The sequence below is a fragment of the Nonomuraea sp. NPDC049695 genome, assembly GCF_040674955.1.
GTDB classification, from domain to species: Bacteria; Actinomycetota; Actinomycetes; order Streptosporangiales; family Streptosporangiaceae; genus Nonomuraea; species Nonomuraea helvata.
The window spans coordinates 1-114,592 of record NZ_JBFANV010000005.1 but is presented as its reverse complement, the minus strand read 5'-3'; the positions used below and the strand labels follow the sequence as shown (position 1 = coordinate 114,592).

The window sequence follows — 114,592 nt, the reverse complement described above, 5'->3', positions numbered from 1 at the left end:
GCAGTCGATCAAGGACCTGAGCCGTTTCGAGGCCGCGACCGGGAACTTCCAGGTCGTCGTGGACCTGGAGAAGGACGCCAACTTCCTGCCCGACTCGATCAAGGGCACCCGCACGCTGTTCGTCGGGGCGGGCGGGGTGGACGCGTACGTGGACTTCTCCGGCCTGGCCACGAACGCGGTGACGGTCTCCGAGGACCGCACCCAGGCGACCGTGCGCCTGCCCCGGGCGCAACTGGAGAAGCCGAACCTGGACAACAACCGGTCGTACGTGTACGCGCAGCAGCGCGGCCTGTTCGACCGGGTCCACGACTTCCTGTCCGGGTCGCCGAGCGATCAGCGTGAGCTGTACCTGCTGGCGGAGAAGAAGATCACAGAGGCGGCGGTCGCGAGCGACCTGCGCGCCCGCGCGGACGCCAACACCAAGGCGATGATGACGGGCCTGCTGAAATCGCTCGGTTTCACCAAGGTCACGGTGAAGTACACGGACGAGCCCTAGCTCCCTATGGGTGCCTTAGTGCCCCTGTGCACCCTCCTAAGTACCTCCCTATCTGCTCTTACCTCCTTAGATAAGGCATCCGCCCGATGTGTCGGGGAGGGCCTTAGGACGAGTCTTAAGAGTGCAAGGAAGAAGAAGCACGAAACACAAGGGGCACTCGGATGAACGCCGAACTCGAATACTCCGTCATGCAGTACCGCGCCTCCGAACTCCGGCGGGCGGCCGCCGAGGAGCGGCGCGCGCGAGAGGCCGGCAAGGGCCTGCGGTCCGAGCGCCGTAACCGCTCGGTCCTCGCCAAGCTCCTCTCCTCATGACCGCACACAAGCAGCCCGGCCGCAGCCTCCCTCGCGGCCGGGCTGAACAGCCCCCGTAAGGGGGCGGCGTCACGGGTTCATGACGCCAGCGTCGCGATGCCCCGGTCCCTTCCTGGTCGGACCGGGGCATCGCGCTATGCAAGGGCCTCCAGCTGCCGTACGACGCTGTCGAGCGGCGCGGAGGCGTCGATCTCATGCGTGGACGTGGCCCGCAGCAGCGGCTCCACGAGGGCCAGATCACGCAGGACGGCCATCGCGTCCTCGCGCCACACCCAGTCCGGCGAACCGTCGGGCGCCGTCACCCAGTGGCTCCATTCGTCGGTGTCGGTGTCGACGGTCCTGTGGCCGCGCGAGGCCAGGACCTTGAGCGCGCTCGACTTGCCCGTGCCCGACATTCCAGTGACCAGGACCCTCGCCATGCGGCGAGACTAACCGGCCGGTCGAGACTAACCGGCCGGTACGGTGATGACGGCCTTGCCTCGCACCTGGCCGCGCAGCAGGAGACGGATGGCGTCAGGGGCCTCGCTCAGCGGGAACGTCCTGTCGATGACGGGCGTGAACCGGCCGGCACCGGCGAGCTCCGCCAACTGCCGTAAGTCCGACTCCCGGGGAAATGCGAAGACCACTCGGAGCCGCCGGCGGGCGAACGGCGCCAGCAGAGCGGTCCGGAGCTGACGGTCCAGGCCCGACAGCCATCGCCCGCCGCCTTCGCCGCCGACGATGACCAACGTTCCCCGAGGGGTCAGGGCGCGACGGAGACGGGACAGCGAGCGGTTGCCCGCCGTGTCGACGATGAGGTCGTAACGGCATCTCCCGTCGGCGAAGTCCTCGCGCGTGTAGTCGACGACCTCCGCGGCGCCGATCGACCGTACGAGGTCGGCCTTCGCCGCGCTGCACACCCCGGTGACCTCCGCGCCGAACGCCTTGGCCAGCTGCACCGCGTACGTCCCCACTCCCCCGCCGGCCCCGATGACCAGCACCTGCTGTCCCGCCCGTACCCGCCCCTGGTCGCGCAGTGCCTGGAGGGCGGTGATGGCCGAGGTCGGGATGGCCGCCGCCGGCTCGAAGGCGAGGTTCTCCGGGATCGGCATGAGCCTGTCCTCGCGGGCGCACGCGTACTCGGCGAAAGCGCCGCCGCCACACGTGCCGAAGACGCGGTCGCCCGGCCGGAACCGGGTCACGTCCTCTCCCACTGACTCGACCGTGCCCGCGATGTCCGTGCCGAGCCCCCTGGTCTTGGGGGCGCGGAGTCCGATGGCCGGACGCATCACGTACGGCACGCCCTCCATGAGATGCCAGACGCCCATGTCGAGGCCGGCCGCGTGCACGCGTACCAGGACGTCGCCCCGGCCGGGCACCGGGCGCGCAGTGTCCACGTATTTCAGGACGTCAGCGGACCCATACGTGTCGTGAACGATCGCTTTCATGACGCTTCTCCGTCCGGATATTGGAACACGTCATCGAGCGGCACCCCGAACACCCGCGCGATCTGGAACGCCATCTCGAGCGACGGCGAGTAGCGGCCCTGCTCGATGGCGATGATGGTCTGGCGCGTCACCCCCACCCTTTCCGCCAGCTCCGCCTGCGTCATCTCACCGTGCGCGAACCGCAGGGCCCGGATCGAGTTGGTGACCTTGGTGGGCTTCACCATGACGGCAGGCCACGGCGGTAGGCGATGATCTTCAGCGCGGATCCCAGGACGCTCGACAGGACGAACGCCAGGTAGATCGCGTTCGCGATCCAGAAGTGGTCGACCTCGGCCATCGCCATCCACAGGGCCGCGACACCGCCCAGCACGAGGCACCACTGGCCGGTGTACTCGCCGTAGCGATGGATCTCTCTGTCGCGCTGGTCCTTCTTGCCGATGTCCCTCGGGGAGGCCATCGAGACCGCGATGTTCAGCACGATCGTCGCCGCGATCGCGCCCCCGACGCTCCACAGCAGCGTGGCCGCGTACGGCACCTCGGTGATGGGGATGCTCCGGGCTCTGCCCAGGATGATCGCGACATAGGCGCCGTAGGCGCAGGCCGAGACCACCGCCATGATCCATGCGCGTTTCTCTTCGGGTGCCATGGTTGGAATGTAAAACAACTCAGACGCGATGTCTAGAATTCTTTACATCACACGGCCGCAGAAAGGGCGGCCGGATGACCGGCCGCCCCGACAGGCTCCTACCGCTTGGGGACGGTGATGAGCAGGGCGTCGCCCTGGCCGCCGCCGCCGCACAGGCCCGCTGCGCCGAGCCCGCCGCCCCTCCGCCTCAGCTCGTACGCCAGAGTCAGCACGATCCTCGCGCCCGACGCCCCGATCGGGTGACCCAGGGCGATGCCGCCCCCGTTGACGTTCACCTTGTCGAGGGGGACGTCCAGCTCCTTGACGGACTGCAGGACCACGCTGGCGAAGGCCTCGTTGATCTCCACCAGGTCCAGGTCGCCGGCCGTCACACCCTGCTTGGCCATCGCCTGCTTGATGGCGTTGGCCGGCTGGGACTGCAGGGAGGCGTCGGGGCCCGCCACGTTGCCGTGCCTGCCGATCTCGGCCAGCCACTCCAGGCCCAGCTCTTCCGCTTTGGACTTCGACATGACCACCACGGCGCACGCCCCGTCCGAGATCTGCGAGGCCGAGCCTGCCGTGATGGTGCCGTCCGCCGCGAAGGCCGGGCGGAGCCTGGCGAGGGTCTCCAGGGTCGTGTCGCCGCGTACGCCCTCGTCCTCGCGGACGATCAGCGGCTCGCCGCGGCGCTGCAGGATCTCCACGGGGACGATCTCGTCCTCGAAGACGCCGTTCTTGACGGCGGCGGCGGCCAGCTGGTGGGAGCGCGCCGACAGGGCGTCCTGCTCCTCGCGGCCGATGCCGAGCCGGGCGTTGTGGCGCTCCGTCGACTCCCCCATCGCGCACTGGTCGAACGCGCAGAACAGACCGTCGTGAGCCATCGAGTCCACGACGTCCGCGCCGCCGTACTTGACGCCCTTGCGCAGGCCCGGCAGGAGGTGGGGGGCGTTGGTCATGGACTCCATGCCGCCGGCCACCACGATGTCGAACTCGCCCGCGCGGATGAGCTGGTCGGCCAGCGCGATGGCGTCGAGGCCCGACAGGCATACCTTGTTGACGGTGATGGAGGGGACGGTCATCGGGATGCCCGCCTTGACGGCGGCCTGGCGGGAGGGGATCTGGCCCGCGCCGGCCTGGAGGACCTGGCCCATGATGACGTACTCGACCGCTTCCGGCGCCACTCCGGCGCGCTCCAGGGCCGCCTTGATGGCGATGCCCCCGAGCTCCACGGCAGGCAGCCCGGACAGGGATCCCAGGAGTTTGCCGATGGGGGTGCGAGCTCCGGCCACGATGACGGAACTGGACATGACAACGGCCTCCTACGCTCACGTCGGGTTCTTTGACACCATACCCACGAGTAGGCGGACGCCGGCTATGGAGGTGGACCACACATGTTCATGCGGATCGACCACATCGGGATCGCGTGCAGGAACCTCGAGGAGAAGATCGCGTTCTTCTCGGAGACGTTCGAGCTGACCGTCGTGGCACGGGAGGTGAACGAGGAGCAAGGCGTCAAGGAGGCCATGCTGCACATCGCCGACGGCGAAGGCGGGGGCTCCTACATTCAGCTTCTGGAGCCTCTCTCAGACGACTCCCCTGTGGGGAAATTCCTGGCCAAGCGGGGGGAGGGCGTCCACCACGTGGCATTCGGCGTGCCCGATGTCGAGGACGCCATGGCTAAGATCAACGAGAAGGGTGTGCGGCTGCTGGACGAGCGTCCCAGGCACGGGTCGATGGGCTCGCAGATCGCGTTCCTGCACCCCAAGGACGTGGGAGGAATGCTGACGGAGTTGGTCCAGGCGGCCGAGCACTAGAAATGGCGTAAAACACGCATATGTAACTAGTCACGCAGAAAGCTGGACGGGGCTTCGCAGGTGGCACCAGCGGAGTACGCTTGACCTTCCACCGGACATGGAGCCTGCCGCGAGGCACAGGCTCCTGGATCGGATGCCCCGAACCCCCCGTCCGGCCCGTGTAGCCGTCTCGACAACCCAGGATCGAGCCTCCATGCAGTCCGACATCGACGCCCAGCTCAACAACTTCTTCGAGGACGCCCCAGCGCGCGAGTTCGACGTGGTGCTCCGTGGTTACGACCGGCATCAGGTCCACGATCACCTCAAGCAGCTTGACGGAGAGCTTCGCCAGGCCCGCGAGCAGGTCACGAGCCTGCAGCGCGATCTGTCCGACTCCCAGCGCCAGCTGCAGGAGCAGGAGCGCCCGACCTACTCCGGCCTCGGCGCCCGCATCGAGCAGTTGCTCCGCCTGGCCGAGGAGCAGGCCACCGAGCTCGTGCAGGCCGCCAGGTCCGAGGCCAACGAGATCAAGGCCGCCGCCAAGGTCGAGGCCGCCGACCTGCGCGCCGCCGCCGAGGCGGAGGCCGCGGACAAGCGTGCCCAGGCCACCCGCGAGAGCGACGAGATGCGCACCGCGGCCGAGCGGGACGCCGATGAGATCCGCTCCACCGCGCGCCGCGAGGCCGACGAGCTGACCAACACCACCGAGCGCGAGGTCGCCAAGCTGCGGGCCACGGCCGACCACGAGGTGGCGGAGAAGCGGGCCGACGCCGAGCGCGAGATCGCCAAGCTCCGCACCACCACCGAGCGCGAGGTCGCCCAGCTGCGGGCCTCGACCAAGCGCGAGCGCGACGAGGTGCTCACCACCGCCAAGCGGCAGGCCGACGAGATGCGCGCGCAGGCCCAGCGGGTGTTGGAGGAGTCCGAGGCCAAGCGGGCGCAGGACGAGGCCGAGTTCGAGATCCAGCTCGCCTCCCGCCGCGAGGAGGCCGAGCGCCAGGAGGCCGAGCGCCACGCCACGGCGCAGGCCGCCACGCAGAAGCTGGTCGCCGAGGCCGAGCAGCGGGCCGCGACCGCCGAGTCGCGGGCCACCAAGGCCACCCAGCAGGCCGAGCAGACCCGCCGCGAGGCCGACCTGCACGCCAAGCAGCTCGTCGCGAACGCCCGCAAGAGCGCGGAGACCATCGTCACCGAGGCCAAGTCGAGCGCCGAGACGATCGTCACCGAGGCCAAGACCGAGGCCGAGCGCACCCGCACGGCGATGCAGCGCCAGGTCGACGAGCTCACCCGCCAGCGCGACAGCATCACCAGCCACCTCGCCCAGCTGCGCCAGCTGCTCGGTGGCGCGGCCCTGCCGGGCATGGAGCCGGAGCCCGCGGTCACGGCCGCCCCGCCGAAGCCCGCGCTCGCCGCGCCCTCCGTCGTCGAGGCCCCGGTCGCGACGCCCGCCCCCAAGGTGGAGACCAAGTCCGAGGACGACGCCGAATGGTGGCAGGAGTAGCGGCCCGGTCGGCTACAGGGCTGCACACGGGGGCTGAATAGCAGGTAGGAGAGAGAGCCTGGCGACCTGATGGTCGCTAGGCTCTCTTTTTGCTATCAGCTTGCCTTCCCTGGGAGTCACCTTGTCCGCGGATACCGAGCCCACTGCCGCCGCAGAGCGTCCGAAGACCGCGGAGAACCGGGCTCAGCAGAGCGACGACGCCGCGCAACCGTACGGACTGCCCGGGAAGCCGCTCGCCCGGGGCCCCTTCCTGTTCGGACTGGTCGGCGGGCTCGGGGTGCTGACGGCGATCGCGATCGCCCAGATGGTCGTCAAGTCGCTGAGCACGATCATCCTGGTCGTGGTGGCGATGTTCCTCGCCGTCGGTCTCAACCCCGCCGTCGAGGCCCTCCAGCGGCGCGGACTGGCCAGACGGGGCGCGATCTCGATCGTGTTCGCCGGGGTCATCGTGGCGTTCGCGCTGTTCGGCCTGGCCGTGGTGCCGCCGGTGAGCCAGCAGTTGACGGAGTTCGTGGCGGCGGTGCCCGGCTATGTCACCGAGCTCGGCAGGAATCCCACGCTGCACCAGCTCGACGCGGACTACCAGATCCTGGCGCAGCTCAAGACGTTCGTGACGACCACGCTGGGGCCTTCGCTCGCCACCGGGATCATGGGCGCGGGGCTCGTGGTGCTGAACGGCGTGTACACCACGGTGACGCTGCTGGTGCTCATGCTCTACTTCCTCGGCTCACTGAACACGATCAAGGGCTACCTGCTCCAGCTCGTACCGGCCTCCCGCAGGGAGCGGACGCGGGCGATCAGCGAGCAGATCCTCACCGGCATCGGCGGGTACGTCGCGGGCAACGTGCTGATCTCGGTCATCGCGGGCGTCCTGGCCTGGGTCTTCCTGTCCGTCGCAGGCGTCCAGTACGCACTCGCGCTCGCCCTGGTCGTGGCGCTGACGGACCTGATCCCGCTGGTGGGCGCCACGCTCGGCGCGGTGCTCGTGACCGGCGTCGCGTTCCTGCAGTCGGTGCCCGCCGGCATCGCCTGCGCGATCTTCTTCCTCGTCTACCAGCAGGTCGAGAACTACTTCATCTACCCGAGGGTGATGAAGCGCTCGGTGGACGTGACGCCGGCCGTGACGGTGATCGCCGCGCTGTTCGGCGGCGCGCTGCTGGGCATCGTCGGCGCCCTGCTGGCCATCCCGGTGGCCGCGGCGATCTCGCTGATCATCCGCGAGATCGTGGTACCGCGCCAGGAGCGCGCCTGAGGGCCCTCGGTGCAAGGGGCGTCGTCGTACACCCGCCGTACCCGAAGGAGCCGCCACACTCCGGCTGAGGCCCCTTGAGACGCAAGGGGACCGGGCAGGTGGTCAGGAGCGGGAGCCGCCGAGGTCGGTGTCGAGGAACTCGGCCACCGCCGCGTTGAACGCCTCGGGCTGCTCGACGGCGCTCAGATGGCCGGCCTTCGGGATGATCTCCAGCCGCCCGTCGGGCACGGCCCGCACCATCGCCTCGGCCTCGGCGGGCGGCGCCAGCTCGTCCTCCTCCCCCACGACAGCGAGCAGCGGCACCTTCAGCGTGCTCAGCGTGTCGAAGGAGTCGGGCCGGGCGGCCATGGCCCGCTGCGCCCAGGCGACGGCGCCCGGCGGCGCGGACTGCACCAGCCCCTTGACCCGCCCGAACACCATGGCCCGCCGCTCCTTGGTCGTCGGCCCGATGAGCCCGGGAAGCACCTCGCTGACCAGCACCTCGCTGCCGTCGGCGAGCACGGCCTGGGCGATGCGCTCCCTGTTGTCCCTCGCCGCGGGCGGGTCAGCGCCGGCCTTGGTGTCGGCCAGGATCACACCGAGCACCCGGTCGGCGTGGCGGCGGCAGAACGCCATGGTCACGTAGCCGCCCATGGACAGCCCGCCGACCACCGCCCTGTCGATGCCCTCGTCGTCGAGCAGCCTGGCGACGTCGTCGGCCATCAGGTCGAGGGACGGTTCGTCGTCGCCCAGCCGTGAACCGCCGAAGCCGCGCAGGTCCGGTGTGATGACCCGGCATGCCTTGGCCAGCCCTTCCCGCTGGGCCAGCCACATGGCCGACGACAGCGGGAACGCGTGAAGCAGCACAACCGGGAGCCCGGTCCCGGACGATCTCGTGTAGAGCTGCACGGATCACACGGTAACCCGGTTCACGGCAGCAAGCACTCCATGCCAATGCCGATATAACCGATAACGCTGACCGCTTCCGTAAAAACAGCCATAAAGACCTATATGGCGGTAGCGCCGCCGTCCACGAACAGCACCTGACCCGTCATGTACGCCGAAGCCGAACTGGCCAGGAACACCGCCGGCTGAGCCATCTCCTCCACCGTCCCCCAGCGCCGCATGGGCACACTCGCGACCGTGGCGGCCCCGGCGCTCTCGTCCTCCCAGAGGTTGCGGTTGAGGTCGGTGGCCGTCCACCCAGGGCACAGGGCGTTGACCCGTACCCCCGACTGGGCCCACTCCACGGCCAGCGTCTTCGTCAACGCCACCAACCCGGCCTTGGCGGCGGCGTAGGGCGCCAGGAAGGGCGCCCCGAGCGCCGCCACGGAGGCCACGTTGATGACCGTGCCCTCGCCCTGCGCCAGCAGGTGGGGGGCGACCGTGTGGCAGACGGTCATGGCCGAGTCGAGGTTGAGGCGCATGAGCTTGTCCCACCCCGACAGCCGCAGGTCCTTGAACTCGACCAGGAAGTTGGAGCCGCCCGCGTTGTTGACCACGATGTCGAGGTGCCCGAGCCCGTCGATGGCCGCGGCCACGGCCCCGGTGGCGGCGTCGCGGTCGGTGAGGTCGGCCGGGATGACGACCGCGCGCCTGCCCCGCGCCTCGACCTCCTTGCCCACTTCGGCCAGGGCCTCGGCCGACCGGGACACGAGCGCCACGTCGGCCCCCGCCTCGGCGTACGCGAGCGCGATGGCCCGCCCGATCCCCTTCGACGCCCCCGTGACCAGAGCGTTCTTACCGGTGAGAGCAAACGCGTCCACAGTGCCTCCTCGCTCGAAACCGAACAAGATTCTACTGATTGAGCGACGCCAGTGCGAGGGCGGGCCCTATGACCGGAAACGCCACCGGCGCGAGGCCCTGGAAAGGCCCCGCGCCGGCAGGAGGATGCTCCCGGCACGAGCCCGTGCCGGGAGCGGGTGCCGGCACGGGACCGCGAGGGTCCCGCACCGGCGGGGCGGTCAACCGAGGAGGATGTCGAGCAGGTCGATGGCGTCGTCCAGCCCGCTCTTGTTGAACCAGTTGGTGACCTTTGCTCCGGCCTCGGCGATCGTGCCCGTCCTGGTGTTCTCGGGCTCGATCTTCTCCGGTTTGAAGAGCTGCTTCTGGCCCTGGCCGGAGCCGCCGGGCCGGGCGATGCTGGGCGGAGGCGGCCCGTCCGGGTACATCTCCCCGTTGCGGTAGACGCTCACGGACTGCGTCGGCTGCACGGTTCCGTCGTTCCGGTAGACCTGGCCGGGACGCACCGGCGAACGGCCCGTCTTGGGCGGTGAGGACCGCTGTACCGCCCTGTGGCTGGTCGGCCGCCACGCCGGCCGGTGCCCTCGCTGGAGCGCCGCCGGGCGTCTGCCGGCCCGGTGGTTCCTGGCCCTGGACGCCAGGGCGGCCCGCCGCTTCGCCGCCGCCTCTGCGGCCTTCCTCCTGGCCTCCCTTCTCGCCTTCGCCGCCGCGGCACGGCGCTTGGCCGCGGCCTGCGCCGCCTTCCTGGCCTTCTCCGCCGCCTTCTTGGCCGCGGCGAGTGCCCTCTTACGTGCTGCCGCGATGGCGGCTCTCTTCCTGGCCAGCTCCATGGCCTTCTTCCTGGCCAGTGCCGCCGCCCGGCGCTTGGCCGCCGCGATGGCCGCGCGCCTGGCCGCCGCCCGGGCCGCCGCGAGCGCCGCCCGCCTGGCCGCCGCCTGGGCGAGCTTCCTGGCGATGATGCGGGCCGCGATCCTGGCCGCGATGCCGACCACGATCCAGAACAGCTGGCCGTCGGGGTCACTCATGGTGACGGGGCTGTTGTTGGCGTAGGCGTAGGCGTTGAGCTGCTGCGGGTCGTCCTCGTCGATGACGGGGTCGACCGACATGAAGCGGCCGTTCTTGGGGTCGTACTCGCGGGCGCCCAGGTGCACGAGCCCGGTCGTCGCGTCATGCGTGCCACCGACGAATCCGCGCTGGCCGGGCCACCACGGTGGCGGTGAGCCCCGGTCCTCGCCGAACGGCGTCATCCTCCGTATGGCCAGCTCACCGGTCCCGGCGTTGATCGCGGCCTGCGCGGTGCCGAGGTGGTCGTTGGCCAGGAAGTAGACCTGGTTGTCGGGCGTGCGTACCGCGATGGGCTGGTCGTTGATGGTGTAGTAGCGGGTCTGCTCGACGACGTTCTTGCCGTAGTCGAAGCGCAGCTCCATGTCGTCGATGTAGAGGGTGGCGTCGGTCGGCGTCTTGCGGATCAGCCGGTCGCCCTCCGCGTCGTAGATGAAGGAGGTGGTCTTGCCCGCCTCCGTCACCGACTCGAGGTTGCCCTCGGCGTCCCAGACCAGGGTCTGGTCGACGTTGCCGACCTTGCGCCTGGTGGTGTTGCCGGTGGCGTCGTACTCGAACAGGTCCGAGCCGACGCTCTGCAGGGCGTGGGGCTGCTTGCCGCCGGCCTCCGGGTAGGTGAAGGTGCGGGTGCTCTCGGCCCCGCCGCCCCAGGCGTGCTTGGTCTCCTTGATCCGGTTTCCGGTGGAGTCGTAGGCGTAGCTGACCGCGTACGGAGCCACACCGCCGATCTTGTCCGACTGCGGGGTGCCGCTGGCGCAGTCGTCGGTGGCCGTCCACGCCGAGGTGAGGCGGCGCAGATGGTCATACTTGAAGCACTGCGTGTCCTGGTTCTGGGCCTTCTCCGCGATCTTGGTGATGTTGCCCGCGGGGTCGTAGGTGTAGTTCAGGTCGAGGTCGGTCGACGCGGCGCCCTCCCTGTCCAGGAGCGACCTGGTCAGCCTGCGGGTGGCCTCGTCGTGGGTGTAGGTGAGCCAGGTCTTCTTCCCTCCCGTGCCCAGCTCCAGCTGGCTGGTCTCGCCCAGCTTGGAGTAGCGGGCCGCGAGGACGTACGTCGACAGGCCGCCGACCTTGATCGCCTGGCCGAGCTCGTCGTAGGTGTAGACGACCTGCTCCTCGTCCAGGCCGCCCACGGCCGGGAAGCTGACCGACTGCACCTGGTCGTCGAGCGTGTAGCGGGTGTTGAGCACGTACGAGCCGGCCAGCTTGCCTTCGCGGTCCGGGATGGTGACCGTCTGGCGCAGCGTGCGGTAGTCGGCGTCGATGGCGTTGATCTCGGCCTTGTACGCCTGCCCGCCGGCGTAGCGGATGCTGGCGTTCATGTGGCCCTTGGCCAGCGCGTCGTACTTCCACTCGGCCAGCAGCGTGCCGCTCGCCGAGCCCTCACGCAGCTCCTTCTTGCGGCCCAGCTCGTCGTAGCCGTACCACAGCGTCTTGCCGCGGGAGTCGGTGGTGGTGACCACCTCGTCGGCGTCGTTGTACGTCATCGTCGTGACGCCCTTGTCCGGGTCCTCGGACTTGATCTCCCGGCCGCGTACGTCGTAGTGGTGCCGCCAGACGTTGCCCGCCGAGTCGGTGACCGTGGCCAGCCGGCCGGCGGCGTCGTAGGTGTACTTGGTGGACTCGTACTCGCCCGTCGGCGTGTTGCCCTTGTACTGCCGCAGCTCGACGATGCGGTCGTCGGCGTCGCCGATGCGGGTGGTGGCGGTGCCGCCCAGCGGGGCGGTGATGTCCACCCGGTCGCCCTGGCGGACGGCCGAGACCCGCAGCTTCTCCGTGCCCTTCGACTTGAGGACCTGGGCGTTGACGTCGCCCGCTCCGTCGAAGGTGTTGACCACCTGGTTGGGCACGTCGGTGTCGGCCACGCCCAGCAGGTCGGTGGAGGGGTTGCCGGTGGCGAAGTAGCCGGTGTTGTTCTTGGCGACCTCGCCGAGCGAGTTGTAGACGGTGTCGGTGATCGTGCGGCCGTCACGCAGGTTGGGGTCCTGCGTCTGGTCGTCACGGGGCGCCGGCTCCTGGGTCTGACGCTCGCGCATCAGGCCGTCGTACAGCTCGTAGCTGGTGGTGTAGCCGCCGTCGGCACGCAGCGTCTTGGTGGTCACCACGCTGGGGCCGTCGGTGCGCATCAGGTACGAGTACTCGGTGTTCGGCGACTGTCCGGCCGCCTTGCTGCGGTCGCTCTGCCACACCTTGATGAGGCGGCCGAGCGCGTCGTGCTCCATTTCCGTGCGCTTGCCGTTGGCGTCGATCTCGGCGATCGGCTCGCCCCACGCGGGTTCGAGCACGGTCTTGTCGACGAAGCCGAGCTGGTTCGTCTCCGTGATCTCGGTCGGCTGGGCTCCGGTGGCCGGCAGGTAGGCGGTGGTGGACTTGGTCCCCACGGAGTCGGTCTCGCTGGTCTCGCGACCGTAGACGTCGTACGTGTGGGTGCTGTCGGTCACCGTCGTGCCGTCCCCGGACGCGAGCTGCTGGACCGTGGTCACGTCGCCCTTGCTCGGAGCCTGCCCGTACGCCTTGTTGTCGTACTGGACCATCTCGTCGGAGATGATCTCGCCCGCCGCCAGCGTGGACACGGCCGTGCCGCAGCCCGCGGCCACCTTCTGGATCCTGCTGGTGTAGTCGAGCATCCAGGAGGTGTCGTTGCGGGCGTAGGCGTAGCGGGTGCACTGGTCGTCGTCGGCGGCGGCCAGATCACCCTTGTCGTCCACCTGGGTGAGCAGGCCCTTGGCGTCGTAGCCGCGCTCCTCACCGGTGCGCCGCCACTTGCCGCCGGCCAGCGCGGTACGGGTCACCATCGACTTGGGCTGCACCACGTAAGCGGTCTTGGTGATGCCACCCTGCGTGGACTCGGCCGTCTTCAGCGACCAGGGCTCCTCGACGGTCGAGGTCAGGATCGCCCCGCCGTCCCCGTCGAAGAGGGTCTCCTCCCGCTCGAACCCGGACAACTGGTCGAGGTCGTCCAGCTTGACGCCCTCGGTGTCCTCGACCTGGACGCTGCGCTTGGAGCCGTCGGCCTGCTTGTCACCGTGCATGCCCCGGAAGTAGCGGAACTCGGTGAGCGTGCGCTTGGTGTCCTGCCCGTCACCCTCGCGCACCCGGACCCGGCCGTACCCGCGCCAGTCCGACCAGGTGCGGTGCTCGGGCTTGACCAGGATGTTCTCGGCGTAGCGCCAGGCGCCACCGTCCAGGTACTCGTAGTCGGTGACCTTGTTGGGCGCGCCACCGACGCGGTCGACCTCCACCGTCTGCGCCACGACGTACTTGTGGAACCAGTCGGTGACCTCGGCCTCGTTCGGCGGGGCCCAGCGCTGCGGGAAGCAGCGCTTGGTGTTCTTGTCGGCGGCCGGCAGCTCACCCGGCTTGCACTCGGCCGCGGCGTAATTGACGCGCAGCTCGCCGCCGCTCTCGTTGTTCACCGCTTGGACGCGCCACTTGACCAAGGGCGCGCGGCCCTCGTTGGCGTCCACCCGGTTGGGCAGCTGGACACCGGTGAAGGTGACCTTGGGCAGCGTGAGAGTGCCACCCACGAGCCCGCTCTGCTGGATCGAGGCCAGCCACAGCGACGGGCTCATCCCGTCACCCGTGGCCGGGAACTGGTGCGTCAACGTCCAGGAGTCAACCGGGCAGTACTGCGCACCCGAACACTTCGTCGTGTCGGTGTTGAGGATCTGCGTGGTCACCTTCGTCAACCGCTTACGCGAGAAGAACGTCGGCGAGAGCCGATCCGTGCACTTCACCCCCGCGTCACAGATCTGGTCGAACGGCACGTCCGGCCAGGACGCCGCGGTCTCCTTCTTCAACTGGTCAGGGGCGCAGGTGATCGTGCCGCTCGGCAGACACCGCTCGGCCACGTCGAACACCACGCGGGCCGCCGGGGCCTTGGTGAACAGCTCGTTCTGCAGGTAGCCGTAGTCGATCCGGGTCAGATACGCGCCGCGCACGTACTGGGTGCCCAGCTCCGGCTTCATGTTGCGGCCGTAGTAGTTGGTCTCGCGCTCGTACCAGTACGTGGTCGCGTTGCCGTGGGTGTCCACGGCGTAGTCCAGGTTCCAGCGGTAGGCCTGCTGGCACCAGGCGTTGGCCGGCGTGCTGTTGTAGCAGGGCTCGCCGCTGTTGTTGCCGAACACCGGCACCGTCTGCACCGACTTCGTCTCCGCCTTGCCGCTCGCCCAGCCGGGCAGCCGGTTCAGGCCGAAGGTGTACTGGGTGCCGTCCGCGGTGGTGACCCGCCAGTACTCGCCGTTGTTGTCGCCGTTGGTGGCGCCGGTGAGGTACTCGATCCTGGTGCCGTCGTCGCGCTTGGGCCGCCACTGCTTGGTCGTGGCGTCCTTGATCAGCTCGACGGCGGAGTCGCCGAGGGACATGGTGGCGTTGTCCTGGTCCCAGCACAGGTCGCCGGTCTTCTTGCCGTCGATCATGCACGACTTGTAACGGCGCTCGACGTAACCGCTGGGGTTGAGCTCGAAGCCCTCGCCTGCCCAGGAGGGCTGGTTGTTGGTGGAGGCGGTCCGGCCGTCCACGCTCTGGGAGGAGTAGGAGAGGGAGATGTCCGGGTCGTCGCCGCCCAGCGCGGGGGGCGTGCGCATCTCGTAGTTCCAGCTGAAGTCGCCGGACTGGGTGCCCACGCTCCACTTCGCCGACGGCGCCAGCGAGGTGGCAGCGAGGTCACCCGACTGGCCGGAGGCGGCGGCGGTGACCGCGTAGAGGCCGGCGGACTCGACTTCGGCGGTGACCGTACCCGCCTTGGGGTCGTTCTCGCTCTTGACCGGCTGCGGCGCGGCGCAGCCGTCCGCGCCGGTCAGGGCGCAGTCCTCCAGCTTGACCACCCGCAGCCGGGCGCCGTAGTCGCCGCCGAAGGCGTAACGGAAGCCGGAGTAGTCGACCTGCAGCCGGGTCTTCTTCCCCGACAGGGTCTTGACGCCCTGGCCGGGCGAGACCCGCATCGCCAGACCCAGCAGCTTGCTGTCCAGCAGCTCGACGCTCACCGGGTCGGCCGCGGCCGCCTTGACGTCCTTCTGCGGGGCCAGCTTCACCGGGAAGCCCGCCGCCAGGGTGGTCGTGCCGCCCAGCTCCGCTTTCTGGGGCTTGGGCCAGGTGACGCCTGGTGGCGCTTTCCACGCCTGTTTCTCGACGGGATCGGCCAGCGGGGGCAGGACCGGGACCTTCCCGCCCTTGACCGGCTTCTCCTTCTGCACGGACGGGGCCGAGCGGGACGCCGCCGCCGCCGGCATGGCGTACGCGACCGGGAGGACGAGGACGATCGAGAGCACGGCCGCGAGCCTGCGGGGCCAGGGCGACTCGCGCTTCGGCTCGATGAATCGGTTCCAGTAAGGGTCGGGATTGTCGGGTTCGTCGGGTTGTTGAGCTCGGTTCCAGCGGGATTCGGGCAGGTCTAACTCACTCGGCAGATCCATGAACCTCTCCCAGTCGAGGGTGCTATCGGGGGGCTTACTGGGTGGCTAAGGGTGCGGAATCGGGAGTTACTGTGCGGCCAGTTGGGCGATCTGCTCGGCGCTGAGCGCGCCGTCATACGTGCGGACGTCGTCCACGGCTCCTGGCCAGTAGCCGGTGAAGGCGCCCGCGGTCTTGGTCCGGCCCAGCTGCAGCGGGCCGGTGGCGTTCCACGCGCTGACGTGGTCGGTGACGGTGGTGGTGGAGAGCTGGCCGTTGACGTAGATGCGCAGCTCACCAGCGAGCGCGTCGTAGACGCCGGCGATGTGGGTCCACTCCAGCGGGTTGGGGAGGGCGTCGGAACGGGTGCGTACGAGGGCGGCGGTGTCGGTGTCGGCGGCCCGCATGCCGAGGGTCCACCGCTGCTGCTCCTTGTCGTAGCCGAGCTGGAACCCGGCCGTCCTGCTGCCCGGCTGGGCCACGGCCGCGGTGTCGGCGGTCGGCAGGTAGTCGAGCTGCGTCCAGGCGGCGACGGTGAAGCTCGACTTGGTGTTGACGGCGGCGCCGGTGGTCTGGGCGTAGCCGTTGACGCCGTCGAGCGCGAGCGCGCCGTCCAGCCAGCCGGCGGTCCACGACGCGCCCCCGGCCAGCGTCGCGGCCGTGGCCCGGCCCGAGGACTCGGCGGCCGAGGTGCCCGACTCCTCGTCCAGCTGCCAGTGGCCGACCAGCGTGGCGGCGCTGTTGACCAGATCGGCGATCTCGTCGGCGAACATGGCCCGGCCGTAGACGCGGACCTCGTCCACGTCACCCGGCCAGTACTCCGCCGCGGCGCCGTTGACCTTGCCCCTGCCGATGGTGAGCGGCCCCGTGGCGTTCCACGGCTGGGTGAAGGCGACCGTGGACTCCAGCTTGCCGTTGACGTAGAGCGAGATCTGGCCCGCCGCGGAGTCGTACACGCCGGTCAGATGGGTCCACTCGTTGAGCCTCGGGGCGGCCGCGGAGAGTGCCTTGACGGTCGCGGCGCCGTCGGCGTCCGTGCCGGCGCGGGTCAGCGCCCAGCGGTCGTCGGACTTGGAGTACTGGAGCGCGAAGCCGCCTGTCCTCGCGCCTTCCTGGGTGACGACGGTCGCGGTGGCGGCGTTGCCGGTCAGGCGGGCCCAGGCGGTGACGGTGAAGTTGCGGCTGGTGTCGGCCACCGGGCCGGAAGCCTGCGCGTACGTGTTGGCCAGGCGCAGCCCCATGCCGGTCCTGCCGGTCGTCCACGTGGCCCCGTAGAGGGTGGCGGGGTGGGCGTTCGCGGCGTCGGCGGCCACGGTGCCCTGGCCCTCGTCCAGCGCCCAGTGGCCGCTCGGGGCCTTGCCCGCGTTGACGTTGAAGACGTACGAGCGGATCGGGCCGAGCTGGCCCGCGCGGTCCTTGCTGCGGACCGAGAGGACGTTGGGGCCGTCGTGGCGCGGGGTGAGCGCGATCGTGGCCTTGCCGTCCGCGCCGGGGGCGACCTCCGTGTTGGGTGTGGTGTCGAGCCCGTAGACGTACGCGGCCACGTCGGTGACGCCGTTGGGGTCGAACGTGAACGTGCCCGCCAGACCGACGCCGTCGCTCCAGGTGTCCTCGGGGAACTGGGGCGAGGTCACGATCGGTTCCCTGCCGGGGGCCGTGGCGTCCACGGTGGCCTCGCACCAGGGGCTCCAGGCGCTGGTGGCCTTGCCGTCCTCAGCGCGTACGTGCCAGCGGATGAGCGCGCCGTCGGCGTACAGGCTGGTCGGGATCGTGGCGTAGTAGGCGGAGCCGGACGAGCCCGTCGAGGTGACGTACTCGCCGGTCTTCGTCCCGGCGGCGTTGTACCACTCGAAGCGGCCCTTGACCGAGTTGTCGGCGTCCTTCAGCTTGGCCCAGAGCTTCGGCGTGGCCGTGCTGATGATCGGGCGCCCCTCGCCGGAGACACAGGGGCCGCCCGGGTCGGACCACGCGTCCGCGGCCACCGGGTCGGTCGGGATCGAGTTGTACTCGATGACGGCGACCGGGTTGTTCTTGAACTTCTTCCAGGCGTACACGTCGGTCTCGCTGGTGGCGTAGAGCCCGATGGTCATCGTGGACCATTTCTTGGCGGCGGCGTCGGCGGCCCACGACGTGACGTCGAACTCCACACCGCCGGGCGCGCAGGTCCCCGTGCCATAGCCCTTGGCCACGTTCACCGTGGAGAGCAACCTGGTCTTCGCCGGCGGGTTGTTCCAGGTGGTGCTCTTGCTGATCGCGCCCGTCCCCCAGGCCTCCACCTTGCGGGCGCTGCACGAGTACGACCACGTCTCGTACGTGCGCAGCGTCGCCTTGATGATCTGCTTGCCGTGGATGGCCGAGCCCGTGGCCATCTGGAAGAACGACCGGTTCGTCTGGGTGGAGCTGATCTTGCCGACGCGGGCGACGTCGCTGGAGTTGAGGTAGTTGGAGTTGGGCCAGTTCTTCCAGACCGCCGTCCACGAGCTGCGGGAAGCCGAGAAGTACGGGTCCAGATAAACGGGGAACTTCGTCTCCGGGGCGGCCAGCATCTTCTGGTCCGGCCTGAGCCGCAGTCGCCCGCGCGCGAGCTCCACGCCCATCGTGGCCTCGCGAGCCTCCGGGGAACGGCCTTCCCTGAGCGCCTTCGGACCGGCGATGCCCTCGGAATCCCACATCTTAGGCGTGGGAGCGATGAAGATCGTCCCTCCGCTCTCGTCGACGGCCTCCACGTTGCCCGCCTTGTCCGCCTTCACCGACAGGCCCCGGGTGGCGAGCGGGTAGCTCAGCTCCGCCAGCTTCGCCGCAGCCTCCCGCGACTTGACCACCAGGACGTGCGAGAAGCCGTCCACGTCGGCGGTCACCTGGAGGTCCACGCCCGGCATGACCTCGGCGTAGGTGGCGGTGTCGCCGTTCAGGGCGGGCTTGGGGAGCGTGCCCTGCCAGCCGAGCTCCAGGGTCTTGGCACCGCGCGACAGGCGGGCCAGCGGGCCGGTGCCGCCGCCGGAGAAGCTCAGCCCGGCCGCCGTGGCGACCGGTTCCACCGCGCCGTCGGGGCGCAGGCGGAGCGTGGTGTCCACGGGGACCCAGCCGTCGGCCTTGCGCACGCGTACGGGGCGGACGTACTGCTCGAGGGTGAACGTTCCGTCGGGCTTGGCCCACACCTGGCGGGTCTCGTTGCGCAGCGATTCGACCTCGACCGGCTTGCCCTCGGTGCGGGCGAGCGTGAGAGCAGACTCCTCGGGAGGCTGAACCTTCTGCTCAACGGTCCGCGCCTCCGCGGCGGGCGCCGGATCCGGTATCGCCAAGACCGTGATAGCTAACGCCGCCGCAACCAACCCACGCACTGCCCGCATACGTCCTCGCCCAAGGTGAGCAGGGGTTACGCGCGAAACGGAACACCCGCCCGGCGTCTCCACGATCTTCGGTTGACGATCGGATTGTCACCTTGGGGGTGGGACAGATCTAGGGTTTTGCTCATTCTGCTCAAAATTTCCTTCAGCACCACGAAGCACTCGGAAATTTCCGCCAGAGCGCGCTCAGACCTCCGTCGGAAGTGGCCAGGCGGCCGGGTTGACCCGTTTGACGATCTCGTTCAGGGCGATGCGGACGTACGGCTCGCCCACCCACAGATGCTTGGCGCCGTCGACCCCGATGACCTCGGCCTGCGGCACCCTCGCGAACCGCTCGCGGGCCTCGTCGGGCCGGAGGTAGTCGTCGAACTCGGGCACCAGCGCCACCAGCGGCCGCCCGAACCGCGCCCAGGCGTCCAGGTCGTCATCGGTGGCCCTGTGCAGCGGCGGCGAGAGCAGGATGGCCCCCTCGACCAGCGGGTCGTGCGCCCACTTCAGCGTCAGCTCGGTGCCGAACGACCAGCCGACCACCCACACGCGCGGCAGGTCGTGGTACTCGGCGTACTCGAGCGCCGCCAAGACGTCGAACCGCTCCCCCTCGCCCCCGTCGAACGTGCCCTCCGAGGTGCCGCGCTCGGAGGAGGTGCCCCGGGTGTTGAAGCGCAGCACGGCCAGGTCGGCGAGGGCGGGCAGCCGGTTGGCGGCCTTCTTGTAGACGTGGCTGTCCATGAACCCGCCGTGCGTGGGCAGCGGGTGCAGGGTCACCAGCGTCGCCACAGGAGGACGGTCGAGTGGCAGCGCCAGCTCGCCCACCAGGGTCAGGCCATCGCCCGTGTGCAGTTCGATCGGCTCGCGCCGGGCGGGGAGCACGGTCGCCGCGCGAATCTCCTCCATGGATGCCTTTCTCAGTAGCGGGTGCGGCCGGGGCCGCGGTCGAGTCGTTTACGCCAGCAGGCGGGGTGCCAGTGGCGGCGCTCCTCGTCTCCTCCCGGCCAGTTGGGCCAGGCGACGAGGTGCGGCTGGCCGCTGCGGATCTCCTGGTCGCAGCCCGGACACCGGTAGTTCTTGGTCGAGGACGCGCCGGTGAGCATGCGTACCTTCCACTCGCCGTCGGGCCATTCCTCCACTTTGTCCAGCCCGGTCGGGAAGCCGAAGGGCCGGGAGGACTCCCTACGGCGGGCGCGGCGGGGACTCATCGACGCGGGAACTCGCTCAGGTCGGCGGTGACGAGCTGGTCGAGCAGGGGTGCGGGCGCGAAGGCGGGCTCGCGGTATTCGGTGTAGAGGGCTCTCAGCCCGTCTCTGACCCTGGCCAGGCCGAAGGACTCCAGCATCTCGAAGGGCCCGGCGGGATAGCCGCAGCCCAGCCGCATGGCCGCGTCGATGTCCTCGATCGAGGCGTACCCCGCGTCGTACATCCGGACGGCGTCGTTCAGGTAGGGGAAGAGCAGGGCGTCCACCACGAACCCCGCCCGGTCCTTGCACGGCACCGGTGTCAGGCCGACGATCTTCATCAGGTCCCTGGCGGCGGTCGCGGCGTGCTCCGAGGTGAGCGCCGTCGAGGCGAGCTCGGCCACCTGCTCGCCGACGAGGTGCACGCCGACCATCCTGGCGGGGTCGGGCAGGCGTACGGCGTGCTCGATCACCGGGCGGTCGGCGAGGCAGAGCACGACGTCGGGGTCCTCGGACGCCTTGAACCCGGCCGCCCGCAACCGCTCCGCGAGCCCGTCCCCCTCGTCCTCGTATCCGACGACCTTGAACGTGCCGAGCCGGGGCTTCACCTGCTCCCTGTGCGGCGCTCCGCCATATGCGCCGGATTCGCCGGATTCGCTGGACTCGCCGTAGAAGCCGCGGCCCGACTTGCGGCCCAGCAGCCCCGCGGTGACCAGCTCGCGCAGCAGCGGCGAGGGCGCGTGCCGCCGGTCGCGCGTCTCGTCGAACAGCACCCCCATCACCTCGTACGCGGTGTCGAGCCCGATCAGGTCGAGCAGCGCGAACGGCCCCATGGGCAGACCCACGCCCAGCCGCATCGCGGCGTCGATGTCGTCGCGCCCGGCCACGCCCAGCTCCATCAGCGCGGCGGCGTGGTTCAGATAGGGCAGGAGCAGCCGGTTGACCACGAACCCGGCCCTGTCGCCCACCGCCACGGCCGTCTTGCCGAGCCTGCCCGCCAGCGCCGTGACGTCCGCCACCACGCCGGGCTCTGTCACCACCGTCCCCACCACCTCGACCAGCTTCATCACCGGTGCGGGGTTGAAGAAGTGCATGCCGACCACCCGGCCGGGGCGGCCGGTGGCGGCGGCGATGGCGGTGACGGACAGCGAGGAGGTGTTGGTCGCCATCACGGTCCCGGGCTCGCAGATCCGGTCGAGGTCCTTGAACAGCGAGATCTTGTAGTCGAGGATCTCGGGAATCGCCTCGACCACCAGATCGACGTCCCGCAGATCCTCGCGCGAGGTGGTCAGCGTGATGCGGCCCAGGATCTCGTCCCGCTGCCCCGGCGCCAGCTTCCCCTTGTCGACGGCCTTCCCGGTGGAGCGCTCGAGATGCCCGCGACCCCTGGCCAGCGCCTCGGCGTCGGCCTCGACCCCGATCACGCGCAGCCCGGCCCGCGCGAACACCTCCGCGATCCCGGCCCCCATCGTGCCGAGCCCGACAACTCCCACCCGTTCGAACGCCATGCGTCCAGTTTTCCAGAGCCGCTAAGGTGGGGCGTCATGCGGCTGGTCATCGCGCGATGCAGCGTGGATTACATCGGACGGCTCACGGCACACCTGCCGATGGCGCCAAGGCTTGTGCTGATCAAGGCGGACGGGAGCGTGAGCATTCACGCCGACGACCGCGCCTTCAAGCCGCTCAACTGGATGAACCCGCCGTGCAAGCTCAAGGAGGACGGCGAGACCTGGACGGTCACCCACGGCAAGACCGGCGAGAAGCTGGTGCTGACGATGGCCGAGATCCTCCACGACTCCAGCCACGAGCTCGGCGTCGACCCCGGGCTGATCAAGGACGGGGTGGAGGCCCACCTGCAGGAGTTGCTCGCCGAGCACATCACGACGCTGGGGGACGGCTATTCGCTGGTCCGGCGGGAGTACATGACGGCGATCGGGCCGGTGGACATCCTGTGCCGTGACGCGCTGGGGGCGACGGTGGCGGTGGAGATCAAGCGGCGGGGGGAGATCGACGGGGTCGAGCAGCTCACCCGCTACCTTGAGCTGCTCAATCGCGACCCCCTTCTGGCTCCCGTACGCGGCGTCTTCGCCGCCCAGGAGATCAAGCCCCAGGCGCGCGTCCTCGCCACGGACCGCGGCATCGACTGCGTCACGCTCGACTACGACGCTCTGCGCGGCATCGAACCCGAGAACCCGACCCTTTTCTGACCTGCTACGGCCGCGCCCGGGTCCGACCCCAGGGCGCGGCCGCACGCAACAGCGCTCCACCGCACCACCACGAGCGCCGCACCGCGCCCCGCAGCGCCGCCCACCACCAGCGCCGCAGCGCATCCGCCACCGGCGCGCCACACGCCGACGACCACGCGCACCGCAGCCGCACGCGCAGGCCTCCAGGCGCCGGGTCGGCGAGACGCGGGACGGCGCCACCCGGCGCAACACGCACGGCGACCAGCCACCTGACACCGCACGCCGAACACCCCCCACGCCCACGAACGGTTCGGGGTCAGCGGGGGGGTGGCCGGCCTAGTAAGCGATGGCTTACCGGATTATCGTGGGCCTCATGACGACGCTGACGTTCGACTCACTCAACCCGGCGACAGGCGAGATCGTCGGCAGTCATCCCAAGCACACCCCCGACGCCGTCCACGAGGTCGTCGGCCGGGCGGAGGAGGCGGCCAGGTGGTGGGCCGCCATCGGGCCGGACGAGCGCAAGAGACGGCTGCTGGACTACAAGGCGATCATCACCCAGAACCTCAAGGACCTCGTCCAGCTGGTCCACGAGGAGACCGGCAAACCGGTGGGCGACGCCACGCTGGAGATCGTGCTGGCCATCACCCATCTGGACTGGGCCGCGCGCAACGCCTACAAGGTCCTGCGCCGCCGCCGCGTCAGCACCGGCATGATCGGCCTCAATCTGGCCGCCACGCTCGAATACCTCCCTCTCGGCGTCGTCGGGGTGATCGGCCCGTGGAACTACCCGGTCTTCACTCCCATGGGCTCCATCGCCTACGCGCTGGCGGCCGGCAACGCCGTCGTGTTCAAGCCCAGCGAGTTCACCCCGGGCATCGGCGTGCGGCTGGCCGAGCTGTTCGCCGTGGCGGTGCCGGAGCAGCCGGTGTTCCAGACCGTGACAGGGCTGGGCGAGACCGGGGCGGCGCTGGCCGGCGATCCGAGGGTCAAGAAAGTGGCGTTCACCGGCTCGACGGCCACCGCCAAGCGCGTGATGGCCGCCTGTGCCGAGAACCTCACGCCCATCGTGGCCGAGTGCGGCGGCAAGGACGCGTTCATCGTGGACGCCGACGCCGACCTCGCGAAGGCCGCCGATGCCTGCCTGTGGGGCGCGATGTCGAACGCGGGGCAGACCTGCGCGGGCGTCGAGCGCGTCTACGTCGTCGAAGACGTCTATGAAAGTTTCATGCGCGAGCTGTCCGACCGGGTGACAAAGGTGAAGGCCGGCGAGGACTACGGCCCGATCACGATGCCGGGACAGGTGGACATCATCAAGCGGCACATCGACGACGCCGCCAAATCCGGAAAAGTCGTGGCTGGTGGCCCCGGCTCCGTACGCGCCCCGTACGTGGACCCCGTGATCGTCGAGGACGTGCCCGAGGACTCTCCCGCCGTGCGCGAGGAGACGTTCGGCCCGACCATCACCGTACGCCGCACCCGCGACGCCCAGGAGGCCCTCGAGCTGGCCAACGCCTCCGCGTACGGCCTGGGCGGGACCGTCTTCTCCCGGAACACGCACAGGGCCATGCAGCTCGCCCGCGCGATGCGTACCGGAATGACCGCCATCAACTCGGTCATCTCGTTCGCCGGCGTGCCGGCGCTGCCGTTCGGCGGAGTGGGCGACTCGGGGTTCGGGCGGATACACGGGGCCGACGGCCTGCGCGAGTTCACCAGGCCCAAAGCCATCTCCCGTCAGCGCTTCGCGATGCCCGGGATGAACCTGACCTCGTTCGCCCGAGGACCCGCAGAACTTGAGCGGCTGATCAGACTTGTCACGTTCTTGCACGGCCGACGTAAAAGATAATCTTCTTACCCTTTCCCAAAACGGATCATCCGTCCATAATTGTGTGCTCTGGGGGCCACGATCATGTTGGACGGGTGGAATGTGAACCGGTCTTACCGGGGAATGTCAGCTGAGCAAAGACTGGCAGACAGACGCGAGCGGCTCATGACGGCCGCGTACACGCTATACGCCAAGCCAGGGTTCACCGCGACGACCATCGAAAGGCTGTGCTCGGAGGCGAGGATCTCCAACCGCGCCTTCTACGAATGTTTCGGCGGACGCGAGGAGCTCCTTCAGGCGTTACACGAGCGCTGCGTGGACGAAAGCCTGGCGGTCGTGACCAAAGCCGTCCAGGAGGCCCCGAAGACGCTTGACGACAGAGTCAAGGCCGGGATCCAGGCCTATATCGAGTTCACCACGGCCGACTGGCGGCGGGCCCGCATCATGCACGTCGAGGTACGCCGGTCGGGAGATGTCCTGACACAGTCGCGTCAGCGCGCGGTGGACGCGTTCGCGCGCCTCGTCGAGGACGCGTCGGCCGATTTCGTGGAGGCCACCGGGATGAATCGGCGACTGGTGTCGCTCGGCGTAGTTGGAGCGCTGCAAGAGCTGCTCATCGAATGGCTGCACGCGAACGAGCAACCGTCGATCGACGAACTCGCCGACGTCGCGGTGCACATCTTCACCAGGAGCCTCGGCAAGCCCTGAACTATTCGGTAACCCCATTTCCAGAGGTCGGTCCGAAATCTACATTTTGGCTACATAGAAAGAGCGGGCAACGGCTGATCGTCGCCCGCTCCGATATGTCACATCAGGCCACCGCGGCAGCGGGAACCTCTACGTGCAGAACCCGATTCAGCCGGGTCACCGCGAGTATCCGCATGATCCTCGGTGGCACCCCCCGAAGAACAAGGCGGCGTTGCACGCTCAGCGCGCGCCGATGCGAGCCCACCAGCACTCCGAGACCGGTCGCGTCGATCATCTCCAGCTTGGAGAGATCCAGGATCAGGTCACCCTCTCCGGAGTCGAGAGCCTCGTGCAGCCGCTCCCGCACCCCGGCAGAGGTGCCGGCGTCGAGCCTGGCACCGATCCGTACCACCTGGGCGCTCGGATTGCCACGGACTCGCATGCCACCTCCCATTTCATAAGCAGAGCGCTCATCGAGCCGAACCCTGTAGGTCTCCCCTACCCATCCAGCGGAAGTGACACGACTGCTTTCAGCAGGAACTCTCCGTCTTCCGTCGGGTACGCACTCACCTTGCCGCCCACGGCCGCCAGCCGCTCCCCCATGCCCGTCAGCCCGCTGCCCAGGTCCCTGGAGTGCCTCCGTGCCACGCCGTCGTTGCGTACGCTCAGCTCCGCCTCCTGCGCGGTGAAGCGGATCGTGATGTCGCAGAACGTCGCGGTGCTGTGCTTGAGCACGTTGGTCACCGCCTCGCGCACCGCGTAGGCGAACACCGGCGCCACGCCGTCAGGCAGCTCGCCGTGGGGCATACGCAGCTCGCAGCGGACGCCCGCCGCTTCGAGCACTCCTTTCACGCTATTCAGCTCGGCGGCCAAGTCAAGCTCGCGGTAGCCGCGCACGGCCTGCCGCAGCTCTCTGAGCGCCTTCCTGGTCAGGGCGTTCACCTCGGCCATCTCGGCCTTGGCCGCCCCCGCGTCCAGGTCCGACAGCCGTACGGCCAGCTCCGTCTTGACCGCGATCGCGGAGAGCTGGTGCCCCACGAGGTCGTGCAGATCTCTGGCGAAGCGCAGCCGCTCCTCGGCCAGCGCCAGCCGCGTGTGCGCCTCGCGCCCTTCATGAGCCTGTACGGCGAGCGTCCAGATCCAGACCCACATCCTGTTGGACAGCGGCACTATCGCGCCCCACATCCCGTAGAGCAGCGCGCAGAAGACGAGGCCCACGCCCACGGGCAGATCGAAGCCCATGATTGCGGTGCCGGTGGCAACGGACAGGCCGCCGAGCGCGACGCCGACCGCCCACGCGCCCGCCGCCATCGACCAGGACGTGCTCTTGGGGATCTCCAGTGTGGCGACGCCCAACCAGCACATGAGCACGAAACCCCAGCCGAACGGGTCTGCTCCGCCAGCGACCGCCGTGACCAGCGCGAGAACCGCCGCCACCACCACCTGCCTGGTGGGGTAGCGGCGATGGTCCAGCATCTCGCTGAGTAAGCGGGCGCAGCACCACGTGAAGCAGATCGCGGCGATCAGCGCGGGCACGGCGCGCCACCACTGGAACCTTCCGTCGACGATCGAGAGCGCGGTCGCCATGGCGATGAACAACCACATCACGACGAAGTTGGAGATCAGCACCTTCCAGGTGAGGCGGCGTGCCCGCGTGATCTCGTCCATCTACCGCGCGCGCAGCACGTCGCCGAGCTTGAGCCTGGCTCCGGACCGCAGCACGGCCCGCTGGTAGACCTTGGCGCCGAAGCCGAGCACCGCGAGCACGGCCAGCACCATGGCCGCCATCGACGCCCCCGCCTGCCACAGGGGCACCTCGGTCGCGGCCATCCGCACCGGCATGACCATGGAGGAGAACGGCGGCACGTACGACACCACTGTGGCCAGCGTGCCGGTCGGGTCGTTGGTGGCGTAGAAGGCCACGAAGTACGTGATCATGATGGTCAAGGTCAGCGGCGTCATCACGGTGCTCACCTCTTCCTGGCGCGAGACCAGCGAGGCGAACGCGGCCGCCAGCGTGGCGAAGAACGCGTACCCGAGAATGAACCACACCAGGACCCCCGCCACCAGCCCCGGCATCCCGGGTGGGAAGTCGGAGGCGAGCCCGGAGACCGTGGCCGCGCCGAGACCCACGACCAGGATGGTGACCAGGTTGATCAGGCCGACCACACCCAGCCCGATGATCTTGCCGGCGAGCAGCTGCCACGGCCTGAGCGTGGCGAACAGGATCTCCACGATCCTGCTGCTCTTCTCCTCCACCACGCCCATGGCCACCATCGTGACCTGCCCCATGAGCAGCATGAAGAGCACCAGGACGAGCACCACGGCGATCCCGGTGCGGGCCGCCTCATAGCGCGTGTCGGCGCCCACCGACTCCATCTTCAGCGGCGCGATCGACACACCGGCGGCGCCGAGCCTCACCTCGCGGTTGACGCTCTGCAGCAGCACGCCGAGCCGGCTGTCGATCTCGCCGTCCGTCAGCACCCGCGTGCCGCCGACCAGCGCCGCGTCCACGTCCCCGTCGAGCACGGCCCGCTTGGCGGCGGCCTCGTCGGGGAAGCTGCGCCACTCGAACGTCATCTCCGGCGCGGCGGCCTGCAGCGGCAGCTGCTGGGAGTTGACGGTGCCCAGCGTGTACGACTCCGTCCCGCCCATCACCTTGGGCGCGAAGGACACCACCGCCACCAGCAGCGCGGTGATGAGCAGGCCGATCGCGAACGACTTGCTCCGCACCCGGGTGCTGATCTCCCGCCGCGCGACCAGCATCAGCCCGTTCACGCCACGGCCTCCTTGAAGATCTCGGTAAGGGTCGGACGTTCGACCCCGAAGTGCTCGACGCGGCCGGCCTTCACGGCGCGCCGCAGGATCTCCTGGTCGTCGCCGTCGACATCGGTGCAGAGGACGTGCCTGTCGCCGTTCACGGTGACCGTGCCGGGCAGGCCGTCCGCCCAGCCGGGTGCCGGGTCGCGTACGACGACGCGCAGCGTGTTCCCCTCGGCCGCCCGCAGGTCGGCCACCGTCCCCGTGGCCACCATCCGGCCCGCCGAGACGATGCCCACCGAGTCGCACAGCCGCTCGACCAGCTCCAGCTGGTGGCTCGAGAAGATCACCGGAACGCCGCTCCTGCACCGCTCCTGCAGAGCAGTGGCCAGCGCGTCCACCGCGATCGGGTCGAGGCCGGAGAACGGCTCGTCCAGCACCAGCACCTCCGGGTCGTGCACCAGCGCCACGGCCAGCTGCACCCGCTGCTGGTTGCCCAGCGAGAGCGCCTGCACGGCGTCGCCTCTGCGTTCGGTCAGCCCGAGGCGCTCCAGCAACTCATCCGTGGCCTTCTTGGCGGCGGCGGGGCCGAGCCCGTGCAGCCGGCCGAAGTATTCGATCTGCTCGGCGACCCGCATCTTCTGGTAAAGCCCTCGTTCCTCGGGCATGTAGCCGAAGCGCCGCCGGTCGTCGTAGCCGAGCGGCCCGCCCTGCCAGCTCACCGAGCCGGAGTCGGCCTGGAGCACACCCATGACGATGCGCATCGTCGTCGTCTTGCCGGCGCCGTTCGCGCCCACGAACCCGAACATCTCGCCGGGCCGTACCGTGAAGCTGATCCCGTCCAGGGCGACCTTGCCTTCGGGGGCGCCGGGCCCGCCTCCGAAGCGCTTGCGCAGCTCGCTGATCTCGAGCATCAGGTCATCTCCTCTGTCATGGGTCAATCGTGCCGTCGGTGGTGTTCGCCCTGCTAGTCGTGGAAATCACGGCACCGGTATGCATCCCGCGTGCCTTTCCGATGACATTTGTCATTACGCTGATGCCATGACGCGCGCCGACAAGGACAAGCCCGTCGTCCTCTCCCGCATCTACACCCGCGCGGGCGACGACGGCACCACCGCGCTGAGCGACATGAGCAGGGCGTCCAAGACCGATCCCCGGCTGGCCGCCTATGCCGACGTGGAAGAGGCCAACGCCCACCTGGGGCTCGCGCTCTCGTTCGGCACCCTGCCGGCGGAGCTCGTGGAGGTTCTCATCCGGGTCCAGAACGAGCTGTTCGACGTGGGGGCCGACCTGGCCACGCCGGTCGTGGAGAACCCGGAGTTCCCGCCGCTGCGGGTTGAGCAGTCGTACATCGACCGGCTGGAGGAGCAGTGCGACCGCCTCAACGCCGAGCTCAAGCCCCTGCGCAGCTTCGTGCTGCCCGGTGGCGAGCCCGCCACGGCCGCGCTCCACGTGGCCAGGGTGACGGTCCGCAGGGCTGAGCGCACCACGTGGGCGGCCCTCCAGGCTCATGACGACATGAACGCGCTGACGGCGAAATACCTCAACCGCCTGTCGGACCTGCTCTTCATCGCCTGCCGGGTCGCCCACGCGGGCAACGAGATCCTCTGGAAGCCGGGCGGCACCCGCTAATCCCTGACATGAAGGCGGCAGGGTCAGGCGACGTCCAGGTACGCGCTGGGCGGCGCGGACTCCAGCCACGCCAGGAAGCCGGTCAAGGCGTCGGCGCTCATCGCGAGGGAGATCCCCCGGGTCGTGCCCCCGCAGTCGACAGCGAAAAGCCCGCCGTCGATCTCACGGCGGGCGGAAACGACGAGGCCGCGCCTCGCGATCGCGTGGCGCGGCCTCAGTCGGACGCCCAAGAGCGGAATCCAATGGAGCTCTCCGTCGGCGTAGCGGGCTACCCCGCTCTGCCAGCCACGGTCGCCCACGCGGAGCCGACAGGGCACACTGCCGCGCGCGCGGGCCAGCGTGACGCCACGCAGGACGATGAGGGCGGCAAAAGCTACGAGAATCAGAACCGTCGCTACCATGCCGCCCCCCAAAGTTGCTCTGAACCAACAAGAAATCTGCCTGTTGGCCTGCCGCCCCGCTGCTGCGCCTGGTCAAGGCCGCAGTGGCAGTCCACCCAGCAGATTTCTTACTGGTATTAAACCTCTTCGCCCGCCGCGCGGAGCCGGGCCCTGGCACGTTTGACCTCAAGAGCCGCGTCGGCGTCTTCCTGGTTGGCCTCGACCGAGGCCTGGGCCCGGTCGAGAGCGTCGCGGGCAGCCGCGACGTCGACCTCGGAACCGAGCTCGGCCACCTCGGCGAGCACGGACACCTCGTCGTCGGCCACGGAGATGAAGCCACCGTGCACGGCCGCCACGAGGTCGCCCTCGCCCTCCCGCTTCACACGCAGCACGCCGCCCTCGACGAGAACGCCGAGCACAGGTGCGTGTTGCGGCATAATACCGATCTCGCCGTCCACGGTCTTGGCAATCACCATGTCGGCCTCGCCCGACCAGATCTCACGCTCGGGTGAGACAACCCCTACTCGCAGCTTCGCCACTTATGTAGGTTCCTTTCCGATCCGTGGTGGTGCGGCACTGAACACCGCACCACCACCTGGGGCGATTTACCGGCGCTCGAGTTCCTTGGCCTTGGCCACGGCCTGCTCGATGCCACCGACCATGAAGAACGCCTGCTCGGGCAGGTGGTCGTACTCACCCGCGCACAGGCCCTTGAAGGAGGCGATGGTCTCGTCCAGCGGGACGGTCTCGCCCGGCTGGCCGGTGAACGCCTCGGCGGCGTACATCGGGTGCGACAGGAAGCGCTCGATGCGACGGGCCCGCTGGACGGTGACCTTGTCCTCCTCGGACAGCTCGTCGATACCGAGGATCGCGATGATGTCCTGGAGCTCGCGGTACTTCTGCAGGATCCGCTTGGTCTCCTGGGCCACCCGGTAGTGCTCCTCGCCCACGATCTGCGGGTCGAGGATCCGGGAGGTGGAGTCGAGCGGGTCCACCGCGGGGTAGATGCCCTTCTCCGAGATCGGCCGCGAGAGAACGGTCTGCGCGTCGAGGTGCGCGAACGCGTTGTGCGGGGCCGGGTCGGTGATGTCGTCCGCGGGCACGTAGATCGCCTGCATGGAGGTGATCGAGTGACCGCGCGTCGAGGTGATGCGCTCCTGGAGCACACCCATCTCGTCGGCCAGCGTGGGCTGGTAACCCACGGCGGACGGCATACGGCCGAGCAGCGTGGAGACCTCGGAACCGGCCTGCGTGAAGCGGAAGATGTTGTCGATGAACAGCAGCACGTCCTGCTTCTGCACATCGCGGAAGTACTCCGCCATGGTCAGCGCCGACAGGGCGACCCGCAGACGGGTGCCCGGCGGCTCGTCCATCTGACCGAAGACGAGCGCGGTGTCCTTGAGGACGTCCGCCTCCTCCATCTCCAGCCAGAGGTCGTTGCCCTCACGGGTGCGCTCGCCCACACCGGCGAAGCACGAGGTGCCACCGAAGTTACGGGCGACGCGGCGGATCATCTCCTGGATGAGGACGGTCTTGCCCACACCCGCGCCGCCGAACAGACCGATCTTCCCACCCTGCACGTACGGGGTGAGCAGGTCGATGACCTTGATGCCCGTGACGAGCAGCTCGGTGCGCGACTCGAGCTGGTCGAACGGTGGCGACGGACGGTGGATGCCCCACCGCTCCTCGATCTTGAGCGACGCGGTCGGCACGTCGAGCGTCTCGCCCAGCGCGTTCCACACGTGGCCCTTGACGACGTCGCCGACCGGCACCGAGATCGGGGCGCCGGTGTCCTGCACCGCCTGCCCACGGACCAGGCCGTCGGTGGGCTGCATCGAGATGGTCCGGACCAGGTTGTCACCCAGGTGCTGGGCGACCTCCAGGGTCAGGGTCTTGGTCTCCTCGCCGAGGGTCACCTCGACCTTGAGCGCGTTATAGATCTCCGGCATCGCCTCGACGGGGAACTCCACGTCGACGACGGCGCCGGTGACACGTGCCACGCGGCCTGTGCCGGCCGCCGCGGCCTCTACAGTTTCAACAGCCTCTGCAGTCATTTCACTCTTTCCCCGCTGCGGCGTCAGCGAGCGCGTTGGCGCCACCGACGATCTCGCTGATTTCCTGGGTGATCTCGGCCTGGCGAGCCTGGTTCATCTGCTGGGTGAGCACCCGCATCAGCTCGTTGGCGTTATCTGTCGCGGACTTCATCGCGCGCCGCCGCGCGGCCTCCTCGGAGGCCGCGGACTGCAGCAGAGCCGTGAAGATGCGCGACTCCACGTAACGCGGCAGGAGCGACTCCAGCACGTCGGCAGCGGTCGGCTCGAACTCGAAGTACGGCGGGATCGCGGTCGCCTCCGTCGCCTCGGTCTCCTCGACCTCCAGCGGCAGGACACGCTTGACCACGACGTTCTGGGTCAGCATCGAGACGAACTCGGTCGAGACGATGTGGATCTCGTCGATCCCGTTCTCGTCCTTGAACGAGTCGATCAGGGTCTGCGCGATCTCCTTGGCGTCGGCGTAGGCCGGGTTCCTGGAGAAGCCGACCCACTGGCCGCCCATGTCACGACCGCGGAAGGAGTGCCAGGTGACACCCTTGCGCCCGGTGACGAACGGGATCACGGTCAGGCCGCGGCTCTCCAGCAGCCCGCGCAGGGCCTCGGCCTCGCGCAGCACGTTGGCGTTGAAGCCGCCGCAGAACCCGCTGTCGCTGGTGACGACGAGGACGCCCGCCTTGGTGGGGTTCTCCTTCGCCACGGTCAGCGGATGGTCGACGCTGGCCGCGTTGCTCACGACGCCGGTGACGGCGCGAGTGATCTCGCGCTCGTACGGCAGCGCCGCGTGCATCCGCTGCTGCGCCTTCACGATCCGTGAAGAGGCGATGAGCTCCTGGGCGCGCGTGATCTTCGCGGTCGACTTGACCGAGCTGATCCGCCGCCGCAGCAGCCTTAGCTGGGCACCCATGTCCTACTTCTTCTCCGCCGGACGGACGACCTTCTTGATCTTCTCCTGGCCGACCTCCCCGGCCTCCAGCGGCGCCACCGGCTCGTCCTTGACCAGCAGCTCACCCGACGAGGTGGTGAAGCCCTTCTTGAAGTCCGTGATGGCGTCCTTCAGAGAGGTCACCGTGTCGTCCGACAGCTCCCTGGTCTCGCGGATGGTGTCGAAGATGCCCTTGTGCGAGGACTGGATGTAGTCCAGGAACTCCTGCTCGAAGCGGCGGACGTCCTCGATCGGCACGTCGTCCAGCTCGCCCGTGGTGCCGGCCCAGATCGAGGCCACCTCGCGCTCCAGCGAGAACGGGCTGTACTGGGGCTGCTTGAGCAGCTCGACCAGCCGCTGACCGCGCTCCAGCTGAGCCTTGGAGGCGGCGTCCAGGTCGGAGGCGAAGGCCGCGAAGGCCTCCAGGTCACGGTACTGCGAAAGGGACAGACGCAGCGTGCCAGCGACCTTCCGCATGGCCTTGGCCTGCGCGGAGCCACCGACTCGGGACACCGAGACGCCGACGTTGATGGCGGGCCGCACACCGGCGTTGAACAGGTCGGTCTCGAGGAAGACCTGGCCGTCGGTGATGGAGATGACGTTGGTCGGGATGAACGCCGAGACGTCGTTGCCCTTGGTCTCGATGACCGGCAGGCCGGTCATGGAGCCACCGCCCATGTCGTCGGAGAGCTTGGCACAGCGCTCCAGCAGACGGGAGTGGAGGTAGAACACGTCACCGGGGAAGGCCTCACGGCCCGGCGGGCGACGCAGCAGCAGCGAGACGGCGCGGTAGGCGTCCGCCTGCTTGGTCAGGTCGTCGAAGACGATCAGGACGTGCTTGCCCTGGTACATCCAGTGCTGACCGATCGCCGAGCCGGCGTACGGCGCGATGTACTTGTAACCAGCGGGGTCGGAGGCAGGGGCGGCGACGATGGTGGTGTACTCCATCGCGCCGGCCTCCTCCAGGCGGGCGCGCACCTGCGCGATGGTCGAGCCCTTCTGGCCGACCGCGACGTAGACGCAGCGGACCTGCTTGGTCGGGTCGCCGGAGGCCCAGTTCTCGCGCTGGTTGAGGATCGTGTCGACGGCGATCGCCGTCTTGCCGGTGCCGCGGTCACCGATGATCAGCTGGCGCTGACCACGGCCGATCGCGGTCATGGCGTCGATCGCCTTGATGCCGGTGGCCAGCGACTCCTTCACGGGCTGCCGCTGGACGACGGTGGGGGCCTGAAGCTCGAGGGCACGAATGGCCTCGGCCTCGATGGCGCCCTTGCCGTCGAGCGGGTTGCCCAGGGGGTCGACCACGCGGCCGAGGAAGTTGTCGCCGACGGGCACGGACAGGACCTCGCCCGTCCGACGGACCGTCTGGCCCTCCTCGATGCCGCTGAAGTCGCCCAGGACCACGGCACCGATCTCGCGGGTGTCGAGGTTAAGTGCCAGGCCGCGCGTGCCGTTCTCGAACTCGAGCAGCTCGTTAGCCATCGCCGAGGGAAGGCCGGAGACATGGGCGATGCCGTCGCCGGCGTCGACGACGGTCCCGATCTCCTCGCGCGCGGCGCCTTCCGGTTCGTACGCCTGGACGAAGCGCTCAAGCGCGTCCCGGATCTCGTCCGGCCGGATCGTAAGCTCCGCCATCTCTACTCTGTCTCCCTATTCGCCTAGCCGGCCAACCGGCGGCGGACTTCTTCGATTCGTCCCACAATGGTGGTGTCGATGATCTCGTCGCCGATGCGGACCGAGAACCCACCGAGCACTCGCTTGTCCACCTCGACGTTCAGGTGCACGTCACGGCCGTAGGAGGAGCTCAGCCACGCCGCCAGGCGCTGCTTCTGCCCCTCGGTCAGCTCGACCGCGCTGCGCACCACCGCCACGAGGCGCCGGCGCTGCGCGGCCACGAGGTGACCGGCCTCCTCCAGCCCTGCTTCCAGGCTACGCCCGCGCGGATGCACCGCGACCTGCGTGATCAGGCGCAGGGTGGTCGGAGCCACCTTGCCGCCGAGCAGGTCGCGCAGCAGCTGCTCCTTGCCCGACGCGGGCGCCGCCTGGTCGGCGAGCGCACGGCGCAGGTCGGGGTTGGCGGCGACGACGCGGCCGAAGCGGAAGAGCTCGTCCTCCACGTCGTCGAGCCTGGACTGGCTCTCCGCCTCAGCGGCCGCGGCGACGACGCCGAGCCGCTCGAGCACGTCGGCCAGGTCACCGGCGCGCGACCACCTGGCCGCGACCGCGGCCTCGGTGGTGGCCAGCGCCGCCTCGTTGACCTTGCCCCCGAGCAGCGCGCGCACGGTGCCCGCCTTCTGCTCGGCGGGCCTGGCCGGGTCGGACAGGGCGCGGCGCAGGCCGTGCTCCCGGTCGAGCAGGTCCGCGACCGCGAACAGCTCGTCGGAGAGCGCACCGAGGTCGGCACTGCCTGCGACCGCGTTGAAGCGCTCCTCGACCTCGGCCAGCGACGTCCTGCTCAGACCCCTCATTAGCGCACCGCCTGCGGCGAGGACTCGAGCTCGTCGAGGAACCGGTCGACGATGCGGCTCTGCCGGACCTCGTCCTCAAGGGACTCGCCGACGATGCGGCCGGCCAGATCGGTCGACAGGCGACCGATCTCGGCGCGGAGCTGCGAGAAGGCGGCCTGGCGGTCCGCCTCGATCTGCGCGTGGGCCGCCTCGACGAGACGGCGGGCCTCGGCCTGCGCCTCCTCGCGGAGCTCGGCCTTGATCTGCGCGGCCTGCTCGCGAGCCTCCTCGCGGAGCCGGGCCGCCTCGTGCCTGGCCTCGGCGAGCTGGTCGCGGTACTGCTGCTGCAGGGCCTGCGCCTCGGCCTGGGCCTCCTCGGCCCGCTTGATGCCGCCCTCGATCGCGTCGGTCCGCTCAGCCAACGTCTTCTGGATGCGCGGCATGAGGATCTTGCCGACGACGAAGAGGATGACGAAGAACGAGAAGATACCGACGACGAGCTCGTAGGCGTGCGGAATGAGAGGGTTGCCGGCCCCCTCCTCGGCGAGGAGCGTAGCTGCCATGTACGTCATGAGTGCAGCCTTTCGTCAGAAGGGGTATCAGCCCTGGGCGCCGATTCCCTGGAAGATGAACGGCGCGACCAGACCGATCAGGGCGAGGGCCTCGGTGAGAACGAAGCCCAGGAGCATGTTCTGGCGGATCAGGCCGTACGCCTCCGGCTGGCGGGCGATGGCCTGCACGCCCTGGCCGAAGATGATGCCGACGCCGATGCCGGGGCCGATGGCGGCGAGACCGTAACCGATGGCGGTGACGTTGCCGGAGACCTCAGCGAGAACGCTCATTACTGTTATTCCTTTACTGGACGGCCGGTGAAGCGGAGTCCTCACCGGTCATGGATATTCCGGTATGTGGGTTCTCAGTGCTCTGGGTGCAGCGAGCCGCCGATGTACATGGCGGCCAGCATCGCGAACAGGAACGCTTGCAGGAACTGGATGAACATCTCGAAGCCCGTGAGGATGATGGTCATGACCACGCCGATCACGCCCACCCCGGCGCCGAGCGGCGTCAGCTTCTCGAAGAGGAACCAGAAGCCGACCATGCTGAAGAAGGCCAGCAGCATGTGGCCGGCGAACATGTTGGCGAAGAGTCGGACCGCGTGCGTGAACGGCGCGATGATCAGGTTCGACAGGAACTCGATCGGCGACAGCAGCACGTAGATCGGCTTCGGCAGCCCAGGGGGGAACATCATGTTCTTGAAGTAGCCGAGCGCTCCCTGGTGCTTCATGCCCAGGTAGACCTTGAGCACGTAGATCGAGAGCGCGAGCACGGCCGGGAAGGCGATGTGCGAGGCCACCGGGAACTGGAGTATCGGGATGACACCCATGATGTTCCAGAGGAGGACCGTGAAGAAGAGCGTCACCAGCAGGCCCATCCACCGGTCGGCGTCCTTGCCCAGGAAGGGCCGGGCGACCTGGTCGCGGACGAACATGTAGCCGTATTCGGCGACGTTCTGGACGCCCCTCGGCACAACCTTGGGGTTGGCGAAGGCCGCCCAGAGGAAGCCGACCACGACGATCACGGACAGGATCGCGAGAAGAACCGGCTTGGTGAACCAGTCCACCCCCGGAATGATGGGGGGAAGATTGAACAGCTCTTCCGGAGTCGGTGCCCCGAACTGGTCGGATGGCGGAGCGAGGAGCGTCAGCGTACTCACGCGGCGTTCCCTTCAACGTGGTAGTGGATCACAAGAGTTTCCTCAGCGAAGTGATCGCTGTGTCGGGCTAGCGACCGAACTTCCGGTAGACCAGATAGCCGGAGAGCACAACCCCAAGAACGACGCCTATGGGGAAGAGCGCGGACAGGCCCAACCACCGGTCCAGCAACCACCCGAGGCCGCCGTAGAAGGCCATCCCTGCAAGCAGATAGCTGGGGACTGACCACATGGCGTCGGCGAAGTCGCGACCGTCTTCTTCGGGTCGGCGTTTCTGTGCGCTCATCGCGGCCTTGACAATAGCAGGCAAGTAGAGGACTAGTCATATCGGACCCCGTCCCTTTACCTGCTTTCATGAGTCGCCCTTCCCGGGGACCCTGGCTTCGGGGTCGACGTAGAGCATCTTGGTCTTCATGAACGCGCGCACTTCGAAGCCCGTCCAGACGAGCGTGCAGACCACGACCGACCAGGCGAAAGTCTGGGTGTTCCAGGCCGTGGTGTCGCGGAAGGAGACCAGCACGGCCATGATGGCGATCACCTTGACGAGATAGCTGACCATCGCCGCGATCGCCATCATCTGGGGGGAAACCCGTGCGGCATAGGACACCGCTACCACGCTGATGCTGAAGAAAACCCCGACGAGCAGAGCTCCGATGGCCGCGCCCAGCGCTCCCTTGCCGCCACTCGTCAGGAGCGAGACGGCCACGGCGACCACCCCGACCAGCGAGGTCGGAATCGCGGCGCTCTTGAGTACGCGCACGTCGTTGGCCTGCATTGATGCTCCATCAGCAAATTGTCAAGCGAGCGTTTGCTACCTCCAGAGCCGGTGCATCTGGAGTCCCTGCTCGTGAAAGATATCACAAGCTCACGGAAGACCGCTTTTACCTGCCGTTTCTAGTTCGCGATCAAGAACGGCTCGGAAAGGCCGGAATGACCGGTTTTCCCTCGGCGCTTGCGCGCTCCTGCGAGGGGCCGCCGGAGGGCGGCGTCTGCCGCTTGACCTGGGGATCCTGCGGCAGGATCGGCAGGATCGGCGGCATCGGGCCGGTGGGCGGACCGCCGTCGTCGTCGGGATCGTCGGGCGTCGCGGCGTGCGCACCGCCCCTGCCCCGCCAGCGCGGCATCGCCATCAGGATCAGCACGGCGATCGCGAGGACGATGACCGCGGGGAAGATCAGGACGGGCACGCCGACCCAGGACAGGCCCACGACGAGGAACGAGAACAGGAACGTCCACGCGTACATGATCAGCACGGAACGCCGGTGCGAGTGGCCGATGTCCATCAGCCGGTGGTGCAGGTGACCGCGGTCGGGCGCGAAGGGAGACAGGCCCTGTGACGTGCGCCGTACGACCGCGGTTATCAGGTCGATGAGCGGCAGCACCAGGACGGCCGCCGGGATCAGCAGCGGGACCACCACCGGGAACTCGTTCATGTCCGAGATCGCCGTGGTGTCGACCGGCGTCACGGTGACGATCGAGGAGGCGAGCACCAGTCCGATCAGCATGGCCCCGGTGTCACCCATGAAGATCTTCGCGGGATGGAAGTTGTGCGGGAGGAAGCCCAGGCACGTGCCGATGAGGACGGCGACGATGGCCGCCGTGGCGGTGATGTTACTCCCGGAGATCTTCTGCGAGATGATGATCGAATAGACCCACGTGGCCATGGCCGCGATGCACACGATCCCGGCCGCCAGCCCGTCGAGCCCGTCGACGAAGTTGACCGCGTTGATCGTCACCACCACGACCAGGATGGTGATGACCGTGCTGAGCGTGTAGTCGACGCTGGTCGGGCCGCCCCATGCCTCGGGCAGCGGGATGGAGGTCAGCCGCATATTGAAGAAGACCAGCACCCCGGCCGCCGCGACCTGCCCGGCGAGCTTGATGAAGGCGTCCATGCCCCACCAGTCGTCGAGGAAGCCGGTGAACGTGATGAGCCCGCCCGCGATGATCAGGGCGGCCACGGGTTGGGCGCCGGTGCCCGCCAGCGCCTCGCTCGAATGGGTGAGCTGGCCGGCCAGCAGCAACCCCACGACCAGCCCGCCGTACATGGCCAGGCCGCCCAATCTGGGCGTCGGCGTGGTGTGCACGTCACGATCGCGAATCTCCGGCATGGCGCCGATGCGGATGGCAAAGCGGCGCACCAGCGGAACCAGCAGGTACGTGACCGCCGCCGATATGAGCGCCATGAACAGGTATTCGCGCACGAACCTAGTTTCCCGGATCCTCCGGCCTGCTGAGGCCGGAAAACGACACAGACCCGCTTAATATTCGCTGAGATATGGCTGATGGATGGCCAGAAGCGCCGAGACTCTTTCCCGAATCTCCTCGGCTGTGCCGGGCTGGCGCACTGCCCTGGTCACCAGGGTGCCCACCTCCTTCAGCTCCTCGGAGCCCATGCCCTGGGTGGTCACGCACGGCGTGCCGACCCGGATCCCCGACGTGACGGCCGGCGGCTCGGGATCGTACGGGATCACGTTCCGGTTGAGCGTGATCCCCGCGCGGGCGCACCTGCGCTCGGCCTCGGCGCCGGACACGTCCAGGTCACGCAGGTCGATCAGGGCCAGATGGGTGTCCGTGCCGCCGGACACGGCCCGCATCCCCTCCCCCGCCAGCGCTTCCGCCAGCGCCCGCGCGTTCACGACCACGCGTCTGGCGTAGTCGGCGAACTCCGGCCGCATCGCCTCCGCGAACGCCACCGCCTTGGCCGCCACCACGTGCATCAGCGGCCCGCCCTGGATGAACGGGTACACCGCCCGGTCGATCTTCGGGGCCAGCTCCTCCGTGCACAGGATGGCCCCGCCGCGCGGCCCGCGCAGCGCCTTGTGGGTGGTGAGCGTCACGACGTCCGCGTGCGGCACCGCCGACGGGATCGCGCCGCCCGCCATCAGCCCGATCGTGTGCGCGACGTCGGCCAGCAGCCAGGCCCCCACCTCGTCCGCGATGCAGCGGAAGACCGTGAAGTCGATCAGTCTCGGGTACGACGTGGCGCCGCACACGATGAGCTTGGGCTGGTGCCGCAGGGCCAGGTCCCTGACTTCGTCGTAGTCGATGAGCTCGGTGTCGCGTCGCACCCCGTACGACACGACGTTGAACCATCTTCCCGAGAAGTTCACCTTGGAGCCGTGGGTGAAATGGCCGCCGTGCGACAGGGCCATGGCCAGCATCGTGTCGCCGGGCTGCAGCAGTGCGGCATAGGCGGCGAGGTTCGCCGAGGCGCCGGAGTGCGGCTGGACGTTGGCGTGCTCGGCCCCGAACAGCTCGCGCGCCCGCTGCACCGCCAGCCGCTCGGCCCGGTCCACGACCTCGCAGCCGCCGTAGTAGCGCCTGCCCGGGTAACCCTCGGCGTACTTGTTGGTGAGGGTCGAGCCCATCGCGGCCAGGACGGCGGGCGAGGTGAAGTTCTCGCTCGCGACCAGCTGGAGGTTGCCCCGCTGCCGGTCCAGCTCGTCGAGCAGCACCTGTGCGAGCTCCGGGTCCTGCTTCCGCAGGAGCCCGAAGTCGGGGCCGTAGTAGGGTTCTCCACCCATTTCCCCACTGTACGACCTGATGTCCGTTTCACCCAGCCTCAGGGGGTGGCGCGCGCCTGGTGTGCGCTACTGGAACGCATGGGGCGCGTTGGCCGTGGTCGGGATCCATCTGGGGGTGTCGGCCGCCTCGTCGCTGATGGTCGTCAGCACGTTGTGGCGGTAGACGGCGAGCCTGTTGCGCCACTCGCGGATGTCCTGGACATAGCGCTCCCCCACGGGGGCGTCCCACGTCTGAGGGCTCTTGGCCAGGCCGTACGCCTTGTCAAGCGCCGTTCTGAGTGCCTCCAGCTGGGGCAGGACGGTGTTCCACGCCACGACCAGGCGCTGGTAGTCGGGGTTGAACTCCCAGGCCCTCTGCGGGTCGTCCAGGGCTCCTGAGGCGCTGACCGGCGGGGTCTCGTTGGGGTCCCTTGGCTTGGGCGCCGGGGGGTCGACGTACATCACGCGCTCCTTTCCGGCGTGCCCGGGTCGATCTCGCCCTGCGGGCCGTCCGGCCGGATGTCCCTGGGGGCCCACTCGCCCCTGCCGTACTCGCCCGGCGGGACCTCGACCGAGGGCATGTCGAGGGGCTGGATGTCGCGGTGGTGCTCCACGACCGTCCCCAGCGCGTCCAGGCCGGGCGGTGTGACGTCCGCGGAGACGACGTCGCTGCCGTCGTTCGCCCAGGCGGCGACGTTCGATGCCGCGGTGTCCGGCCCGTACGCGATCTGCATCTGGATCGAGGGGTTGGTCGGCGGGACGGAGACGGGCGCCCCTCGGCCTCCCGTCGTCTGGCCGTCCTTCTGGCCGGCCCCGTCGCTCGAGGGGCTGTCGGGTGTGGTGCTTCCCGGGGTGGTGTCGCCGTTGGAGGCGCAGGCGTCGTCGTTCGTGCCGGCGGTGGGGGCCGTGCCGTCCGTCGGTGTGGTGTCGTGGCCGGACGTCTCCGACAGGCCCGGCATGTCCAGCGGTGGGATCTCGCGGTGGTGGCCCACCACCGTCTTCAGCGCGTCCGGGCCGGGCGGGTCGGTGTCGGCGGAGACCACGTCGCTGCCGTCGTTCGCCCAGGCGTTGACGTCGGCGGCGTGGGTGGTCGCGGTGTCGGCGGGGAGGTGCGGCATGTCCGCCGGTTGCACCTTGTCGGTGTCCTTGAGCAGGTCCTCCAGTTGCTCGGCCGTGGGCGGGTCGATGGGGATCTGCAGGACCTTGACGCCGTCGACCTCCACGATCTGCGGCTTGGTCACGTCCTGGTGGTCCTTGGCCTCGGTGCCGGCCGCGCCGCCGTCGGCCTCGGCGCCGCGGTCGCGCCGGCTGTCCAGGTCGTCGTCCTTAGGCTGGTCAGCGGGCAGGTCGACGGACTGGTCACCGGTCCTGCGGTCGGTCCCGGTGTCCTGGTCGGTCCCGGTGTCCTGGCCGGTCCCTGTGTCCTTGGCGCCGTCGCACGCCTTCCCGTCACCATCGGCATCCGTCTTGCCGTCGGCGTCAGCTTTGGGCTGGTCGCCGGTCTTGCCGTCAGCGTCAGCTTTGGGCTGATCGCCGGTCTTGCCGTCAGCGTCAGCTTTGGGCTGGTCGCCCGTCTTGCCGTCAGCGTCAGCTTTGGGCTGATCGCCCGTCTTCCCGTCAGCGTCCGCCTTGGGCTGGTCACCCGTCTTGCCATCAGCATCTGCTTTGGGCTGATCGCCCGTCTTCCCGTCAGCATCTGGCTTGGGGCCGTCCCCGGTCCTGGTCTCCTCGCCCGTCTTGGTGTCGTCGTTCTTCGGCGGAGTCCCGTCGGACCGCGGATTGTCGTACTTGTTCTGGTCCCCGCGCACGTCCTTGGGCTCGTCGCCCCGCGGCTGGTCGACCCGTTTCTCCAGCGCCCCGAGCCGGACGTTGACGTCCTTGACCATCGTGTCGGCCGCCTCCGCGACCTGGACGGGACGGTGGGTGGTCACGGCGGACAGCCCGGCCCGGTGCATGGCGAGCCTGACCCGGTCCTCGGCCGCGCGCAGCTGCGTGGCCGCGTGTTTCACCTCGGCCAGCAGGTCGCGGACCAGCTTGGGATCCATGCCGTCGAACTTGCCCATGGGCCACTCCCGGACGTAATCGCCGCTCCGGGGCTCACCGTAATGTCGGCCGGAGCGCGATCGCAGCCGGGATAAGCAGACGGTATACGTCAGTCCTCGGTGGCGACGTACCCGATGATGCCGCGCAGCTTCTCCACCGGGATCGCCCCGCGACGCAGCAGCCTGGGCACGGCCGTGGTGAGGTCGAGGATGGTGGAGGGCGTGTTGTCGGTGGTCTTGCCGCCGTCGAGGTAGACGTCGACCGAATCCCCGAGCTGCTCCTCCGCCTCGTCCGCCGTGGTGGCGGCGGGGGCGCCGGAGCGGTTGGCGCTGGAGACGGCCATGGGGCCGGTCTCCTTGAGCAGGTCGAGCGCCACCGGGTGGAGCGGCATGCGTACGGCCACCGTGCCCTTGGTCTCCCCCAGGTCCCAGGAGAGGGCCCTGTTGGCCTTGCAGATGAGCGTGAGCGGCCCGGGCCAGAAGGCGTCTATCAAGTCCTGCCCGTACGGCCCGAGGTCGTCTATGAGCGCTGTGGCGGCTCTGACGGTGCCCACGAGCACGGGCGGCGGCATCTCGCGGCCCCGGCCCTTGGCGTCGAGCAGCGCGGTGACCGCCGACGGCGTGAAGGCGTCGGCGCCGATGCCGTAGACGGTGTCGGTCGGCAGCACCACAAGGTCGCCACGGCGCACGGCCGATGCGGCCTCCATCAGGCCAACAGTACGTTGCTCCAGGTCGGAGCAGTCAAAACGTCTGGACACGTTCTTATCGCCTCGCTCCCGCTCGCATAGATCCTAGTCCTGGCCCAGCCGGGCCGTGACGAAGCGGTCTCTTCTGGTGAGGTCCTGCCGAAGGCGCACGTCACGCCAGCCGTGGTCCTCGGGGAACGTCAGGTAGACCGCCCTGCCCTGCTCGTCGGCGTGCTCGACGGCCACCCAGCCGCCCGGCCGCAGCAGCCGGCGGGCCGTGCGCTCGACCGCGCGCACCTCGCCGAGCCCGTCGTCGCCGGAGCCGTACAGCGCCCTGGAGGGGTCGTAGTCGCGCACCTCGGGGTCGCGCGGGATCGCTCCGGGCGGGATGTAGGGCGGGTTGGAGATGACCAGGTCGACCTTGCCGTTGAGCTCGGGCAGCGCCTCGGCGAGGTCCTCGGGGTGCAGGTGGGTGCGGCCCTGGCCGTGCTCGGAGATGTTGCGCTTGGCCCAGGTGTACGCCCCCGGGTCGACCTCCACGGCGTGGACCTCGGCCAGCGCCACCTCCTGGGCGATCGAGAGCGCAATCGCGCCGGAGCCGGTGCCGAGGTCGACCACGAGCGGGGCGGTCACGTCCATCTCGCGCAGCGTCTCGATGGCCCAGCCGGCCACCACCTCGGTCTCGGGCCGCGGCACGAACACGCCGGGCCCGACCGCGAGCTCCAGATAGCGGAAGTAGGCGTGGCCGGTGATGTGCTGCAGTGGCTCGCGGGCCTCCCGCCTGGCCACGCCCTCCCAGAACAGCGCGTCGAAATCGGCGTCCTTGACCGTGTGGAGCTCGCTCCTGCGCACGCCGTGGACGAACGCCGCGATCTCCTCAGCGTCGGTGCGCGGTGAGGGAACACCTGCCTCGGCCAGCCGAGCGGTGGCGAGGGCGATCTCGTCCAGCAGAAATGTCATGAGTGTTGTGCGAGCTTCTCCGCCATCTCGGCGTCGATGAGGGCCTGGGTGACGGCGTTGAGCTCGCCGTCGAGAACCTGGTCGAGGTTATACGCCTTGAAGCCGACCCGGTGGTCGGAGATGCGGTTTTCCGGGAAGTTGTAGGTACGGACGCGCTCGGAGCGGTCGACCGTGCGGACCTGCGACTTGCGCTCGGCCTGCGCGGCCGCATCGGCCTGCTCCTGCGCCATGGCCAGCAGGCGGGCGCGCAGGATGCGCAGGGCCGACTCCTTGTTCTGGAGCTGGCTCTTCTCGTTCTGGCACGAGACGACCACGCCGGTGGGCAGGTGGGTGATGCGGACCGCCGAGTCGGTGGTGTTGACGCTCTGGCCGCCGGGGCCGCTGGAACGGTAGACGTCGATGCGCAGGTCGTTGGGGTCGATCTGGACGTCGACCTCCTCCGCCTCCGGGTAGACGAGCACGCCCGCGGCGCTGGTGTGGATGCGGCCCTGCGACTCGGTGACGGGCACCCGCTGCACGCGGTGGACGCCGCCCTCGTACTTGAGCCTGGACCACACGCCCTCGTCGCCCTTGGCCCTGATGCCGACCGTGACGTCCTTGTAACCGCCCAGGTCGGAGGGCTGGCTGTCGATGACCTCGGTCTTCCAGCCGAGGCGCTCGGCGTATCTCAGGTACATCCGCAGCAGGTCGCCCGCGAACAGCGCGGACTCCTCGCCGCCCTCGCCCGCCTTGATCTCCATGATGATGTCCTTGTCATCGTTGGGATCGCGCGGGATCAGCAGGTGCCTGAGCCTCTCCTCCAGCTGGGGGATGCGCTCCTCGATCTCGGCGGCCTCGGCCGCGAACGCCTCGTCCTCACCGGCCAGCTCCTTGGCGGCGCTCAGGTCCTCGCGGGCCGACTCGAGCTCGCGGTAGGTGCCGATGACCGGCGTGAGCTGCGAGTAGCGCCTGCCCAGGGTGCGGGCCTTGTTCTGGTCGGCGTGCACGGCGGGGTCGGCGAGCTGCACCTCCAGCTCGGAATACTCCTTGAGCAACTCGTCGAGGTTCACCGTGGGTCCTTACGTCTGGTTGGGCCGTTCCACACCAACAACGCCGACCCGGCGCACGGAAGTGCGTCCGGGCCGGCGTCGGTGAAGCTACTTGCCCGTGGCCTTCTTGCCGAAGCGCTTCTCGAAGCGCGCCACCCGGCCGCCGGTGTCGAGGATCTTCTGCTTGCCGGTGTAGAACGGGTGGCAGGCAGAGCAGACGTCGGCGTGGATGACGCCGTTCTTCGCGGTGCTACGGGTGGTGAACGTGTTACCGCAGGAGCAGGAGACCTGCGTCACGTTGTAGTCAGGGTGAATGTCGCGCTTCATCGCTGTCCTTTCGGGGTGCGGCCGCCGGGTCGCCATCACGCACGGCGTGAACCGGAGCCGCAAATGGTCAGCTACCAGTGTGCCAGATCGTCCAACCATCCCAGGCCATCGTGCATTCCCGTCAGCGGCCCAGGTACGTCAGGACGGCCAGCACGCGGCGGTGATCCTCGGGCGCGGGCCCCAGGGCCAGTTTGGCGAAAATGCCGGAGATGTGCTTCTCCACGGCGCCTTCCGTGACGACCAGCCTGGTGGCGATGGCGGTGTTGGAGCGGCCCTCGGCCATCAGGGCGAGCACCTCGCGCTCGCGGGGCGAGAGCGAGTCGAGCGGGGCTCCGCGGCGCTGGCGGCTCAGCAGCTGCACGACGACCTCGGGGTCGATGACCGTGCCGCCGGCGGCGACCTGGCGTACCGCCTCCAGGAACTCGGCCACGTCGGCGACCCGCTCCTTCAGCAGGTAGCCGACGGCCCTGCCGATGAGGTCTCCCGCGTACCGCTCCTCGACGTACTGGGAGAGAACGAGGATGGGGAAGTCGGGTACGGCCGCGCGCACCTGCAGCGCCGCCCGCAGGCCCTCGTCGGTGTGGGTGGGCGGCATGCGTACGTCGACGATCGCGAGGTCGGGCTCGTGCTCCAGGACGGCGGAGACGAGCGCCGACCCGTCCGAGACAGCCGCGACGGTCTCGATGCCGCCGTCGGCGAGCAGCCGCGCGAGCCCCTCGCGCAGCAGTACGGAGTCCTCGGCGATGACCACGCGCATGGCCACATAGTTACAGTGGGCAGCGTTCAGCTGTCCACTGCAGGCCGCAAGTGCGCGCCTACCACTCGCAGGGCAGCTCCGCACGCACGAGCGTGGGACCGCCCACAGGGCTGTGCAGGACGAGCACGCCGTCGATGGTGGCCGCCAGGGCGGCCAGCCCGGACAGGCCGCCACCGGGGCACACGAGCGCCCCGCCGATGCCGTTGTCCCACACGTCGACGACCACGCCGCGGTGGTCCCTGAGCACCGTCACCGACGCCTCGGTGGCGCCGGAGTGCTTGGCCATGTTGGCCAGCGTCTCGGCCACGATGAAGTACGCGATGCTCTCGACGGCCGCGGGCGGCCGTTCGCCCAGCTCGACGGAGACGTCCACGTGGATGGGCGCCCGCGCGGCCAGCCCAGAAAGGGCCGCGTCGAGGCCGCGGTCGCTCAGGATGGCCGGATGGATGCCCCTGGCCAGATTGCGCAGCTCGGCGATGGCCGCCTTCGTGCCGGCGTGGGCCTGGGCGATGAGCTCCCTGGCCACCTCGGGCTCGCTGTCGAACTTCGACTGCGCCCGCCCCAGGTCCACCGCCACCGACAGCAGCCGCTGCTGCGCGCCGTCGTGCAGGTCGCGCTCGATCCTGCGCCGCTCCGCCTCGGCCGCGTCGATCCCCCTGGCCCTGCTCGCCCGCAGCCGCTCCTCCTGGCTGCCGCCGAGCAGCACCGTCGCCAGCGTCCCGTGCAGCCAGGCCATCCCCCGCACCATGTACGCCGCCACCACGAACAGCAGCGCCCCGAACACCGCGGCCACGAAGGCGCCAGGCCAGCTGTTGATGGTCAGCTCGCTCTGGAAGCCCGTCGTCACCCACAGGGACATCAGGACGGGCTGGACGAGCAGCATGCCCGACGCCGTCCACAGGGCCACGGACAGGGCCGTCTCGACCAGGCCGAGCGGGAGCAGCATCAGCAGGTAGCCGAGGTCCTGCCAGGTGGCCGCGTCCGCCAGCAGCCACCGGATGTGCGCGCCGACCCCGCGTTCCGGCCTGGGCTGGTACGGGTCGGCGATCTTGACGCCGAACGCCGCGCGCATCAGCCGCCGCTCCAGCATCGCACCGCCCCGCCACATGAGCACTGTCGCCATCATCAGCGGCACGCCCACCCAGACGACCGTCAGCGTGAGCGAGACGGGCACGGTCACGGTCAGCACGGCGAACCAGCCGAACCCGAGCACCCCGGCGAGGCCCAGGTACGGCGCCGCCCGCCATGTCATCGGGTCGACCACGATGCCCAAGGGGCCCTTGGGACCGAACGGCACCCGCTCCTTCAACGCGACTGATGGCATGTCCCAAGAGTGCACGCGAGAAGGACCGGAGTGAATGTGGGTGGCTTCCGTCGCCGAGGTAGGGCTAACCCCCGCCCCGGTGCGGCACGGAAAAGGGGCGGCAGGAAGAAATCCCTGCCGCCCCTTCAGTACCAGGAGCCGCTAGTCGCGGTCGTTGCTCACCGTGGTCTTCTGGACCTGCAGGAGGAACTCCGCGTTGGACTTGGTCTCCTTCATCTTCTCCAGCAGCAGCTCGAGCGCCTGCTGCATGTCCAGAGCGTGCAGCACCCGCCGCAGCTTCCAGACGATCTGGAGCTCGTCCTTGCCCATGAGGATCTCTTCCTTACGGGTGCCGGACGCGTCCACGTCCACCGCGGGGAAGATCCGCTTGTCGGCCAGGGAGCGGTTGAGCTTGAGCTCCGCGTTGCCGGTGCCCTTGAACTCCTCGAAGATGACCTCGTCCATCTTGGACCCGGTCTCGACCAGGGCCGTGGCGAGGATCGTCAGCGAGCCGCCGTTCTCGATGTTGCGGGCGGCGCCGAAGAACCGCTTGGGCGGGTAGAGCGCCGTGGAGTCGACACCACCCGACAGGATGCGACCGGACGCCGGGGCCGCCAGGTTGTAGGCGCGGCCGAGGCGGGTGATCGAGTCGAGCAGGACGACCACGTCGTGGCCCAGCTCCACCAGGCGCTTGGCCCGCTCGATGGCGAGCTCGGCGACCGTGGTGTGGTCCTCGGCGGGACGGTCGAAGGTCGAGTGGATGACCTCACCCTTGACCGACCGCTGCATGTCGGTGACCTCTTCAGGCCGCTCGTCCACGAGCACGACCATCAGGTGGCACTCAGGGTTGTTGCGGGTGATCGCGTTGGCGATGGCCTGCAGCACCATCGTCTTACCGGCCTTGGGCGGCGAGACGATGAGGCCGCGCTGGCCCTTGCCGATCGGCGAGACGAGGTCGATGATCCTGGTGGTCAGGATGTTCGGCTCGGTCTCGAGGCGCAGGCGCTCCTGCGGGTAGAGCGGCGTCAGCTTGTTGAAGTCGGGCCGGTTGCGGGCCTGCTCCGGGTCCATGCCGTTGACGGTGTCGAGGCGGACCAGGGCGTTGAACTTCTCGCGCCGCTCGCCGTCGCGGGGCTGCCTGACGGCGCCGGTGACGACGTCGCCCTTGCGCAGGCCGTTGCGGCGGATCTGGGCGAGCGAGACGTAGACGTCGTTGCTGCCCGGCAGGTAGCCGCTGGTCCTGACGAACGCGTAGTTGTCGAGGATGTCGAGGATGCCGGCGATCGGGATGAGCACGTCGTCGTCGCCGATGACGGGCTCGTTGCCCTCGAAGCGGTCGCGGCCACGGCCACGGTTGCGCTCCCTGAAACGGCCCCTGCGGCCGCGACCACGCTCGTCGTCGTCGCCGCCCCGCTGGTCACCGCGCTGGTCACCGCGCTGGTCGCCCCGCTGGTCACCGCGGCCGCCCGAGTCGGCGGCGCGCTCGCGCTGCTCGCCACGCCCGCCGTCGCGGCTGCTGTCCGCACGGCCGCCCTCACCGCGGTCACTACGGTCAGCCCGGTCGCCACGGTCGCCGCGGTCACTACGGTCGCCGCGGTCGCTACGGTCGCCGCGGTCGCTACGGTCGCCGCGGTCACTGCTGGAGCGGTCGCTGCCGGAGCGGTCGCCCCGCTCGCGGCGCTCGCCGCGGGTGCGGCGCTCGCGACGGCTCTCGCCGCGCTCGCCCCTCGTCTCGTTCTGTCCGCTCTCCACGACCTGGGCCTGCTGCTCCACGACCGGCTCTGCCGGGGCGGCAGCGGCGACGGGCTCAGGAGCCGAGGCCACGGGCTCCGCCGGCTGCGCGGCGGGCTGCGGGGTGGGCTCCTCGGCCGTCTTGGCGCGGGAACGTTCCCTGCGCGCACGGGTGGGGCGCTCGGCGGCAGGCGCCGCGGCAGCCGCGGCAGGAGCCTCGGCCGCCGGGGCCGATGCGCCTTCGCCGGAACCGCCACCCTGCTTCTCCTGGATGGCCGCGATGAGCTGGCTCTTCCGCATGCGCCCGGTCCCGCTGATGCCCAGCTCCGCTGCCATCTTCTGCAGCTCGGGCAGCACCTTGGCGGACAGGCCGGTGCCGGAGCGACGCGCACGTGTGGTCTTGGCCGGTGCGCGGGTGGGGGTGTCGCCGGACGCCGGCTCTGCGCCTGATGCGTCGGAGAGGAGTTCGGTGGTGTCGCTCAACTAAAAGGTCCTTCCCAGGGGTCGGGCGCCGGTTTCGTTCTGCCGGGCGTCCCGGAGGTGCTTGCGATCCGGCGGGACAGACCGGGTCGGGGTGCACTCTGCGATCATCGGCCGTCGCTGTGGACGGTCGCCACTCTTGGGGAGGGGCTCGTCCAAGCCGCCACATGGCCGTGGCGCGTGGCTGACACCCCCCAGATTGCTGTCGCCAACCAGATGTCGATGTGTCTCGAACGCGCAGATCCCCGTTGTCGCCGCCTCGTTCTGAGCCAACCGGGTGTGGGCCAACCGGAGGTGACGGATTCCGGGGAGACAGCCGCGCTGCTCACGCCTCGCGACGTGAAGCATGATGCAGCGATGTGTGGCTGACAAGCACGCACCCACCAAGGGGGCATCTGGTGCGGCTACCAGCCTAACATCACCAGCGCACACGGCTATTCCCTGAAGGTCTAAAGAGGCATCAGCGTGTCTCGGGGAACTGAACGTCCGCACCAATCGGGTCGACGTCCATTTGCTGGATGTGCCAGTCATTACCCACTTCTGGCGCGATCAAATCCTGCGTATCCGATGTCGAAAACGCAAGAACAGTGGGACCCGCTCCCGAAACGATCGCGGGCACGCCCACAGCACGGAGACGTTCTACCAGATCCGCGGTGTCCTGCATGGCAGGCGCGCGATAGTGCTGATGGAGTCGATCTTCGGTGGCCGCGAGCAGAAGCCCTGGCTCCGGCCGCTGGGTCAGCGCTGCGATCAGCAGCGCGGCCCGGCCGGCGTTGAACGATGCGTCCTTGTGGGGCACGTCCTTCGGCAACAGTCCCCGTGCGGTCTCCGTGGCCAGCCGCGTCGACGGAACGACGGCGACCGGGCGGATGCGCTCGTCGGGGATTAGTTTCACCATATGCGGCGTCCCCGTGTGGTCGGACCAGGCCACGGTCAGCCCGCCGGCCAGGCAGGGGGCGACGTTGTCGGGATGGCCCTCCATCTCGGTGGCCAGCGCGAAAACCTCGCCGTCAGAAAGTTGTTCGCCCTTAGCCAAAGCGCGGGCGGCCAGGATGCCCGCGCAGACGGCCGCCGAGGAGGATCCCAGTCCGCGCGCGTGCGGGATCCTGTTATGGCAGCGCAGACGGATCCCGTCGGGCTGGGCGGCCCCCATGCGGTCGAACGCCGCCCGCATGGCCTTGACGACCAGGTGCCCCTCCCCGAGATCGACCTCCCCGGCGCCCTCGCCCTCGACGACCACGCGGGTCCCCGGCTCGTCGGTGAGCGTGGCCTCGACGTCGTCGTACAGGCTCAGTGCCAGCCCGAGCGCGTCGAACCCGGGCCCCAGGTTCGCCGAGGTCGCGGGCACGCGAATCTGAACCGTCCTCAACTCTGCCTCCCCGTGCTCGCCGTCAGGCGAGGTTGAGCGCCGCCGCGGCGGCGTGGACGTCGATGGGGATGACGACGGGCGCGGGCGCGCCCGAGATCGCCCAGTCGGGGTCCTTCAGCCCGTTGCCGGTGACCGTGCAGACGATGCGCTGACCCGGGTCGACGAGCCCCTGCGCGTGGGCCTGCAGGAGCCCGGCGACGCTGGCGGCGGAGGCCAGCTCGACGAAGACGCCCTCTTCCTGCGCCAGCAGCTTGTACGCCGCCGCGATCTGCCGGTCGGTCACCGCCTGGATGACGCCGCCCGACTCGTCGCGGGCCTCGGTGGCCAGCGACCAGGAGGCCGGATTGCCGATGCGGATGGCGGTGGCGATCGTGTGCGGATGGGCGACGGGCGCCCCCTCCACGATGGGCGCCGAGCCGCTGGCCTGGAAGCCGAACATGCGCGGCCGCTTGGTCGACACCCCGTCGGCCGCGTATTCCTGATAGCCCATCCAGTACGCCGAGATGTTGCCCGCGTTGCCCACCGGGATGCAGTGGATGTCCGGTGCGTCACCCAGCGTGTCGACGATCTCGAACGCGGCCGTCTTCTGCCCTTGGAGCCGGAACGGGTTGACCGAGTTGACCAGCGCGATCGGATAGCTGGACGACAGCTTGCGGGTCATCTCCAGGCAGTCGTCGAACGACCCCTCGACCTGCAGCAGCGTGGCCCCGTGCACGAGCGCCTGGGCGAGCTTGCCCATGGCGATCTTCCCCCGCGGCACCAGCACGGCGCAGGTCAGCCCGGCGCGAACGGCGTAGGCCGCCGCGGAGGCCGAGGTGTTGCCCGTGGAGGCGCAGATGACCGCCTTGGCCCCCTCCTCGACCGCCTTGCTGATGGCCATGGTCATGCCGCGGTCCTTGAAGCTGCCCGTCGGGTTGGCGCCCTCGACCTTGAGGTAGACGTCGCACCCCGTAAGAGCGGACACGCGGTGCGCCGGCACCAGCGGAGTCCCGCCTTCGAGCAGCGTGATTACGGGCGTCTTGGAACTGACGGGAAGACGCTCGCGGTATTCCTCGATGAGGCCTCGCCACGACCTGCTCATGATGGCTCCCTACCTGCGGTGTTCGGCACAGAGTGTACGGGGTGCGGGAGACCGGCGCGGAGCCGTGTCCACCGGCCGGACACATCCATTGGACAGGCGCACTATTCAGGAAATTCTCAGCATCTCCCGATAAGGTCTCGGCAGGGGGTCACCACCATGGACGCGCGTCCTGCTTTGAGGCAGAACGACTATTCACCAATAGCGGCGCCGGAGCTCGGCGCCTGGTCACCCGCCCTTTCCGTGAGCGTGGTGATACCGGCTCACGGCGGGCAGGACAAGCTCGACCTGTCGCTGGCGGCGCTGGCGGCGCAGACGTACCCGGACCATCTCATGGAGGTCCTGGTCGTCGACGACGGCAGCGAGCCTCCCGTCCGGCTGCCCGAGATCCGCCCGGTCAACACCCGCATCGTACGGGTGCGTGACGGCTGGGGCATCTCCAACGCCGTCAACACCGGCGCCAAGGCCGCCGACGGGGAGATCATCCAGCGGCTCGACGCCGACATGGTGCCCTGCCGCGAGCACATCGAGGCGCTGGCCCGTTGGCACCACGTGACGGACTACCTGGTCACCATCGGGATGAAGAAGTTCGTGGAGCCGCCGCAGGTCACGCCGCGCCAGGTCTTCCAGGCGGGGCGCCTGGGAGAGCTGTTCGACCTGGCCGGGGCCGTGTCGAGCTCCACCGAGGCGACGATCGCCAAGACCGACGGGCTGCGCAAGAGCCGCAATCCGTATCACGTATGCACAGGGCCGACCTTCGCCCTTCCCCGGGAGATCTTCCACGCCGTGGGCGGTCTTGACCCGACCGTGGCGCGCGGGGAGGACACCGAGTTCTCCTACCGGCTGGCCATGCACGGCGTGGTGTTCGTTCCTGACATGGACGCGCAGGCCGTACACCTGGGGCTGCCCGCGCAGCACCGCGACAGGGAACGCGCCGTGCGGGCCGTGGAGCCGTACCTGGCGCACCGGATCCCACTCCGCAGGGACCTGCGCAAGGACCAGGGGCGGCGGTGGCTGGTGCCGTACGTGGAGATCGTGCTCGACGTCACAGACACCTCGGAGTCGGTGGTGCGGCAGGCGGTGGCGGCGGCGCTGGACGGCAAGCTGCAGGACGTGGTGGTGACGCTGGTGGCGCCGTGGTCGCGGCTGAGCTCCTCGCGCCGTTCCGTCCTGTCTGATCCGTGTTTCGAGATGCGGCTGATGCGCGACCTGTTCGCGCACGACGAACGCATCCGCCTGATCGACGAGGCCGCCCCGACGCCCGCTCCCACGCCGTTCCGCTACCGCGGGCCTGTGGACGTGCCGCTGCACCGGGTGACGCTGGAGCGCATGATCGAGTCGGTGCAGAAGGACCTCACGGGCGTCCTGGTCGTCGACCTGCCCGACGGCCGCACGGCCCGCCTGGAGCGGACCTCGGCCCTCGGCCGCGCCGTCCTCCTCACCGACCCCGGAGCGGACCTGGACGACGTCATCGCCACCACCCACGGGGTACGCCACGAGCATCCGGACCGTTTCTGGCCCGCCCCCAAGCAACCCGAACCGGTGACCATCCCGGCGCCCGTGCCCGCGCCGGTGACGGTGTCCGTGGCGCCCACGGAGAAGACGCTGCTGCGCCGCCTGAAGTCCGCCCTCCGCCCCAACTGACCAGCCGCGCACCACCGCACAAACGCGCGCCAAAGACGCACGTGTGGCGTCGAAGGCGCGGCACCGCTCACATGCGCAAAGGGCGCGACACAGGCAGGCAGCACAGGCGGCGCAGCACAGGCGGCGTGTTACAGGCGCTCAGCCGCGGAGGCGTTTGCGCAGGGCGCGTTTCATCGTCGTCGACACCACGACACGGAGGCTCTGCGGGGCACGGCCGGCGGTGGCCAGCCGGCGGCGTAACGTGCCGACCTCGCGCCGCAGCTCCACCGCCGACTTGCGCCAGCGCTGCGCCTCATCCCTCCACTTGGCCACCTGCGCCCGCAGCCGCTCGGTCTCCTTGGCCAGCCGGGCCGCCTCGGCCTGGGCCTCCAGCCGGGCCCGGTACGCCCCCCGCCGCCCGAGCAGGGGCGCGGCCTCGGTGGTGAACCCGTACGTCCCGCCCTCCACCCAGGAGACGCCCGCCACCGTGTCCACCACGTCGTCGAGGTTCTCCCCGGGAGCCGCCACGAGGCGGGCCCTGGCGAAGGCGGACGCGCGTTCCAGGCGGGCCGCGACGACGCCCTGGGACGACTCGTGGAGCAGCACGTTCACCAGGCCCAGGCCCTCGTCGCGGGCCAGGTCGAGCAGGCGGGCGAGCGAGTCCTCGCCGGGGATCCAGCCGGGCGGCAGGCGCAGGACGAAGGGCACGGCCGGGTCGGCCGACTCCGTGACCGACAGGATCACCCTTCCCTCGTACCGGTAATGGCCGTGGACCAGCACCAGGTCGAGATCGGGGTCCTTCAGCGGCGCGCGGTGGTCGTGCTCGAGGGTGTCCCAGGGGCCGACGAGGAGCACGGACAGGTCGGGCACGGTGCAGGCGAGCAGCGCGTCCACCGTGGCCCGTACCGATTCGTAGCCCGCCGTGCCGTCCACCGCCACGGTGGCGTACGGGACCTTCCACTGCCGCCCGGGATGCCCGCGCAGCCAGCGGTACGACGGGATGCGATCGGCCACGAACGCGTGGCTCACCCGGTCGATCGGCTGCTTGTCGCGCATCCGCATCGTGGGCCCGAGGTGGTACGCGCGGGCCGCCGGCTCCGGCACGAAGACCGCGCCCGCCTGGCTGAGCCGGTAGCCCATCTCGGTGTCCTGGCCCAGGATCAGCTCGTCGTCCATCAGGCCCGCCGCCTCGACGAGCCCGGCGTTGACGGAGGTCGCGCCCCCGACGTGCAGGCTGAACGGGCGTTGAGGGTTGTCGGTGAGGCCGTCGGTGCGTTCGACCAGGTCGACGATCCAGGTGTGCGGCTCGGCCGGCTCGAAGTGCTCTTCCAGATCGGCCGGGAGCTCGGCGGGCAGCTCCGCGTCGGTGAACCGGAGGTAGCCGGTCACGACGAGATAGGGGGCGGCGTGGTGCCAGCGCATGTGGGCCTCGATCGCGCCCGGGGTGAGCAGCACGTCGGAGTCGAGCCAGTGGATCACGTCGCCCGTCGCCTGGGCCAGACCGGCGTTGCGGGCGCTCGCGCGCCCCGGCTCCGCGCAGACGATCAGACGCGTGTCTCTGGGACGGACGGCGGGCAGGCGCAGCGGGGGCGCGCTGGCGTTGTCGACGACGATGACCTCGGTCAGCTCCGCCGGGTACGTCTGCCCGGCGAGCGCGGCCAGCGCCAGGTCGAGCTTGTCCTGCCCGCCGTAGGCCGGGATGACGACGCTGACCTTGAGCTCCGGGGTGAAGTCGCCGAGGAGAGGCTCGAGGATCCGGTAATCGTTGCCGCGTACCCTCGCTGACCCGGCGACACTCGTCGTCATGCGGCTTCCATCAGCAGGCTGGGGCGGAAACCTCGCCACTGGTTGACGGCCACCTTGAGGAAGTGGGCCAGCGGCAGCTGCCAGGTGTGCTCGTCGCTGAGCCCTCTGCGCAGGACATAGCCGAGTCCGTGGGTGCGGTAGACGCGCGCACCGGCCTTTTGCGCCGCTTTCAGGAATTCAAGATCGACAGCTCGCGGCAACCCGGGAAATCCGCCTATTTCCTGAAATTTCTCTCTTGACACCAGGATCGTCCCACCCGCCACGTGATCGGCCCAAACCTCGCTCGGATACGCCGCTCCGCTGGCGAACGTCGTACGCCGAACCGTCGCCCGTAACGGCTCCAGATAGAAGAACTCCGCCGTCGTCCCCACCACGTCGGCCCCCGAGTACGACAGCGCCATGAACAGATCGCCCAGGTGGCGGGGCCCGTACCAGTCGTCGTCATCCCATTTGGCCAGGTAGTCGCCGCTCGCGAGGGCCGCCGTCCGGTTGAGCACCTCGCCGAACGGCACGGACTCCGGCGCCTCGAACCGTTTCACGGGCAACGAGCAGGACTCGACCGGCTCGCGTACCTCCTCGAACCCCACCCCGTGCAGCCCGAGCAGCACCTCGACCTCGACGTCCCGCTGCGCCTCCATCTGGGCCAGCGCCGCCCCCACCATCCCTGACCGCTTGCTTGACATGACAATGCTGATCTTGGGCTTGGCGACGGGGTGCGCGAGGCGGCGCAGGCGTACGCTGTGCTCCTCCCTGCGCAGGTCGGCCGGCGAACGCGGGCTGCCGTCGGCCGCGTGAGCGAGCCAGTCGCGGTCGGTGAGCAGTGCGGCGAGGTCGGCGGGCACCCAGGGCGCGGCCCGGTCGGCGGTCAGCGGGACCCCGGCCGCGGCCAGGCACAGCAGGCCGTCCAGGGGCACCTCGGCGGCGGGCCACTCGATCTCCAGGCCCCGGAGCGGGCGCAGCGCCGGCACGTCGGGTGGCTGTCCCTCGACCGCCCAGCCGCCGTCTGACCAGTGCAGGCGGGCCAGCCCCTTCTCCGGCGTGCGCGCGAAGCCGCAAGGGGTGATGGACATAAGCCTCCCTGAGACTCGGTCGGCGCCTACCTTACGCCGGTTTTACTGACAAGTAGACCCGTCCGACGCATTCGGCAACCCCTGCGCCGCAGGTGAAGCGGAGATCATTCTCAGTTTTCCTCCAGGAACCTGTGGCACGGTAGGGATCGGTGTTTATTAAGGTGTCAATAATCCCGTCTTGTCCGTGACGCCTCTGATGTCCGTCAAGCGTTGAACTACGAAAGGTATGCGCGGATGCTCTCGCCCCGCCGACTGGCGGCGACCGCCGCAATCCTTGCCGCTCTGGCCGTCGGCGTGCTCGCCCTGCTCGTCATCGCCGACCTGATCACCCTCGGGGCGGCCGCGGCCACGGTGGCCTTCCTGGTCGCGCTGGCGGCTCTCGCGTTCCTCACGCTCACCGTGCGCCGCCTCGACGGCAAGGCGCACCGGATCGACCTGCGGATCAAGAAGTACGAGGCGGAGCTGGCACGGACCACCACCGCGCTGAAGAAGATCGAGACCAGGCTGGACCTCCTGGTGCAGGCCGTCGAGGACTCGGCCGCGCGGCGGGCCGACGACCTGGGCGCGATCCTGGCCTCGCTCGGGGAGGACCGGGTGAACGCCATGGCCCGGGCGCGAGAGGTGGAGGAGCTGCGCGACGAGGTTCGCGCGCTGGCCAGGGACTCCGTATGACGCGGGTCAGGCACAACGACTACGGGGTGCTGCGGCCGCCAGCGGTGGGGGCGTGGGAGCCCTCGCTGCGGGTCTCGGTGGTCATCCCGGCCTACAACTGCGCGGAGGCGCTGGGGCGGACGGTCGCGGCGCTCGCGCGGCAGACGTACCCGGCCGAACTGATGGAAGTGGTGGTCGCGGACGACGGGAGCGAGCCGCCGCTCGACGTGCCGGGCGCACGGGTCGTACGGGTCGCCGACGGATGGGGGCGCGGCGCCGCCAGGCAGACGGGGCAGCTCGCGGCCACCGGGGACGTGATCCACTGGCTCGACTCCGACATGCTCCTCTCGGACGACCACATCGAGGCGCACATGCGCTGGCACCACCTGATCGACCACGCGGTGGTGATCGGGGACACCCGGTTCGTGGAGCGGCCGGGCGAGGAGGGCGTCCAGTCCGAGTACACGACCAAGACCTTGGAGTCCTCCAGGCGGCTCAAGGACGCGGGGGCGAGCGCGTATCTGCTGCACACGGGCGCGTCCTCGTCCGTACGGGCCGATCTGCTGCGTGCGGCGGGCGGCGTGGACACCTCACTGAACATGGCCGAGGACACCGAGCTCGGCTGGCGGCTGGCCCAGGCGGGAGCGGTGTTCATCCCCGACGCGGAGGCCAGGGCGTGGCATGTCGGGCCCTCCACCGTGATGCTGCGGGAGAAGGAGGTGCACCGGCACAACTGGTCCTACCTCGGGGATCTGATCCCCGACCTGCGCTGGCTGCGCAGCCATCCCCGGCGTCACTGGCGGGTGCCGTACGTGCGGGTCGTCGTGGCGGCGACCGCCTACGAGGAGACGCGGGCGACCGTGGACTCGGCCCTCGCGGGCACCCTCACCGACGCGGCCGTGACGCTCGTCGGCCCCTGGGACAAGCTGACGGACGAACGCCGCTCCAACCTGGACGACCCCTTCCTCGACCTGCGCCTGCTCCACAATCTCTACGCCTATGAGCCTCGGGTGTCGTTCGCGCAGAGCGTACCCCGCTCAGCCGCGCCGGCCCCCTTCCTGCTCAGCGTGCCCACCGGCTGGGTGCTGGGCGCCGACACCCTTTCCCGGCTGGTACGCCACGCGGACCGCGACCTGCTCGGCCTGGTCAGCGTCGCGCTTTCTGAGGGCCCGTCCGGGGTCGTGGCCGCCCGCCTGGAGCGCACGGCGGCCTTCGCCCGCGCCGCCCTTTTCGAGGGCGCGGCCGATGAGCTGGTGAACGAGATGTTCGGGTCCGAGTGGGTCAGCGGGACCGAGTACGGCTTCGCGACGGCGGAGGAGGCCGAGCCGCTGGCCGGCGACCCGGCGAAATGGCGGGCGCTGGCCGGGGAGCGGCTGGCGGAGGTCAAGAAGCTGCGCGCGGAGGTGCAGCGGCTCGCGGCCGAGGTCGAGCGGCTGTCCGCCGAGCCTCCTGCCGACGGCCGGGCCAATGGTCGGGAGGGTCGTGGCGGGTTGGGCTCGCTGATCAGACATCTGCGGAGCGCAGGATGATCCGGCAGTTGCTGGCGGAGCTGGGCGGGGCGCGCGTCTTCTTCGCCGGGATCGACGACATCGCCCCGATCTACGCCGACACGTCTCGGGACGTCGTGGACCTCGATCGGGACCTGCTGGAGCCGTCCGCCGAGCCTGAGCAGGCGGGTGAGGTTCTGGTGCTGGCCAGGACGCCGGCCGACCTGCGCAGGATCGCCACTCTGCACAAGCTGTTGCCGCCGGCCGGGCGGGTGGTGGTGGCCGTGCTGGACACGCCGGCCTCGCACCCGGCACCGGTGCCCATGCCGACGCCCGCGCACCGGTGGCGGTCTCTGACCGATCTGCGGGTGTACCAGCCCAAGAACCGGGTCTGGGTGGTCGATGCCCGTTTCTCCGCGTCCACGCCCGCGGGCCGTACCGTGACGGCGACGGCGCGGGCGTTCGCGGGACACCGCCTCGACGTCATCGCGGCACCCGCGGCGGCGATCGCGGGCGTCGGGGCGGCGGACTGGCGCCCCGGTGACCCGAACGCGACCCCGGCCGAGATCACGGGGCCGGTGCCGGAGCGGGTGGGCGCGCCGGGTAGCGACGTGGTGCTCCGGACGCTCGGGCACCCGTCGGTGGAGCACGCGTTCGACGCCGACCAGGCAGCATCGGCAGGAAGCGGCACCCCGAGGGGCCTCGCACCCTTCCGCTCCGCCGGACGCCCCCAAGACGCGGGTGGCACCGGGACCGCCGGCGCCGGGACGGCCGCTGCGGTGGCGGCCGGGAACGCGGGCGCAGCCGGAGGCAGCGCGCTCGGTGGAGAAGCCATCGGCGAGGCCGCACTCGCGCGGGCCGCCGACGCGCCCGGCCCGGCGCACACCAACGGCGCCAACGGCGCGGTGGCGGCCGACGCGGCATCGCACACTCACGGCGCCGAGGCAGCAGCACGGGCCGAAGGCGCCCGAAGTGGCGCACAAACCGGCAGCGGGCGGCCCCGCGCGGCCGGCGGAGGCGTGATCTCGGCGCCCGGCGACGACGAGGTCGTCGAGTGGGCCGGGAACGAGACGCCCATCGAGCGCCCGACGCTGCGGGCCGTGAGCTGGGAGCGCCTGGGCCGCCCCGGGATGGCCGACTCGCCGCTGACCGACCCCGACGTGCTGGGCGAGCCGTCCATGATCCCGCCCGTGGACGAACGGCTCGTGAACCCCCAGGGTTTCGTCACCACCCCGTCACGCGGCATGGCGTCGCTGGCCGAGCGGGACGGCCGCTGGTCGGTGGTGCTGGACGGGAAGGTCGTGACGTCGTTCGCCGAGTCGGGCGGTGTCACGGACGCGGACGTGGCCAGGTTGCGGCAGATCCGGGGCGTCGAGGTGGACTGGCGGCACGCGCACAGCGGTCCGCTGGCCGCCGTACGGGTCCTGGCCGGGCTGGCCGCCGCCGGGGTGCCCCTGCGTGCGCAGGCGGTGCCGCGCTGGGCGGGCGCGCTGGGGGACGAGATCATCGGGCTCATCGAGCGCTGCCCGGACCTTTCGGACGACCTGCGGCGCGAGGAGCACAGCATCCGCCTGCGCCGCGCCGCGCTCCGCACCCACGGCGTCGCCGCACGATGGGAGCAGCTCGGCGCCCCCGCCCCCGCTCCCCCGCTCACCTCGGTCCTGCTGGCGACCCGCCGTACCGACATGGTGTCGTTCGCGCTCGACCAGGTCGCCCTCCAGCGCGGCGCGCAGCTCGAGGTGGTCCTCGCCCTGCACGGCGTCCCCAAGGACCATCCGGACGTGGCGAAGGCGATCGAGGCGTTCGAAAGCCCGCTGACCGTGCTCGAGGCCGACCAGCAGGCCGTGTTCGGCGAGGTGCTGAACGACGCGGCCGCGCGGGCCTCGGGGTCGTTCCTACTGAAGATGGACGACGACGACTGGTACGGCCCGGACTTCCTGTCCGACCTGCTGCTGGCGCATTCGTACTCGGGCGCCCAGGTGGTCGGCACGGTGCCGGAGTTCGTGTACCTGTCGTCCATCGACGTCACCGTGCACCGCAAGCAGGTGACCGAGCAGATCACCAGCTTCGTCGCCGGAGGGACGATCCTGGTGGAACGGTCGGCGTTCCAGGCGGTGGGCGGGTTCAGGCCGCTGCGGCGCTCGGTGGACACGCAGTTCCAGGAGGCCCTGCAGGCGGCCGGCGGGCAGATCTACCGTACGCACGGGCTCGGCTACATCCTGCGCAGGGGCCCGGCGGCCAACCACACGTGGCAGGAGCCGATCGGGACGTTCCTGCAGCGCAACAGGCAGCAGTGGCGCGGCTTCCGCCCGAACGCCCTCATGGCCATGGACGGGACCCCATGACAGGCATTCCGCGCATCCGGCACAACGACTTCGGCGTTCTCACCCCGCCCGCCCTGGGCGAATGGGAGCCCACGCTCACCGTCACCGTCGTCATCCCGGTCCACGACCGCCAGGAGACGCTGGACCTCACCCTGGCCGCCCTCTCCGCCCAGAGCTATCCCGAGCACCTCATCGACGTCATCGTCGTGGACGACGGCAGCACCACCCCGCTCCGCCTTCCCGAGATCGTCCCGGCGAAGACCACGCTGATGTCCAGTCCGCCCGGCGGCTGGGGCCGGGCCTGGGCCGTGCAGGCGGGCCTGGACGCCGCGACCGGCGAGGTCGTGTTCGTCCTGGACGCCGACATGGTCCCGCACCGGCGGCATGTGGAGGCCCAGCTCCGCTGGCACCACCTGGCTCCGTACGTGGTGGCGTTGGGCTGGATCGACTTCACCGCCGCCACCGACCTCCCGACGCAGGAGCAGGTACGCCGGGCACTGGAGACGGGGACGGAGGGCGAGCTCTTCCCCCTCGCGCCGCACCGCCACGACTGGGCCGAGCGGATCATCCACGACCACGACGGCCTGCGCACCGCCTCCAGCTCCCTGGCCACCCGCGTCCACGTGGGCGCCACGGTGTCCTACCCGGCCGCCCTGCTGCGCTCGATCGGCGGCATGGACACGTCCCTGGTGCTGGCCGAGGACACGGAGCTGGGCTACCGCCTCACCCAGGCGGGCGCGGTGTTCGTGCCGGACCCGGAGTCGCGTACGTGGCACATCGGGCTCCCGACGGCGATGCGCGACTTCGCGGCGCTGAAGCGGTACAACGACCCGTACATCGCCGACCGGGTCCCCTACCGCCGCTATCTGCGTACCGACGCCGGCCGCCAGTGGCTGGTGCCGTACGTGGACGCGACGGTGCAGGCGGGCTCGTACGAGGACGTCCGGGCCACGGTCGACGCCCTCCTGGCGAGCTCGGTCCCGGACATCAGGGTCACCGTCCCCGGCCCGTGGGACACGCTGGACGACGGACGCCGCTCCCCGCTCGCCGACCCGTACCTCGACCTGCGCCTCATCCACGCGAACTTCGCCCACGACCCCCGCGTCCACCTCGCCACGCCCCTCGAGGGCACGCCCCAGTTCCGGCTCTCGGTCCCGCCCGGCTGGGTGCTCTCGAAGGACACCGTGGAGCGCCTGGTGGCCCACATGGAGGAGCACGACCTGGGCACCCTCTGCGTGGCCCTGGAGGAGACGGCGGCGGGCGTCACGGCCGCCCGCCTGGACCGTACGGCGGCACACTCCCGGGCCGCGCTGGTGGCCGCACCGGACGACGACTGGGACGACCTCGTCGACGCCCTCTTCGGCCTGGAGTGGCTGGACGGGGAGAGCTGGGGCTTCACCCGCCGCCCCGCCGTCTATCCGCCGCGCAAGAAGCCGCTCCCGGAGCTCGACCGGCTCGCGGCCGCCCACGACAAGGAGATCGCCCTCTACCGCAAGCGCGTGGCCGCGCTACGGGCGGAGGTCACGCAACTGCGGCGCGAGGCGGGCAAGAACGGCAGGGACGCGGCGCGCTGGCGCGAGAAGGCCGAGTCCTGGCGCAGGGAGGCAGTCCGCCTCGCCCGCGCCCAGAACCGCACGGCGCTCAAGAGAGCCGTCCGCAAGGTCCGCGGCCTCGCCTTCCCCGACGCCTAGCGCTCTTACGAGTCCGTATCCTTCGGGTGGCGGGTGGATGCGTACACGAAATACACCGTCCGACGCTCCTCGTCGACCAGATACCGCACACGCCCGCCGGCGGTGACCTCGTACTCCCACTGCGGCAGATCACGGCCGCCGAAGCTTGCGGTGCCCAGACGGCCACGAAGCCGCGCTTCGGGCTCACGGCGTGAGCACCTCACCGTGGTCGTCATCCGGCAATGGACTGGTGAGCCGCGCAGTCAGAGCCGGGTCGGCGAGAATGCGGGCGGTCGCGCGCCACTCGGCGACGACTCGATGCAGGGTGGCATGGACGTCCAGGTCAGCGGCGTCTCTCGTCGCATGGACGATGTCCTGAACGAACTCGCGTCGCTCCTCAGCCGAAAGGTGCCTGGCCCAGGAGAACACGGCGGGAAGCGCGTGCTCGACCGCCCGGACACCTTCGTCGTTCCCGACGAGCGCGGTGAGCAGGTGAGCCACCATGCTCGCCGTCTCCTCCCGTTCCCGATCGTGCCGAGCGGTCGTGAGGTAGAGGTCTTCGGAACTAGTTCCGAAGTCCATGAGGCTAGTCGTCGCCCTCCACGCGCATCACGCTGGCCACCGCACGCACGATGTCGAGCTCCCGCAGCCCCTCCATGGTCGCCGACAGCGCCGCGTCGGTGGCGCGGTGGGTGACGATGACGAGCTGGGCGTCGTCGCCGTGCCCCTCCTGGCGCACGGTCTGGATCGACACGTCGTGCTTGGCGAACAGCTCGGCCACCCGCGCCAGCACGCCCGGCTTGTCGGCCACGTCGAGAGCCACGTGGCAGCGCGTGACCGTGTCGCCCATGGGGTGGGCCGACAGGTCCGCGTACGTCGACTCCTCAGGCCCGCGCGTGCCCGCCAGGCGGTTTCTGGCGACGGCCACCAGGTCGCCCAGGACGGCGGAGGCCGTGGGCGCGCCGCCCGCCCCCTTGCCGTAGAACATGAGCTGCCCCGCCGACTCCGCCTCCACGAAGACCGCGTTGTACGCCTCCCGCACCCCGGCCAGCGGATGCGTCCGCGGGATCATCGCCGGGTGCACCCGCACCCCGAACGAGCGGCCGTCGTCGGAGCGGGCGCAGATGGCCAGCAGCTTGATGACGTAGCCCATGGCCTTGGCCGAGGCCACGTCGGTGGCGGTGATCTCGGTGATGCCCTCACGGTGCACGTCGGCGGCCGTGACGCGGCTGTGGAAGGCGAGGCCGGCCAGGATGGCGGCCTTGGCTGCGGCGTCGAAGCCCTCGACGTCGGCCGTCGGGTCGGCCTCCGCGTAGCCCAGGGTCTGGGCCTCCTCCAGGGCGTCGGTGAAGGACGCTCCGGTCGTGTCCATCTTGTCGAGGATGTAGTTGGTGGTGCCGTTCACGATGCCGAGCACCCGCTTGACGTGGTCGCCGGCCAGCGACTCGCGCAGGGGGCGCAGCAGCGGGATGGCGCCGGCCACGCTGGCCTCGAAGTAGAGATCGCCGTTGCCCTTCCTGGCGGCCTCGTGCAGCGTGGCGCCGTCCTCGGCCAGCAGCGCCTTGTTGGCCGTGACCACGGACTTGCCCCGGGACAGGGCCGAGACGATCAGCGTGCGGGCGGGCTCGATGCCGCCGATGACCTCGATGACGATGTCGACGTCGTCACGCGTGACCAGCGCCTCGGCGTCGGTCGTGAACAGCGCGGGATCGACGTCCACGTCGCGCTTGCGGCCGAGCCGGCGCACCGCGACCCCGGCCAGCTCCAGCGGGGCGCCGATGCGCGCGGCGAGGTCGGCGGCCTGGTCGTGCATGAGCCTGATGACCTGCGTGCCGACGACGCCGCAGCCCAGGAGGGCCACCTTCAGCGGTTTCACAGCTGCCCCCTCAACAGGTCGTCCTCGGTCTCGCCCCGCACGATCACCCGCGACTCGCCGCCGGAGACGGCGACCACGGCGGGCTTGGGCAGGTAGTTGTAGTTGCTGGCCAGCGAGCGGCAGTAGGCGCCCGTCGCGGCCACCGCGATCAGGTCGCCGGGCGCGAGGTCGGCGGGCAGGTGGAAGTCGCGTACGAGGATGTCGCCGCTCTCGCAGTGCTTGCCGACCAGGCGGCTGAGCATCGGCTCGGCGGTGCTCTCGCGGCTGGCGAGCACGGCGGTGTATTCGGCGCCGTAGAGCGCGGTGCGCACGTTGTCGCTCATGCCGCCGTCGACGCTCACGTACGTGCGCAGGCCCTCGACGTCCTTGATGGTGCCGACCTCGTAGAGAGTGATGCCCCCGGTGCCGACGATGGTGCGCCCCGGCTCCACGGTCAGCCTGGGCACGGGCAGGCCGGCGTCCTTGCACACCTTGGTGACGATCTCGCGCAGGCCGTCGGCCAGCTCCTTGATGTCGGGCGCCTCGTCGCCCTCGACGTAGGCGATGCCGTAGCCGCCGCCGAGGTCGAGCTCGGGGAGCACGACGCCGTGCTCCTCCTTGATCTCCACGAGCAGCGCGGTCAGGCGCCTGGCCGCCACCTCGAACCCGGCCGTGTCGACGATCTGGGACCCGATGTGCGAGTGGAGGCCGACCAGCTCGAGCTGCGGGAGGGCGAGGACCCGGCGCACGGCCTCGGCGGCCGCGCCGGTGTTGAGCGACAGGCCGAACTTCTGGTCGTCGTGCGCCGTCGCGATGAACTCGTGCGTGTGCGCCTCGACCCCGGTGGTCACCCGGAGCATCACCTTGGGCCGCTTGCCCAGCTGCTCGGCGAGGTAGCCGAGCCTGGCGATCTCGTCGTACGAGTCGGCCACGATGTGCCCGACCCCGGCCTCGAGCGCCCTGGTCAGCTCGGCGACCGACTTGTTGTTGCCGTGCATCGTGATGCGCTCCGGCGGGAACCCGACGCTGAGCGCGACCGCCAGCTCGCCACTGCTGGCCACGTCGAGGCCGAGGCCCTCGTCGTGGAGCCAGCGCACCATCTCCTTGCACAGGAACGCCTTGCCCGCGTAGTGGACCTCGGAGCCGGCGAAGGCCGTGGCGTAGTCGCGCATGCGCGAGCGCACGTCGGCCTCGTCGAGTACGTAGAGCGGCGTGCCGTGCTCTCGGGCCAGATCGCGCACGTCCACGCCGCCGACAGTGAGCGCGCCATCGGTCCGGGTCGACGTTCGCGGCCAGATCGCGGGGTTGATCCGGTTGAGGTCGGCGGGCGCCACCGGCGGGCGCTCGTGGGGCAGCATCTCGGCATGCCGGTCCCCGGCGGGATGGACGAATCGGCTCACCCGATCGAGGCTATCGGAACCGCAAGTAAGCCATGACCCACTGACCACGTATCGAGACGCGATCAAGCTCAACAAGGGATATTTTTACGATTTTTCGCCATATGGCCGGATATTTTCTGCTCACATTCGCTCGGGTCCGGGCAGCACACCCCGTACGGCCTCCGCCAGCCGCACCCGCGCCGTGTGCACCGGCCCCGGCCGCTCGTCGCCGACCGGCACGGCGGGCGCGCGCTCGTGCGCGTCGTGATAGGCCAGCGCCAGCCGCACGAGGTACGCCTTCCATGCGGGCTCCCTGCTGACCATCCGCCCCGGGATCTCGGCCAGCACCCGCAGCACCCGCCGGTCGTACGGATCGTCGAGCAGCTCGCCCCTGAAACCCTCGGACGCCACCCCGAGCTCCCGCGCCCAGCGGAGCACCGCGCACGCCCGCGCATGCCCGTAACGCACCACGAACCCGGGGTTGTCCCACGTGCGGGGAAAGTCCGGCCAGGCCGGCTCCGGGAGGTCGGCGGGCTCCATCGACTCCAGCAGCACGCCGGGCACCGCCACGGTGATCCGCAGGAGGCCGTCGCCCCGCACCTCCACGCCGGCCACGCCGGGCACCGCCCGCACCCGGTCGGCGAGCACGTGCGCGGGCAGCCGCCTCCGCAGGGCCGCCGCGGAGACGTACACCGCCTCCCGCTCCCACGAGCCCTCGGGCGCGGGCGGCTCCCCCAGCACGCCGGCCAGCTCCCGTGCGATCACACCATGACTTTAGATGAGCGCGTGGGGCTCCGCCGAGCCGTACTCGATCAGCTGGGCCGCACCCAGCAGCCCGGGGTCCTCGTCGCGCACCCGTACGTAGCCGAACCGGTCGGCCGAGAACACCTTGATCCCGTCCGTGCGGCACTGCCGCATGAGCACCTCGTCCCACCCGTCGGTGAGATCGGCGAAGCCGATCTCGCGCAGCGTGTTCCTGCGGGCGAGGAGGGTGGCGCCGACGATCTCGGGGACGTACGTGTACTCGGCGTCAGGCTGCTTGATCAGTGTGGCCTGGGATTTGCGCAGGTGGGCGTAGAAGGCGGCCTTGCCCACGATGTCGGCGGTGCCGAAGAGGAAGGCCCGCCTGAGGTCGGTCAGGTAGTGCGCGCCGTACACGTCGCGCGGGTCCATGACCGCCACCAGGTCGGCCTCGCACAGGTCGATGCCGGCGCCGAGCATCGCGCCCACGGTCATCGTCGGATGCGGGAGGCGGTGGAGGACCTCCACGTCCGGCAGCACGTCGCGGGCCCGCTGCTCCGACTCCGGCGGCCCGATGACGATCAGCTGGTCGACCCCGGACTGCTTGGCGACCTGCGCCAGCGCGTGCTCCATCAGGTACGGGTCCGTGACCGGCAGCAGGACCGAGGTGTTGAGCGTGGCGCGGGCGCTGGGCAGGCCGATCGCGTCCAGCAGTTCGTCGACGCGCTCGGTCATCGTGCCCATCTGGTACGCCCGCCGCAGCGCCGCGTGCGCCCGCCGGGTGTCGGGGTCGGCGCCGATGGGCGTGCCGCAGGCGGCGAGCTCGGCCAGCCGCCACTGGGGCGTGCCGGGCGGGCACTCCACCCCGGCCGGCCACCGGTAGGACGTCAGCACGTCGGGGTACGTCAGGTGCCCGGGCAGGAGCTGGTCGAGCGTGAGCACCCGGTCGATGCGCCCGCTGGAGAGCGGCAGCGGGTTGTGCACCCTGGGCTGGATCCCGAACTGCAGCCGCGGCCAGGCCACCGTGAGATCGGTCGTGAACCGGTGCTCGAACAGCTCGGCCGCCGCGGCGTACGCGGCCACGTCACCCTGCGTGTGCCAGAAGACCGTGCGGATGCCGCGCTCGGCGCACCAGGCGAGCAGCGCCTTGAGCCCCTCGCCCGGCTCGCCGGTGATCTCCTCGGCCCACGGCCCCTGCGTGACGGACTCGACCACCAGCAGGTGGGGCACCTCCAGCGGGAGCACCCTGGCGAAGTCGCGGGGCGTGAAGCCGGTCGTCTGGCGCCACTCGTAGCGCAGCAGCGCCTCGACGTGCGGGTCGGCGATCACCGCCGCCGTCAGGTGCGGCCGGGTGTTGGGCCCTGTCGGCACCCGGAAGGGCTTGAGCTTGAACGAGGCGCCCCCGACCGTCCTGGTCGTGCTGGTGGCCTGGAACGCGGCCCCCGGGCGCTCGTCCTTCGGCTTGACGGGCGCGGGCGGCCGGCGCGTGGGCGCGACGGGCCGCTTGACGGGCCTGGCGGCGCCCTTGAGCCCCTTGGCCAGCCGCACCGGGTTGCTCTTGCCGCTCTTGAGAGCGTCGCCGAGGCGGTTCCAGCGGGCGACCTTGATCGAGGACAGCTTCCAGTTGGCGACCTCGGCCTGGAAACGCTGCTCGGCCAGCTCCTTGCGGAGCTTGTCGGCGGTCGCCTCCTCGGCCGCGAGCCGCTCCTCGGCCTCGCTCAGCCGCTCGGCCAGGGTCCTGGCCTCCTGGACGCTCTGCTCGGCGTCGGCCAGCTTGGCCTGGGCGGCGTCCAGCAGCCTGGCCAGCTCGGCCGCGCGCTCGGCCTGCGCGACGGCATCCCGCAAGGCTCTCCGCGTGCTCTCTAGCTCCGTAGACAAATGGCCCTCCGCTCCCTCAGCCCGGCAAAGGATACTCTTTTGCCGCAAGCGTCTCGAAGGGATGAGATCCGGTGCAGTTCAACGTGCGACCCTACGTCTGCGGCGCTCTCGGCCGGATCGACACCGCCATGCTCGGCAAGCTGACCGCCGCCGGCCCGCGGGTCCTCCCGGCGCTGCAGTCGCCGCAGGCCGCGCTGTTCAGCTCCACGCCGCTGCCGCCCTACCACCGTGCGGGGAACGCGTACGCGTTCTCCTGGGGCGAGCGCAAGCCGGCCGGGGCCGACGACTGGATGGCGGTGGCCGAGACGTACGAGACCCCCGGGCTGATCGGCGACGGCGAGCACGTCACGCTCCACACGGGCGCCCTCGGGCTCGTGGACGTCTACTACGTGCGTCACGGCGACGCGGTCTACTTCTCGTCGCTGATCCAGCCGCTGCTCAGCCTGGTGCCGATCGAGATCGACTGGTCGGCGTGGGCCTCGATCATCCAGGTGACCTTCCCGCTGGGCGAGGCGACGCCGTACGCCGAGGTCAAGCGGCTGCCGGGGTCGAGCGCGCTGGTGTGGCGGCACGGCCGGGTCGCGGCGGAGCGCAGGCTGCCCCGCTGGCTGCGCACGGAGCCGTACGAGTCGTGGGTCAGCCCCCGCGAGATCGTCGAGCTGCTGCACGAGGTCTACGAGGACTACGACGGGCGCAAGCTGCTCGTCCCGGTCAGCGGTGGCTACGACTCGCGGCTGCTCGCCAGCGTGGCCAAGGCCCGCGGGATGGACGTCGAGTCGTGGACGACCAGCCCCGACGACGGCACCGACACCGACATCGCGTTCGCCAGATCGATCACCAGGGAGCTGGGCATCCCGCACCGGGTGATCACCCAGGACGCCGCCGACTACCCGGACGACGCGGTCGAGGTGGCCCGCAGGCTCGAGTACCTCACGCCCCACCACGCCTGGTACGCGCCCTTCGCCAAGGAGGTGCACGGCGCGGGCCGGATCCTCGTCGACGGCCTGGCGGGCGGGCCGCTGCTGAAGAACTTCATGGTCAGCGGGGCCGCGCTGGAGGCCAGGTCGCAGGCGGAGCGCTCCGCGGCCGTGCTGGGCTCGCTGTCGCTGGGGGCGCCCTCGCAGCCGTTCCTGTCCAAGGCCGCCGCCCAGTGGATGGAGGAGGCCGTGCGCGAGCAGTTCGCGGCCGCCACCTCCATGCTCCACGGGCACCGGGCCGAACTGCCGCTCTCGGTGCTGCACACCCGGACCGTGCGGGGCATCGCCCGCTCGGCGGTCAACCTGGTGGGTCCCGAGGCGTCGTTCGCGGCGCCGTTCATCGACCCCCGCTTCTTCCCCGCCGCGCTCTCGGTCGGCGTGGCGCGCAAGGACAAGGGCCGCTTCTACCGCGAGGTGCTCCACGCGGCCCACCCGCGGGTGGCCGCGCTGCCCTCCACCAACGTGGTCAAGCAGCCCCTCCAGAGGGTGCCGCTGCGGTCCACGGCCGCCCCTGCCCGAACTTATTCGCACCGCATGCTGGAGACGGTGATGAGGCGGGTGCCGGGGCTGCTGTCGGAGGAGCTGCACGAGGTCATCGCCGGCGGCCCCGACGCTCTGACCAGGTTCAACGGGTGGAACGACCGCTTCTGGGTACGGGGGTTGGTGCTCTTCGGGCTCTGGCTCAGCGACTTCGAGAACGACGTCTCCGACCTTGCCCCACCTTTTTAGTTGAACTCACGGTAACAGGGCGATTACGTACGGATCTCGTGGGTATTAACCCCGGCACAGCAGAAGCGGGTTCCGGAAAGCCACCGGGCTGGTAGTGTTCGGCCCGTAAGCGCCGCACAAACGGGCACCAGATCACAAATCAGGTCTCGTTCAAGGGCAGTGGGGTTCGCAGGGATGACGACTCCACGCGGCGCGGTCACCAGATAAACGCCGGGGTAACCGGTGACTTCGTCCTGCCCACATCTCTTCCTGTGAGCGACATATGATCAACGCATCCCCAATGCCGGAGCCGATCTCCGAGGCGTTCGTCTCGGAGGATCCAGCTTGGTACAAGCGGGCGGTGTTCTACGAGGTTCTCGTCCGGGGGTTCAAGGACTCCAACGGCGACGGCACCGGCGACCTGCGAGGTCTCACCGAGAAGCTCGGCTATCTCGAGTGGCTCGGGGTGGACTGCCTGTGGCTGTTGCCGCTGTACGAGTCGCCGCTGCGTGACGGCGGTTACGACATCTCGGACTACATGAAGATCCTCCCGGACTTCGGCGACCTGGGCGATTTCGTGGCGCTGATCGAGAAGGCACACGAGCGTGGCCTGCGGATCATCACCGACCTCGTGATGAACCACACAAGCGATCGCCACCCCTGGTTCCAGGCGTCCCGGCACGACCCCGAGGGTCCGTACGGCGACTTCTACGTGTGGTCCGACCATCCCACGGGCTACCCTGACGCGCCGGTGATCTTCATTGGCGCCGAGGAGTCCAACTGGACCTACGACCCGGTGCGCAAGCAGTACTACTGGCACCGTTTCTTCCACCACCAGCCGGACCTGAACTATGACAACCCGGCGGTGCAGGAGGCCATGCTGGAGGTCCTGCGGTTCTGGCTGGACCTGGGCATCGACGGTTTCCGGCTGGACGCGGTTCCCTACCTGTTCGAGCGCGAGGGCACGGCGTGCTCCGGGCTGCCCGAGACGCACGCGTACCTGAAGAAGGTCAGGGCCGAGGTGGACCGGCTCTACCCCGACCGGGTGCTGCTGGCCGAGGCCAACGGCTGGCCCGAGGACGTGGTGGAGTACTTCGGCGACCCCACCACGGGGGGCGACGAGTGCCACATGGCCTTCCACTTCCCCCTCATGCCGCGCATCTACATGTCGGTCAAGAAGGAGACCCGCGAGCCGATCTCCGAGATCATGTCGCGCACGCCCAAGCTGCCTGACAAGGCGCAGTGGGGCATCTTCCTTCGCAACCACGACGAGCTGACGCTCGAGACGGTGAGCGAGGAAGAGCGCGACTACATGCACAAGGAGTACGCCAAGGACCCGCGCATGCGGGCCTACCTGGGCATCCGCCGGCGGCTCGCCCCGCTGCTCGACAACGACCGCGACCGGATCGAGCTGTTCACCGCGCTGCTGCTCAGCCTGCCCGGCTCGCCGGTCATGTACTACGGCGACGAGATCGGCATGGGCGACAACATCTGGCTGGAGGACCGCGACGCGGTCCGCACGCCGATGCAGTGGAGCCCCGACCGCAACGCCGGGTTCTCCTCGGCCGACCCGGGGCGGCTCTACCTGCCCGCGGTCATGGACCCGATCTACGGCTACCAGGCGGTCAACGTGGAGGCCCAGCAGCGCCACGAAGGCTCGCTGCTCCACTTCACCCGCAAGATGCTGGAGATCCGGCGCAAGCACCCGGTGTTCGGCGTGGGGGCGTACACGGAAATGTGGTCCTCGAACCCGGCCGTGCTCACCTTCGTCCGCGAGGACCGCGACGACATCATGCTGTGCGTGAACAACCTGTCGAAGTTCCCGCAGCCGGTCGAGCTGGACCTGCGCAGGTTCGAGGGCATGGTCCCGGTCGAGGCGCGGGGCGGCGTGCAGTTCCCGCCGATCGGTCAGCTGCCGTACCTGCTCACGCTGCCGGGGCACGGCTTCTACTGGTTCGCGCTGAAGAAGAACGAGCTGAACGCCGGGGACGCTCTCAGCGGGAAGTGACCGGCACCTGGGCACGGGCCGCGCGGCGGGCGGGAATGAGCGCCACCGCGAGGGCCGTGCCCACGGCCACCACCACGGCGACGACCAGCGTCAGGGCAGAGGGCGCCCGCCCGATGCCCGCGCCGACGCCGCTCGTGTGGCCCTGCAGGTCGATCAGCCCCGTCACGACGGACATGCCCGCCGCGGCGCCCACGCCGACCCCGAGCACGACCAGCAGCCCCGTGCCCGTCACGAGCGTGGCCATGACCTGGCGCGGCGTCAGCCCCATGGCTTTCAGCACCGCCAGGTCGAACGCGTGGTCGCGCAGGCCGAGCGCGCTGGCGGTGAGCAGGTTGGCCAGGCCGATCAGCAGCAGCACGGCGATCAGCGCCACGATCACCACCCGGATGACCGACAGCCGGTCCGCCGGGTTGACCGCGACCTGGACCTCCAGTCCCTCCGCCGACTCGGCCAGCAGCCGCCCGCGCACCTCCGCCTTGTCGGCGCCCGGTTTGAGTGCGAGCGCGTAGAACTCGGGCGGCACCGAGTCCTTGGCCGCCAGGCTGTCGAGCCCCACCGAGATCACTTCACCGTCGAGGTCGGGCTCGACGGTCCTGCCGACGATCCTGACGATCAGCGGCGTGCCGCCCACGGTCAGCCGTACCCGGTCGCCGATCTTCACCCCCAGCAGGTCGAGCAGGCCCTGACCGGCCACCGCCTCGCCCTGGCGGGCGTACATGCGGCCCTCGACCACGGGGAACGGGTACGGCTCCGTCGAGCTGCCGATGGCCCGCACGCGGACCGAGCGGCCCTCGCCGGGGGCCAGCGCGTTCACGTCGGTGCCCGGGTAGACCTGGGCCACGTCCTTGTCGAACTCGGCGATGTGCTGGGCCGCGGCCGGCTCCAGCTTGCCCGGCCTGACGTACAGGCTGGCGTGCTGGCCGACCTGCTCCGGGTGGTCGGCGAAGTTGTCGAGAGTGGCCCAGACGCCGAGCCCGATCGTGATCATCATCATCGGCACGGCCAGCCCGAACGCCGTCAGGAACGCCGGCACCCGCCTGGTGAAGGCGTCCCTGGTGCCGAGGACGAGCGCGGGCGGCAGGCGTACCAGCAGCGCCAGCCGGGCGAGCCTGGACAGGTGGCCGCGTGGCGGCAGGGCGGGCGCGGCGGGGATCGGCGGGGTGCGGCCGCCGCGCCACGCGGGCACGCCGACCGCGGCCAGCACCATCAGGGCCGTGCCCGCGACGATGGCCAGCACGGGGACGGGCGCCACGGACGTCGCGCCCAGCACCGCCGCCGTCACGCCCCAGCCCACCACGGCGCCGATCGCGACGCCGAGCAGCCCGAGCGCGCCGTGCTCGGCCAGGAGCAGCAGCGCGATCTGGCCCTTGGTGAAGCCCATCGACTTGAGCGTGGCCAGGTCGCGGAGCTGGCCCAGCACCCGTCCGCCTGCGGCGTTGGCCAGCGCGAGCGCGGCGGCCACGAGCCCGACCACGCCGAACAGCGCCAGCAGCGTGCCCAGCAGCCGGTTGTCCAGCTCCATGGCGGCCCTGACCTCGCGCCAGGTGTAGACGCGCTGGAGCTTGTCCTCCAGCATGACGACCACGCGCTGTGAGACGACCTTCGTGGCGTCGGGGTCGGCCAGGCGCAGCCCGGTCACCCACTCGCTGTGGCCGAGCATGGGCTCGATCCCGTCGAGCATGGCGGGCAGCACGTAGGCCAGGCCGGGCGTCCACTGCGGGTAGAAGCCCTGCTCGGCGGAGTCGGCGATGCCGCGTACGTACAGGGTGTGGCGCTTACCGCTGAGCGCGATGATCGTGAAGGGCGCGCCGATCCTGAGCCGCAGCGAGGTCGCGAAGGAGCGCTCGACGACCACCCCGTCCGGCTGCGAGGCGTCCAGCCACCTGCCCTCGGCCACCACCGGGTGCGCCACCTGCGGCGGCGTGGCGGGCATCGCGCGCAGCGCCGCGGGCTCCTTCTTGCCGTCCTGCGCCACCGTCACGGGCGCCGACCGGTACGGCCCCGCCACCTGCGTCACGCCGTCGATGCCGCCCAGGGCCACCTGGGGGCTGTCGTCGGTGTAGAGCCAGACGTGGGCGCCGTCGGTCTGGGCGAACAGGCTCCGCCACGGGTTGGTGCTGTCCTCGAGCAGGGTCGCCGCGGTGATCAGCGCGGCCACGATCCCGGCCACGGTCAGCACGGTCAGCACCGCCTGAGCCTTCCTGGCCCGCAGGTCGGCCTTGATCCACCGGCTACCGGCCAGCGTGGCGCTCACAGGCCCTCCTTCGTCGGACCTGTGAGCGCAGCGCTGCTGTGTCCGATTGTTCGCTCGCTTCGCTCGCTCACCTGAGGTCGATCACCTCGCCGGCCGTGCCCGTACGCCTGCGCACGATGCGGCCGTCGTCCACGATCTCCCCGTCGAACAGGGAGACCACCCGGTCGGCCAGGCTGGCCACGCGGGCGTCGTGGGTGACCATGACGATCGTCTGCCCCTTCTTGTGGACGTCGCCGAGCAGGCGGAGCACGTCTCGGGTGTTGCGGCTGTCGAGGTTGCCGGTGGGCTCGTCGGCCAGCAGCACGCTCGGCTCGTTGGCCAGCGCCCTGGCCAGGGCGACCCGCTGCTGCTCGCCGCCGGACAGCTGCGCGGGTGAGGCGTCGGCCCGGTCGCTGAGATTGAGCGCGCCGAGCAGGCTCTCCCTGCGCTCACGGGCCACCTTGGGCGAGGCCCCGGCCAGCAGTGCGGGCAGCTCGACGTTGTCGCCGACGGTCATGTTGGCGACGAGGTTGAAGAACTGGAAGACGAACCCGACCTTCTTGCGCCGCAGCAGCGCCCACGCGCTCTCGGAGAGCGTGTCGACCCGCTTGCCGTCGAGCCAGATCTCGCCGCTCGTCCGGGTGTCGAGCCCGCCCAGCATGTGGACGAGCGTGGACTTCCCGGACCCGGAAGGACCCATGATCGCGACGAACTCACCCGGCTCCACCTGCAGGTCCACACCACGCACGGCAGGCACGGGCACTGCGCCATCCTGGTAGATTTTGACCAGATTGACCGTTTTCACAACCGTGCTCATGCCAGATCCTCCTGGCAACGCTCCAGCCAGTCAAGATCCGCCTGCAGGTGGAGCATGGCGCCCTCGATGAGGAGCGTCGCCACCCGGTCGGTCGGCGGGGTGCGGGCGAGGAGGTCGTTGAGATCGCTCATGAGCGAGAGGTAGTGGCGGCGCTGCCGGCTGATCAGCGCCATCCGGTCCGCGATGCCGGTGAGGGGGGCGAGCACGAGCTTCATGAAGAACTCGTCGCGCACCCTGGGACCCTCAGTGGGCTCGTCCACCCAGTCGGTGAGCACCTCGCGGCCCTTGGCCGTGAGGTAGTAGACCTTCTTGTTGGGCCGGTTGGACTGCTCGACGTCCACCGCCCTGATCAGGCCGTCCTTCTCCAGCCTGCCGAGCGTGACGTAGATCTGGCCGATGTTGGGAGAAGGATAGGCACTGCCGAACGTCTGCTCCAGCGCCTGCTTGAGCTCGTAGCCGTGAGCCGGCTCTTTAGCCAGGAGCGCCAGCAGATGAAGCCGCACCGCCTCGCCTCCCCACCGTGTTACGAATGCGTTACGTGGCTATCCGTTGACCTACAGATTACAGGTGTGCATAACATGAATGCATCTACCTAACACGTATGTATCCCCTCTGAACAATGGAGGAAACAGAGGTGCGCTCACTTTCGCTCGTCCTCGCCGCCCTGCTTACGGCGGCCGGATGCGCGTCAGCGAGCGATGAGGGCGGCGGCGAGACGGGTACGGGCGGCACAGGCCCCATCACGTTCGCCACCGGTCGCGACACCACGGCGTACCTGCAACCCCTGCTGGACCGCTGGAACCAGGCCCACCCGGCCGAGAAGGTGACGCTGCTGGAGCTGCCCGAGGCCGCCGACGAGCAGCGCGCTCAGATGGTAGCCAACCTCCAGGCCAAGAGCACCCGGTACGACGTGCTGGGGCTCGACGTGGTCTGGACCGCCGAGTTCGCGGAGAACGGCTGGATCATCCCCCTGGAACGCGGGTTGTTCCCGCTCGACAGGTTCCTGCCGCCCGTCGTGGAAACGGCGGTCTACAAGAACAAGCTCTGGGCCGTCCCGTACACGAGCAACGCGGGACTGCTCTACTACCGGACCGACCTGGTCAAGAAGCCGCCACGGACGTGGGCGGAGCTTCGCGACCAAGCCCGTCAAATAATGAAAAAGCAAGACATTGGAGGCTATGCCGGGCAGTTTCTGGCGTACGAAGGGCTCACCGTCAACTTCTCCGAGGCCCTGCAGTCCGCCGGCGGGCAGATCGTCAGCCGGGACGGCACGGAGGTGACCCTCGATCCGGCCAAGGCTCAGATCGCGCTGGACTTCCTGCTCCAGGGCCTGCGCGAAGGCTGGATCCCCAAGGAGTCGCTGAGCTACAAGGAGGAGGAGTCGCGCCTGGCCTTCCAGGAGGGCCGGCTGGCCTTCGCCCGCAACTGGCCGCACGCCTACGGCCCCGCCAGGGCGAAGCTGGGCAAGAAGCTGGGCGTGACCCGGCTCCCCGGGCTCAACGGCCCCGGGTCCAGCACGCTGGGCGGCGCCAACCTGGCGATCAGCGCGTACTCCAAGCATCAGCGCACGGCGCAGGAGTTCATCCGCTACTTCACGAGTCTGGAGAACGAGCGTCGCGTCCTGACCGAGGGCTCGTTCCCGCCCGTGTGGACCGAGCTCTACGACGATCCCGCACTGATCGAACGCTTCCCATACCTGCCCGTGCTCAAGGAGAGCATCCTCGCGGCCAAGCCACGGCCGGTGAGCGCCAACTACAACCAGCTGAGCCTGGTGATCGCCAGTTCGGTCGCCAAGGCGCTCGGCAGCCCCTCCAGCGAGTCCGCCGACGACGTCGCGGCCTCCATGAAGTCAGAACTCGAAGAGATCATCAGAACACAGTGAGGCAGCCATGCGAAAAGCCAGAGCAGCAGTCATCCTGGCCGGTCTCGCGGTAGCCGTCGCCGCCTGCGGCAACGCCCCCACGACCACCACCCCCACCGAGTCGGGCTCCGCGTCGGCTCCCGCCGCCGGTGCCAAGCCGCTCCAGGGCGTGAAGCTCGAGGTCGCCGCCAAGTGGACCGGCGCCGAGCAGAAGAACTTCGAGCAGGTGCTCAAGGCCTTCACCGAGAAGACCGGCGCCGAGGTCACCTACGCCTCCACCGGCGAGGACACCGGCGCCTACCTCGGCCCGCGCATCCAGGGCAAGAACCCGCCGGACGTGGCCGTCCTCCCGCAGCCGGGCCTGGTGCAGCAGTACGCCGACCAGAGCGCGCTCAAGCCGCTCTCCGACGACGTCATCAAGGAGATCGACACCAACTACACCCCGTACTGGAAGGAGCTCGGCTCCGCCGACGGCAAGGTGTACGGCGTGCTGATCAAGGCGGCGCACAAGTCGCTGGTCTGGTACAGCGGGCAGGCGTACGACGACGCGGGCGTGCAGCCCGCGACCACCTGGGACGAGCTGGTCAAGAACGCGCAGACCATCGCCGACTCCGGCACCCCGCCGTTCTCGCTCTGCGCCGCCTCAGGCTGGACGCTGACCGACCTGTTCGAGAACGTCTACCTGTCCACCGCGGGCGCCGAGAACTACGACAAGCTCTCCAAGCACGAGATCCCGTGGACCGACCCGACCGTGACGACCGCGCTGCAGAAGATCCAGCAGATCGTCGGCAAGAAGGAGTTCCTGCTCGACGGCAGCTCCGGCGCCCTCCAAACCGACTACCCGACCTGCGTGTCCAAGGTCTACGGCAACAAGAAGGCCGCCATGGTCGTCGAGGGCGACTTCGTGGCCGTCGAGGCCGCGCAGTCGGGCGCCAAGGTCGGCGAGCAGGCGAAGTACTTCCCCTTCCCCAAGGCCGGTGACACGGCGCCCGTCGTCCTGGGCGGCGACGTCGCGGTCGCGATGAAGGACTCCCCCGGCGCGATGGCGCTGCTGCAGTTCCTGGCCTCCAAGGAGGGCGGCGAGATCTGGGCCAAGCTGCCCGGCTACCTGTCGCCCAACAAGAACGTCTCCCCCGACAACTACCCCGACGAGCTGACCAAGCAGCTCGGGCAGACGATCGTCTCGGCCGGCGACGCCGTCCGTTACGACATGTCCGACCTCGCGCCGAGCGCGTTCGGCGGCACCGACGGCAAGGGCGAGTGGAAGGCGCTGCAGGACTTCCTCCGCAACCCGAGCGACATCAAGGGCGCACAGACCGCACTCGAAGCCGAGGCCAAGAAGGCCTGGAAGAAGTAAAGAGGTAAGGCCGTGACCGAACGGTTGGACGGCCCGCAGGCCCCGTCCGCGGAGATCGCGGACGGGTCCTCCACCGGACCGGCTGAAACCCCCCGTACCATGAGACGCCTCGGCCCCTCGCCGGCGGTCGCCATCGCCTTCCTCCTCCCGGCGGCGCTGCTGCTGGGAATCTGGGTGGTCTACCCGATCGTCTACTCCATCTTCCGGAGCCTGTTCGACGCGGCGGGCACCGGATTCGTGGGACTGGGCAACTACGCCACGATCTTCTCCGACTCCAGCACGCTCACCACGATCCGCAACAACCTCATCTGGGTCGTCGTGGCGCCGATCGTGGTCACCACGCTGGGCCTGATCTTCGCGGTGCTGACCGAGCGGATCAAGTGGTCGACAGCGTTCAAGCTCATCGTGTTCATGCCCATGGCGGTCTCCCTGATGGCGGCCGGCGTGATCTTCCGCCTGGTCTACGAGCAGGACCCCGGCAAGGGCCTGGCCAACGCCGTGCTCACCACGGTGCACGACACGTTCTCCTCCTCGCAGGGCTACCCGGAGGCGCGCCCGCGCGAGGGCGACCAGTCACCGGTCGCCGCCGAGGGCGGCACGATCGTCACCAAGCAGCCCGTCCAGGCAGGCCAGCCGGTGCTGATCCCGATCGTGGGCGTCAAGCCGAACGTGCTGCCGGGCAACGCCCAGCCCGCCAAGGCCGCCGCGGCCGGCGGCGGACTCTCCGGGACCGTGTGGTTCGACTTCACGCCAGGAGGCGGCGGCAAGAACGGCGAGGTCGACGCCTCGGAGAAGGGCCTGCCGGGCATGACCGTCGAGGCCGTGCAGAACGGCAAGGTCGCCGGGACCGCCACGACGGCCGACGACGGCTCGTTCCGCTTCGAAGGCCTGCCCGCGGGCTCCTATGTCGTACGGCTCCCGAAGTCCAACTTCCAGGCCTCCTACGGCGGCCTGAGCTGGCTCGGCCCGGCACTCATCACCCCGGCGATCATCGGTGCGTTCGTCTGGGTGTGGGCAGGTTTCGCCATGGTGCTGATCGCGGCCGGCCTCGCGGCGATCCCGCGTGACGCGCTGGAGGCGGCCCGCATCGACGGCGCCACGGAATGGCAGGTGTTCCGCAAGATCACCGTGCCGCTGCTGTCGCCGGTGCTGCTCGTCGTCTTCGTGACGATGATCATCAATACGCTGAAGGTGTTCGACCTGGTCTTCATCATCGCGCCAGGCTCGGTCCAGCCGCAGGCGAACGTGATCGCGCTGGAGATGTGGCGCGTGTCGTTCGGCGGCGGGAACAACCAGGGTCTGGGCAGCGCGCTGTCTGTCTTCCTGCTCATACTGGTCCTCCCCTTCATGATCATGAACATCCGCCGGTTCAGGAGGGGAGACTCATGAGCGAACGCAGTGAGCGAACCAACGAGCACGTCGCCTTGGTCGTGAGACCGACGAAGGAGGGCTCATGACCGCTACCGCTACCGTGCCGTCCGGACTTGAGACGGGGGCGCCGCGCAGAGGCGTGCTGAGCAAGATCGTGGACCGGATCGGCGGCGGCGCCGTCCAGCTGATCATGGTGCTGCTGGGCCTGTTCTGGCTGGTGCCGACGCTGGGCCTGCTGGTCGTCTCGATGCGTACGACCCAGGTCAACACCGCCGAGGGCTGGTGGACGGTCTTCACCAAGCCGGCCGAGCTGACCCTCGCGAACTACGCGAACCTGCTGGCCAGCGGCTTCACCGCGTCCTTCTGGAACACCGTGGCGATCACGGTGCCGACCACGATCCTGGTGATCGGCATCGCGGCCATGGCCGCCTACGCGTTCGCGTGGATGGAGTTCCCCGGGCGTGACGGCGCGTTCCTCGTCGTGGTCGGGCTGCTGATCGTGCCCATCCAGATCGCGCTGATCCCCATCGCCTCCTTCTACGGAGGTATCGGGATCTTCGGCTCGATCCCGGGCGTGGTGCTGTTCCACACCGCGTTCGGCCTGCCGTTCGCGATCTTCCTGCTCCGCAACTTCTTCGTCGGCATCCCCTCCTCGCTGCTGGAGGCGGCGCGGATGGACGGCGCGCCGGAGTGGAAGATCTTCGTGTCGGTGGTCTTCCCGCTGGGCAAGCCCGCCATCGCCTCGCTGGGCATCTTCCAGTTCCTGTGGGTCTGGAACGACATGCTCATCGCGCTGGTCTTCGCCGACACGGACAACCAGCCGATGACCAAGCACCTGCAGTCTCAGATGCGGCAGTTCGGATCGAACATCGACATCCTGTCGTCCGGTGCGTTCCTGTCGCTGATCGTCCCGCTGGTCCTGTTCTTCGCCTTCCAGCGGTACTTCGTCCAGGGCATGATGGCCGGATCCGTGAAGTGACACGCTCGCGGGCGTCCGCCGGTTCCGGTGGGCGCCCGCGACGCGGTTCTATGATCCTCGAATGAAGCGTCTTCTCGCTCTCGCCGCAGCAGCCTTCATCTCTCTACCGCTCGCCCCCGCCATAGCGCTCGACGCCCAGCCCGGCGCACCTGGCGCGGGCGACCCGTACTTCCCCGACCAGGGGAACGGCGGCTACGACGCCGGCCACTACGACCTCACGCTCGACTACGACCCGAGCTCCAACCGCCTTGCCGGAGTGGCGCGGATCTCCGCGCGGGCCACGCAGGCGCTGAGCCGCTTCGACCTCGACCTCGTCAGCACGCTCACGGTCCGCTCCGTGACGCTGAACGGCCGGCCGGCCGCGTTCTCGCAGAGCGGCTCCGAGCTGGTGATCACCTCCGCGCTGCACCCCGGACGCGATTTCTCCGTCGAGGTCCGCTACGACGGCAGGCCCACGCACGTCGTCGACCCGGACGGCTCCCGGGACGGATGGATCCGGACGAGCGACGGCGTGTTCAACGCCAACGAGCCCCAGGGCGCGATGACCTGGTATCCCGGCAACCACCACATGAGCGACAAGGCCACCTACCGCTTCTCGGTGACCGTGCCCAGCACCCGCGTGGCGGTGGCCAACGGCGATCTGGTGTCCAAGGCGTCGAAGGGCGATCGCACGACGTACGTCTGGGACTCCCGCGAACCGATGGCGAGCTACCTGGCCACGGTGTCGATCGGGAAGTTCCAGCTCACCGACACCCGCGTCGGCGGCTACCGCGTGATCACCGCCGTGGACCCCAAGCTCGCCGACGGAGCGAAGGATTTCGCCGAGCGGCACGCTCCCGTGCTCGACTACTTCAGCTCCCTCTTCGGCCCGTACCCGTTCTCCTCCACCGGCGGGATCGCCGACCACGCCCCCGAGGTCGGCTACGCCCTGGAGGCCCAGTCCCGGCCCGTCTACCCGCGCGTGCCGAGCGAGTCGCTGCTGGCCCACGAGCTGGCGCACCAGTGGTTCGGCGACTCGGTGACGCCGGCGCTCTGGCGTGACATCTGGCTCAACGAGGGCTTCGCCACGTACGCGCAGTGGCTCTGGTCGGACAAGCAGGGCACCAGCACCGTGCAGAGCTCGTTCGACAACGCCTACGCGCGAGCGGCCGACGACGAGTTCTGGCAGACACCCCCCGCCGACCCCGGCGGCCCTGCCGGCCTCTTCCACGACCCGGTCTACGACCGCGGCGCGATGACCCTGCACGTCCTGCGGCGCACGGTGGGCGACGACGCGTTCTTCAGGATCCTGCGTACGTGGGCCTCCGACCACAAGTACGGCAATGCCGACACGGCCGCCTTCATCGCCCTGTCGGAGCGGGTGTCCGGCAAACAGCTCGACTCCCTCTTCGACGCCTGGCTCTTCAAGCCGGGCAAGCCGTCGCTGTGATCATTCTGGTACGGCCCGGAGCCGACGTTTCGGCAGCAAGCCGTACCAGACCTAGATAAGCTCATCGGCCATGACCGGTCGTCCCCTGAACGAAGTCGTCGAAGCCGGATGGGCGCGCGCGCTCGAGCCCGTCGCCGAGCGGATAGCCGAGATGGGCGAGTTCCTGCGTAAGGAAATCGCCGAAGGCAGGCAGTACCTGCCCTCGGGGGCGCACGTGCTGCGCGCTTTCAACCAGCCCTTCGACGACGTCAAGGTGCTGATCGTGGGCCAGGACCCCTACCCCACGCCCGGCCACCCGGTCGGCCTGTCCTTCTCGGTGGCCCCCGACGTGCGGCCGCTGCCGGGCAGCCTGCTCAACATCTACAAGGAGATGGAGGCCGACCTCGGCCTCCCCCGCCCCTCCAACGGCGACCTGACGCCGTGGGCCGAGCAGGGCGTCCTGCTGCTCAACAGGGTCCTCACCGTGATGCCCGGCAAGCCCGCCTCCCACCGGGGCAAGGGCTGGGAGCAGGTCACCGAGCAGGCCATCCACGCGCTCGTGGCCCGCAACAAGCCGATGGTCGCCATCCTCTGGGGCCGCGACGCGCGCAACCTGGCGCCCATGCTCGGCGACATCCCCCGCATCGAGTCCGCCCACCCCTCCCCGCTCTCGGCCCGCAGCGGCTTCTTCGGCTCGCGCCCGTTCAGCCGGGCCAACGAGCTGCTCATTCAGCAGGGCACCACCCCTGTCGAGTGGAAGCTGCCCTAAAGTCGTCGCCATGAGTGATGAACCGAAGTTCCTGCGCCTCACGGTCGAGCTGACCGTCGAGGTGCTCGACGTTGACACGCTGCAGGCGGCGGCACTGGCCGAGATCAGGCATCCCGAGGCGGACCTCACCGAAGAGGAGCGCACCGAGCAGGCCGAGCTGGTCGCATCGGACGAGACCGGCGCCTCGGCGCTGCAGTGGCTGATCGAGCCCGACCACGTGCTGCAGCTCGTCGACCACATCACCGAGATCGAGCCGCGCGAGGCGGTGCTCGGGGTGGAGCCGTCGGAGGGGCCGAGCGAGGAAGACGAAGAAGAGCACGACCACGCATGACGTACCGCGGCAGCCACGGCGTTCGCCGACGTCGTGGCTTTTCGCGGGGCTTCGCAGCCGATAGCTCGCTAAGATCGAAAGCCTCCGGGCAGGCCGCAAGGGGGCAGCAGTGATCGTCGCATTCTCCATCACCCCGCTGGGCGTCGGCGAAGGGGTCGCCGAGCCTGTCGCCCGCGCCGTCAAGGTGGTCCGCGACAGCGGGCTGCCCAACCGTACGGACGCGATGTTCACCACGATCGAGGGTGAGTGGGACGAGGTCATGGACGTCGTCAAGCGCGCGGTGGACGCGGTGGCGGAGGTCGCGCCCCGGGTCAGCCTGGTGCTCAAGGCCGACCTCCGTGCGGGGGTCACGGACGGGATGACCAGCAAACTCGAGTCCCTGGAACGCCACCTCTCCTCCTGACCCGCGTCGCTTCAGCAGCACCGCGCTCCGCCTCGGTGCGCGGTCGCCGCATCTGTACGCCCGCGACGATCCGCGCTCCCATGCCCCGGACAGGCCTCCGCGCTCCCGCGCCCCGGACAGGTCGCATGCCCGGATAGGTCGCATGCCCCGGGACAGGCCTCCGCGCTCCCGTGCCTGGATGGGCCATGTCCGGCACGGCCACTATCCCTCTGCAGCCGCCTTTCCTTACCCGCACCCTCAGCCTCCAAATCGAGATATGTCTTGACTGGCTCTCGAGACGCGACATATCGTGTCGCTTGGCCGCAAACGCGATACTACGCGTTCCCGGAGGTGGAGAAGCATGGAACAAGAGCGGGTCCCCGTCCTGGTGGTGGGCGGCGGTTACGCGGGTCTGAGCACGGCGATGCTCCTGGCCTGGCGCGACGTACCGGTCATGCTGGTGGAGAGGCATCCGAGCACCTCGATCCAGCCGAAGGCGTTCGGCGTCGGCCCACGAGCCGTCGAGCTGCTGCGTCCCGTACCCGGCATAGAGCAGGAGCTCAGCGAGATCTGGGCGGGCATCGGCGAGAACATGCGCATGGCGATCGCCAAGAGCCTCGCCGACCCGGAACCTCACATGATCATGAACAGCCAGAGCGAGGACACGGCTTTCCTGGCCGACGTCACGCCCGTCACGCAGGTGGGCGCGCCGCAGGCCGAGATCGAGCGGCTGCTGCGGTTCAAGGCCGAGGAGCTGGGTGCCGACCTGCGCTTCTCGACCGAGCTGGTCTCTCTGGAGCAGGACGACGACGGGGTGACGGCGCTCATCCGCGACGCGAGCGGGGAGCACCTCGTGCGGGCCGACTACGTGGTGGCCGCCGACGGCTACCGCAGCCCGCTCCGGAGCCTCCTGAACGTGCCCACCTCAGGCAAGGGCGAGCTGGGCCAGATGTGCTCGATCATGTTCGACGCCGATCTGACCGGGCTGGTGCGCGAGCGCGAGGTCACGCTCTGGTACCTGCAGAACGACGTCTTCACCGGCGTGATCGTGACCGGCACCGGGGTGGGGGCGCACGTGCTGGGGGTCAACTACGCCGAGGGCGAAAACGATGCGGACTTCACCGACGAACGCTGCCTGGAGCTGGTACGGATCGCGGTCGGCCGGCCCGATCTGGACGTCCGGGTGCTGGACAGGGCCTTCTTCGCCATGGCGCACGTGCTGGCCGACACGTACCGCGTGGGCCGGGTCTTCTTCGCCGGGGACGCGGCCCACACCATGCCGCCCACGGGCGGGCAGGGCGGCAGCACCGCGCTCCAGGACGGCTGCGACCTCGCCTGGCGTCTCTGGCTGGTCGTCACGGGCCAGGCCGGCCCCGCCTTCCTCGACACGTACGACGCCGAGCGCCGCCCCGTCGGCACCCTGACGGCCGACGCCCAGCTCGCCAACCTCGGCGCACGCATGCCTCCCGCGGCCCGGGTCGGATACCCGGAGCCCCTGGACGACCCCTTCGGCGCCATCATCGGCTTGCGCTACCACTCCACGGCCATCCTCGACGAACCCGGCGACGACGGCTCGATCCTGGAGGATCCCCGCGTACCGAACGGACGCCCTGGCAGCCGCGCTCCTCACGTGATCCTCGACTGGGAGGGGCAGCGCATCTCGACCATCGACCTGTTCGGCTCCGGTTTCGTGCTGCTGGCCGACCGGGAGGGGGGCCAGGTCTGGACGGACGCGGGGCGCGTGGTCAAGGAACGGCTCGGGATACAGCTCACGCGGGTGGTGGTGGATGAGGAGCTGATGGACGTGGAGGGGCGCTTCCGGGAGCGGTACGGCGTCAACGGGGGCGGCGCCGTACTGGTCCGGCCGGACGGCTACGTGGCCTGGCGCTCCGCCGGCCCCGACGCCAGCCCGGCAGAGACCCTGGAACACGTCCTGAGGCAGGTCCTCAGCCGCTGATCCCTCGGCTTCACGCCTCGATATCCGGTTCGGGGAGGGCCACGGCACGTCCACCCGACCCCAACCGGATTTGTGGCTCCTCCGCCCGCCCCCAACCAGAGGCGCGCCCTCGGGCCGCCACCCGGCTCAGGCGAGGAGCACTTCCTCCCGGCGGGTCCGCAGCCGGTGACGCAGTCGCTCAAGCTCGTGGCAACGCTCCCCCAGCCGCTCGACCAGGCCACGGACGGCGTCCGTCCCCTCGACGCCGGCCTCCACCATCATGCCGAGCGCCTGCACCTTCCTGACGAACTCGCCCATCACCTCGTCACCGCGCAGGACCGCGACCCCGGCCGCCCTGGCACCTTCCCAAGCAGGCAGCTCGACGTCCAGCTCGGCCAGCAGCCGCCCGATCTCCAGCAGCTCAGCACCCCGAGGATCGGCCGACAGGGCCAGCCGCCGCTCCTCACGCGCCAGCAGCTCCTCGTAGATGTCCCGCGCCGGCCCCACCTCGGCCAGCTCCCGGTCCACCTCCGCGAGGAGCATCCGGTACGCCGCCAGCCTCGCCTCCTCGACGGCCACCTGCTCCGGATCCCATATGTCGACCGCTTCGAGCCCCTGCCGCGCCTCACGCACCAGACCGGCGATGACCGCGCGACGCCCGCGCAGCTCCTCCCACCTGTGAGCCCGCTCCCGGGCCGTAGGCAGATCTTCATCGATCATCTCAAACGGGATCACGACACTTGGACGGTCGGACGCCCCATTTTGGTTCAGGACAATCAGGTATTTTTCTGAATAAATCGTGCCATATCGGTCACAACTGCATCATCTGTAACGAGACGGCGGTCCTCCGGCACTTGCTCGCCCAGAGACACCGCCCATCGCGTTGAGCACGCCGGACAGGAGCGAACCTCGGCCCTGCCGGCAAACCTCTCGATGAGCGCTGTCCCACCGTCGGCGTCAGGCCGCGATGCCAGGGACCGCTGCCATCGCCGGCGTCCGCGCCGGGTCCACCAGCCTCAGCGGCGGGTGGATGGCGGTCTGGGTGGCGCAGAGCCAGTCGTTCAACGAGCCGGGGAAGCCGGAAGGCGGGCCCACCTTGAGGCAGGTGATCTGGCCGGTGCCCGGCGCAGGGCCGATCTTCAGGCGGCGGATGGTGCCGGTGCGGCCCAGCTCGCCCAGCTCCGCGTCGTACGGCGTCAGCCGGACGCCGAAGGGCAGGCTCCCGTCCGGCTGGTCCGAGGCGGGGATGTGGAGGAAGTCGTCGATCTCGCGTTCGGTGGCGTCCGGGTGGGCGGTGACGTAGGCCAGGTGGTCGGTGACCAGGCGGTGGGCCACTGTGCGCAGGAGGCTGGTCGCGCAGAGGTTGTGGGCGCAGCCGGCGCCGTCGAGGGTGATCTCCGGGAGGGCGAAGCGGCGCAGCCCTCGGGACGTGACGCGGAGGCAGTCGCAGGCGCCCGTGTCCGCCGGGTCCCACGGTGGGCAGGTCGCGGCGTCGTGAACCTGGACGTCCCAGGACAGCCAGTCGTCGTCGAGGCGGAAGTCCGTGGGCTCGCCCGCGCAGCTGCCGCAGGTGAGGATGGTGGAACCCGTCAGCGGATCGAGGAGCAGGCCGTCGCATGCGCGGGCCAGGGCGCGGGCGGCCGCTCTCGCGGCCTGGACGACGGCGGGGAGCCGGTGCGGGGGCGCGGTCGTGGCGAACACCACGTGCTGCCTGGTGCGCCGCAAGCGGCGTCTCTCGTCGTCCGTGAGGGTGGCCGCCGTCGGTTTCCAAGGTGTCCGATGGTGGGTCACCGTCAGGACTCCGCTGCCCAGGGCGCTGATCGCGGCCCTCCTGTAGGGCCCGCCGATCCGCCAGGGCACGAACGACTCCACGTCGAACAGCAACTGCTCCATGGCCACGATGAAGAGGGACGTGAGCGTGGCGGGCAAAGGAAGGATGATCTTCATAGGTGAGTGCGCTCCATGCGTCGAAGAGGAGTCGGCGAGGCACTCAGGATCATCGGTGATCGGGCGTTGCGCGGGTGGAGCAGAGCGGGATTCTGTGGACGGCAGCCGGCCTGTGCACCACCCCTGTGGACAACAGAGGCGTCCCCGTCAGGTTCGGCAGATGGCCATGGACTGCGCAGGGAGGCGCAGCTTCTTCCCGTCCGCCGCCACCGGCTCGTCCGAGGCCAGCAGCACCATCTCCGGCGACACCGCCACCGGCACCGTGACCGACTCCAGCGCGAAGTTCACGGCCACGGCCAGCGAGCCCCGCCACATCAGCAGCCACTTCTCCAGCGGATCCACCTCCACCCGGACCCGGTCCAGCCGCGGATCCGACAGTTCGGGCAGCGCCTTGCGCAGTGCGATCAGGTCGCGGTACCAGCACAGCACCGACCAGTGCGCCTCCTCCTTGGCCTCGCTCCAGTCGAGTTTCGACCGCAGGAACGTCTCCTCGTCCGAGGGATCGGGCGCGTCCCACACGTACCCGAACCCGTCGAACTCGCGCGATCGCCGCGCGCCCTCGCTCTCGCGGAGCGCGGGCTCCACGTGGTCGGAGAAGAACAGGAACGGCGTGCGCGCCGCCCACTCCTCCCCCATGAAGAGCATCGGCGTGAACGGCGAGGTCAGCAGCAGCCCGGCCCCCAGCTTGAGCGCCGGGACGGGCAGCCGATCGCCCTTGGGGCGGTTGCCGATCTGGTCGTGGTTCTGGACGCAGGCCACCAGTCGGTGCCCGGGCACGCCCACGAAGGAGCGGCCATGGGCGCGGCCGCGGAAGGTCGAATAGGTCCCGTCGTGCAGCACGCCCGAGGTCAGCACCTTGGCCAGCGCCGACAGCGGGGCGAAGTCCGCGTAGTAGCCGTGCGACTCCCCGCTCACCGCGCAGTGCAGGGCATGGTGGACGTCGTCGTCCCACTGAGCGGTCATGCCCAGTCCGTCGGCCTCCAGCGAGCGCACCATGCGCGGGTCGTTCAGGTCGGACTCGGCGATCAGCGACAGGGGGCGGCCGACCGAGCAGGCCAGCGCGTCCACCTCCTCCGACAGCTCCGCCAGCAGGTGCCTGGCGCGGCTGTCGTGCAGCGCGTGCACGGCGTCCAGCCGCAGCCCGTCGATGTGGTAGTCGCGCAGCCACTGCACGGCGTTGCCGACGAAGTACCGCCGCACCTCGTCGGAGTCCGGCCCGTCCAGATTGACGGCATCGCCCCAATAACTGCCCTTGAACCCGGCGAAGTAGGGGCCGAACGGGTGCAGGAAGTTCCCCGAGGGCCCCAGGTGGTTGTAGACGACGTCCAGGATGACCCCGATCCCGGCCCGATGGCACGCGTCCACGAACGACTTGAGCCCGTCAGGCCCCCCGTACGTCTCGTTCACCGCGTACAGATCCACGCCGTCATACCCCCAGTTGCGCCCGCCTGGCACGGGCGCGACCGGCATGACCTCCACGAAGTCGACGCAGAGCTCCACGAGGTGCGGCAGCTTCTCGATGGCCGCCGAGAACGTCCCCTCCGACGTGAACGTCCCCACGTGCAGCTCGTAGATCACGGCTCCCCGCAGGTCGCGGCCCTTCCACTCGTGGTCGGACCAGGTGAAGCGGGCGTGGTCGTACACGGCGCTGGGCCCGAAGATCCCCTCCGGCTGCCGCCGCGACCTGGGATCCGGGTACGGCCCGTCGCCGTCCACCAGGTACGCGTACCGTGTGCCGTGCGAGGCCCCCGCCACCGCGACCGACCACCAGCCCTCCTCCCCGCGCGACAGCGCGTGACGGTCGTCCCCGAGGGACAGCTCGACGGACGTGGCCTTCGGTGCCCAGACCTCAAAGATCATGTCTCTCCAGAAGTGAGACGGGATACTGACTGAGCAGGTGCGCGAGCGGGATGCGCCCCGTGTGCAGGCCGCCGGTGAGCAGGTCCCGCCACGTCCCGGCGGGGAGCGTCAGGGACGTGGAGCCCCATCCCGACCGGGCGAGCCGCACCGGCAGCCGGGTGGCGACCGCGACGGCCCGCGGCCGGTCGCCCCTGGCGAAGGCGATCACGTGCTCCGCGGACGGCCCCTCCGCCCACAGCGGCCGGTACGGCGCAGCGCCCCCGAGGCGGCGGCGCAGGCGCAGCGCCTGCGTCGTCACCAGCAGCTTGGCCGCGTCCCACGAGCTCTCCGGTTTACGGGGGTACGTCACAGGCCGCCGGTTGTCCGGATCGACCAGCGAGAAGTCGGTGGTCTCGTTGCCCTGGTACACATCGGGCACTCCAGGCATCATGAGCTGCACGAGCTTGGCTCCGAGCGAGTTCGACATCGCGAAGGGCTCGATGCGCGAGGTGAACTCGCCCACCGGCAGCCGCACGGCCGCCTCCGCGAACTCCCGCAAGCCTCGCTCATAGGACGGATCCGGATTTATCCAGGAAATGGCGGTCTTGGCCTCCCGCGCCGCCTTGAGCAGGTAGTCCGTGAACCGCTCGACCGAGATCGGCCAGGCCGCCATGAGGTTCTGCCACGCCAGGTAGTCCAGCGCGGGATCGAAGCGCACCGAGGACGACCACGACGACACCGCGGCGGCCCACTCCTCGGGCATCTCCGACAGCACCGACAGCCGGGCGCGCACGTCCTCCGACCGTTTCGTGTCATGCGTGGACAGCGTGGTCATCGTGTACGGCCGCAGCTCCGCACAGAAGTCGTGGAACTCCTCCACCGCCACTCCGAACGCATCCGGCTCCCCACCCACCTCGTTGAGGCACGCCAGCGGATACCACCGGTAGAGCGCCGTGTCCTCCACGCCCTTGGCCATGACCGGGCCGCACGCCTGCTGGAAGCGTACGATCGCCTCGGCGGAGCCGTACAGGACCTCGCGGGCGAGCGGCAGCACGGCGGGCGAGCACGCCTCGGCGGCCAGCTCGACGATCTCGACGGACTCGGGCGGCGGCGGCTCGCCCGGCACCACGTACGCGCGGTAGACCGGCATCGCGGCGAGCAGCTCGCGCACGGCGGCCGGGTCCTTGCAGGCGGCGTCGGCGAGGCGGCCGACCTCCGCGCCGAAGAACAGGTCGATGACCTCCCGCTTGGCCTGCGCCATCACGGGCCGGTACTCGGGAGGCTGCCCCGTCATGTCCGCAAAAAGCTGGACAAGGGGAGATTTCCCGGCGGGATCCACGAACAGGCCGTTGACGCGGTTGAGCACGTCGTAGCCGGTGGTGCCGTCGCAGGCCCAGTCGCCCGGCAGCCGCTCGGGCCCGATGAGGATCTTCTCCACCACGGTCCACGTCTCGCCCGCCCTGGCGCGCAGCCGTTCGAGGTAGCCCCGCGGGTCGGCCAGCCCGTCGGGGTGATCGACGCGCAGCCCGTCCACCAGCCCCTCGTCGAGCAGCCAGAAGATCACCTCATGCGTGGCGAACAGCACGGACGGATCCTCGACCCGTAGCCCTATTAACGACGACACGTCGAAGAAGCGCCGGTAGCCGGGACCCTCGCGCCAGTCGGCCAGCCGGTAGTGGCCGGGGTAGGGGTAGGCGTGGTCGTGGTAGCGCAGCACGTCGCCGTCCACGTACGGGTCCGTGTCGTCCCAGAGCACGGGCAGGGCGACCTTCCCCTCGGACCAGTCGATGTCGAACCAGTTCGCGTACGGCGAGGCGGGCCCGTCCTTGAGTACCGACCAGAACTGCGCGTTGACCGTGTTCATGTGGTTGGGCACGATGTCCACCACGACGCCCAGGTCATGGGCGGCGAGCTGCTGCGCCATCTCCCTGAACCCCGTCGCCCCGCCGAACTCCTCCCTGATCCTGGAGTGGTCGATGACGTCGTAGCCGTGCCGCGACTCGGGCGTGGACTGCAGGATCGGCGACAGGTAGACGTGGCTGACGCCGAGGTCGCGCAGGTAGCCGGCGAGCTCGGCCACCTGCGCGAAGCCGAAGTCGGGGGTCAGCTGCACCCGGTAGGTGGAGGAGGGCCTAGACACGACGCAGCACCTGCACGCTCCGCCCGGGCACCTCGATGGCGTCGCCGCCGCGGCAGGTGCGCGCGTCCAGCTTGATCGGCATTGCGGTGTCGATCTCGGTCAGCCACATCTCGCCGTAGTCCTTGGGGATCGTGAACTTGATGGTGTCGTGGTGGGCGTTGAACAGCAGCAGGAACGAGTCATCCCTGATCGGGCGGCCGCGACGGTCCGGCTCGGTGATGGCGTCGCCGTTGAGGAAGACGGCCAGGGACTTGGCGTATCCGACGGTCCAGTCGCTGTCGGTCATCTCCTCCCCTGACGGGGTGAGCCACGCGATGTCGTTCAGGCCGCGTACCGGCTTGCCGTAGAAGAAGCGCCTGCGGCGGAAGACCGGATGTCTCTTGCGCAGCTCGGCCAGGCTCTGGGTGAACTCCAGCAGCAGCCAGTTCTCGCGCACGTCCGACCAGTCGACCCAGGTCAGCTCGTTGTCCTGGCAGTAGCCGTTGTTGTTGCCCTTCTGCGTGCGGCCCAGCTCGTCGCCGTGGGAGAGCATCGGCACGCCCTGCGACAGGAAGAGCGTGGTGAGGAAGTTGCGTTTCTGCTGCTCGCGCAGCGACTCCACGGCGTCGCCCGCCGGGCCCTCCTCGCCGCAGTTCCAGGACCGGTTGTCGTCGGTGCCGTCGCGGTTGCCCTCCTTGTTGGCCTCGTTGTGCTTGACGTTGTACGAGACGAGGTCCTGCAGGGTGAAGCCGTCGTGGCAGGTGACGAAGTTGATCGAGGCGGCGGGGCGGCGGCTGTCGTCCTGGTAGAGGTCGCTCGACCCGGTGAACCTGGAGCCGAACTCCGGCAACGTGGCCGCCTGCCCGCGCCACAGGTCGCGGATGGTGTCGCGGTAGCGCCCGTTCCACTCCGTCCACCGGGACGGGAAGTTTCCGACCTGGTAGCCGCCCGGCCCGACGTCCCACGGCTCGGCGATCAGCTTGACCTGCGACAGGACCGGGTCCTGCTGCACCAGGTCGAAGAACGAGCTCAGCCGGTCGACCTCGTGCAGCTCCCTGGCCAGCGTCGAGGCCAGGTCGAAGCGGAACCCGTCGACGTGCATCTCGATGACCCAGTAACGCAAGGAGTCCATGATCATCTGCAGCACGTGCGGCGAGCGCATGAGCAGGCTGTTGCCCGTGCCCGTGGTGTCCATGTAGTAGCGCTCGTCGTTCTCGACCAGCCGGTAGTAGTTGAGGTTGTCGATCCCCCTGAGCCCCAGCGTCGGCCCGAGGTGGTTGCCCTCGGCGGTGTGGTTGTAGACGACGTCGAGGATGACCTCGATGCCGGCCTCGTGCAGCGCCCTGACCATGGCCTTGAACTCCAGCACCTGCCTGCCGCGCTGCCCCTGGCTGGAGTAGCGGTTGTGCGGCGCGAAGAACCCGATCGAGTTGTAGCCCCAGTAGTTGGACAGCCCGCGCTGCTCCAGGATGTGGTCGGTGACGAACTGGTGCACCGGCATGAGCTCCAGCGCCGTCACGCCGAGCTTGGTGAGGTGGTCGAGGATCTCGGGGTGGCCGAGCGCCGCGTACGTGCCGCGCAGGTGCTTGGGGATCTTGGGGTGGCTGATCGTCAGGCCCCGCACGTGGGCCTCGTAGATCACGGTGTCGTGGTACGGCGTCGCGGGCGGCCGGTCGTGCCCCCAGCCGAAGAACGGGTTGATCACGACGGAGCGCGGCACGTACGGAGCCGAGTCCATGTCGTTGCGCGTGTCGGGCTGGCCGAACCGGTAGCCGTAGACCGCCTCGTTCCAGCTCACGTCGCCCTCGATGGCCATGGCGTACGGGTCGAGCAGCAGCTTGTTCGCGTTGCACCGCAGGCCGTGGGCCGGGTCATAGGGCCCGTGGATCCGGTAGCCGTAGCGCTGTCCCGGCCCGATCCCCGGCAGGTAGCCGTGCCAGATGAACCCGTCGACCTCGGTCAGCGGCACCCTCGACTCGAGGTTGTCCTCGTCGAACAGGCACAGCTCCACCGCGTCCGCGACCTCGGTGTAGAGCGAGAAGTTCGTGCCCGCGCCGTCGTAGGTCGCCCCGAGGGGATAGGGGTCACCCGGCCAGATCTCGATCATCGAGGCTCCCTTGCGGTCTCTCCCCATGTTCCGTTCCCCCGCTCAACCCGACAAGCCGCTTTGTTCCTTCCACCGACGCCACGTCGTTACTCCAGTTGAACGGGGTGAGCAGCCCGAGCATGGTTTGCCGCGCCCGATCCTGGCTACGTGGTGGTGCCATGGGCGGCTTCAAAAAGTTCTTACTCCGCGGCAACATCGTCGAACTCGCGGTGGCCGTGATCGTCGGCGCCACGTTCAGCGGTCTGGTGCAGGCGCTCGTCAGCGATCTGATCACGCCCCTGATCGGGGCCATCACCGGCGGCAGGCAGCCGAACTTCTCCGAATACACCTTCACGATCAACGGCAGCCAGTTCAAGTACGGCGACTTCCTCAACCACCTGCTCAGCTTCCTGGTCGTCTCCGCGGTCATCTACTGGCTGGTCGTGGCCCCGATGGCCCGGCTGATCAGCCTGTTCGACCATGACAAGAGGATCACGACCAAGCAGTGCCCCGAATGTCTCACCGACATCCCGACAGAGGCCCGCCGGTGCGCCGCCTGCACGGTCGAGCTGGTGCCGGATTCGGAGAAGCCCAGGTAGGTTTGCCCGAAGATGGCACGACGCAGGTTTCCGGCACTTGGGCGCAGTGGTGCGCGGGCGGGGTGCCGGTCCGACAAGATGGACCGATGAGCGTTGAGTTGATGGTGTGGGACGAGCCGGTGCCGATCAGCCGGGACCAGGCCCGCGCCACCTATCTGGCGGTGAAGCGCACCTCCCCCGTGGACGGGGAGGTGCCCGACGTCGCCAAGGAGCTGCCCGGAGAGGTCACGCTCTATCCGGGCCACGTGCTGGTGTCGATGGACCTCGACACCATGGACGAGACGTCCGCCCAGGTCTTCACGGTCGCGCGGGCGCACGGGCTCGTCTGCTACGACCCCCAGCGCGACCTGGTGCACAACGTGGCGCCGCTCGGCGTGTACGAGGGCATGCAGCTCCACACGGGCGACGGCCTGATCGTCCACGACCCGGACCTCGGCCTCGTCCACGACGTCCTGGCCACGCTGTCGGCGCAGAACCCGTTCGTGGCCCTGGTCAACTTCGGCCGCCACTTCCTGCAGGTCTCCCCCGGCTACGAGCTGGAGTACAAGGAGACCACGCTGATCAGGACCATGGTGCCCGAGCTGGCGGAGGTGCAGGCGGCCTTCAACGAGTACGCCACGGGCGACCGCTCGTTCCTCGGCCGCCACGAGTGGGCCTAGATCACCTGCCGGAACAGGTCGGGATCGACGTTCCCCCCGGACAGCACGGCCACCGTGCGCCCGGCCGGGACCCGGCCGGACAGGAGCGCCGCCGTGGTGACCGCCCCGCTGGGCTCGGCCACGAGCCGCGCCGACCGCGCCAGGTGGCCCATGGCGGCCCTGATCTCGTCCTCCGACACGGTGACGATCCCGTCGAGCCGCCGGCTGAGGTGCGCGAAGGTCAGCTCGGACAGCCCCGTACGCAGCCCGTCGGCCATCGTCCTGAACGTCCTGGCCGGGCCCCACTCCACCGGGTGCCCGGCGGCCAGGCTCTCCGCCGCGTCGGCGGCCAGCTCGGGCTCGACGCCGATCACCTTGGTCTCGGGGCGCAGCGCCTTGACGGCCGTGCCGACGCCCGAGGCCAGCCCGCCGCCGCCCACCGGCACGAGCACCACCTCGACGTCGGGAAAGTCCTCGACGATCTCCAGCCCGACGGTCCCCTGACCCGCGATCACCACCGGGTGGTCGTAGGGCGGCACCAGCGTCAGCCCCCGCTCCCGCGCCAGCTTCTCGGCGACGACCTCGCGCTGCTCCACCGGCACGATGACGGTCTCGGCGCCCCAACCCTCGATCGCGGCCAGCTTCACCTTGGGCGCGCCCTCGGGCACGACCACCACGCACGGCACCCCGAACTCCCTGGCCGCGTACGCCAGGGCCTGCCCGTGGTTGCCGGACGAGTGGGTGACGACGCCGTCGGGCCGCAACGAGGCCACGGCGTTGTAGGCTCCCCGCAGCTTGAACGCCCCGACGGGCTGCAGGCTCTCCGGTTTGACCCATGCCTCGCCCATCCGCACGAGCGGCGTCCGCACCGCCACGCCCTTGATCCGATCGGCCGCGGCGCGGATGTCGTCAATGGTCACGAGGTTCATGCGATCATCCTACGGACCGGCAAATGAGGCAGGATCGGGGACCATGAGAACGCTGTACCCGCCCATCGAACCGTACGAGTCGGGCCTGCTGGACGTGGGCGACGGCAACCAGATCTACTGGGAGGTCTGCGGCAACCCGGACGGCAAGCCCGCCGTGATGCTGCACGGCGGGCCCGGCGGCGGGTGCACGGCCAACCACCGGCGCCAGTGGAATCCCGAGCTCTACCGGATCGTCCTGTTCGACCAGCGAAACTGCGGCCGGAGCCTGCCGCACGCCAGCGACCCGGCCACCGACCTCGCCGCCAACACCACCTGGCACCTCGTGGCCGACATGGAGAAGCTCCGCGAGCACCTGGGCATCGACAGGTGGCAGGTGTTCGGCGGCTCGTGGGGCAGCGCGCTGGCGCTCGCGTACGCGCAGACGCACCCCGACCGCACGACCGAGCTGGTGCTGCGGGGGATCTTCATGCTGCGGCCCCACGAGCTGCGCTGGTTCTACCAGGAGGGCGCCTCCTACCTGTTCCCCGACCTGTGGGAGTCCTACGTGGCCCCCATCCCGCCCGAGGAGCGCGGCGATCTCATGGCAGCCTTCCGCAGGCGGCTCGAGGGACAGGACGCCGCCGCCAGGCTGGCGGCGGCCAAGGCGTGGACGCAGTGGGAGGGAGGCACGATCTCGCTGCTGCCCGACCCGGACCGCGTCGAGGAGTACGGCGAGGACAGCCACGCCGTCTGCTTCGCCCGCATCGAGAACCACTACTTCCACCACAACGGCTGGTTCGAGCCCGACCAGCTCGTCAGGGACGTCCACAAGATCCGGCACATCCCCGCCGTGATCGTCCAGGGCCGCTACGACGCCTGCACGCCGATGACCACCGCCTGGGACCTGCACAAGGCATGGCCGGAGGCCGACTTCAAGGTCGTCCACGACGCCGGCCACGCCTTCACCGAGCCGGGCATCACTGACCGGCTCGTTGAGGCGACAGACGGGTTCTCGCGAGCCGTACGGCAGGAGTGACGGCCCCCACCACCAGCAGCGCGAACAGCGGCGCCAGCGTCACCCCGACGAGGAAGCCCGCGGCCACGTCGTGCGGGTAGTGCACGCCCACGAAGACCCGCGTGAACGCCATGAGCGCCGCCAGCGGCAGCACCACCCAGGCCAGGGCGCGCCAGGCGAGCACGAGCGTGGCCGCGGCGCCGGCCGCGATCACCGAGTGGTTGCTGGGGAAGGACCAGTCGTCGGGGGGCGGGCAGGTGGCGATCGTCGTGATCCCGCCCCGGCACGGCCGGTCCTCCCTGATGATCGTCTTGACGACCTCGCTCACGACGTACGCGAACACCACCCCGGCCGGACCCGCGATCACCAGCGCCAGGTCGCGGGCCGGACCCCGCCATGCCCGCAGGGCGGCGACCGCGAACAGCGCCACGAACAGGAATAACCCGGCATCAGTCCCGACTTCGGCGAGCGTGTGCAGCCACCCGGGCGTGGTCATGGCGAAGTCGACGATGTCGCGGTACACGTGTGTCCTATCCGTTAATGGGCAGTGGACACGACCTTACGAACTATCGCCGTCAGATGCCTCGACCATTCGACCGAAATATCGGGGGAAGTCTAGAAAAGGAGCTGCCGAACCAGGGCTGCCTGCTGGGTCTCCAGCTCGCCTCTGGTGATGAGGCCCCGGTCGAACGCCTCGGCGGTGGCGTCGCGGGAGGCTATGTAGAAGGCGGCCATGATCTCGCTGCGGAGCGGCGTGAAACCGCGCTCGACGCAGTCGGAGAAGACGGTGACCTTCTGCTCCACGACCTCCGCGGACACCGTGCAGGCGAGGTCGCGCTCCCTGAGCTGCTGCACCGCTTCACGGAGGGTGACCATAACAGACCCATTGAAGTTGAAGCGGGTATCAAGGGTGATCTTCACTTCTTTACGCCTCCAATGGTTTACAACGTTCCGATCAAGGCCGCGTATTCCCAGCTCAGAGCGGGTAAGAGGGCTGTCGTGATCGGAGAGCACGTGATCGTCGGCTACACGGCCGACCAGGGCGGACGCGATGCGCTGGCCCTCGGCGCGGCGATCACACGCGTCACCGGCGGCGAGCTCACGGTCGCCACGATCTACCCGCCGGGCAGCCCGGGGCTGGCGGTGGAGGCGCAGGCCAGCCTGGCGCACGCGGCGGAAGAGCTGGGGCCCACCCCGGCCGAGTACCTCACGTACGAGAGCAGAGGCACGGGGCGCGGGCTGTCGGTGCTGGCCAGCAGGATCAGGGCCGACCTGATCGTGGTCGGCTCGGAGGAGGGCGGCCAGCACGGCCGCATCACGATCGGCGCCACCGCCGACCACCTGCTCCACCTGTCCTCGGAGGCGGTCCTGCTGGCGCCCGCCCACTACGTCCCCGTCAACGGCCCTGAGCGCCTCACCCTGGCCTACGTGCACCGGCCGCAGTGCGACGAGGCGGTCGAACGCGTGGCGCAGGCGGCGCTGCGGCTCGGCATCCCGCTCCGGCTGATCACCCTCGACCTGCGCACGGAGAACCAGGGCAAGCTCAGGGACGACCTCGCGCTGGCCGTGCGGCTGGCGTGGGAGACCACGGGGATCGAGGCGGAGTCGGAGGTGGCCGAGGGGCACGACGTGGCCGCCGCGCTGGCCGACGTCGAGTGGCTGCCGGGCGAGCTGCTGGTGTGCGCGGCCAGCGAGGACGCCCAGCCGCACCGGGTGTTCCTGGGCGAGCTGGCCATGAAGGCGCTACGGGCCTCCCCCTGCCCGGTCATCGTGCTCCCCCGCGGCTTCGCCTGACCCCCTTCGCGCGGCGGCGGGTCAGCGGGTCGTCGCGCGCTCGTACAGCTCCAGGTAGCGCTCGGCCATGACGGACGGCGAGAAGCGGCGGCGGGCCTCCCTGCGGCACTCCTCCGGATCCAGCTCGTCCACCCGCAGCACCCACTCCGCCAGCTCCTCCTCGGAGTCGGCCAGGAACCCGGTGCGGCCGTGGTCGATGATCTCGGGCAGGCAGCCGCGGCGCAGGCCCACCGGAGGCACTCCGAGCGCGAGCGCCTCGACGACCGCCGTGCCGCCGGGCTCGTCCCACTGGATGGGGAAGAGCGCGGCCCTGGCCGAGGCGTAGAGCTGGTCCCTGTCCGCGCCGCCCACCGCGCCGACCCACCTGACCAGCTCCCCGTCCAGATAGCGGGACACCTGGTCGAGGTGGTAGCGGACGTCCGGATGGCTGTGCAGCGGGTGGTACGGGTTCTGGACGACGACGTCCAGCTCGGCGGCGCTGTTCCGGCCGCTGACCGGCCCCGCGAGGATCAGCGGGAGGCCGAGCTTCTGGCAGATCCTGGCCGCCACGTGCTGGCCCTTGAGCGCGCAGATCCGGCCCATGACCACCAGGTGCTCGCCGCGATCGACCCGCAGGTCGCGGTCGGCGAGCGGGCTCGCCAGGTGGACGGCGCCGAGCGAGGCCGCACGCAGGGCGTCAGGGGCGCGGGCGAGCTGCGACTCCGAGACGCCGTTCACCGCGATCCCCGGCGGGAACGCGCCGTAGAAGGCCGGATGCTTGTGCAGGTCCCAGTGCAGGGTGTGCAGGACGGGCGGCCCGCCGAGCGCGGACAGCACCGCGGGCCCGACGACCTCCACGTGGTCGTGCACGAGATCGATGTCGTCACGGGCGCGCAGCTCGGCCACCACCCGGGCCTGGTGCGCGTGCGCGATCCCCATGACCTGGTTGTACGGCTTCTGCAGCTCCGTGAACCGGCCGTCGTCGAAGACGCTGATCAGCTCGTCCACCTCGAGCGTGCTGGACCCGACGGAGGCCAGGACCACCCGCACGCCGCGTTCGCGCAGCGCGGGCACCAGCGTGGCCACCACGTTCTCGATCCCCCCATAGCCGGGGGGCGGGACCGCGAGCCACGGCCCCGCGTTCACCAGGACTTTCATGCCACATCCTCCTCAAGTACGAGGGAGGCGAGCGGAGGTCGCTCCGCCACGGCCACGTCCACCAGGTCGACCCCTTCCAGCCCGAACTGGATCATCGTGTGCCCGGGAGGGTCGGCCGGCAGCACCCGGCCCTGCCGTTCCAGGCGGGACCAGGCGGTGAGCATGATCTGCCCGGCCATCCGGCCGAGCGCGGCCACCGATTGGTGCGTGTGCGTACGCGTGCCCAGGTCCACCTGGGCCATCGCGTCAAGTCCGACAAGCTGGAGGAAGTCGACGAGGAGTCCGAACTCCACGCCGTACTCGGTGACGAACGGCACCTGTTCCAGCACTTCGCGCCGGGCGGCGTACTCGCCGCCGAGCGGCTGGGCGAATCCGGCCAGCTCCGGCCAGAACATGGTGAGCAGCGGCCGGGCCACCAGCTCGGTCACGCGCCCGCCCGCACCGCGGCGCACGACCCCGTCCTCGCCCGTGAACGGCCGCTCGTACATCCCCTTGACGAAGTGGATGCCGGGGTCCGTCAGCAGCGGCCCCACCAGGCCGGACACGAAGTGCGCGGAGAAGTCGCGCAGGTCCGCGTCCACGAACACGACGATGTCGCCACTGGAGGCGGCCAGCCCCTTCCACAGCGCCTCGCCCTTGCCCGTCAGGGGTGGCAGGTGCGAGAGCACCTGGTTCTGTGCCACCACGCGAGCGCCCGCCTCGCGCGCCCGCTCGGCGGTGGCATCGGTGGAGTTCGAGTCGACGACCAGGATCTCGTCGACGAGTGGCAGGCGCTCGACGAGCTCACGGCGGATCTCGCGGACGATGTCGCCCACGGTGAGCTCCTCGTCACGTGCCGGGAGTACGACGCTGATCGTCGTGGATCCCTTGGCCAGGATTAACGCGTCCGCCGGCCACTCGGCTGCTGTGCTCGAGTGCGGACCGTACCACTCCTGGACCCTGGCCAAGGCTCGCAGATCTGTTTCCATGCAGTCAGCCCCGATCTCATGAGGTCACGACTTCTGCCCGATCTATACGCCTTCGAACCTCTTTGTTTGGCCGCGAGTAGACGTGGCATATGCCGGAATGTGTCCCCAATCACTCGCGTCGGCATCATAGGTGCCGGAAATGTCGCCGCTCGCCACGCCGATGTACTGTCCGGCTTCCCAGATGTCACGATCGCTGGGATCGCCGACACGGATCCCCACAGGGCCGAGGCTCTGGCCTCAAGGCATCACGCAACCGCCTATGGCGGCCATGCCGACCTGCTCAGTGCCGGCGGTCTTGACGCCGTCTACGTATGTGTGCCTCCTTTTGCGCACGGTAACCCGGAACACGATGTTCTGTCGTGCAATCTCCCGATTTTTGTGGAAAAACCGCTTTCTCTCGACCTCAAAACCGCAGAAATCATCGCGTCCGAAATCGAGCGGAGATCTTTGCCCTCCGCGGTCGGCCATCACTGGCGTTATCTCGACATCGTCCAGCAGGCCCGCGATCTCCTCGCCGAGCGCCCGGTACGGCTCGCCCTGGGCCACTGGCTGGACAAGGTGCCCCCGGTCGCCTGGTGGCTGAATCCGAGCATGTCCGGCGGCCAGATCGTGGAGCAGGCGGTCCACGTACTGGATCTGGCCCGGGTCCTGGTGGGCGAGGTGACGATGGTGCACGCCGTACCCGCCGACAACAAGATCGACGGCGAGGTGGACCGGGCGACGGCGGCGGTGCTGCGCTTCACCGACGGGGCGGCCGGGCTGCTGGCCACCTCCTGCCTGCTCACCCAGAAGCACCGGGTGGGGCTGGAGGTCTGCGCCGAGGGTCTGGCGCTGGAGCTCAGCGAGACCCGACTGCTCGTGGACGGCCAGCGGGTCATCGAGGACGATGGTCTGGCGAAGACGCGGGTGGACCGTGAGTTCATCAACGCCGTGCAGGGTAAGGACGCCGACGTACGCGTGCCGTACGGTGAGGCCCTGCGGACCCACCGCCTGGCCCTGGCACTCGCACGGTCCGCGGCTGAAGGGAGGCCGGTGACCCTCGATGAGTGACGTCCTCAGTATCGAAGCCCCGGGCGAGGTCAGCCTGGTGGAGGAGAAGCTGCCCGAGATCCCCGAGGGCGGGTTCATGGTGGCGACCACGCACAGTGGCGTCTCGGCCGGCACCGAGCTCACCTACGTCAAGGGCACCAACCCCTACCTCGCCTCGAGCTGGGATCCGGCGCTCGGGCTGTTCAGGGACGGCGCGCCGTCGATCAGCTATCCCGTGCGCGGCATCGGCTACATGCAGGTCGGCCTGGTGGTGGAGACGCGCACGCGGGCAGTGGGCGAGGGCGCGCTGGTCGCGATGTGCTACGGGCACCGCACGGCGTACGTGGCGGACCCGATGGCCGACAGGTTCGTGGCGCTGCCGGACGACCTCGACCCGCTGCTCGGCGTCTACGTCGCCCACATGGGCCCGATCTGCGCCAACGGCCTGCTGCACGCCGCCCACGACCTGCACGGCCCGGCCGTGCAGCAGCTCGGCGACGGCGTGCGCGGGCGGAGGGTCGCGGTCGTGGGCGCCGGCGTGGTGGGGCTGCTGACGGCCTGCTTCGCCATGTCGTGTGACGCGGCCGAGGTCGTGGTCGTGGACGAGACCCCGGACAGGCTCGCGATCGCCGAAGCGCTCGGTGCGAACGTCCTGGCCGCCGACAATGATCCGGCGGTGGACCTGAAGCGCCGCTGGCGGCACGGGCGCGACGACCGGGGCGCCGATGTGGTGTTCCAGTGCCGCGGCCAGCCCAGGGCGCTGGCGCTCGGGCTGAGGCTGCTCCGCCCCCAGGGCACGCTGGTGGACCTCGCCTTCTACACGCAGGGCGCGGACGAGGTGCGCCTGGGCGAGGAGTTCCACCACAACGGGCTGACGGTGCGCTGCGCCCAGATCGGCCGGGTGCCGCGCGGCCTGTCGCACGCCTGGGACAGGGAGCGGCTCTCGCACGAGACGATCAACCTGCTCAGGAGGTACGGCCCCCGGCTACGCGAGCACGTGATCACTGACCTCGTCGGCTTCGCCGAGGCCCCCCAGTTCCTCGCCGATCTCGCGGCCAGACGCCGGCAGACCGTTCAGGCCGTGCTCTGCGACCACGTCGAGGATGAGGGCGGCTGACCAGCTGAAGTCGCGGCAGCCGTGGCCGCGCAGCGTGAACGGGTCGAAGTACTCCCGGAAACCGGCCTGCGAGACGGCGTTGATCATCCCGTCGGCGACCAGGCCGGCCAGGTCCGGGCGGCGCTCGATGAACCCCTGCCAGACGAGCCAGGTGAGGTTGATCCAGCTCGGGCCGCGCCAGTAGCGGGCCGGGTCGAACTCGGCCCCCGACGGCGAGTAGCTGGGCAACGCCCCGTCCTTGAGCGCGAACCGGTCGAGCGCGGTCGCGATCAGCGCGTCGGCGACCTCGCCCGGCAGGCCGGGGAGCATGAGCGGGGTCAGCCCGGCGGTGCTCTCGGAGCGGAGCAGCTCGCCGGTGCGCACGTCGCGGGCCTGGAAGAGGCCGCCGTCGAAGAGGTGCTCGACCATGGCGGCGGTCATCGCGGCCGCCTCGCGCTCGTGCGGCTCGGGGTCGAGGCCGAGCACGTCCGCGATCTTGGCCAGCGTCGCCTCCGCCACCCCGTACGCGCTGTTGAACAGCGGGCACTCGACCTGGAACTCCCCCGCCCTGCGATAGCCGGTGTCGCGGTAGGCACGGGCGAGCGAGACGTACCGCTCGTAGTCGCGGTCGGTGGGCCGCTCGTCGGCGCTGACCGTGGCGAGGTCCCTGCGGACGAAACCCGCGGTGGCGGGCCGGACCGCCTGCAGCGGCAGGTCCCAGGCCGGGCTGTTGTCCATGCCCGACTCCCAGGGGTGCACGATCGAGATCAGCCCCTCGGGCGAGCGCCTGGCCGCGCGCAGGAACTCCTGCTGCGCCACGAGCCGCGGGTAGATCCGGCGCAGGAACGCGGTGTCCGGCTCGGCCAGGTGCGTCTTCCACGCGGCCAGCGCGTGGACCGGCGGCTGGATGATGCCGGAGGTCGCGGTCCCGGAGGGAGCGCGTGACTCCCAGAACTCCGGCCCCGGGAAGTAGGCGCCCTCCGGCACCTCGGGGTTGAACACGATGTGCGGCACCCTGCCGTCGCGCCACTGCGCGCCGAACAGGGAGAGCAGCTCCACCCTGGCCCGCCGCGGCGACCACCGGGCGTTTCCGATCGCGATGAAGGCGGAGTCCCAGCTCCACTGGTGCGGGTACAGCCGGCGCGAGGGGACCGTGTAGCTGCCGTCCCAGTTCGCCACCAGGACACGCACGGCGTCGCGAAGGATCATAGATATTTCCTGACGAAGGCTGCGGTCTGGGGAAGGACGATCTCGGGCTCGCCCCGCAGGCGGCATTCGAGGGCGAGGTAGCCGTCGTAGCCGACGGCGTCCAGCGTGGCCAGCTGGGCGCCCCAGTCGAGGTGACCGGTGCCCGGCTGGTTCCTGTTCGACTCGCTGATCTGCATGTGCGCGAGGTAAGGGGCGGCCTCGGCCAGCGAGCGGCAGGGGTCGTCCTCCTCGATGTTCATGTGGTACGTGTCGCCGACGACCCTGATCGAGTCCATGGAGCAGTACGAGACAGCCTCGGCCAGCGAGTTGACCATGTGGTTCTCGTACCGGTTGAGCGGCTCGAGCATGATCAGCACGCCGTTGCGCTGCGCGTGCTCGCCGAGGACGCCCAGCGCCTCGGTCAGCACCTCGCGGTCCTCCTCGGGGCTGCGTGGCGGCTCGAACGGGGGGAGCCGGCGCGAGAACTGGCCCCAGGAGGCGGGCGTCATGACGCCGATGCCGCCCAGCTCGCCGATGACCGTGAGCTGCGACCTGAGCTGCTGGATGGCGTCCTTGCGCTTGGCCGCGTCGAAGTCGCCGATGAAGTGCGGCATGTCCACGCAGACCGTCGGCATGACCACCCCGTCGGCCTTGGCCCGTTTGAGCTCGGTCAGGCGGCCGGCGAAGTGGAAATCGCCCTTGCCGCGCAGCTCGATGGCGTCGAAGCCGGCATCGAGCGCGAACGCGAACTTCTCCTGCAGCGTGCGGCCGGGCAGAAGCTGCTCCTGTACGGCGAGCTTCACTGTCACTCCTCGAAGGTGAAGACGAGCTGGAGCACCTCGGACTGGTGCTTGTCGATCAGGTCGAAGGCCTCGGCGGCCCTCTCGACGGGGACGACGTGGCTGATCAGCTCGCCGGCCTCGACCTGGCCCTCGTGCACGAGAGCCATGAACGTGCGCTGCAGGCGCTCGACGTCCCACCGGTGCGCCAGCCACGAGGCCACGCCGCCGATCTGGGAGGAGACGAGCTGCACCTGGTTGTGGTGGAACTCCTCGCCCAGCCGCAGCCCGATGCCGTCGCCCTGGTAGAACCCGGCGGCGACGACCCGGCCGCCCTTGCGCACGGTCCTGATGGCCTCGTGCAGGCCCTGGTGGGTGCCGCTCAGCTCGATGACCGTGTCCGCGCCCTCGATGCGCTTGCGCGTGTACTCGGCCACGGAGCCGGCGCGCACGTCGATCACCTCGGCCGCGCCGAACTTCCTGGCCAGCTCCAGCCGGTCGGGGATCGCGTCGGCCGCGAGCACCCTGGCGCCGCTCAGCACGGCCAGCCGAGTGGCGAGCAGCCCGATGACGCCCTGGCCGAAGATCGCGATCTGGTCGCCGAGGTGCACGTCGGCGGCGTGCACGGCGTTGAGCGCGATGGCTCCCACGCGGGCGAACACCCCGGTCAGCGGGTCGGCGCCGGGCGGCATGACATGGCCGACGAGCTTCTCCGCCGGGACGACGGCCTCGGCGCGGTGGCCCCAGATGCCCCACACGATGCTGCCGACGGGGGGATCCGCGACGTCGGGCGCGGCCTCCACCACCTCGCCGACCTCCTGGTAGCCCCAGCCGGTCAGCGGGTAGGCGTGCGTCTGGCCGTCGACGAAGAGCCGGCGCTCGGTGTCCCAGTGGCGGTTGAGATATGGATTTGTGCCGCGATAGGCGGTGAGCTCAGTGCCCGCGGACACGCCGGAATAGATCGTACGGACTCGTACGGAACCCGGCACCAGGTCGGCGGGCGACTCCAGGCTGACGCGGACACGGCCTGGCTCTTCAAAGGTGATGACGCGCATGCCCCACACTTACGCTTAATGATCAAACAAAAGACAAAGATTTAGTGCTTGTTTGCATACGATAGTTGCGCTGGTAGCACTCTTAAGTCTACGACTTCCGCCGGTTAGCGCCGATGAAATTGGGGTTTTCGCCAGCGTGTCTTCCGGAAAGCGACCTTATCGGCAAAGCGGACTTAGCCCCACACCTGGGATTTCTAGGGCATGACGCGACCTTGGGATGACCGAAATCACACGAACGTAGATCTTTTGCGGTAGAAGATCCCGTTCTGTACTCCTAGGCACGGAGTGGGTACAGACCGGTCTCGTATCGACTACCGCACGTTGCCGGGATCACGGCGAGGGTAAGGGCGGCATATCCCCTACCGGAGGAGCGTGCCATGCCGAAGAAGGTCACCGCCGTCCTCTCCGTCGCACTGCTGACAGCCGCTTCGCTGGCGGCATGCGGCGACGACGGTGGCGAGCCGTCCGCGAGCAACCAGATCACCGTCTGGACCGAGGAGAACCTCAACGACCGGATGGGCGTACAGAACCAGATCGTCGCCGAGTTCACCAAGAAGACCGGGATCAAGGTCAAGCTGGTCGGCGTGGCCGAGGACCAGTTCAGCCAGACCATGACGGCCGCCGCCGCGGCCGGGGACCTGCCGGACGTGATCGGCGCGCTGCCGCTGGCGGCCGTGCGCGAGCTGGAGGCCAATGACCTTCTCGACACCGAGACGCCGGGCAAGGTCGCCGATCAGCTCGGCCGGGACTCGTTCTCGCCGCGGGCCCTGGAGCTCGACAGCTCGGGGGGCAAGCTGCTCGCGGTGCCCAGTGACGGGTGGGCGCAGCTCATCCTCTACCGCAAGGACCTGTTCGAGAAGGCGGGGCTGCAGCCGCCCGACACGTACGAACGGCTCGAGGCGGCGGCCGCCAAGCTCAACACGGGTGGGGTGGCGGGCATCACGCTGGCGATCGCGCCCAAGGACTCGTTCACCGCGCAGAGTTTCGAGCACGTCGCGCTGGCGAACGGCTGCCAGCTGGTCGACAATTCCGGAAATGTCGCCCTTGACTCGCCACAGTGCGTGAGGGCGTTCGACTTCTACGCGAAGCTCGCGAAGAACTACTCCGTGAAGGGCAAGCAGGACGTCGACTCCACCAGGGCCACCTACTTCTCGGGCAAGGCGGCCATGACGATCTGGTCGTCGTTCATCCTCGACGAGCTGGCCGGCCTGCGTAAGGACGCGCTGCCGAGCTGCCAGGAGTGCCGCGCCGATCCCGAGTGGCTGGCCAAGAACACCGGAGTGGTCACGGCGCTGAAGGGGCCCGACGGGAGCGCGCCCGCGCAGTACGGCGAGATCGTCTCGTGGGCGATCACCCGTGACGCCGCCAAGGACTCCGCCGCCAAGTTCGTGGCCTTCATGATGAACGAGGGTTACGAGCGCTGGATCGGCATGGCGCCGGAGGGCAAGTTCCCGACCCGCAAGGGCTTCGAGGACAAGTGGAACAAGCTGCCCGCCGGGGTCGACTCCAAGAAGCCGCTGGCCGACATCTACCCGGCCGACGTGCTCGACGCCCTGCGCAAGAGCCCTGACACGTTCGCCCGCTGGGGCATCCCGCAGGGCCAGGGCAAGCTGGTCGGCGCCATCATGGGCGAACTGCCCGTACCCAAGGCGCTGAGCGCGGTGGTGGACGGCTCGCTGACCCCGCAGGCCGCCGCCACGCAGGCCAAGACGGACGTGGAGACCATCAAGCGCGGGATCCGCCAATGACCCGCACGTTGCGGCAGCAGGAGGGGCGGGCCGGGCTTGCGCTGATCTCCCCCACGCTGATCATCACGCTGGTCGTGGTGGTGCTGCCGTTGCTGTGGGCGATCATGCTGGCGTTCCAGGACGTGCGGCTGATCAACATCCGGCGGGCGGGCATCTTCGGCCACTACACGCTGGAGAGCTTCTCGTACGTCGTCTCCGAGCCCGGCTTCTGGTCGTCCCTGGTCAACACGCTCATCTACACCGTCGCGGGAACTGCGCTGTCGATCGCGATCGGGCTGGTGGCGGCCCTGGCCCTCCGGGACAGGTTCAAGGGCCGGACCCTGGTCAGGGCCTCGATCCTGATCCCGTACGTGGCGCCGGTCGTGGCCGTGGCGTTCCTGTGGGAGACGATGCTCAACCCCCAGTACGGCATCGTCAACACCTGGCTCCACGAGCCCATCGCGTTCCTCACCCAGGCGAAGGGCGAGTTCCTCGGCGTGCAGGTGCCGGTGGCGCTGTTCACGGTGATCGCGTTCGAGGCGTGGCGGTATTTCCCGTTCGCGTTCCTGTTCATCCTGGCCAGGCTGCAGGCGCTGCCCGCCGAGCTGGACGAGGCGGCGGTGGTGGACGGGGCCACGCCCACCCAGCGGTTCCGGTACGTGATCATGCCGCAGCTCTGGCGGATCATCGCGCTGCTGTCGGTGCTGCGGTTCGTGTTCACGTTCACCAAGTTCGACGACGTCTACCTGCTGACCGGCGGCGGGGCCGGTACCGAGGTGGTCAGCGTGCGGGTCTACAACTTCCTGACCGCACGCGACGACATCGGCGCCTCGGCCGCGCAGGCGATCGTGCTGGCGGTCTTCCTGGTCGTGTTCCTGGCCATCTACCTGCGGTTCTTCGGCGGGGGTGAGAATGAGTCGCGATAGGTTCGAGCGCGGGCTCTTCCGGGTACTCAAACCGCTGGTCATCGTGGTGCTCTTCCTGATGACCGCGTTCCCGTTCTTCTACATGGTGATGCTGTCCGTACGCGACATCCAGGAGCTCATCCTGGACCCCGGCTCGCTCTGGCCGCGCAGCTTCACCCTGGGCACGTACGTGGACGTGCTGACCAAGCAGGGCTTCCTGAGCTTCCTCGGGAACAGCGCGATCGTGGCGGTCTCCTCCGTGGCGTGCACGCTGCTGATCTCGATCCCGGGCGCGTACGCGGTCGCGCGGCTGCGCTTCTTCGGGCGGCGGCAGGTGCACTTCCTCTTCCTGGCGGTGTACCTGTTTCCGGCGATCGTGCTGGCCATCCCGCTGTTCGTGCTGTTCACGATGCTGGGGCTACGGGGATCCCTTTTCGGGCTGATCGCCGTGTATATCGCGCAAACCGTCCCGGTCACGGTATACATGCTCCGCAACTACTTCGAGACCGTGCCGCAGAGCGTGGAGGAAGCGGCCGCGATCGACGGGTGCACGAGGCTGTCGACCATCTGGCGCGTGGTGCTGCCGCTGTCCAAGCCCGCGTTGATGGCCACCGGCCTCTACGCCTTCATGATCGCGTGGAACGAGTTCCTGTTCGCCCTGCTCTTTCTCGTGGACAGGCGCGAGAGATGGACGGTCTCGCTGGGGCTCTCTCAGCTGGCGGGCAGCATCGAGATCCCCACGACGGTCCTGATGGCAGGATCGGTGGTGCTGACGCTGCCCATCGTGATCGTGTTCTTCGCCAGTGAACGCCTGCTGACGGAGGGCCTCACCGCAGGAGCAGAGAAGGGATAGACCATGCTGACGGCAGGGCAGATCCTCCAGCTCATCCGCAATGGCGCCTGCCGTACCCGCAAGGAACTCATCGAGTACACCGGACTGTCCCGATCGACGATCACCGACCGGGTCGACCGGCTCATCGACGCCGGATACATCCACGAGTCCGGCGTCGGCGCCTCCGGGGGCGGGCGACCGCCCTCGGTGCTCGCCGTGGACGCCGCCAGGCGCCTGCTGCTGGTGGCCGACCTGGGGGCCACCCACGCCAGGGTCGCGCTCACCGATCTGGCCGCCAGGCCCCTGGCCGAGGAGAGCACCGAGATGCGCATCGAGCTCGGGCCCGAGGCCGTCCTGTCGTGGGTGCGGCAGGCGTTCGAGCGGCTGCTCGACAGGACCGGGCGCCCGGCGGGCGAGGTGTGCGGCATCGGGCTCGACGTGCCCGGCTCGGTGGACCACACCACCGGGCGGATGATCAGGTCGTTCCTCATGCCGGGATGGGACGACTATCCGGTGGGCGGGGCCATCGGGGAGACGTACGACGTGCCCATCCTGGTCGAGAACGACGCGAACGCCATGGCGCTGGGCGAGTGGTGGTCGTCGTGGCGGGACACGGACTCGCTGATCCTCATCAAGGTGTCGACCGGCATCGGCACCGGCATCGTTCTCGACGGGCAGATCTACCGGGGAGTCGAGGACGCCGCCGGGAACATCGGGCATGTGCGGTTGCGTGAGGCCGACGACCGGGTGTGCACGTGCGGCTCCCGCGGCTGCGTGGCCTCGCTGGCCAGCGGCCACGCACTCGCCGTCGACCTGGGCCAGGAGTCCAGCCGCGACGTGGTGCGCCTCGTGCAGGCGGGCGACCCCGAGGCCATCGCGCGCACCCAGGAGGCGGGCCGCACGCTGGGCACCGTGCTGGCCACCGCGGTCAGCCTGCTCAACCCTGGCGTGCTGGTCCTGGCCGGGGACATGGCGGAGACCAGGGAGCACTACCTGACGGGCATCAGGGAGATCGTCTACCGCCGCAGCCTGCCGTACACGACCAGGAACCTGGAGATCGTCCCCACCTCGCTCGGGCACCAGGCGGGGATCGTGGGGATGGCGGTGATCGTCATGGAGCACGTGCTCTCCCCCGCCTCCGTGGACGCGGCCCTGGCCGCCCGTACGGACGAGGCGAGCTGACCGGTCAGCCGAGCGCGCGCCGCAGTGCCTCGGGCGCTCCCACGAGCGAGGGGCCGTACCAGGTGAGCAGCCGCCCGCTGACCAGCGCGCAGGTGAGCCCGGGGAAGCACTCGGGGCCGTCCGTCTCCGAGAACGCATAGGGCTCGTCGGGCAGGACCACCAGGTCGGGCCGCCGCCCGACCAGCTCGGGCAGCGGGATCCGGGGATAGCGCTCCTCGTGGCCCGCGTAGAGGTTGTCCACGCCGAGCTGCCTGAGCACGTCGCCGGTGAACGTGTCTCGCCCCACCACCATCCACGGCCGCCGCCAGATCGGGACGACCGCCGTCCTCCTCGGCCCTTCGGCGGGCGCCCGCCACGCCTCCTCCGCCGCGTCCAGCCACGCCGGGCGGCCGGTACGGCACGCCTGCCTCAACATGCGGTCCAGCGAGTCGAACGCCTCCTGGAGGGTCTCGATCCTCGTCACCCAGACCGCGATGCCCGACTCGCGCAGGGCCTCGATGTCGGGCGCGCGGTTCTCCTCGGCGTTGGCCAGGACCACGTCGGGCCTGAGCCGCCTGATCGCGTCGAGGTCGGGGTTCTTGGTGCCCCTGACCCTGGCCACGTCCAGGTCAGCCGGGTGTGAGCACCAGTCGGTCGCCCCGACCAGTGCCTCGGGGACGGTCGCGGCCACCGACTCGGTCAGCGAGGGCACCAGGGACACGATCCGCCGCACGGTGTCGGGAATCTTCACGGGCACGCCGGTGTCGTCCACATCTAGATTCAACCTAATGTCGGCCCGGATCCGTAGAATCCAGCTCGAAGATCGTTACATCTTGATCGGGGGAAGTCCGGTTGGAGAGAGAGTCGCCAGCCTTCGATCCGCACACGCCCAACGTTGCCCGTCTCTACGACTACTTCCTCGGCGGCAAGGACCACTTCCCCGCCGATCGGGCGGCGGCGGCGAAGATCCTCGCGGTGGCTCCGGAGTTACGGGCGGCGGTCCGCGCCAATCGGGCGTTCCTGAAGCGGGCGGTGCGCTTCCTCGCCGGGTCCGGCATCACGCAGTTCCTCGACATCGGCACGGGACTGCCGGCCCAGGACAACGTGCACGAGGTGGCCGGAAAGGTCGCCCCCGGCGCCAGGGTGGTCTACGTCGATCGTGATCCCGTGGTGCTGGTGCACGCCAGGGCGCTGCTGGCCGGTCGGGCCGGCACGACGGCGGCATACGGTGACCTGCGCAAACCTTACGAGATCCTGAAAAATCCGGACGTGATGGAGGCGATCGACTTCGACCGCCCCGTCGGCGTGCTGCTGACGGCGATCGTGCATTACCTCGGCGACTCCGACCGGCCCCAGGAGATCGTCGCGAGCCTGCGCGACGCCGTGGCCCCCGGCAGCCACCTCGTCATGTCCCACGCCACCAGCGACGCCCGCGCCGAGGCGGTGGACACGGTCACCGAGGTCTACGAGGGCACCGACGCCCCGCTCACGCTCAGGAGCCGTGAGCGGATCGCGGAGCTGTTCGAGGGGTTCGGGCTGGTCGACCCGGGCCTCGTCTGGCTGCCCGAATGGCGGCCTGACCAGGCCGACACGATCGACTTCGCCGACGGCCCGGAGTCGTCGCTGATCCTCTGCGGCGTCGGCAGAAAGGTCTGAGCTCTTGGACATCGGGCTGGCCGTTCCCCAGTTCGGCAGGTTCGCCGCGCTGTCCAGCGTGCTGCGGGTGGCGCGGGAGGCCGAGTCGATGGGGTTCGCCGGTCTGTGGGCGGGCGACCGGCTGCTGACGCCGCTGCGGCCGAAGGACCGCTATCCGGGGGGCGACCTCCCGGAGGAGCACCGGGTGTTCCTCGATCCGTTCGCGATGCTGTCGGTGGCCGCCTCGGCGACCTCGTCCGTACGGCTGGGCACGAGCGCGCTGAACGCCTGCTGGTATCCCCCCGTGGTCCTGGCCCGCTCGCTCACCACGATCGACCACCTCAGCGGCGGGCGGCTCGTCGCCGGGCTCGGCCTCGGCTGGTCGTCCGACGAGTACGCCGCCGCGGGGGTGCCGTGGCGGGGACGGGCGGCACGCTACGACGCCACCCTCGACGCGCTGGAGGCGATCTGGGGCACCGACCCCGTGTCGTACGAGCACGAGCTGTGGACGATCGCCCCCAGCCACATCGAGCCGAAGCCCGCCCACCGGCCGCCGCTCTATCTGGCCGGGTTCGCCGAGCCCGCGCTGCGCCGCGTCGGCCGCCGGGCCGACGGCTGGCTGACGGCGACCCTCCCGATCCCCATGCTGGCCTCGATGTGGCGGACGGTGTGCCGGAGCGCCGAGGAGGCCGGGCGCGATCCGGCCACCTTGCGCATGGCGCTGCGCGCCAACCCCGTCATCACCGATCAGGGCGCTCCGCCGCTGAGCGGCACGGTCGCCCAGATCAGCGCCTACCTCACCACCGCGGCGGAGGCCGGGGTCCACGAGATCATCCTGGACCTCCAGCACACCGCCATGAGCGATCAGCACCTGCTGGATCTCGCCGGTGACTTCAAGGCCCGCCTGGGCCCGCAGGTCACTTGAGCGCGGACAGCGCGGCCTCGTAGTCGGGCTCCTGCGTGATCTCCGGCACCAGCTCGGAGTAGACCACGTTGTTGTCGCCGTCGAGCACGACCACGGCCCGCGCGGCCAGCCCGGCCAGCGGCCCCGACTCCTGCGCCACGCCGTAGTCGGCCAGGAACTCGCGGCCCCGCATGAGCGAGAGCATGGTCACGTTGTCGAGCCCCTCGGCGCCGCAGAACCGCTTCTGCGCGAAGGGCAGGTCGGCGGAGACGCAGAGCACGGCCACGTCGGGGTGCTCGGCGGCCACCTGGTTGAAGCGGCGCACTGAGGCGGCGCAGACGCCGGTGTCGACGCTCGGGAAGATGTTGAGCACCTTGGTCTTCTGGCCGAAGTCAGCCAGCGACTGCTCGGCGAGGTCGCCGCCCACCAGCTTGAACGCGGGCGCGCTGTCGCCGGGCTTCGGGAAGGTGCCGCCTACGGCGATGGGGTTGCCCTTGAAAGTGACGTCGGACATGAAAGCCTCCTGGTTAGCGATGTTCCCGCCCCGTGATCCTATCCGCGCCACCCGCTCACGCCGCGCCGCGCCGCCGGGTCGAGGGGTCAGACGTTGCGGCGGTACTGGCCGCCCGCCTCGAACAGCGCATCCGTGATCTGACCGAGCGAGCAGTGCCGGGCCGCCTCCATCAGCACCTCGAACGCGTTCCCGTCCGACATCGCCACCTCGCGCAGCCGGGCGAGCTGGGCGGGGCCCTCGGAGCGGTTGCGCTCGTGGAAGGCGCGCAGCCGGTCCAGCTGGGAGCGCTTCTCCTCCTCCGTGCCCCTGGCCAGCTCCAGCTTGTGCTCCGGCGGCTGCTCGTCCCCGTTGCGGAACGTGTTCACGCCGATGATCGGCAGCGAGCCGTCGTGCTTGCGCATCTCGTACAGCATGGACTCGTCCTGGATCTTGCCGCGCTGGTAGCCGGTCTCCATCGCGCCCAGCACGCCGCCCCGGTCGGACAGCCGCTCGAACTCGGCGAGCACCGCCTCCTCCACCAGGTCCGTCAGCTCCTCGACGATGAACGAGCCCTGCAGCGGGTTCTCGTTCTTCGCCAGGCCCCATTCGCGGTTGATGATGAGCTGGATCGCCATGGCCCTGCGCACCGAGTCGGCCGACGGGGTGGTCACCGCCTCGTCGAAGGCGTTGGTGTGCAGGCTGTTGCAGTTGTCGTAGATGGCGATCAGGGCTTGGAGGGTGGTGCGGATGTCGTTGAAGTTCATCTCCTGGGCGTGCAGGGAGCGGCCCGAGGTCTGGATGTGGTACTTCAGCTTCTGCGAGCGCTCGGCGGCGCCGTACCGCTCCCTCATGGCCACCGCCCAGATGCGGCGGGCCACGCGTCCGAGCACGCTGTACTCGGGGTCCATGCCGTTGGAGAAGAAGAACGACAGGTTGGGGGCGAAGTCGTCGATCTTCATGCCCCTGGCCAGGTACGCCTCCACGTACGTGAAGCCGTTGGCGAGAGTGAAGGCGAGCTGGCTGATCGGGTTGGCCCCGGCCTCGGCGATGTGGTAGCCGGAGATCGAGCCCACCGCCAGCGAGGAGAGGGCAGGCGGCCGTCGGGCGAGTACAGCGGCAGCACCATCGTGAGCGTCACGCCGCACAC

The 114,592-nt window shown here is 69.7% G+C and carries 102 protein-coding genes (1 of these 102 cut by a window edge); 37 read left to right on the top strand and 65 right to left on the bottom strand.

Features of this window, described 5'->3' with window-relative positions; genetic code table 11:
- Positions 1-496 carry the 3' portion of a DUF4230 domain-containing protein gene (locus AB0J64_RS06635; RefSeq protein ID WP_364021686.1) on the top strand. It extends 176 nt beyond the left edge of the window, so 496 of the gene's 672 nt are visible here — the last part of the coding sequence; the start codon falls outside the window, past its left edge; the stop codon is at positions 494-496.
- A 161-nt stretch (positions 497-657) separates the two neighbouring features.
- On the top strand, positions 658-810 hold the full coding sequence (locus AB0J64_RS06630; RefSeq protein WP_364021683.1) for a hypothetical protein: 153 nt from the start codon (positions 658-660) through the stop codon (positions 808-810).
- A 134-nt stretch (positions 811-944) separates the two neighbouring features.
- On the opposite strand, the gene AB0J64_RS06625 is transcribed toward AB0J64_RS06630, so the two are convergent.
- The 5 genes from AB0J64_RS06625 to AB0J64_RS06605 all read right to left on the bottom strand — a co-directional run bounded on the left by AB0J64_RS06625 (position 945) and on the right by AB0J64_RS06605 (position 4,169).
- Positions 945-1,229 carry a hypothetical protein gene (locus tag AB0J64_RS06625; RefSeq protein ID WP_364021681.1) on the bottom strand — a complete coding sequence of 95 codons (285 nt, stop codon included), beginning with the start codon at positions 1,227-1,229 and terminating at the stop codon, positions 945-947.
- A gap of 27 nt (positions 1,230-1,256) precedes the next feature.
- Positions 1,257-2,237 (bottom strand): NAD(P)-dependent alcohol dehydrogenase, encoded by a 981-nt coding sequence (locus AB0J64_RS06620; RefSeq protein ID WP_364021678.1) that lies wholly within the window; start codon positions 2,235-2,237, stop codon positions 1,257-1,259.
- On the bottom strand, positions 2,234-2,461 hold the full coding sequence (locus AB0J64_RS06615) for a helix-turn-helix transcriptional regulator (RefSeq protein WP_364021675.1): 228 nt from the start codon (positions 2,459-2,461) through the stop codon (positions 2,234-2,236). Before AB0J64_RS06615 ends, AB0J64_RS06620 begins: the two co-directional genes overlap by 4 nt.
- Positions 2,455-2,883, bottom strand: coding sequence for a hypothetical protein (locus AB0J64_RS06610; RefSeq protein WP_364021672.1), 429 nt, complete (start codon positions 2,881-2,883; stop codon positions 2,455-2,457). Before AB0J64_RS06610 ends, AB0J64_RS06615 begins: the two co-directional genes overlap by 7 nt.
- 98 nt (positions 2,884-2,981) lie before the next feature.
- Positions 2,982-4,169 carry an acetyl-CoA C-acetyltransferase gene (locus AB0J64_RS06605; protein ID WP_364021669.1) on the bottom strand — a complete coding sequence of 396 codons (1,188 nt, stop codon included), beginning with the start codon at positions 4,167-4,169 and terminating at the stop codon, positions 2,982-2,984.
- Between the two features lie 84 nt (positions 4,170-4,253).
- Here AB0J64_RS06605 and mce point away from each other — a divergent pair, with 84 nt between their 5' ends.
- The 3 genes from mce to AB0J64_RS06590 all read left to right on the top strand — a co-directional run bounded on the left by mce (position 4,254) and on the right by AB0J64_RS06590 (position 7,408).
- Positions 4,254-4,676, top strand: coding sequence for a methylmalonyl-CoA epimerase (mce, locus tag AB0J64_RS06600; protein WP_344987064.1), 423 nt, complete (start codon positions 4,254-4,256; stop codon positions 4,674-4,676).
- 193 nt (positions 4,677-4,869) lie between these two features.
- Positions 4,870-6,156, top strand: coding sequence for a DivIVA domain-containing protein (locus AB0J64_RS06595; RefSeq protein ID WP_364021665.1), 1,287 nt, complete (start codon positions 4,870-4,872; stop codon positions 6,154-6,156).
- Positions 6,157-6,277: 121 nt separating this feature from the next.
- Positions 6,278-7,408 carry an AI-2E family transporter gene (locus AB0J64_RS06590; protein ID WP_364021662.1) on the top strand — a complete coding sequence of 377 codons (1,131 nt, stop codon included), beginning with the start codon at positions 6,278-6,280 and terminating at the stop codon, positions 7,406-7,408.
- A gap of 102 nt (positions 7,409-7,510) precedes the next feature.
- On the opposite strand, the gene AB0J64_RS06585 is transcribed toward AB0J64_RS06590, so the two are convergent.
- The 7 genes from AB0J64_RS06585 to AB0J64_RS06555 all read right to left on the bottom strand — a co-directional run bounded on the left by AB0J64_RS06585 (position 7,511) and on the right by AB0J64_RS06555 (position 21,607).
- A complete protein-coding gene (locus AB0J64_RS06585) occupies positions 7,511-8,296 on the bottom strand; it encodes an alpha/beta fold hydrolase (protein ID WP_364021659.1) in 786 nt (261 codons plus the stop codon).
- A 98-nt stretch (positions 8,297-8,394) separates the two neighbouring features.
- Positions 8,395-9,153, bottom strand: coding sequence for an SDR family NAD(P)-dependent oxidoreductase (locus tag AB0J64_RS06580; RefSeq protein WP_364021656.1), 759 nt, complete (start codon positions 9,151-9,153; stop codon positions 8,395-8,397).
- A 198-nt stretch (positions 9,154-9,351) separates the two neighbouring features.
- Complete coding sequence (locus tag AB0J64_RS06575) at positions 9,352-15,603, bottom strand: RHS repeat-associated core domain-containing protein (RefSeq protein WP_364021653.1); 6,252 nt, start codon at positions 15,601-15,603, stop codon at positions 9,352-9,354.
- A gap of 66 nt (positions 15,604-15,669) precedes the next feature.
- Positions 15,670-18,882 carry a LamG-like jellyroll fold domain-containing protein gene (locus AB0J64_RS06570; protein WP_364021650.1) on the bottom strand — a complete coding sequence of 1,071 codons (3,213 nt, stop codon included), beginning with the start codon at positions 18,880-18,882 and terminating at the stop codon, positions 15,670-15,672.
- Between the two features lie 231 nt (positions 18,883-19,113).
- Entirely contained in the window at positions 19,114-19,821 is a 708-nt protein-coding gene (locus tag AB0J64_RS06565; RefSeq protein WP_364021647.1) for an alpha/beta fold hydrolase, read from the bottom strand.
- Between the two features lie 11 nt (positions 19,822-19,832).
- Positions 19,833-20,123: an ATP/GTP-binding protein gene (locus AB0J64_RS06560; protein WP_360696200.1), complete on the bottom strand. Its 291-nt coding sequence runs from the start codon at positions 20,121-20,123 to the stop codon at positions 19,833-19,835.
- Entirely contained in the window at positions 20,120-21,607 is a 1,488-nt protein-coding gene (locus AB0J64_RS06555) for a 3-hydroxybutyryl-CoA dehydrogenase (RefSeq protein ID WP_364021644.1), read from the bottom strand. Before AB0J64_RS06555 ends, AB0J64_RS06560 begins: the two co-directional genes overlap by 4 nt.
- A 36-nt stretch (positions 21,608-21,643) precedes the next feature.
- Between AB0J64_RS06555 and nucS the strand changes: the two genes are divergently transcribed.
- The 3 genes from nucS (at position 21,644) to AB0J64_RS06540 (ending at position 24,818) form a co-directional block, all read left to right on the top strand.
- Entirely contained in the window at positions 21,644-22,306 is a 663-nt protein-coding gene (nucS, locus tag AB0J64_RS06550; protein WP_344987074.1) for an endonuclease NucS, read from the top strand.
- 352 nt (positions 22,307-22,658) lie between these two features.
- Complete coding sequence (locus AB0J64_RS06545) at positions 22,659-24,131, top strand: aldehyde dehydrogenase family protein (RefSeq protein WP_364021640.1); 1,473 nt, start codon at positions 22,659-22,661, stop codon at positions 24,129-24,131.
- Between the two features lie 144 nt (positions 24,132-24,275).
- Positions 24,276-24,818, top strand: coding sequence for a TetR/AcrR family transcriptional regulator (locus AB0J64_RS06540; RefSeq protein ID WP_364021638.1), 543 nt, complete (start codon positions 24,276-24,278; stop codon positions 24,816-24,818).
- Between the two features lie 103 nt (positions 24,819-24,921).
- On the opposite strand, the gene AB0J64_RS06535 is transcribed toward AB0J64_RS06540, so the two are convergent.
- The 4 genes from AB0J64_RS06535 to AB0J64_RS06520 are packed head-to-tail and all read right to left on the bottom strand — an operon-like array spanning position 24,922 to position 28,471.
- The gene (locus AB0J64_RS06535) at positions 24,922-25,239 is read right to left on the bottom strand and encodes an STAS domain-containing protein (protein WP_344987077.1); all 318 of its coding nucleotides are present in this window, start codon (positions 25,237-25,239) and stop codon (positions 24,922-24,924) included.
- 56 nt (positions 25,240-25,295) lie between these two features.
- Positions 25,296-26,465 (bottom strand): histidine kinase, encoded by a 1,170-nt coding sequence (locus AB0J64_RS06530; protein ID WP_364021635.1) that lies wholly within the window; start codon positions 26,463-26,465, stop codon positions 25,296-25,298.
- Positions 26,466-27,575, bottom strand: a complete 1,110-nt coding sequence (locus tag AB0J64_RS06525; RefSeq protein WP_364021632.1) for an ABC transporter permease — start codon at positions 27,573-27,575, stop codon at positions 26,466-26,468.
- Complete coding sequence (locus tag AB0J64_RS06520) at positions 27,572-28,471, bottom strand: ATP-binding cassette domain-containing protein (protein ID WP_364021629.1); 900 nt, start codon at positions 28,469-28,471, stop codon at positions 27,572-27,574. The genes AB0J64_RS06525 and AB0J64_RS06520 overlap by 4 nt, the downstream gene beginning before the upstream one ends.
- A 127-nt stretch (positions 28,472-28,598) precedes the next feature.
- Here AB0J64_RS06520 and AB0J64_RS06515 point away from each other — a divergent pair, with 127 nt between their 5' ends.
- Positions 28,599-29,189: a cob(I)yrinic acid a,c-diamide adenosyltransferase gene (locus AB0J64_RS06515; RefSeq protein WP_364021626.1), complete on the top strand. Its 591-nt coding sequence runs from the start codon at positions 28,599-28,601 to the stop codon at positions 29,187-29,189.
- A 23-nt stretch (positions 29,190-29,212) separates the two neighbouring features.
- On the opposite strand, the gene AB0J64_RS06510 is transcribed toward AB0J64_RS06515, so the two are convergent.
- The 24 genes from AB0J64_RS06510 to thrC all read right to left on the bottom strand — a co-directional run bounded on the left by AB0J64_RS06510 (position 29,213) and on the right by thrC (position 51,973).
- Positions 29,213-29,590: a DUF2550 domain-containing protein gene (locus AB0J64_RS06510; RefSeq protein ID WP_344987082.1), complete on the bottom strand. Its 378-nt coding sequence runs from the start codon at positions 29,588-29,590 to the stop codon at positions 29,213-29,215.
- A 116-nt stretch (positions 29,591-29,706) separates the two neighbouring features.
- Positions 29,707-30,108: a F0F1 ATP synthase subunit epsilon gene (locus AB0J64_RS06505; protein ID WP_344987083.1), complete on the bottom strand. Its 402-nt coding sequence runs from the start codon at positions 30,106-30,108 to the stop codon at positions 29,707-29,709.
- A 66-nt stretch (positions 30,109-30,174) separates the two neighbouring features.
- Positions 30,175-31,623, bottom strand: coding sequence for a F0F1 ATP synthase subunit beta (gene atpD, locus AB0J64_RS06500; protein WP_364021621.1), 1,449 nt, complete (start codon positions 31,621-31,623; stop codon positions 30,175-30,177).
- 1 nt (position 31,624) lies between these two features.
- Positions 31,625-32,527: a F0F1 ATP synthase subunit gamma gene (locus tag AB0J64_RS06495; protein ID WP_364021618.1), complete on the bottom strand. Its 903-nt coding sequence runs from the start codon at positions 32,525-32,527 to the stop codon at positions 31,625-31,627.
- A gap of 3 nt (positions 32,528-32,530) precedes the next feature.
- Complete coding sequence (atpA, locus tag AB0J64_RS06490) at positions 32,531-34,180, bottom strand: F0F1 ATP synthase subunit alpha (protein WP_364021615.1); 1,650 nt, start codon at positions 34,178-34,180, stop codon at positions 32,531-32,533.
- Between the two features lie 23 nt (positions 34,181-34,203).
- On the bottom strand, positions 34,204-35,013 hold the full coding sequence (locus AB0J64_RS06485; RefSeq protein ID WP_364021613.1) for a F0F1 ATP synthase subunit delta: 810 nt from the start codon (positions 35,011-35,013) through the stop codon (positions 34,204-34,206).
- Positions 35,013-35,555: a F0F1 ATP synthase subunit B gene (locus AB0J64_RS06480; RefSeq protein ID WP_364021610.1), complete on the bottom strand. Its 543-nt coding sequence runs from the start codon at positions 35,553-35,555 to the stop codon at positions 35,013-35,015. The genes AB0J64_RS06485 and AB0J64_RS06480 overlap by 1 nt, the downstream gene beginning before the upstream one ends.
- 36 nt (positions 35,556-35,591) lie before the next feature.
- Entirely contained in the window at positions 35,592-35,834 is a 243-nt protein-coding gene (gene atpE, locus AB0J64_RS06475) for an ATP synthase F0 subunit C (protein ID WP_364021607.1), read from the bottom strand.
- A 74-nt stretch (positions 35,835-35,908) separates the two neighbouring features.
- Positions 35,909-36,706, bottom strand: coding sequence for a F0F1 ATP synthase subunit A (atpB, locus tag AB0J64_RS06470; RefSeq protein ID WP_364021604.1), 798 nt, complete (start codon positions 36,704-36,706; stop codon positions 35,909-35,911).
- Between the two features lie 67 nt (positions 36,707-36,773).
- The gene (locus AB0J64_RS06465) at positions 36,774-36,989 is read right to left on the bottom strand and encodes an AtpZ/AtpI family protein (protein ID WP_357612864.1); all 216 of its coding nucleotides are present in this window, start codon (positions 36,987-36,989) and stop codon (positions 36,774-36,776) included.
- Between the two features lie 66 nt (positions 36,990-37,055).
- On the bottom strand, positions 37,056-37,478 hold the full coding sequence (locus tag AB0J64_RS06460; protein ID WP_364021601.1) for a hypothetical protein: 423 nt from the start codon (positions 37,476-37,478) through the stop codon (positions 37,056-37,058).
- A 130-nt stretch (positions 37,479-37,608) separates the two neighbouring features.
- Positions 37,609-38,907, bottom strand: a complete 1,299-nt coding sequence (locus AB0J64_RS06455) for an MraY family glycosyltransferase (RefSeq protein WP_364021598.1) — start codon at positions 38,905-38,907, stop codon at positions 37,609-37,611.
- Positions 38,908-38,964: 57 nt separating this feature from the next.
- Positions 38,965-40,230 (bottom strand): serine hydroxymethyltransferase, encoded by a 1,266-nt coding sequence (gene glyA, locus AB0J64_RS06450; RefSeq protein ID WP_364021595.1) that lies wholly within the window; start codon positions 40,228-40,230, stop codon positions 38,965-38,967.
- A gap of 66 nt (positions 40,231-40,296) precedes the next feature.
- Positions 40,297-40,671 (bottom strand): hypothetical protein, encoded by a 375-nt coding sequence (locus tag AB0J64_RS06445; protein WP_344987094.1) that lies wholly within the window; start codon positions 40,669-40,671, stop codon positions 40,297-40,299.
- Positions 40,671-42,272, bottom strand: a complete 1,602-nt coding sequence (locus tag AB0J64_RS06440; protein WP_364021590.1) for a hypothetical protein — start codon at positions 42,270-42,272, stop codon at positions 40,671-40,673. Before AB0J64_RS06440 ends, AB0J64_RS06445 begins: the two co-directional genes overlap by 1 nt.
- Before the next feature lie 89 nt (positions 42,273-42,361).
- Entirely contained in the window at positions 42,362-42,958 is a 597-nt protein-coding gene (locus tag AB0J64_RS06435) for an L-threonylcarbamoyladenylate synthase (protein ID WP_364021587.1), read from the bottom strand.
- Between the two features lie 84 nt (positions 42,959-43,042).
- On the bottom strand, positions 43,043-43,897 hold the full coding sequence (gene prmC / locus AB0J64_RS06430; protein ID WP_344987098.1) for a peptide chain release factor N(5)-glutamine methyltransferase: 855 nt from the start codon (positions 43,895-43,897) through the stop codon (positions 43,043-43,045).
- On the bottom strand, positions 43,894-44,946 hold the full coding sequence (gene prfA, locus AB0J64_RS06425; RefSeq protein ID WP_364021583.1) for a peptide chain release factor 1: 1,053 nt from the start codon (positions 44,944-44,946) through the stop codon (positions 43,894-43,896). The genes prmC and prfA overlap by 4 nt, the downstream gene beginning before the upstream one ends.
- An 87-nt stretch (positions 44,947-45,033) precedes the next feature.
- Positions 45,034-45,252: a 50S ribosomal protein L31 gene (rpmE, locus tag AB0J64_RS06420; RefSeq protein ID WP_106248153.1), complete on the bottom strand. Its 219-nt coding sequence runs from the start codon at positions 45,250-45,252 to the stop codon at positions 45,034-45,036.
- A gap of 121 nt (positions 45,253-45,373) precedes the next feature.
- Entirely contained in the window at positions 45,374-46,009 is a 636-nt protein-coding gene (locus AB0J64_RS06415) for a response regulator transcription factor (protein ID WP_344987102.1), read from the bottom strand.
- Between the two features lie 58 nt (positions 46,010-46,067).
- Positions 46,068-47,333 carry a sensor domain-containing protein gene (locus AB0J64_RS06410; protein ID WP_364021580.1) on the bottom strand — a complete coding sequence of 422 codons (1,266 nt, stop codon included), beginning with the start codon at positions 47,331-47,333 and terminating at the stop codon, positions 46,068-46,070.
- A 141-nt stretch (positions 47,334-47,474) separates the two neighbouring features.
- Positions 47,475-49,526: a transcription termination factor Rho gene (rho, locus tag AB0J64_RS06405; protein ID WP_364021577.1), complete on the bottom strand. Its 2,052-nt coding sequence runs from the start codon at positions 49,524-49,526 to the stop codon at positions 47,475-47,477.
- Between the two features lie 457 nt (positions 49,527-49,983).
- Entirely contained in the window at positions 49,984-50,892 is a 909-nt protein-coding gene (gene thrB / locus AB0J64_RS06400) for a homoserine kinase (RefSeq protein WP_364021574.1), read from the bottom strand.
- A 22-nt stretch (positions 50,893-50,914) separates the two neighbouring features.
- Positions 50,915-51,973, bottom strand: a complete 1,059-nt coding sequence (gene thrC, locus AB0J64_RS06395; protein WP_364021571.1) for a threonine synthase — start codon at positions 51,971-51,973, stop codon at positions 50,915-50,917.
- A 240-nt stretch (positions 51,974-52,213) separates the two neighbouring features.
- Here thrC and AB0J64_RS06390 point away from each other — a divergent pair, with 240 nt between their 5' ends.
- Entirely contained in the window at positions 52,214-53,614 is a 1,401-nt protein-coding gene (locus tag AB0J64_RS06390) for a glycosyltransferase (protein ID WP_364021568.1), read from the top strand.
- A 138-nt stretch (positions 53,615-53,752) separates the two neighbouring features.
- Here the strand turns inward: AB0J64_RS06390 and AB0J64_RS06385 are convergent, their stop codons facing one another.
- Together AB0J64_RS06385 and AB0J64_RS06380 are read right to left on the bottom strand one after the other, a co-directional pair.
- Positions 53,753-55,399, bottom strand: coding sequence for a glycosyltransferase (locus AB0J64_RS06385; protein ID WP_364021565.1), 1,647 nt, complete (start codon positions 55,397-55,399; stop codon positions 53,753-53,755).
- Positions 55,396-56,469 carry a glycosyltransferase family 2 protein gene (locus AB0J64_RS06380; RefSeq protein ID WP_364021562.1) on the bottom strand — a complete coding sequence of 358 codons (1,074 nt, stop codon included), beginning with the start codon at positions 56,467-56,469 and terminating at the stop codon, positions 55,396-55,398. The genes AB0J64_RS06385 and AB0J64_RS06380 overlap by 4 nt, the downstream gene beginning before the upstream one ends.
- A gap of 234 nt (positions 56,470-56,703) precedes the next feature.
- On the opposite strand from AB0J64_RS06380, the gene AB0J64_RS06375 reads away from it, so the two are divergent.
- From AB0J64_RS06375 to AB0J64_RS06360, 4 genes are read left to right on the top strand one after another with little or no spacing between them, the layout of a single operon-like run.
- Positions 56,704-57,141, top strand: a complete 438-nt coding sequence (locus tag AB0J64_RS06375) for a hypothetical protein (RefSeq protein WP_364021559.1) — start codon at positions 56,704-56,706, stop codon at positions 57,139-57,141.
- Complete coding sequence (locus AB0J64_RS06370; RefSeq protein ID WP_364021557.1) at positions 57,138-58,649, top strand: glycosyltransferase family 2 protein; 1,512 nt, start codon at positions 57,138-57,140, stop codon at positions 58,647-58,649. The genes AB0J64_RS06375 and AB0J64_RS06370 overlap by 4 nt, the downstream gene beginning before the upstream one ends.
- Entirely contained in the window at positions 58,646-60,952 is a 2,307-nt protein-coding gene (locus tag AB0J64_RS06365; RefSeq protein WP_364021554.1) for a glycosyltransferase, read from the top strand. The genes AB0J64_RS06370 and AB0J64_RS06365 overlap by 4 nt, the downstream gene beginning before the upstream one ends.
- Positions 60,949-62,622, top strand: a complete 1,674-nt coding sequence (locus AB0J64_RS06360) for a glycosyltransferase (RefSeq protein ID WP_364021551.1) — start codon at positions 60,949-60,951, stop codon at positions 62,620-62,622. Before AB0J64_RS06365 ends, AB0J64_RS06360 begins: the two co-directional genes overlap by 4 nt.
- Before the next feature lie 183 nt (positions 62,623-62,805).
- On the opposite strand, the gene AB0J64_RS06355 is transcribed toward AB0J64_RS06360, so the two are convergent.
- The 5 genes from AB0J64_RS06355 to AB0J64_RS06335 form a co-directional block, all read right to left on the bottom strand.
- Positions 62,806-63,183, bottom strand: coding sequence for a hypothetical protein (locus tag AB0J64_RS06355; RefSeq protein ID WP_364021548.1), 378 nt, complete (start codon positions 63,181-63,183; stop codon positions 62,806-62,808).
- A gap of 4 nt (positions 63,184-63,187) precedes the next feature.
- Positions 63,188-64,477 carry a homoserine dehydrogenase gene (locus tag AB0J64_RS06350; RefSeq protein ID WP_364021545.1) on the bottom strand — a complete coding sequence of 430 codons (1,290 nt, stop codon included), beginning with the start codon at positions 64,475-64,477 and terminating at the stop codon, positions 63,188-63,190.
- Complete coding sequence (gene lysA / locus AB0J64_RS06345) at positions 64,474-65,856, bottom strand: diaminopimelate decarboxylase (RefSeq protein WP_364021542.1); 1,383 nt, start codon at positions 65,854-65,856, stop codon at positions 64,474-64,476. The genes AB0J64_RS06350 and lysA overlap by 4 nt, the downstream gene beginning before the upstream one ends.
- Positions 65,857-65,976: 120 nt before the next feature.
- Positions 65,977-66,600 carry an anticodon-binding protein gene (locus tag AB0J64_RS06340; protein ID WP_364021539.1) on the bottom strand — a complete coding sequence of 208 codons (624 nt, stop codon included), beginning with the start codon at positions 66,598-66,600 and terminating at the stop codon, positions 65,977-65,979.
- 9 nt (positions 66,601-66,609) lie between these two features.
- Positions 66,610-68,421, bottom strand: coding sequence for a hypothetical protein (locus AB0J64_RS06335; protein ID WP_364021535.1), 1,812 nt, complete (start codon positions 68,419-68,421; stop codon positions 66,610-66,612).
- A 104-nt stretch (positions 68,422-68,525) separates the two neighbouring features.
- On the opposite strand from AB0J64_RS06335, the gene AB0J64_RS06330 reads away from it, so the two are divergent.
- Positions 68,526-70,160 (top strand): asparagine synthetase B family protein, encoded by a 1,635-nt coding sequence (locus AB0J64_RS06330; protein ID WP_364021532.1) that lies wholly within the window; start codon positions 68,526-68,528, stop codon positions 70,158-70,160.
- Positions 70,161-70,440: 280 nt separating this feature from the next.
- Positions 70,441-72,147, top strand: coding sequence for a maltose alpha-D-glucosyltransferase (treS, locus tag AB0J64_RS06325; RefSeq protein WP_364021529.1), 1,707 nt, complete (start codon positions 70,441-70,443; stop codon positions 72,145-72,147).
- Here treS and AB0J64_RS06320 read toward each other — a convergent pair.
- The 3 genes from AB0J64_RS06320 to AB0J64_RS06310 form a co-directional block, all read right to left on the bottom strand.
- A complete protein-coding gene (locus AB0J64_RS06320; protein WP_364021526.1) occupies positions 72,134-74,401 on the bottom strand; it encodes an FtsX-like permease family protein in 2,268 nt (755 codons plus the stop codon). The two genes, treS and AB0J64_RS06320, sit on opposite strands and share 14 nt — an antisense overlap.
- A gap of 67 nt (positions 74,402-74,468) precedes the next feature.
- The gene (locus AB0J64_RS06315) at positions 74,469-75,197 is read right to left on the bottom strand and encodes an ABC transporter ATP-binding protein (protein ID WP_364021523.1); all 729 of its coding nucleotides are present in this window, start codon (positions 75,195-75,197) and stop codon (positions 74,469-74,471) included.
- Positions 75,194-75,700 carry a PadR family transcriptional regulator gene (locus AB0J64_RS06310; RefSeq protein ID WP_364021520.1) on the bottom strand — a complete coding sequence of 169 codons (507 nt, stop codon included), beginning with the start codon at positions 75,698-75,700 and terminating at the stop codon, positions 75,194-75,196. Before AB0J64_RS06310 ends, AB0J64_RS06315 begins: the two co-directional genes overlap by 4 nt.
- A 131-nt stretch (positions 75,701-75,831) precedes the next feature.
- On the opposite strand from AB0J64_RS06310, the gene AB0J64_RS06305 reads away from it, so the two are divergent.
- The 9 genes from AB0J64_RS06305 to AB0J64_RS06265 all read left to right on the top strand — a co-directional run bounded on the left by AB0J64_RS06305 (position 75,832) and on the right by AB0J64_RS06265 (position 85,612).
- A complete protein-coding gene (locus AB0J64_RS06305) occupies positions 75,832-77,079 on the top strand; it encodes an ABC transporter substrate-binding protein (RefSeq protein WP_364021517.1) in 1,248 nt (415 codons plus the stop codon).
- A gap of 7 nt (positions 77,080-77,086) precedes the next feature.
- Complete coding sequence (locus AB0J64_RS06300; RefSeq protein ID WP_364021514.1) at positions 77,087-78,415, top strand: ABC transporter substrate-binding protein; 1,329 nt, start codon at positions 77,087-77,089, stop codon at positions 78,413-78,415.
- Between the two features lie 12 nt (positions 78,416-78,427).
- Entirely contained in the window at positions 78,428-79,804 is a 1,377-nt protein-coding gene (locus AB0J64_RS06295; RefSeq protein ID WP_364021511.1) for an ABC transporter permease subunit, read from the top strand.
- 64 nt (positions 79,805-79,868) lie between these two features.
- Positions 79,869-80,765, top strand: coding sequence for a carbohydrate ABC transporter permease (locus AB0J64_RS06290; RefSeq protein ID WP_364021508.1), 897 nt, complete (start codon positions 79,869-79,871; stop codon positions 80,763-80,765).
- 61 nt (positions 80,766-80,826) lie between these two features.
- Positions 80,827-82,194: a M1 family metallopeptidase gene (locus AB0J64_RS06285; protein WP_364021505.1), complete on the top strand. Its 1,368-nt coding sequence runs from the start codon at positions 80,827-80,829 to the stop codon at positions 82,192-82,194.
- 70 nt (positions 82,195-82,264) lie between these two features.
- Positions 82,265-82,942 (top strand): uracil-DNA glycosylase, encoded by a 678-nt coding sequence (locus AB0J64_RS06280; protein ID WP_364021502.1) that lies wholly within the window; start codon positions 82,265-82,267, stop codon positions 82,940-82,942.
- A 10-nt stretch (positions 82,943-82,952) separates the two neighbouring features.
- Entirely contained in the window at positions 82,953-83,273 is a 321-nt protein-coding gene (locus tag AB0J64_RS06275) for a hypothetical protein (protein WP_364021499.1), read from the top strand.
- 109 nt (positions 83,274-83,382) lie between these two features.
- Positions 83,383-83,676, top strand: a complete 294-nt coding sequence (locus tag AB0J64_RS06270; protein WP_344987131.1) for an MTH1187 family thiamine-binding protein — start codon at positions 83,383-83,385, stop codon at positions 83,674-83,676.
- 340 nt (positions 83,677-84,016) lie between these two features.
- Complete coding sequence (locus AB0J64_RS06265) at positions 84,017-85,612, top strand: FAD-dependent monooxygenase (protein WP_364021495.1); 1,596 nt, start codon at positions 84,017-84,019, stop codon at positions 85,610-85,612.
- Positions 85,613-85,738: 126 nt separating this feature from the next.
- On the opposite strand, the gene AB0J64_RS06260 is transcribed toward AB0J64_RS06265, so the two are convergent.
- The 5 genes from AB0J64_RS06260 to glgX form a co-directional block, all read right to left on the bottom strand.
- Positions 85,739-86,311, bottom strand: coding sequence for a hypothetical protein (locus tag AB0J64_RS06260; RefSeq protein WP_364021492.1), 573 nt, complete (start codon positions 86,309-86,311; stop codon positions 85,739-85,741).
- 237 nt (positions 86,312-86,548) lie between these two features.
- A complete protein-coding gene (locus AB0J64_RS06255; protein ID WP_364021489.1) occupies positions 86,549-87,538 on the bottom strand; it encodes a hypothetical protein in 990 nt (329 codons plus the stop codon).
- Positions 87,539-87,685: 147 nt separating this feature from the next.
- Positions 87,686-89,398 (bottom strand): malto-oligosyltrehalose trehalohydrolase, encoded by a 1,713-nt coding sequence (gene treZ / locus AB0J64_RS06250; protein ID WP_364021486.1) that lies wholly within the window; start codon positions 89,396-89,398, stop codon positions 87,686-87,688.
- Positions 89,388-91,517, bottom strand: a complete 2,130-nt coding sequence (gene treY, locus AB0J64_RS06245) for a malto-oligosyltrehalose synthase (RefSeq protein ID WP_364021483.1) — start codon at positions 91,515-91,517, stop codon at positions 89,388-89,390. The genes treZ and treY overlap by 11 nt, the downstream gene beginning before the upstream one ends.
- Positions 91,510-93,603 (bottom strand): glycogen debranching protein GlgX, encoded by a 2,094-nt coding sequence (gene glgX / locus AB0J64_RS06240; protein WP_364021480.1) that lies wholly within the window; start codon positions 93,601-93,603, stop codon positions 91,510-91,512. Before glgX ends, treY begins: the two co-directional genes overlap by 8 nt.
- A gap of 158 nt (positions 93,604-93,761) precedes the next feature.
- Between glgX and mscL the strand changes: the two genes are divergently transcribed.
- Both mscL and AB0J64_RS06230 read left to right on the top strand, forming a co-directional pair.
- Positions 93,762-94,181: a large conductance mechanosensitive channel protein MscL gene (mscL, locus tag AB0J64_RS06235; protein ID WP_364021477.1), complete on the top strand. Its 420-nt coding sequence runs from the start codon at positions 93,762-93,764 to the stop codon at positions 94,179-94,181.
- Between the two features lie 86 nt (positions 94,182-94,267).
- Positions 94,268-94,840, top strand: a complete 573-nt coding sequence (locus tag AB0J64_RS06230) for a hypothetical protein (protein ID WP_364021474.1) — start codon at positions 94,268-94,270, stop codon at positions 94,838-94,840.
- Here AB0J64_RS06230 and AB0J64_RS06225 read toward each other — a convergent pair.
- Positions 94,837-95,748 (bottom strand): threonine/serine dehydratase, encoded by a 912-nt coding sequence (locus tag AB0J64_RS06225; RefSeq protein ID WP_364021471.1) that lies wholly within the window; start codon positions 95,746-95,748, stop codon positions 94,837-94,839. The two genes, AB0J64_RS06230 and AB0J64_RS06225, sit on opposite strands and share 4 nt — an antisense overlap.
- A 43-nt stretch (positions 95,749-95,791) precedes the next feature.
- Between AB0J64_RS06225 and pip the strand changes: the two genes are divergently transcribed.
- Positions 95,792-96,763 carry a prolyl aminopeptidase gene (gene pip, locus AB0J64_RS06220; protein WP_364021468.1) on the top strand — a complete coding sequence of 324 codons (972 nt, stop codon included), beginning with the start codon at positions 95,792-95,794 and terminating at the stop codon, positions 96,761-96,763.
- On the opposite strand, the gene AB0J64_RS06215 is transcribed toward pip, so the two are convergent.
- Positions 96,705-97,265 (bottom strand): phosphatase PAP2 family protein, encoded by a 561-nt coding sequence (locus tag AB0J64_RS06215; RefSeq protein ID WP_364021465.1) that lies wholly within the window; start codon positions 97,263-97,265, stop codon positions 96,705-96,707. The genes pip and AB0J64_RS06215 overlap by 59 nt on opposite strands.
- A gap of 92 nt (positions 97,266-97,357) precedes the next feature.
- Complete coding sequence (locus tag AB0J64_RS06210) at positions 97,358-97,618, bottom strand: hypothetical protein (protein ID WP_364021463.1); 261 nt, start codon at positions 97,616-97,618, stop codon at positions 97,358-97,360.
- A 123-nt stretch (positions 97,619-97,741) separates the two neighbouring features.
- Here AB0J64_RS06210 and AB0J64_RS06205 point away from each other — a divergent pair, with 123 nt between their 5' ends.
- Positions 97,742-98,536 (top strand): universal stress protein, encoded by a 795-nt coding sequence (locus AB0J64_RS06205; protein WP_364021460.1) that lies wholly within the window; start codon positions 97,742-97,744, stop codon positions 98,534-98,536.
- A gap of 21 nt (positions 98,537-98,557) precedes the next feature.
- On the opposite strand, the gene AB0J64_RS06200 is transcribed toward AB0J64_RS06205, so the two are convergent.
- Complete coding sequence (locus AB0J64_RS06200) at positions 98,558-99,673, bottom strand: glycosyltransferase (RefSeq protein WP_364021457.1); 1,116 nt, start codon at positions 99,671-99,673, stop codon at positions 98,558-98,560.
- Positions 99,670-100,641, bottom strand: a complete 972-nt coding sequence (locus AB0J64_RS06195; protein ID WP_364021454.1) for a glucosyl-3-phosphoglycerate synthase — start codon at positions 100,639-100,641, stop codon at positions 99,670-99,672. Before AB0J64_RS06195 ends, AB0J64_RS06200 begins: the two co-directional genes overlap by 4 nt.
- An 18-nt stretch (positions 100,642-100,659) precedes the next feature.
- Here AB0J64_RS06195 and AB0J64_RS06190 point away from each other — a divergent pair, with 18 nt between their 5' ends.
- Both AB0J64_RS06190 and AB0J64_RS06185 read left to right on the top strand, forming a co-directional pair.
- Entirely contained in the window at positions 100,660-101,691 is a 1,032-nt protein-coding gene (locus tag AB0J64_RS06190; protein WP_364021451.1) for a Gfo/Idh/MocA family oxidoreductase, read from the top strand.
- On the top strand, positions 101,684-102,787 hold the full coding sequence (locus AB0J64_RS06185) for a zinc-binding dehydrogenase (protein ID WP_364021448.1): 1,104 nt from the start codon (positions 101,684-101,686) through the stop codon (positions 102,785-102,787). Before AB0J64_RS06190 ends, AB0J64_RS06185 begins: the two co-directional genes overlap by 8 nt.
- Before the next feature lie 1,184 nt (positions 102,788-103,971).
- On the opposite strand, the gene AB0J64_RS06180 is transcribed toward AB0J64_RS06185, so the two are convergent.
- Together AB0J64_RS06180 and AB0J64_RS06175 are read right to left on the bottom strand one after the other, a co-directional pair.
- Entirely contained in the window at positions 103,972-104,757 is a 786-nt protein-coding gene (locus AB0J64_RS06180) for a sugar phosphate isomerase/epimerase family protein (RefSeq protein WP_364021445.1), read from the bottom strand.
- A 2-nt stretch (positions 104,758-104,759) separates the two neighbouring features.
- Complete coding sequence (locus tag AB0J64_RS06175) at positions 104,760-105,788, bottom strand: zinc-binding alcohol dehydrogenase (RefSeq protein ID WP_344987150.1); 1,029 nt, start codon at positions 105,786-105,788, stop codon at positions 104,760-104,762.
- Positions 105,789-106,165: 377 nt separating this feature from the next.
- Here AB0J64_RS06175 and AB0J64_RS06170 point away from each other — a divergent pair, with 377 nt between their 5' ends.
- From AB0J64_RS06170 to AB0J64_RS06155, 4 genes are read left to right on the top strand one after another with little or no spacing between them, the layout of a single operon-like run.
- Complete coding sequence (locus AB0J64_RS06170; protein ID WP_364021442.1) at positions 106,166-107,536, top strand: extracellular solute-binding protein; 1,371 nt, start codon at positions 106,166-106,168, stop codon at positions 107,534-107,536.
- Positions 107,533-108,441 (top strand): sugar ABC transporter permease, encoded by a 909-nt coding sequence (locus AB0J64_RS06165; protein WP_364021439.1) that lies wholly within the window; start codon positions 107,533-107,535, stop codon positions 108,439-108,441. The genes AB0J64_RS06170 and AB0J64_RS06165 overlap by 4 nt, the downstream gene beginning before the upstream one ends.
- On the top strand, positions 108,428-109,273 hold the full coding sequence (locus AB0J64_RS06160) for a carbohydrate ABC transporter permease (RefSeq protein WP_364021436.1): 846 nt from the start codon (positions 108,428-108,430) through the stop codon (positions 109,271-109,273). The genes AB0J64_RS06165 and AB0J64_RS06160 overlap by 14 nt, the downstream gene beginning before the upstream one ends.
- Before the next feature lie 3 nt (positions 109,274-109,276).
- The gene (locus AB0J64_RS06155) at positions 109,277-110,434 is read left to right on the top strand and encodes an ROK family transcriptional regulator (protein WP_364021434.1); all 1,158 of its coding nucleotides are present in this window, start codon (positions 109,277-109,279) and stop codon (positions 110,432-110,434) included.
- A gap of 4 nt (positions 110,435-110,438) precedes the next feature.
- Here the strand turns inward: AB0J64_RS06155 and AB0J64_RS06150 are convergent, their stop codons facing one another.
- Positions 110,439-111,185 (bottom strand): helical backbone metal receptor, encoded by a 747-nt coding sequence (locus AB0J64_RS06150; protein WP_364021431.1) that lies wholly within the window; start codon positions 111,183-111,185, stop codon positions 110,439-110,441.
- Positions 111,186-111,265: 80 nt separating this feature from the next.
- On the opposite strand from AB0J64_RS06150, the gene AB0J64_RS06145 reads away from it, so the two are divergent.
- Together AB0J64_RS06145 and AB0J64_RS06140 are read left to right on the top strand one after the other, a co-directional pair.
- Positions 111,266-112,069, top strand: a complete 804-nt coding sequence (locus AB0J64_RS06145) for an SAM-dependent methyltransferase (RefSeq protein ID WP_364021428.1) — start codon at positions 111,266-111,268, stop codon at positions 112,067-112,069.
- Positions 112,070-112,073: 4 nt separating this feature from the next.
- Positions 112,074-112,973 (top strand): TIGR03619 family F420-dependent LLM class oxidoreductase, encoded by a 900-nt coding sequence (locus tag AB0J64_RS06140; protein WP_364021425.1) that lies wholly within the window; start codon positions 112,074-112,076, stop codon positions 112,971-112,973.
- Here the strand turns inward: AB0J64_RS06140 and tpx are convergent.
- Together tpx and AB0J64_RS06130 are read right to left on the bottom strand one after the other, a co-directional pair.
- Complete coding sequence (tpx, locus tag AB0J64_RS06135; RefSeq protein ID WP_364021422.1) at positions 112,966-113,466, bottom strand: thiol peroxidase; 501 nt, start codon at positions 113,464-113,466, stop codon at positions 112,966-112,968. The two genes, AB0J64_RS06140 and tpx, sit on opposite strands and share 8 nt — an antisense overlap.
- A gap of 86 nt (positions 113,467-113,552) precedes the next feature.
- On the bottom strand, positions 113,553-114,592 hold a 1,040-nt coding region (locus AB0J64_RS06130; protein WP_364021419.1), incomplete at its 5' end, for a methylmalonyl-CoA mutase family protein.

Excerpts from the sequence above, each read along its gene's own strand:
- AB0J64_RS06630 (WP_364021683.1), top strand. The coding sequence starts at position 658 with ATGAACGCCGAACTCGAATACTCCGTCATGCAGTACCGCGCCTCCGAA.
- AB0J64_RS06625 (WP_364021681.1), bottom strand. The coding sequence starts at position 1,229 with ATGGCGAGGGTCCTGGTCACTGGAATGTCGGGCACGGGCAAGTCGAGC.
- AB0J64_RS06620 (WP_364021678.1), bottom strand. The coding sequence starts at position 2,237 with ATGAAAGCGATCGTTCACGACACGTATGGGTCCGCTGACGTCCTGAAA.
- AB0J64_RS06615 (WP_364021675.1), bottom strand. The coding sequence starts at position 2,461 with ATGGTGAAGCCCACCAAGGTCACCAACTCGATCCGGGCCCTGCGGTTC.
- AB0J64_RS06610 (WP_364021672.1), bottom strand. The coding sequence starts at position 2,883 with ATGGCACCCGAAGAGAAACGCGCATGGATCATGGCGGTGGTCTCGGCC.
- AB0J64_RS06605 (WP_364021669.1), bottom strand. The coding sequence starts at position 4,169 with ATGTCCAGTTCCGTCATCGTGGCCGGAGCTCGCACCCCCATCGGCAAA.
- mce (WP_344987064.1), top strand. The coding sequence starts at position 4,254 with ATGTTCATGCGGATCGACCACATCGGGATCGCGTGCAGGAACCTCGAG.
- AB0J64_RS06595 (WP_364021665.1), top strand. The coding sequence starts at position 4,870 with ATGCAGTCCGACATCGACGCCCAGCTCAACAACTTCTTCGAGGACGCC.
- AB0J64_RS06575 (WP_364021653.1), bottom strand. The coding sequence starts at position 15,603 with ATGGATCTGCCGAGTGAGTTAGACCTGCCCGAATCCCGCTGGAACCGA.
- AB0J64_RS06565 (WP_364021647.1), bottom strand. The coding sequence starts at position 19,821 with ATGGAGGAGATTCGCGCGGCGACCGTGCTCCCCGCCCGGCGCGAGCCG.
- AB0J64_RS06560 (WP_360696200.1), bottom strand. The coding sequence starts at position 20,123 with ATGAGTCCCCGCCGCGCCCGCCGTAGGGAGTCCTCCCGGCCCTTCGGC.
- AB0J64_RS06555 (WP_364021644.1), bottom strand. The coding sequence starts at position 21,607 with ATGGCGTTCGAACGGGTGGGAGTTGTCGGGCTCGGCACGATGGGGGCC.
- nucS (WP_344987074.1), top strand. The coding sequence starts at position 21,644 with ATGCGGCTGGTCATCGCGCGATGCAGCGTGGATTACATCGGACGGCTC.
- AB0J64_RS06545 (WP_364021640.1), top strand. The coding sequence starts at position 22,659 with ATGACGACGCTGACGTTCGACTCACTCAACCCGGCGACAGGCGAGATC.
- AB0J64_RS06540 (WP_364021638.1), top strand. The coding sequence starts at position 24,276 with ATGACGGCCGCGTACACGCTATACGCCAAGCCAGGGTTCACCGCGACG.
- AB0J64_RS06535 (WP_344987077.1), bottom strand. The coding sequence starts at position 25,239 with ATGCGAGTCCGTGGCAATCCGAGCGCCCAGGTGGTACGGATCGGTGCC.
- AB0J64_RS06530 (WP_364021635.1), bottom strand. The coding sequence starts at position 26,465 with ATGGACGAGATCACGCGGGCACGCCGCCTCACCTGGAAGGTGCTGATC.
- AB0J64_RS06520 (WP_364021629.1), bottom strand. The coding sequence starts at position 28,471 with ATGCTCGAGATCAGCGAGCTGCGCAAGCGCTTCGGAGGCGGGCCCGGC.
- AB0J64_RS06515 (WP_364021626.1), top strand. The coding sequence starts at position 28,599 with ATGACGCGCGCCGACAAGGACAAGCCCGTCGTCCTCTCCCGCATCTAC.
- AB0J64_RS06510 (WP_344987082.1), bottom strand. The coding sequence starts at position 29,590 with ATGGTAGCGACGGTTCTGATTCTCGTAGCTTTTGCCGCCCTCATCGTC.
- atpD (WP_364021621.1), bottom strand. The coding sequence starts at position 31,623 with ATGACTGCAGAGGCTGTTGAAACTGTAGAGGCCGCGGCGGCCGGCACA.
- AB0J64_RS06495 (WP_364021618.1), bottom strand. The coding sequence starts at position 32,527 with ATGGGTGCCCAGCTAAGGCTGCTGCGGCGGCGGATCAGCTCGGTCAAG.
- atpA (WP_364021615.1), bottom strand. The coding sequence starts at position 34,180 with ATGGCGGAGCTTACGATCCGGCCGGACGAGATCCGGGACGCGCTTGAG.
- AB0J64_RS06485 (WP_364021613.1), bottom strand. The coding sequence starts at position 35,013 with ATGAGGGGTCTGAGCAGGACGTCGCTGGCCGAGGTCGAGGAGCGCTTC.
- AB0J64_RS06480 (WP_364021610.1), bottom strand. The coding sequence starts at position 35,555 with ATGGCAGCTACGCTCCTCGCCGAGGAGGGGGCCGGCAACCCTCTCATT.
- atpE (WP_364021607.1), bottom strand. The coding sequence starts at position 35,834 with ATGAGCGTTCTCGCTGAGGTCTCCGGCAACGTCACCGCCATCGGTTAC.
- AB0J64_RS06465 (WP_357612864.1), bottom strand. The coding sequence starts at position 36,989 with ATGAGCGCACAGAAACGCCGACCCGAAGAAGACGGTCGCGACTTCGCC.
- AB0J64_RS06460 (WP_364021601.1), bottom strand. The coding sequence starts at position 37,478 with ATGCAGGCCAACGACGTGCGCGTACTCAAGAGCGCCGCGATTCCGACC.
- glyA (WP_364021595.1), bottom strand. The coding sequence starts at position 40,230 with ATGGGTGGAGAACCCTACTACGGCCCCGACTTCGGGCTCCTGCGGAAG.
- AB0J64_RS06445 (WP_344987094.1), bottom strand. The coding sequence starts at position 40,671 with ATGTACGTCGACCCCCCGGCGCCCAAGCCAAGGGACCCCAACGAGACC.
- AB0J64_RS06440 (WP_364021590.1), bottom strand. The coding sequence starts at position 42,272 with ATGGGCAAGTTCGACGGCATGGATCCCAAGCTGGTCCGCGACCTGCTG.
- AB0J64_RS06435 (WP_364021587.1), bottom strand. The coding sequence starts at position 42,958 with ATGGAGGCCGCATCGGCCGTGCGCCGTGGCGACCTTGTGGTGCTGCCG.
- prmC (WP_344987098.1), bottom strand. The coding sequence starts at position 43,897 with ATGACATTTCTGCTGGACGAGATCGCCCTCGCCACCGCTCGGCTGGCC.
- rpmE (WP_106248153.1), bottom strand. The coding sequence starts at position 45,252 with ATGAAGCGCGACATTCACCCTGACTACAACGTGACGCAGGTCTCCTGC.
- AB0J64_RS06415 (WP_344987102.1), bottom strand. The coding sequence starts at position 46,009 with ATGCGCGTGGTCATCGCCGAGGACTCCGTACTGCTGCGCGAGGGGCTC.
- AB0J64_RS06410 (WP_364021580.1), bottom strand. The coding sequence starts at position 47,333 with ATGCCATCAGTCGCGTTGAAGGAGCGGGTGCCGTTCGGTCCCAAGGGC.
- thrC (WP_364021571.1), bottom strand. The coding sequence starts at position 51,973 with ATGAGCAGGTCGTGGCGAGGCCTCATCGAGGAATACCGCGAGCGTCTT.
- AB0J64_RS06385 (WP_364021565.1), bottom strand. The coding sequence starts at position 55,399 with ATGACGACGAGTGTCGCCGGGTCAGCGAGGGTACGCGGCAACGATTAC.
- AB0J64_RS06380 (WP_364021562.1), bottom strand. The coding sequence starts at position 56,469 with ATGTCCATCACCCCTTGCGGCTTCGCGCGCACGCCGGAGAAGGGGCTG.
- AB0J64_RS06375 (WP_364021559.1), top strand. The coding sequence starts at position 56,704 with ATGCTCTCGCCCCGCCGACTGGCGGCGACCGCCGCAATCCTTGCCGCT.
- AB0J64_RS06370 (WP_364021557.1), top strand. The coding sequence starts at position 57,138 with ATGACGCGGGTCAGGCACAACGACTACGGGGTGCTGCGGCCGCCAGCG.
- AB0J64_RS06365 (WP_364021554.1), top strand. The coding sequence starts at position 58,646 with ATGATCCGGCAGTTGCTGGCGGAGCTGGGCGGGGCGCGCGTCTTCTTC.
- AB0J64_RS06360 (WP_364021551.1), top strand. The coding sequence starts at position 60,949 with ATGACAGGCATTCCGCGCATCCGGCACAACGACTTCGGCGTTCTCACC.
- AB0J64_RS06355 (WP_364021548.1), bottom strand. The coding sequence starts at position 63,183 with ATGGACTTCGGAACTAGTTCCGAAGACCTCTACCTCACGACCGCTCGG.
- treS (WP_364021529.1), top strand. The coding sequence starts at position 70,441 with ATGCCGGAGCCGATCTCCGAGGCGTTCGTCTCGGAGGATCCAGCTTGG.
- AB0J64_RS06315 (WP_364021523.1), bottom strand. The coding sequence starts at position 75,197 with ATGAGCACGGTTGTGAAAACGGTCAATCTGGTCAAAATCTACCAGGAT.
- AB0J64_RS06300 (WP_364021514.1), top strand. The coding sequence starts at position 77,087 with ATGCGAAAAGCCAGAGCAGCAGTCATCCTGGCCGGTCTCGCGGTAGCC.
- AB0J64_RS06290 (WP_364021508.1), top strand. The coding sequence starts at position 79,869 with ATGACCGCTACCGCTACCGTGCCGTCCGGACTTGAGACGGGGGCGCCG.
- AB0J64_RS06285 (WP_364021505.1), top strand. The coding sequence starts at position 80,827 with ATGAAGCGTCTTCTCGCTCTCGCCGCAGCAGCCTTCATCTCTCTACCG.
- AB0J64_RS06280 (WP_364021502.1), top strand. The coding sequence starts at position 82,265 with ATGACCGGTCGTCCCCTGAACGAAGTCGTCGAAGCCGGATGGGCGCGC.
- AB0J64_RS06275 (WP_364021499.1), top strand. The coding sequence starts at position 82,953 with ATGAGTGATGAACCGAAGTTCCTGCGCCTCACGGTCGAGCTGACCGTC.
- AB0J64_RS06265 (WP_364021495.1), top strand. The coding sequence starts at position 84,017 with ATGGAACAAGAGCGGGTCCCCGTCCTGGTGGTGGGCGGCGGTTACGCG.
- AB0J64_RS06260 (WP_364021492.1), bottom strand. The coding sequence starts at position 86,311 with ATGATCGATGAAGATCTGCCTACGGCCCGGGAGCGGGCTCACAGGTGG.
- AB0J64_RS06255 (WP_364021489.1), bottom strand. The coding sequence starts at position 87,538 with ATGAAGATCATCCTTCCTTTGCCCGCCACGCTCACGTCCCTCTTCATC.
- treZ (WP_364021486.1), bottom strand. The coding sequence starts at position 89,398 with ATGATCTTTGAGGTCTGGGCACCGAAGGCCACGTCCGTCGAGCTGTCC.
- glgX (WP_364021480.1), bottom strand. The coding sequence starts at position 93,603 with ATGATCGAGATCTGGCCGGGTGACCCCTATCCCCTCGGGGCGACCTAC.
- mscL (WP_364021477.1), top strand. The coding sequence starts at position 93,762 with ATGGGCGGCTTCAAAAAGTTCTTACTCCGCGGCAACATCGTCGAACTC.
- AB0J64_RS06230 (WP_364021474.1), top strand. The coding sequence starts at position 94,268 with ATGAGCGTTGAGTTGATGGTGTGGGACGAGCCGGTGCCGATCAGCCGG.
- AB0J64_RS06225 (WP_364021471.1), bottom strand. The coding sequence starts at position 95,748 with ATGAACCTCGTGACCATTGACGACATCCGCGCCGCGGCCGATCGGATC.
- pip (WP_364021468.1), top strand. The coding sequence starts at position 95,792 with ATGAGAACGCTGTACCCGCCCATCGAACCGTACGAGTCGGGCCTGCTG.
- AB0J64_RS06210 (WP_364021463.1), bottom strand. The coding sequence starts at position 97,618 with ATGGTCACCCTCCGTGAAGCGGTGCAGCAGCTCAGGGAGCGCGACCTC.
- AB0J64_RS06200 (WP_364021457.1), bottom strand. The coding sequence starts at position 99,673 with ATGAAAGTCCTGGTGAACGCGGGGCCGTGGCTCGCGGTCCCGCCCCCC.
- AB0J64_RS06195 (WP_364021454.1), bottom strand. The coding sequence starts at position 100,641 with ATGGAAACAGATCTGCGAGCCTTGGCCAGGGTCCAGGAGTGGTACGGT.
- AB0J64_RS06190 (WP_364021451.1), top strand. The coding sequence starts at position 100,660 with ATGAGGTCACGACTTCTGCCCGATCTATACGCCTTCGAACCTCTTTGT.
- AB0J64_RS06185 (WP_364021448.1), top strand. The coding sequence starts at position 101,684 with ATGAGTGACGTCCTCAGTATCGAAGCCCCGGGCGAGGTCAGCCTGGTG.
- AB0J64_RS06175 (WP_344987150.1), bottom strand. The coding sequence starts at position 105,788 with ATGCGCGTCATCACCTTTGAAGAGCCAGGCCGTGTCCGCGTCAGCCTG.
- AB0J64_RS06170 (WP_364021442.1), top strand. The coding sequence starts at position 106,166 with ATGCCGAAGAAGGTCACCGCCGTCCTCTCCGTCGCACTGCTGACAGCC.
- AB0J64_RS06165 (WP_364021439.1), top strand. The coding sequence starts at position 107,533 with ATGACCCGCACGTTGCGGCAGCAGGAGGGGCGGGCCGGGCTTGCGCTG.
- AB0J64_RS06160 (WP_364021436.1), top strand. The coding sequence starts at position 108,428 with ATGAGTCGCGATAGGTTCGAGCGCGGGCTCTTCCGGGTACTCAAACCG.
- AB0J64_RS06155 (WP_364021434.1), top strand. The coding sequence starts at position 109,277 with ATGCTGACGGCAGGGCAGATCCTCCAGCTCATCCGCAATGGCGCCTGC.
- tpx (WP_364021422.1), bottom strand. The coding sequence starts at position 113,466 with ATGTCCGACGTCACTTTCAAGGGCAACCCCATCGCCGTAGGCGGCACC.